This window comes from Oxobacter pfennigii (genome assembly GCF_001317355.1).
Classification (GTDB): domain Bacteria; phylum Bacillota; class Clostridia; order Clostridiales; family Oxobacteraceae; genus Oxobacter; species Oxobacter pfennigii.
This window is the reverse complement of record NZ_LKET01000032.1, coordinates 288,357-403,699: the sequence shown is the minus strand read 5'-3', so window position 1 is coordinate 403,699 and position 115,343 is coordinate 288,357. Positions and strand designations below refer to the sequence as shown.

Sequence of the window (115,343 nt, the reverse complement as noted above, 5' to 3'; positions counted from 1 at the left end):
TCGGTGTTGACGGCGCAGCAGCAATTGAGTATGCAGGGCTGAACCTGATTTTAGATCAGTACAGCGCCGAAAAAATGATTGAAGCCATAGACTTCACTAACGGACTTTTTGATACAGATACATTGGTTGGCTTTTCAAACAGGCTGCCTTCATTTTATAAAATGCTGGGTGCTAAAAACTATCAGATGGGTGCAGACGGCTACATGCAGCATCCCAATGTCTACGGCATGGAGCCGGAGGATTACGATGATTTGATTAAAGATCCGGTAAAGGTTTGCTGGGAAAAGGTGCTGCCAAGATTCTACGATGAGCTGGCAAAACCATATCCATACAATGTTATTGCCATAACCAAAATGCAGAGCTCAATGCAATCAATTATGAGCAAGGTTGGTCCTGCCATGGCGAAGCTGTCGGCTAAATACAACAAAACCACCCAGAACTTCATGGCAGGAAGGACAAGGGCTCCTTTTGATTTATTGGCAGATACCTTCAGATCATTTACGGGCGTAAGCTCTGATATAAGAAGATATCCGGAAAAGGTTTTAGCTGCCGTTGAAGCCTTGTATCCGCTATGCCTAAAGCTTGGAATGCCAAAGGCAAAACCTTCAAGGACTGTGCTTGTTGGTATAGCACTTCACATGCCTACATACATGAGGGAAAAGGACTTTCAGAAATTCTGGTGGCCTACTTACAAGAGGCAGGTAGAGGAGTATGTCAATGCCGGATATAATGTTTCCATGTTCTGCGAGGAAAACTGGATGCGATACCTTGATTATTTATACGAGCTTCCGGCAGGCTGTGAGCTTCAGTTTGAATACGGAGACCCAAAAGTTATAAAAGAAAAGCTAGGCAAGAAGCATATAATTCAAGGCTTGTTCCCAATGTCAATATTAAGGACAGGAACGGTGGAAGATACGATACGGACTGCCAAGGAGTATATTGATATACTGGCTCCCGGCGGGAACTATATTTTCGGCATGGATAAGAGCATATTAAGGGCAAAGGATGCCAAGATAGAAAACCTGCAGGCCCTAATAAGAACCGTCAAGGAATACGGCAGGTATTAAAGAGAGGAGAATGGCACTATGGAATTAAAATCAGAATATTATAAGTCCCTGGAAGAAAACCTTGAAAAATACGGTATACCAAAGGAGGCAGCCGAAACCGCAAAAGACAGCGTACAAGGCCCCGAGGAAGCGTTATTAAGCCTTTTGTCATTTTTAATAACCTGATTGAAAAGAGGATGTGTCTATAGTATAAACTGAAGACACATCCTCTTCACTGTTTGGCATATCTCTTTATTTATTAACAACTTCAATTATTCTTAAGATAAGTAATTTTGCTGCTTCATCTGGAGAAGCTAATATAATGAATAACTGTGGAGGTTTAATTATATGAAGATAATAGAACTTGAGCCGGATTTTATTTTAGATGAAGATAGTGAAACAGAAATTATTCATATATATGAGGTGCATGAAGATATAGCGTTGGGATTTTTTTATGCTAAGTATAAATATCTATCTTATGATTTTAAAGGGAATAAGATAAAAAATAAAGATGATTATATTAGAACGAAATCCATTTGGCATATTAATTTGAGAGATAAAATAAAAAATCAAGTTATACCGTTTGGCAGTTATGATATTAATATAATAGGAAATTATTTATATTTTACACAAATAATAGATAAAGATGATGATGGCCTTCTAAAAGATGACTATTATCATGGTGATATTTATAGAGTCAATATTTATAACCATCAAGTTGAATTTTGTTGTTGTATTGAGCCGTATATTTTTCATGGTTTTGAAGCAGCCAGTGAGCAATTTTTAGTATTTCGCTCTGAAGATCGCATTCCAAATATAGAAGAAATAGTGTTTGTTGATTTGGTTCATAAGCAGAAAGCTGTACTCCTCAATGATTGGCATAAGGGAGAGATGGGATATAGGTTTATTTCTGATGAACATGGAATTCCCATTTATGTTTTAACAAAAAGATATGTTGATGTACGTGAAATTGGTTCTGATAAAGATAAGCTGGGATGTTTCAATTGGACTGGTTTTTTAAACAAACTTGAATGGAGTAAATATTTATAGATGAAAACATCACCGGAGTACAATTTTCTCCTGTATATCAAATAGGTAAGGAAAATCAATTGATAGAGAATAATTATCATTTAAATTTGCAGGAAGGGATTGGAGAAGTTGCAGAGCCTTCTAAAGTAGAAAAAGGAGAGAAGTGTCCTGAATGTGGTTTTTACAATAAGTTTATCTGTAAAACACTATTATATTTTAAAAGAGATACATGGGCAAAGAAGGATATATGCTTTACAAAAAATTGGTTTGGAGAGCCACCGTCTTGGCAAGGGAAATGGAGAAAAAACAGTGGATAAAGATATAAAAATTCAATCAAATCAGCCTCCTATTTGATGTACTTTGAGAAGGTAGTCTAATAGGAGGCTTAAATTTTGGAGTCCGCAGATGAAAACTGATCTGACTGTGATATTGATTACGTTCAGATCTTAGTATGTTTCGGATATAACTTCGAAATTTTGTCCTATTTTTATATTGATGCGCTGAGCCAAGAATCTTGACTGTTCAACCAAGGCTTCTATCTGATATACGGGAAGCTCCAGCATATGAAACAACATCCTGATGGCATAATCGGCGATTTCCTCGACATCGCATTTTAAGAAACCGGAAGCATAGGCCTCGCCGAGGGATCTTGTTACGCTTATGCCGCAAACCTCATAAAATCTCAAATTCAAATCAGATATATTGGGATTTATGAGGCGTTTTTGAAGAGCATAAAAATGGTCCCTTCTTGGGTTTATATCCTTATAGGTTTGAATTTCTTTTGAGCTTTCAATATCAAAATTTAAAAGCTTTGGATTTTGCAGTTTCAAAAGAAGATTGACTCGGTTTTCTACAGCAATGCCTATATCAAGGCTGTAGGATTTTTCTCTTATATACAGCTGCTTCGCAATGGAATTGCGAAGCTCCAGCATATATTCGGTCATAATCTCGGAAGCCAGGTCTGCCTTTGAACCGAAATAATAGGTAATGAGTCCGTTGTTAACCTTGGACTCATTACTTATTTGTGCCAGAGTGGTGGCCTTATACCCCTGCTCATAAAAAAGCTTCTTTGCAGCTTCAATCAATTTTCTTCTGTTTTCAGTGTTGGATTTCTTATTTAAATTATTCATTCCAGCCTACCAATAAACTAATATTTTTGCTTTTGAATGGAATTCATTCATAAATAAGGCAATTTATTACTATAAGAATACATTGTTGATTGGGTGCTGTCAATAAATAATCACGTGTTAAAGTATAATTGATTTTATTCCATGGCCGGCTGTGCGGCTTTCTTGCCCATCCCTATATTTACAAATATATATATTGCTGCCACAATAATTAACCCTGCAGCTGCAAATAAGAATTTTATTTCTTCAGCTCCATTGAATAGCTTATTGACAATTGGGTTTACTATTAAAGGTGATATAAACATTCCTATGCTGCTGGCTGCATTTGTAATTGCAATAGCAGTAGCATTTTTAGCAGGCGATGTAACTGCGGAAACAGTAAACATGGCTGTCGGCATCATGGTCGAAAGCCCGAAGCCTGACAGTATGCCTGCTATAAATATTGAGGGAAGGCTGCCGGAAGTATATATAAGGAGCATTCCCAATGCAGTTGCACCTATTGACACTGCCATTACATAGTTTTTAAGCAATTTTTTAAGTCTTCCGTAAATTACTCCTGTGAAAGCTCCTGCTCCTGTCATAACGGAGTTTACCAAACCTGTTGTTGAAGCATCGCCTAAATTGTTATCGCTTATAAACATTGCGATATTGGTCTGGAATATACCTAAAAGGGTGGAAAACAGGAACAATATAAAGCATATATAGTACACCGTTGTGCTTAATTTGTCACTGCTGTTATTTTCGGATTTATCTGCTTTAACGGGTTTATCATCCGGAAGGTTCTTAGCTACAATAAAAATTACCGGGATTAATATGATGTATACTAGATATGCATAGTTCCATTGAATTCCTGCCAGCATAGCAGATATAAAGAGTATTACCATACTTCCGCCGTTTACAAAGGCTGACTGCAGCCCCATTAATGAACTGCGCTCATCGCCTGTAAAATAATCGGCAATGAGAGACATAGTTAAAGTGCCGTTTATGCCGCTGGATATACCTACCAATACACTGGAAAAAAGCAGTATATAGATATTCACTTTACCAAAAACAAGGGCTAAAAATCCGCCTGCCAATGCCAGAACCAAGCCATAGAGCACCAGCGATTTTTTAGATACTCTTGATGATAAAGGGCCTGACATCAAGGATATCACCATTCCTACAAGGGAAGGTATAGTAAGAACCATTTGTATAACCGATTTGTCTATATTGGGAAATTGGGCTGCAATGTCTGCGAGGACTGCTGATGCAATCAGTGTAATCATAACGACTGATGAAATTGCTAATATTGCTGCTCTTATTTTTTGTTTATTCATTTTTGGTTTTTCCTCCTAAATATATTAAAAACTATTTAAATGCTCCATTTTTTTTGGAGACAAATAAATAGTTTCTTAATTTTAATTTTTCTTTTATTATATTATCATCCGCTTATAAAATTAAATATAACAAAACTGTATATAATTTTAAAAAACATGTCCGGTTAAAAGTTAAATTACTGTTAACCGGACATATTGATAAACTTACATTCAGCATGAAATTTCAGCTTGATTTGAAAGTTATGATTCTAATAGAAAATAAAGGCGCATTGTGTAGTCACATCATCTTCACCATTATAATGCATGTTGAGCTTGCGTATGGTTTTCATTGCATCTATATTAAAAGCCTCAAATTTATCTGCATCAATTGAACCTGTATCGCCACAATTATCTTTAAAGCTGGTCACAAGAAAACTTTGGTTGAATTTATCCTTAAGTTCGGTATATGAGCTTTGAATAAGGCCTTTAAAGTCTTCCATACTGTTTTGAATACCTTTTATATCTACGGGGTTATTGAGTTTATAATATTTTATCAGAATTATTGTCTTGTCATACTTCTTTTTTATATCATACTTTATATCTTTTTTTGCTGTATCTCCGCCTATAAACTCTATATCGTTTATAAAAACAGTTTTACAGTGGTCAAATACATAGAACTTTTTGCTTGCAGTCACATATTCGGATATTTTATCATTTAAAACAAGGATATTTAAGCCATCAAATGATAAAAGATTTATTATCCTGTCGGCACGTTTAATTGAATTAGAAAGCTCATCTATGGGTATGTTTAAAAAAAGATTATAGCAGGATACCAGGTGGTGGTTTATATTTTTAACGTTAAAAGGAATATCGCCGTTTGCAAAGTCGGCCATTATTTCCCTTGCAACACCCCTGTAGAAATAATATCTGAATTTTTTAAGCTCATCGTAAACATATGTTTTGTCCTTGTATTCGGCAGCATCCATATAAAAATCCAGAGAATATCTGCTGGGCATATCCACATCGGAAGAAGCAAAAATATTATCATTGAAGGCATCCACCAGCATTCTGGCAAGCCTTGGGTCGTTCAGCGCCGTATGAAGCTGGATTTTAGGATAGAGGACGATTATATCAATAGGCGATAATTCACTTTTGAATAATTCTATGGCCTGTCTTAAATCATTCACATATGCTCTCATTATATGAACAAAAATATCTCTTTTATTTATAAAATGATGAAATAATACCGAGGTTGAAATCCCTGCGGCATCTGAAATATGTCTTACAGGTGTGTTGTTGTAGCCGTTTTCATAAAATAAGGCCTTTGCTGTTTCCAGTATTTTTTGTTTTGTCTCGTGTTCCATATGTACCACCCTTCCTATGTAAAATATACCACAAGTGTTATTTTGGAACAACAAGAAGGTGTGAACATGTTCTACAATTAATTGACATAGTTCGGTACATGTGATATCTTTTGATTATAGAAGTTTTACGACACATAGTTACATTTTTATTTGTATATTCTTTTCATTATAATTTATGTAGAACCAATCACAAATATCTATATCTTAAATTCACCACCGATTTTTGCATTAATCTTTCCAACAGTTTCAGTACAAGCTTATTCTCATTTTGTGTTTAATGACATTTATAGGTGTCATTGAAAATAAAAAAGCGGGAGGTAAAAAGTTATGGTGGACTTAAAAACACTGACAGGTGCAGTGGGAGAACTTGATGAAGAAAGGGTATTAGAAATCCTCAACGGGTTTGTTTCTACAAATCCATCTGAAGAAGAAGCCCAGAAAGTTGTTGCGGCTTGCCAGAGCGGAATGGCGATTGTAGGGGATTTATACGAGAAGGGAGAATATTTCGTAGGAGACCTTATTTTTGCCGGCGAGTTACTGACCAATGCAATCAATACATTAAAGCCTGTATTGGGAAATACGGGAAGTGCAGGAGTAGGTACCATAGTTTTAGGTACAGTGGCAGGAGACTTGCATGACATAGGAAAGAACATATTTAAAAGCATGTCAGAAGCCGCCGGATTTACAGTCGCGGATTTGGGAATTGATCAGCCGGCCAGCGCCTTTGTGGAAAAGGTTAAGGAATTGAAGCCTGCAGTTGTTGGCATGAGCGGCGTTTTAACTCTTGCATTAGAAGCCATGAAAGAAACTGTTGACGCATTAAAGGAAGCCGGAATAAGAGACAGCGTTAAGGTAATAATCGGAGGAAATCCCGTTACGAAGGAAGCTTGTGTACAAATAGGAGCTGATGCCTTTACTACCAATGCAGCAGAAGGCGTTAAAATTTGTCAGGGGTGGGTGAAATAAATGAGTGATGTAAAGGAATTGCAACAGGAGAGAATAGGCATATTTAATGACGTGCATGACAATAAGGTTCCAAAGAGGGTGCCTGTAAATTTGTCATTATCCTTTGAGGCTACAGCTCAGTTTGCCGGTATCGATATAGCAGCTGCCCAGTGGAAGCCATCTTTAGCATCAGAAGCTGCAGAAAAGGTATGCCAGACACTATACTCTGACAGCTGCCCCACGGGAGGGTCATTAAGATTTCCTTCGTTTTATGAAATACTTAAATCCCAGTCCTTTATTATGGGGTCCAACGGATTTATTCAGCATCCTGAAGTTGTGGGCATGGATCCCGAGGATTATGATTATTTGATAGAAAATCCTTATGACTGCCTGTTGGAGCGGGTTATCCCAAGACAGTACAAAGCTCTCAATTTGAATGACCCTATTTCAATGGCAATAAGCCTTACAAAAAGCTATCTGGCTTATCAGGCCGATATGGGCGAAGCCATGGGTAACGTCATCCCCCTGGTACAGAAATACGGATATTACCCGGGAAACCCGGGAGGATTTGCAGAAGCGCCTTTTGATTATCTGGCAGACCAGTTAAGAAGCTTTAAAGGCATTAACATGGATATAAGAAGAATACCCGATAAGGTAGCAGCAGCCTGCGATGCATTGTATCCCATACTCTTAAAGAAGGGGATGCCTTCCGTAATAACCAAGTATTCCAGAGTTACTTATCCTTTGCATATGCCTACCTTCATGAGGGAAAAAGATTTTGAAAAATTATGGTGGCCAAGCTTTAAGCGGCTTTGTGATACTTATGCTTCCATGGGCGTTGGAAACCAGTTGTGGTGTGAGGATAACTGGACCCGCTATATAGACTATTTATATGAACTGCCAACAAATACGGTATTGATATTCGAATACGGCGATATGAAACAGATAAAGGAGAAGCTTGGCAAGAAGCATATTATAACAGGCTTATTCCCACTGGCACTTTTAAAAGCCGGTACAAAGCAGCAATGCATTGACAAGGCCAAAGAAATGCTGGATATTTTAGCCCCCGGCGGGAAATATATCTTCAGCTTAGACAAGATAGTCATTTCAATCAATGAACGTGAAATGGAAAATTTAAGTGCCGTTGCCGAATATGTGAGGGATAACGGGAAATACAGCAATGCAGGTGAAACTGCCGGCATGGAATTCAATAAGGAAGATTACAAGACAGATATGGGAAGGGCCTTTGAAAGCAAGTATTACAGCACCTGGGAACAATACAAGAATATGAACAACAGAACATCGGATATCGGAAAAGATAAGCTTCAGGGCTTGGAAGAAAGGTTGTTCCAATATTTCACATCATTATTAATTTAATATAGTTATTTATAAGTAACGGCTTTTAAATCTGCGGAGTGCTTTAGGGCACTCCTTTTTAATTGCTGTAAACTAAATTTTTTTAAGTTAAGATAAATTTGTAATATTGTATTTGATATGAAATTGACAATAGTCATACATAACAATTATACTTAAATTGTAATGTAAGGTAATTTATAGGAGGTAGATGCATGTTAAGCAAAAAAGAAAATCTGCTGGAAACATTAAGAGGCGGAAATCCCGACAGGTTTGTCAACCAGTTTGAAGCCTTCGGAATTGTCATGGGAGATCCAATATCAGCAAAAAGCCCGAGGCCCGTACCCGGTCAGGAAATCGTCAACTCCTGGGGAGTAACCATAAGATTTCAGGAAAATACTCCGGGGCCCTTTCCGGTACACGATGACACTCACAAGGTAGTGAAAGGCATAACAAAATGGAAAGAAACTGTACATGCCCCATCCCTGGAGGTTCCCGATGAAGCCTGGGATGACTGCAAGGCTCAAGCAGCTAAAATTGATAAAAGTGATAAATTTGTAACTGTGTATGGAATCCCCGGCATCTTTGAACAGCTCCATTACCTTATGGGTATGGATGACACATTGATGAACTTCTATGAAGAACCGGAAGCCATGCATGAACTCATCGATTACATAACCAACTGGAAAATAGCCAATGCAAAACTCGTCTGTAAGCATATCAAGCCTGAAGCCATAATACATCATGATGATTGGGGAAGCCAATTAAATTCCTTTATGTCACCTGAAATGTTCGCCGAATTCATCGTACCTGCTTATAAAAAGCTCTACGGATTTTACAAGAATAACGGAGTCCAACTGATAGTACACCACAGCGATTCCTATGCTGCCAATTTAGTTCCTTATATGATTGAAATGGGAATTGATATATGGCAGGGATGCATGACAGCTAACAATGTTCCTGAACTGGTCAAAAAATACGGCAAGCAGATTACCTTCATGGGTGATATAAATAACGGCGTAGTTGATAAAGCTGACTGGACACCGGAATTGATAAAAAGGGAAGTAGAGCGGGCCTGCAAAAATAACGGCAAATTGTATTTCATACCCTGCTTGGTTGCAGGAGGTCCTGGAAGCACATATCCCGGCGTTTACGATGCGGTAAGCAAAGAAATAGAAAGAATGAGCCGGGAATTGTTCTAAAGTAACATTATCATTTAGCAATAATATTTTATAAAGGAGAGGTATTAATGGCAAAGTCAAAACTGACTCCAAAGGAAAACTTTATGCGCGTAGTCAATGGTGAAATGCCCGAATATGTTCCCCACTGGACAATGGGATTTCCCGCTTACAACGACGAGCCGGTATTTAAAATGGTAGGACCCAATATCTGGGGAAGGCCTGCCATGCCGGGACCGGAAGGAAGATACGACATATGGGGAGTACATTATGTTGCAAATGAAGAAACAGGCTATGGCGGTATACCTGAGCCCAATAATTTCATTCTTGATGATATAACAAAATGGCATGAGGTTATCAAGGCTCCCAAGTCGCTGGATGCAAACGAAATTGACTGGGAGCAGCAGGCTAAAAAAGACATAGAAGAATCTAAAATTGACCTCACCCAATCAGCAGCTATGGTCACGATTCCACTGATGCCCTTTCAGCAGCTTATTGCATTCATGGGTTTTACAAACGGACTTTGTGCACTTTATGAAGACCCTGAAACCTGCAAGGAATTACTCAATTTCTTAGCTGATTATTATGTGCCTTTTATTGATAAATCAATCGAATATTATAAACCTGATATGGTATATTTGCTGGATGACACAGCGGCTAAAATGAATCCCTTTATTTCCCTTGAAATGTACAGGGATATATTCAAGCCCATATACTCAAGGCTCACAAAAACAGCCGTTGACAGAGGCATACCCGTTGAGTACCATAACTGCGGAAGATGCGAGGATTTTATGGAAGATGCCTATGAATTTGGAGTGAGAGTTTGGGATCCGGTACAGACATCCAATGATATATTAGCAACTAAAGAAAAATTCAAAGGAAGAATAGCCATTGCAGGATGCTATGACTGGAAGGTTCCGGATACCTGGCCGGAAGTAAACGAGGAAGAAGTGCGTCAGACTGTAAGGGATATGATAGATAAATATGCGCCCGGCGGCGGTTTCGCAGGCGGTGCCAACTGTTTAGGCAAGCTTGACGACCCCGTTGTTAAACAGGTTAATCAGTGGCTGAGCAGTGAGGTTTATTTATACGGAAGAGATTATTATATAAAGTAAATAATAAAGTTAAGGGGCTGTTGCGTTTTAAACAACGTAAATGTATTGTGAGAGCCTTAGAACTTGCGAACTCGACCATAGCAATGCAGTGTTTAAAATGCAACAGCCCCCTATTTATGAGCCTTTAATTTAGTTCTACCACACTTCAGCGTAGGCTGCGTTGGTGTATATATCCTCTAAACGGGTTTTATGGCCTTCCTCCATTTTGGAAAGCTCCAAGAAAATATTCTTTTGTCCGTCGTCGTCGCTTATATCGGCAAAGCTTTTATACATATTCATTGTCTCTTCTTCTTTTTTCATGGCAAGTCCTATCGCATCGGCGAATTTCATATCCGGTGAAAACTTTGGAGTTTCTACTGTTTCAGATATTTTATAGTTTGTCGGTCTATTAAACCTCAAAGGCTTATCCTCATTATTAATAAAGCCTTCCAGTATTTTTTTGTGCCTTAATTCTTCTTCTGCCAGCTTTTCAAATATGCTTTTCAAATTTGCATCCTTTACCTTTGAAACTGCATAGTCATAAAATTCATAGGCTTCCACTTCATTTTCAATAGCCAGTTTTAAAATATCCTTGTATTCTTCTGAGTTCATATTTTTCCCTCCATATCCTTTTAATTGGTTAGGTTCATAATATTATACCATTCTTCAATAGTCAATATTCAAAGTTAAGGGAAGGGGACGGTTAACAATTATTTATCGTCAGCAGACAGTGATTAAAATATGGAAAATTATAACATAACTTGTATTGACAGCCAATTGGGTTATGATAATATTTAATTGTAGTACATGCTATAAAAATATATGGGAGGTATTAATATGCTGGAACTCAATGTTTTGACACAATCAGTAGGTGAGCTGGATGAAGAGAAGGTATTGGGCATGCTTAATGAATTTATAGCTTCAAATCCTTCAGAACAGGATGCTCAAAAAGTAGTATCTGCCTGCCAGAGCGGCATGGCAATTGTCGGAGACCTCTATGAGAAAGGCGAATACTTCGTAGGCGATCTGATTTTTGCTGGTGAGTTATTGACAAATGCAATTAACACTTTAAAACCCGTTTTGGGTAATTCAAGCAGCGAGAGCGCCGGTTCCATAGTTTTAGGAACTGTGGCGGGAGATTTGCATGACATCGGGAAAAACATATTTAAAAGCATGTGTGAAGCCGCAGGCTTTGAAGTTACTGACTTAGGCATTGATCAGCCTGCAACTGCATTCGTTGAAAAAGTAAAACAATTAAAACCTGACGTTGTAGGCATGAGCGGTGTTTTGACTCTTGCATTGGAAGCCATGAAGGAAACTGTGGATGCACTTAAAGAAGCAGGACTCAGGGACAGCGTAAAGATAATTATAGGAGGAAACCCGGTTACAAAGGAAGCTTGTGTACAAATTGGGGCTGATGCCTTTACAACTAACGCAGCAGAAGGCGTTAAGATTTGTCAGGAGTGGGTGAAATAAATGAGCGATGCTATGGTTCTCATGAAAGAAAGAAATGAAATTTGTGCAGATGTTCTTGATGGAAAGATTCCAAAGCGAGTGCCTGTATATGCGCTTATAACCATGGAGTTTGCAATACAATACGCCGGCCGTGACTTAACGGAATCACAATGGGATACCTCCGTTTTGGATGATATTTTTGACAGGACCTGTGCTGACTTTTATTCAGACAGCATGCCTATTTCAGCCTTCAGATTCCCCTCATTTTATAAATTGCTGGGGGCAAAGAATTTTGTGATGGGTTCAAACGGATTTTTGCAGCATCCCGAAGTTGAGGGTATGGCAGAGGAAGATTATGATGCATTTATTGAAAATCCCTACAATTGCATAATAGAAAGGATATTGCCCAGGATATACTCTGAACTAAATACCGATTCAAGCAGCAAGGCACTTGCTCTTACAAAAGCATTCAAAGCTTATCAGGACGATATGGGAACAGCAGTAAATTTATATGGAAAGCTCATCGGAAAGTACGGCTATTGCAGTAATGTAAACCTCTTTGGAGGATTCTGCGAAGCTCCCTTTGATTTCGTTTCGGACCAGCTTAGGGGATTTAAAGGCATATCAAAAGATGTAAGAAGGATACCTCAAAAAGTAAAGGCAGCTGTGGAAGCTGTTGCTCCATTGATGCTTAAAATGGGAACACCGGTTAATCCAACACCATATAATGCTACATTTATACCCCTTCATATGGCACCATATATGCGTGATAAGGATTTTGCCAATTTATACTGGCCTACCTTTAAAGAATTGTGTGAAAACCTGGTAAAGGCAGGGGGAAGGAATTTCATATTCGTCGAGCAGGATTGGATGAGATATTTGGATTACCTGTATGAATTACCTGAAGGCACCGTCATGATGTTTGAGTACGGTGATGCTAAAACCATTAAAGACAAGCTTGGCAAAAAACATATTATTTCAGGTTTGTATCCTCTAACCTTGCTAAATACCGGAACCAGGGAAGAATGTATCGATAAGGCAAAAGAGCTTATTGATATATTGGCACCCGGCGGAAAATATGTATTCAGCTTCGATAAAGTACCTGTAACTGTAGACAGCGTAAAGGTTGAAAACTACAGGGCGGTGCTTGAATATGCAGCACAAAATGCTAAATATTAAAGGGGGATTTGTATATGGAAACCAAATACTATAAAAACTGGCAGGAGTATATGGCCCAGCATACCGAAATAGATGAAAAGCAGGCAGCAGTTATGGCTCCAAAGCTTCAGAGTTATGAAGAAATGCTCTTCTCATTTATTATGTTCCTGTGTGTCTAATGAGCAGTATTCAATAGTATTAAATTGCATACCTACTACATAAAAAATGCCTACTTGATAATTATACCATATATGATATATTAAACTCAGTAAAAGGATTGGCAATCAATCCCCAAATGAAATGGAGGTATTAAACATGCAGGAAGTTTATGATTTTCTGAAAAAAAGCGGGGTTTATTATCTTGGAACAGTAGATGGAGATAAACCAAGAATGCGCCCCTTCGGAACGGTGGATATATTTGATGGCAAGCTTTATATCCAGACAGGAAAAGTAAAGGACGTTTCAAAGCAAATGCATGCAAATCCTAAAGTTGAAATATGTGCTATGACAGGCGGCGCCTGGATTCGTTTAGAAGGCGAGGCTGTTTTGGATGACAGGCCTGAGGCTCAGGAACACATGCTTGAAGCATATCCCGGACTGAAGGGCAGATATGCTGTAGGTGACGGAAATACAGAGGTTTGGTATATTAAAAACGCAACAGCTACTATTTATGCAAACAACACCGAGCCTAAGATAATAAAATTCTAATTATATTTTCTACATAATTTATTAATTGGAACAACATAAAAAAGTAATTATGATCTTTGAACATAATTACTTTTTTTGTTTTTCTGCAACTGAATATATGCAGTGCTGTGATATTATGGAAGTAAAGCCCTGAGTAATGTATAATATTTTCAATGGATGGAGTTAAGAAGGTGACGGGACAATGGAAAAAAGACAAAAACTTTTTTTATATTTACTTAAAACCACTGTATTAACTATATTATTCTTTGCCGCTGTTTATTTTGAAAACGCACAGCAGCAAAGGCTGTTTGTGCTTGCTGCTCTCTTTATACTTTATCTCTTAACAGGATTTGCAAGATGTTTTATCAACCGTGAAAGCTCTTTTCACCATCTGTCATTTATTCTTGATATAGCATTTGTATATATACTGGAGCAAAATTCAAGACTGCTTATAAATTACACATTTCATACATTTTATATAAGTATAATACTTGAAGCTGTCCTTTTGCTGGAGTTTAAAAGAGGGATGATTATAGGAGCAGCTGCAGTACTTATATCCATGATTAAATACGGATATCTTATTTACTATAGATTCAGCCTCTCAAATATATCTCAGATGGCCTTCTTTATGATGGTCAATGTACTGGTATTATTAAGCGCGGGCTTTGCAAAGCATAACAGGGAGGAAAAGAGAAAAAAGGATATTCTTTATACGGAGCTTTTGGATGCTCATAAGAGGCTTAAGCGGTATATATATGAGGTTAACCGTCTTACCGTAGTCGAAGAGAGAAACCGTATTGCAAGAGATATACATGATACATTAGGCCACAATATGACTGCGCTTATTATGCAGCTTCAGATGGCAGAACACTTTTTAAATGAGAATGCTTCAAAAGTAGAAAAAATGATAGTTGATGCAAAAGCCACGGCAAGAGACAGCCTGTCAGGAATAAGAGAAGTGGTGGAAACATTAAGAGGGTCAGACACTGTTCTTTTTTCGCTGAAAGATATTAAAAATCTTGTCCGCGAATTTTCTCAAAAGACAGGGACTGGCATTAAACTTGATATTAATGGTGAGGACACAATAAAATGTTCTGCAGCCAATATGGTATTATACCGGATATTGCAGGAGGCTATGACCAATTCCATAAGGCACGGCAAAGCTTCCTGTATTCAGATAAAACTCGATTATGCTGTTAGTTCCGTAGAGTTTTACGTGATAGATAATGGCGTGGGTGCAGAGGATATAAAGGAAGGCTTTGGGATTAAAGGTATAAAAGAAAGGGTGGCAGCCTTTGGCGGAGAGGTGGAGTTCGGAGGCAATAATGGGTTTTATATAAAGGGTATTTTGTATTTGGAGGGAGAAAATGATAAAAGTACTGTTGGTTGATGACCAGGATATTTTGCTGGAAGGGCTTAAACTCATTTTGGGAAAAGAAGAGGGTATAAAAATATGCGGTACTGCCGGAAATGGGAAAAAAGCATATGAAGCTTGCAAATGGAACAGGCCCCACGTAATCCTTATGGATATAAAAATGCCTATGGTTAACGGAGTGGAAGCCACAAAAATGATAAAGAAGGATTTCCCTGATGTAAAGGTAATAGTGCTGACTACTTTTAACGATGATGAATATATATACGATGCTTTAAAAAACGGAGCATCGGGATACCTTTTAAAGGATGCTTCGCCTTCGGAGATAGCTGCAGCCGTACGAACGGTACATAATGGCGGAGCTCTTATCCAATCAGAAATTGCGGTAAAGGTTATAAATAAATTTTCCGAGCTTGCCCAAAGTAACCCCAAATCCCATAGAGATTCCAGGGCTGAGCTTTTAACGGAGCGGGAAATTGAAATTTGCCGTCTTTTAGCAGAAGGCAAGAATAACAAAGAAATTTCCGACATGCTGTATTTAAGCGAAGGTACGGTAAAGAACCATATTACAAAAATCCTCGTAAAGCTTGACCTGCGGGATAGAACTCAACTGGCAGTGTTTACAATAAAAAATAATCTCTAAGACGGCTATGCCGTTTTTTTTGTGCAAAAAGTCACAGGCGGACATGTAAATATATGATTTTTGATACAGGAAAACTATTTTTAGAATTGCTAAAATTATACTGTAAAAATGAACGGAGGGATTTAATGAAAAGAATGTTGATTATAATAATCGGGCTGCTGTTTATTGTAACATCATCAGGATGCAGCAGCGACAGCCTCAGGGATTACAAAAAAGCTGTACAAAAAACAGAGCAATTAAAAAGGGGAAGGACTTCCGGGGAATTTTCAGTTGCAATGGATTTTAATACAGATGGGATGACACAAGAGGATATAAGGGAGATAAATTATTATAAGGATATGAAAGGAAGCTTTGATGCCGCCTATGATGAAGACTTAAATAAAAGTATATTCAGAAATTATCTGAACTTCGGAGGATTGGGTTTCGATTACGATCTCTATGTTAGCGGAGATGAAATATTCATGAAGCTTCCTGTTGCCGGAAAATATATGAGGATAAATGATATACAGGATTCGGTAAATAAAGAACAGAATACGGTGGGAGAATTTGAATTTATTTCTAAAAGCTCGATAGATAAAATCAATGAGATATGGCTGGGGTTAATGCAAAGAGAAGACATATTTAAAGGAAAAAGCATTGCACTCACCACTCCTGACGGGGAAGTAAAAGCAACCGAATACACCATAAAATTAAATAATGATCAGATAAAAAGTCTTATGACTGGCAGTATTGATATTCTTTTAAAGGATGAAATACTTAAAGATAATTTCGAGAAATACATTAAAAATAACATAAAATGCGAGGAAGCAGAATCAGCGGAAGAATTGCTTTTAAATATAAAGGAAGGCATTGAAGAATGTACAATTGAAAGCTTCAGCTATACTGCATATGTGGATATTGACGGATATATAGTAAATGAAAGCATTGAGGTGATATTAAAGTTTGAAAATTCGGAGGAGGTCCTTATTGATAATGTACATTACAAACTGGATATAAAAAATTGGGATATAAACAAGGAACAGGAATTTAACTTCCCGGTACTTACGGAAGAAAACACATTAAACATGGATGCAGTTGGTGGAGTGCCTTTTATGATGGAAGAACTGTTTGATATAAAATATCAAGAAGGTGAATGATATGACATTTTTGAGAACTGTTAATTTGCATAAAAGTTTTGGAAATATTAAGGCAGTGGATGGTATAAATTTCGAAGTTAAAAAAGGAGAGGTATTTGGTTTGCTGGGACCTAACGGTGCAGGCAAGTCCACAGCTATTTCCATGATATCCACACTGCTGCCTCCCACAATGGGGGATATCCTCTTTGAAGGTAAAAATATTTTAAAGGAGCCAAAGACAATAAGACAGAAATTAGGGGTGGTTCCTCAGGATATAGCGCTATATCACACCCTCACAGGATATGAAAATTTGGGTTTCTGGGGAAATATGTATGGTTTAAAAGGCGCTTACCTTAAAAAGAGAATTGACGAGGTCTCGGAGATAATAGGCTTAAACGGCCGTTTAAAAGATAGGGTGGATAAATATTCGGGAGGCATGAAAAGAAGATTAAATATCGGAGCGGCATTGCTGCATATTCCTGAGCTTCTGATAATGGATGAGCCTACGGTAGGTATAGATCCCCAGTCCAGAAACCATATACTGGATACCGTGCTGGAGCTTAACAGGCAGGGTATGACTATCATATATACCAGTCACTATATGGAAGAGGCGGAGTATCTTTGCAGCCGAATCTGCATTATGGACCAGGGAAAAATAATTGCTTCCGGCACCCGGGATGAACTGGTAGAACTTATAAAAGGAGAAACAAGGCTGAGCCTTAAGCTGGATAAAAATGCCCCAAATATCATTGAGGTGCTTAAGAAAATTGATGGTGTGGCTTATGTAGAACTCATTCAGGACATGATAATCATAACCGGTGAAAACGTTGATATATTACTGGCAGATATTATTGCTAAAGTATCAGAATATGGAAAGCATGTGGTATCCATTGACGTCAAAAAGCCTGATCTTGAAACAGTTTTCCTTCGACTGACAGGGAAAGCTTTAAGGGATTGAGGTGTATGGTTATGAGTATTATAAGTATAATCATTAAAGATGTAAAAACCATATTGAGCGACAAAAAAGCTCTTGCAATAATACTTTTAATGCCTGTCTTGCTCATGGTCATATTGAGCTTTGCATTAAAGGGAGCTTTTACAGGTACAGATTACGGTAACGGCAGAAAGGCAAACATCGCTGTTGTAAAGCAATATGATGAGAATAGCGATTTAATAAGATTTGATGATGCATTATTAAATGGACTTTTCGCGAGAAACATAGGCGATGAAACTATAGAGGAATTGAAAAAGTATGGGGGAGAAACAGACATAGAAAAAATATTCTTTGAGGATTTCTTAAACAGCGAGGATGTTAAAAAAATTATAACCTACACTGTGGAAGAAGAAGCTAAGGCTTTTGATATGTTAAATAAGGGAGAAGTTTCTGCAGTGTTGGTTTTACCACAGGGTTTTTTATATGATATGAAGATAAACCTTCTCACTCCCTTCAGGAACAAGATTGATATAAAAATCATAAAAAATCCTGACAGAAATATAGACGGCCAGATAGTCCAGGCTGTTGTTGAAGCTTATTCAAATATCATGTCTTTTACCATAATTGGAAAGAATGTGCTCATAGAAAAAGCCCTGGCTTATAACTTGGGGAATGATGGATTTAAAGGCATAAAAGTTGTCACAGAAGGTATGGGTAAAGCAATGGAGGGAATAGAAATAAGTTTGGATGACGTGGCAGTGCAGGGCAGGAAACCAATTGAAAGTTACGGTTATTATGCTGCTGCCATGCTGACCATGTTTATACTCTTTGCATCCGGCCATGGAGGAAGGATGCTTCTTAAAGAAAAGGAAGATACGACTTATCAGAGGATGATAGTTGCCGGTACGTCTAAATTTGCAATTCTGGCGGGAAAATTCTTTACAATATTTTTTATTGCGCTGCTCCAGATGGTTATCATGATTGCTTTTTCAAATTTTGCATTAAAGGTTCAATGGGGAAATGCATTTGCAGTAATTATAATAAGCATATGTGCCGCTTTTGCTGTGGCAGGACTGGGAACTTTAATTGCAGCTGCCACTTACAGGGCAGGTAATTACAAAATGGCCGACATATTCGAAACAGCCATAATACAGGCAATGGCTCTATTAGGCGGCAGCTTCTTCCCCGTTGATATAATGCCCCGCGCCTTGCAAAATCTAAGCTTTCTTTCTCTTAACGGTACGGCACTGAAAGCCTATTTAAAAATTATGGCTGGATATGGCATGACGGACATAATAAGCTATATTTCAATTCTTTTAACAGCAGGGGCTGTATTCATACTGCTTGGTGTAGTGGCTCTTAAAGATAAGGGAGGGATTGCCGGTGCTTAGTGTAATAAAATTAAGACTTCTAAGGCTGAGGGATGATATAGGGGTATTCATATTGATGACCGTCATGGCTTTTGGCCTTACAGCAATATTCGGCGCCTCGCTAAGCGGCGGCAAACCTGAAGTAATTATAGTAGATGAAGATAAAAGCGGCTATTCAAAGCTCTTTATAGATGAGCTTAAAGACAGTACTGGATTTGATTTCACAGAAGCGGATATGAAAAATGCCGTGGCAAAGGTGGAAGAAGGAAAAGCTCTGGCCGCATTGCTGATAAATGAGAGCTTCGATACTGATATACAAAATGCTGAGAAAATTACCATAGGTATAATGAAAATAAAGGATGATTTATTTATATTGACACTTCAAGAGCTGGTGTCCGGTATTGCATCAAAGATGGCGGGAAGCATAAGGATAGGCGGATATTACCAATGATTTTATACACTCAAATAAGCCTGGTGAGGACACCTTAAAGGTGTGGGAAGATGCATATCAAAGTGTAATGGAGGCATGGAAATATAAAGTTCCGATATCGGTGACTGCAGTAACCCAAAATAACAGTTCAGCTGAGGGGTATGACAGTCTTAAACATTCCATGATAGGCTTTTCATTATTCTTTTCCATGTATACCATGGTTTTTGGGATAGGTACAATATTAAGCGACAGGCAGTATAAGACCTGGCAGAGGATGCTCATATCCCCGGTATCCAAGTTTTCCATATTAGGAGGGACCATGGTTGTGGCATACTTAACCGGTGCCATTCAGATGGGCGTATTGATATTGGCAGGCAAGTATCTGCTTAACATAGACTGGGGGAACAGTATGGCAGGAATACTGATGCTTGCAGGAGCTTTTGTATTCACTGTGACGTCCATGGGGCTTATGCTTTCCGGCATAGTTAAAACCCATGAGCAGCTTTCGTCCATAAGCCCAGTGGTTTTAACCAGCACTTCAATGTTAGGAGGCTGTATGTGGCCTTTGGAGATAGTCAGCAATAAAATACTTCTTTTTTTAGCAGAGCTTACACCTCAGAAATGGGCAATGCAGGGTATGGAAAGCATTGCAAGCAAAGGTATGGGCTTTGAGGCCGCAGTGCTGCCGACAATAGTGCTTATAGCAATGGGCACCCTGTTCTTTGCAGCCGGAGTTAAACTCTTAAAGTTTGAATAGGTTTATTATCGCATTTTAATTATAACGCTACTCTATCATATTTTTCAGGCCTTCCATGTCTTTTATTTTAACTGAAGATCTGTAAAAATCTATGATGCCTTCCTCCATCATTCTGGCCATCTCCCTTGAAAGAGATGGCCTTGATACATTTAGAAAGTCAGCCAGCTCATTACGGTTCATTGGCATAAGAAATGTGGTGCTCTTAACTGTTCTTTGCTGCTCCAGCAAAAATTTTGATATCTTGCCTCTAAGGCTTTTAACTGTTAAATACTCCACCTTTTTATTGAGCATCAACGCCTTGTCGGATATTATGCGAAGCATATTGTTAACAAGATTCTTATGGCATAGGCATAGGTTTTGGCATTCGCTTATTATCTTATCAGGGGGGAGGAATAAGACCTCGCAGTTATCCTGGGCAACAACCGTTGCCGGCCAGGCTCTTTCGGCGGAAAATGCAGCAATTTCACCGAACATATCCGATGGTCCCACTATGTCTATAATTACTCTGTTGCCTGCAGCATTCTCTTTAGTAACTGCGGCCTCTCCCGAGAGCATAATGCCTATTCCTTCGAATTTTTCGCCTTCAATTGCCAGATTTTCACCCTTCTTATATTTTCCCAGCCTGGGTCCCATACACTCAAACATAGCCTGTAAGCCAACAGGATTCATATCCTGAAACAAACTGCATTTATTTATAGTATCCAGCCATTTTTCATACATTTATATCACCCGTATTTTTGGTAACCATGGTTACCGATTATTTATCATTATTATATTAAAATAAATTCACAAAGACAAGAGAATTAGCCGGAGGCTTCTCCGACTGACCCAGATATATTTCTTTAAAAAAAGGGAAAATGTTTCCTAACATTAAATATGGACATTTTCCTTAAAAATAAAAGGAGGTTTTGAAATGATAAGAAAGATAATCACCATTGACGAAGATAGATGCAACGGATGCGGGATATGTATAAATGCCTGTCATGAAGGAGCATTAAAATTAATAGACGGAAAAGCAAAGCTTGTATCAGAATCCTACTGTGACGGACTTGGCGCCTGCCTTCCCGAATGCCCTACAGGAGCTATGAAAATCATTGAGCGGGAGGCAGATGACTTTGACGAAGAGGCAGTAAAAAAGAACATGGAAGCGATGAAGCATAAAGAAGAGAAGCCTTCAATACCTGCAACATTAGGCTGCGGATGCCCTGGGAGCCAGGCAAGAGCTATTGAGAAAAAGGGAGTAGCTAAAGAAGTAAAAACTCAAGTTTCAATGGAATCCCAGCTAAATCAGTGGCCGGTACAGATAAAGCTTGTTCCTCCCGGCGCACCATATTTTGAGAATGCTCACCTTCTGGTGGCAGCAGACTGTACAGCCTTTGCATATGCCAACATCCATAATGACTTTATGAGAAACAAGATAACAATAATAGGCTGTCCCAAGCTTGATGCCATAGATTATTCAGAAAAACTTACCCAGATAATTATGTCACACGAAATAAAAAGCATAACAGTTTTGAGAATGGAAGTCCCTTGCTGCGGGGGAATTGTAAATGCAGTAAAACAGGCTCTTTTAAACAGCGGAAAGCTTGTTCCATGGAGTGTGGTAACCATAGGTACAAACGGAGATATCATTGAAAATTAATATAAATTAAAAAATACTAGGGGGTACTAATAATGAGTAATATGTTTTGTTTTCAATGTGAGCAGACTGCCGGCGGTAAGGCATGTACTGTATCAGGAGTATGCGGCAAAAATCCGGAGGTTTCAAACAAACAGGATGAATTAACCTGTGCGCTGGTAGGCCTTGCGAGGTCTGCATATGGCAAAGAAACAATAAAAGAAACTGACCGGGTTATGCTGGATGGACTTTTTGCCACTATAACCAATGTTAATTTCGATGCCGCAAAACTGGAGGAATTAATAAGCCTGGCTAATAGTGAAAAAGAAAGGTATGGAAAGGCTGAAGATTTGGCCTTTGATAATTTGTGGAACGGAGATACTGATATAGTATCCTTAAGGTCCACGCTGCTTTTGGGAATACGCGGTATGGCAGCATATGCCTATCATGCCGTTAATTTAGGAAAAGAAGATAAAGAGGTTACGGCCTGGCTTTATAAAGGCATGAAGGCTATAGGAGAAGAATACTCCATAAATGAATGGCTGGATATCTTAATGGAATTTGGCCATATAAACTTAAAATGCATGGCGCTTTTAGATGAAGCAAATACATCAGCTTATGGCCATCCTGTTCCTACAAAGGTGACAACTATCATTGAAAAAGGGCCATTTATTGTGGTAAGCGGCCATGATCTGTATGATTTAAAGCAGCTTTTAGAGCAGACTGAAGGAAAAGGAATAAATGTATATACCCATGGTGAAATGCTTCCTGCCCATGCATATCCCGAGCTTAAAAAATATCCTCAGCTTAAGGGTAATTTCGGAACTGCATGGCAGAACCAGCAAAAGGAATTTGAGGAAGTTCCCGGAGCCTTCCTGTTTACAACAAACTGCCTGATGCCTCCAAAGCCATCATATATAGACAGGGTGTTTACTACAGCAGTTGTCGCTTATCCTGGATTGGTGCACATTGAAGAAAAAGGCGGTAAAAAGGACTTTACTAAGGTAATTGAAAAAGCAATAGAGCTTGGCGGCTACTCCGAAGATAAAATAATGACAGGCATTAACGGCGGCACAGAGCTTATGACAGGCTTTGCAAGAAATACTGTTCTCTCGGTGGCAGATAAGGTTATCGACGCTGTGAAAGCAGGCGCCATAAAGCATTTCTTCTTGGTTGGAGGCTGCGACGGTGCAAGGCCGGGAAGAAATTACTATACAGAGTTCGTTGAAAAATCTCCTAAGGATACTGTAATTTTAACCTTAGCCTGCGGAAAATACCGCTTCAATGACCTTAATATAGGAGAAATAGGCGGTCTTCCAAGGATAATGGATATGGGGCAATGTAATGATGCCTACTCGGCGATACAGGTTGCTGTAGCCCTTGCCAATGCCTTTGAGTGCGGAGTAAACGACCTGCCCTTGACCTTGGTGCTTTCATGGTATGAACAAAAAGCAGTGTGCATTTTATTGACACTCCTTGCCCTCGGAATAAAGAATATATATATAGGACCTACACTTCCGGCATTTATATCGAGTAATGTTCTTGGTGTTCTTGTTGAAAAATTCGGATTAAAGCCAATCTCAACACCGGAAGAAGATTTAAAAACAATCCTTTCCTAAAATACACAGCGGCTGAAGATATTTTCAGCTGCTGTTGCTTTTTATAGATAATTAACTTAGGGAACCTTGCCCATTTCGGCCTAAACGAATATAATCATACCTAAGAAAGATAAAATAAATTACTGAAGGAGTAGGATTAATGCATAAGAGAATGAAGTTAACGAACTTAAGCCTACTGGAAGTATTAAATTCACAAGAATATTCACACTGGCTGAAAATATTCAGAAGCCAGAATTTTAAAAAGAAAGACATAATATACCATCCCAATCATGAAGAAAATCTTGTCTTTGTCGTTAAGAAAGGAAGGGTAAGAGTTTATCTTGCCTACAGTGAAAAAGAGTTTACCTTATCAATCCTAGAAGCCGGAGCCGTATACAGTACTCACACCCGGGCCTATATACAAGCCCTTGAAGATTGTGAATTAATGATTGCCGACATACAAAGCTTCGGCAGAGTGATGACCGAGCATCCTACATTTATGTTGACAGTAATACAGGTACTGGGCGACCTTCTGAAAAACTCCATATCAATAATAAACGGTCTGGTTTTCAAAGAGGTTAATCAAAGACTCATAGAATTTATAATTCGTGCAGCAGAAGAAAAGGGTATGGCAAGGGAAGAGGGCATTATAGTTGAGCTTAATTTAAGCAGCGAGGAAATTGCCATGATGCTCGGGACAACACGGCAGACCATTTCACTGCTGCTCAATGATTTTTATAAATCAGGAATTTTATCTAAATTGGGACGGCGTACAATACTTATAAAAGATATAGGTGAGTTGAAAGGTATGATTCTTTCATCGTGATATGTTAAAAATTATACAATTGTCATATAGCTGACAGTTTTTAAGGATATACTATGTTAAAATATCTTCTAACAGAACAAAGTTTTTGTTGGAAGGGGAGATATTATGTCAACTCAACTTTTTAAAGCGGCTTATGATGGCGCAGCAGCTGCTATCGGCGTTGCTGAGTCGCTCTTGAGTAAAGCCATTGAAGAAAATGGCGGGAATGCAACTATAGAATATCCCGGAACTGCTTATAAGCTTCCCGTTATTACAGCACTGGGCAGCGAAAGTGTAAAAACACTGAATGACATTGTGCCTGTCATAAACAGGGTACGCTCTGAAAATCTCAAAGAGGATTTGACGCTTAAAGGCGCTCTCTCTAACGGTGAAGTAACTCTTTACGCAGCTGAAATAATAGAAGCATTAGGATACCTTAACGGAAAGTCTCCTGTTACGCCGCCTGGAGCCGGATTTATTCCCGACACAGTTTTAAGGGCTCTCGGAGTACAGCTTGTTGACAATACTATACCGGGTGTTGCTGTCGTACTGGGCAAGGCTAAGGACAGCAAGTCGGCGGCAAAACTGATTAATGAATTGAAGTCAAAAGGTATTGTAATATTGCTGGTGGATGATATTATCGATCAGCTTATAGAGGAAGGAGTCAATCTTGGGCTTGAATCCTTTACCGTACCTCTCGGAAAGTTTACTCAGGTCATACATGCTGTGAATTTTGCTCTAAGAGGAGGATTGGCTTTTGGAGGTATTGCCCCGGGAAATAAGGCGGCACATCTTGAATACCAGCAAAAAAGGGTCATGGCTTTTGTTATAGCATTGGGTCCGCTGGATGAAATCAGAATATCGGCGGCATTTGGCGCTGCTTTACTGGGGTTCCCTACCATTACAGATCTCCCTTTGGAAGAAGGAATTCCCGACTGGGTTATATCTGAAACAGACTACGAAAAAATAGTTCCCCTCGCGCTGGAGACAAGAGGAATCAAGCTAAGAATCACAAATATTGACGTACCTATTATGGTAGGGCCTGCCTTCGAAGGAGAGACCATAAGAAAAGGCGATACTTACGTAGAATTCGGAGGAGGAAGGACAACTGCTTTTGAACTTGTGAAAATGGTAGGCCCCGATGAAATTGAAGACGGCAAAATTACGGTGCATGGGCCTGAAATAGATGAAATTGAAGAAGGCAGCAAGCTTCCTTTGGGTATAAAAATAAAGATATACGGCAGGAAGATGCACCAGGATTTTGAAAGCGTACTGGAAAGAAGAGTCCACTATTTTATAAATTACGGAGAAGGATTGTGGCATGTAGCCCAGAGGGATTTATGCTGGCTCAGAATAAGTAAGGATGCAAAGGCAAAGGGTTTTAAGATTAGGCATTTTGGAGAGCTTTTGATAGCCAAGTTTAAATCCGAGTATCCGGCACTTGTGGACCGCGTTGAAGTAGAACTATATACCGATGAAAAACTGGTCAATGAACAGATAAAAGAAGCAAGGGGAATTTATGTAAAGAGGGATGAGAGGCTCAAAGGTTTAACTGATGAATCTGTAGAGGAGCTTTATTCCTGTACCTTATGCCAATCCTTTGCGCCCAACCATGTATGTGTGGTCGCTCCCGAGCGCGTAGGCTTATGCGGCGCCGTAAGCTGGCTTGATGCAAAGGCATCCTATGAAATAACTCCAACGGGGCCTAACCGTCCCATAAAAAAAGAAGGTGCAATTGATGAAGTGAAAGGCATATGGAAAAGTGTAAATGACTTTGTTTATAACAACTCAAACCATATGCTGGAAGAAGTATCGCTATACACGTTAATGGAAAACCCCATGACATCCTGCGGCTGCTTTGAAGCAATTATAGCCATGATGCCTGAGGTCAACGGGGTGATGATTACAAGCAGGGAACATGGGGGAATAACACCATGCGGAATGTCATTCTCGACTCTGGCCGGTACTGTCGGCGGCGGGACACAGTCTCCAGGATTTATGGGAATAGGCAGGAGATATATATTAAGCAGGAAGTTTTTAAAAGCCGATGGAGGAATGGCAAGAATTGTGTGGATGCCTAAGGAATTAAAGGATTATCTGAGGGAAGAATTCATTAAACGAAGTATTGAGGAAGGTCTTGGGGAAGATTTTATCAATAAGATAGCCGATGAATCCATAGGTACATCAGCGGAGGAAATTGTTCCCTTCCTTGAGGAAAAAGGCCATCCGGCGATGAAGATGACTCCTCTGTTTTAGACGTGGCTTATTTATAAATAAAGCTCAAATAGAGAGTTGTATAACAAATAATTAACGTATCCCATGTATAAAGCCGTGCATAAAGCATATTAAGAAAAGATTTTTTATGCACGGCTTTTTTTATATATTATCCCCATATGCATGAGAAATTAATGTAGCAGACTATCAAAAAAGTCATAGCTTATATTAAGAAAACTTTTAGGAGAATAACGATATGCATATTGGTTCATATTTAAAAATGGAGAAATTTGTGGCCAAATATTTATCCGATTATACCGATAAAGAAATTAAAATTATAGACATTGGCAGCCAGGATGTCAATGGCTCTTATAAACCGCTGTTTGATAATCCAAAATGGGAGTATTACGGATGTGATATGGAAGAAGGCAATAATGTAGATATAGTGCTTAAAGATGTTTATAATTGGAAGGAAGTAAAGTCTGACTCATTTGATGTGGTGGTATCGGGGCAGGCCTTTGAGCATATAGAATATTTCTGGGCTACCATGTTGGAGATAAGCAGGGTAGCAAAGTATGGAGGTTTATTATGTATCATTGCCCCTTCTGCCGGTGTTGAGCATAGATATCCGGTGGATTGCTGGAGATATTATCCGGATGGTTTCAGGGCTTTGGCCCGATACAGCGGATTGGAAGTATTGGAAGTATATACCGATTGGTATCCAATTGACTATCCCGATAGAGGGGAAATATGGAAGGATTCCGTATTAATTTGCAAAAAACCAGATATGCCGGTTGTTCAAAAGTTTAAAATGTATTTGAAAAACAGGCTTTCCAAGTTAGCTGTCAAAATGAATATATAATGATTCAAATTAATTTATAAAGAGTATTTATTACGGATAAGGGAGCTTAAAAGCTTCCTTTTTAATTTACTGGAAGATATAAATAGATTAAAAGCTATGGTAGAATATATTTTAAGAGATTCCCGGAGATTTTATAATAAGTTGGAAAAACACAATCAGGAGGCGGAGGTAATGAAAGAAAAGCTTTACTTTATTACAAGACGCTATGCTGTAATTTATTGCGTTTTTTATACCATAACTACAATTATAAGCAGCCTTATTAACTTATACCAGGGAGTCATTTATGATACTCACATGCATTTAATAAACCGGGCAATTGTTGTGCTTATCGGTATACTGGCTATAGCAATAGTTACAAATATGAATTTTAAGCTTAAAATTCTCAATCATATAATACCCTATACCATTACAATGCTTCTTGTACTGGCATATGTCTGGTTTACAGGTTTATTTGATGAACTTCATAAAAATGCATACAGAGATATTTTTTTAAACTATACAGCCATATATGCAGTTATAACTGTGATTTGGATTTTGAAAGATAAGTATGCGAATAAGAAGGTTAATAATATCAGTAGTTAATAATGGAGATAATTAAGATGCTTGATAATATAAAAAATTTGTTGCGGGAAAATAGAAAGGAAATATTAAAATTATCTTGGGTAATTTTCTTTTGCTATTCAATACTAATGTTATGGCAGGTATTTATAGGCCCCTACCGAAGTTCCAGCGGCATAAGAAGGTATAATCTTTATCCCTTTAAAACAATTTGGAATTATTTTGTTAACAGTGAACAATATAGTTTTCATATTTTATTTATTAATCTTGCTGCTAACATAGTAACCTTTATACCGCTGGGCTTTTTTATGCCGTTACTGTTTAAAGGATTTAACAGTACGATTATTATGGCAGTATTTTCTGCTATAATTACAATAGTTATTGAGTCCATGCAATTTGTTTTTAATGTGGGTGTATTTGATATTGACGACATTATATTAAATACCTTAGGCTGCATTATAGGATTTGCATTATATAAAAAGGTAAAATTGGCCATGAACAAATTGGAGGAATTTTAATTGCTTAAAAGAAGTTCCAATCAATATTTAAGGGCAGCTGAGCTGTGCAGGGAAAAGATAGAATCATTTTCCACATATCCCTATTCATTGCCTGCCATTAAGAATTTATATACATTAGAAATACACCCCAAAGTTACATTTATTGTAGGTGAGAATGGTACCGGTAAATCAACTATACTTGAAGCGATTGCCGCATCATATGGATTCAATCCCGAAGGCGGTACAAAAAACTTTAACTTTTCAACATCGGATACTCATTCAGGTTTATATAAATATATAAAGTTAGTAAAGGGAATTAAAAAACCCAGAGACGGATTTTTTCTTAGAGCAGAAAGTTTTTATAATGCTGCCACATATATTCAAGAATTGGATAAGGAAGATGGGCGGGGGCCAAGGATTATAGATTCTTATGGAGGACTTTCATTACACGAACAATCCCACGGTGAATCATTCCTGTCGTTGTTTATGAATAGATTTTCAGGAAAAGGCTTATATATTTTAGATGAACCTGAGGCTGCGCTATCGCCGTCACGGCAGCTAGCTTTGCTTTCGCGGATGCATGAGCTAATACAAAAAGATTCGCAGTTTGTAATTGCTACTCATTCCCCAATTATCATGTCTTATCCTGATTCAATAATATATGAAATCAATAATGGTTTTAATAAAGTGGAATATAAAAAAACAGAGCATTATCAGATTATGAAGGAATTTATTAATAATACGGATAAAATGCTTAATATAATTATGGAGCCATAAAAAATAATATTTTAAAATGATTAAAGGATGGCAGTTTCAGATTTTGATTATTAAGGAGGGATTCATTGTGACTATTTATGCGGCACTTCTTCGGGGCATTAATGTAGGCGGAAAAAACAGAATTTTGATGTCCGACTTGAAAAGTTTATTTGAGCATATGGGGCTTTCTGAAGTACAAACATATATACAGAGCGGAAATGTCCTTTTTAAATCGGAAGAGGAGGAAGAACCCCTTCGGGAAAAAATTGAGGGTGAAATCGAAAAAGCCTTTGGATTTTCAGTGGCAGTTGTTTTAAGGACAGCTGCTGAGCTGGAAGAGATTTGCCGAAGCTGCCCTTTTTCAAATGAGGAAATTTCAGAAGCAGAAGCATCGTCACAAGTGGAATGCCTGTATGTTTCGTTGTTAATCCATGCTCCTTCTAAAGAAAAAGTAGAGCGATTGGATGTTTATAAAAATGAAAGCGATGAATTCCGGATTATAGGCCGGGATGTTTTTCTTTTATTTCATAACAGCATCCGCAACTCGAAGCTTGCCAATAAGCTTCATATTTTGGATGCCCCGGCAACTGTACGCAATTGGAAAACAATAAATAAGCTTTCACTATTGGCAAAGGCAATGGGAGTTTAATTTGCAGTTATAAGAGGTAGGGGGTTTTTGCCATGGATGTACTGGAAAAGTTAAAGGGCGGGGATTTGCGTTCAATAGGCAGAGCCGATGAAGTGGTATCGGATATACTTGAAAATGATGGATTATTTGAAAGAGTTTTTGAAGGCATGCAAAGTGAAGATGCCATTGTAAGGATGAGGGCTTGTGATGCTATTGAAAAGGTGAGCCGGATAAAACCTTATTTGCTTGATAAGCATAAAGATAAACTTATAAATGAAGTGGCAGCAATTGAACAGCAGGAGGTCAGGTGGCACCTGGCACAGATTTTTTCAAGATTGGATTTAGAAGAAAGTGAAGTAAAAAAGATAGTTGAACTTTTGAAAGATTGGATAAATATGAGCAAAAGCAATATAGTTAAAGTCAACTCCATCCAGTGTCTCTTTGATTTAACACTGCATCATACACATTTAAAGCCTTTGCTCATTGAAATACTGAACAAGTCCATGGAAAAGGGCAGCCCGTCTGTTAAAAGCCGGGTAAAAAAGCTTTATCTATCTCTTGCGGATACAAATCCAAATATGCTTCCTGCAATTCCAAGAAATGCACCAAGTAATATAACTGTTATGGAAAGGCCCAAAACCAGTTCTTCAATGGGAGGCAGCGGGATAAAAGGAAGGGGGCCGGACAAGCCGGCATAAACGTATTTTAATGCAATAACTGCAACAATAACAGCCAGCACTGCACCTCCGGCGGTTAACAACAATCCTTCCAGTATAAAAGGGAAAGCGATAAAATATCCGGGAGCACCTAATAGTCTCAGGGTATTTATCTGATCTCTATTGTTGTATATTCCCGACCTTATTATATGGGATATGATAACCAGCGTAGAAATACCCACAGTAGCTACAACTATATATCCCAGTATGCGGAGAACTTCTGAAATATCACGGATCCGGTCTAAAATCTCCCTGTTATCCCTTATATAGCTGACATTTTCTATAAGATTAAGGTTTTTCAAAATTGAGTCTATATTCTCAAGATGGATTTTAATTTCTAAAAAAGGACTGAAGGGGTTTTGAACAAAGAATGCCAGTATTTGAGCATCTTTCCCCAGTATATCTTCCATACGGCTGTATGCTTCATTTTCATCTACCAGGCGTACATCTTTCACTCCATCTATGGCCTTTATATTTTCCATAAGCTTAGAAACCGCTTCGTTACCGATACCTTCATCAAAATATACATTTATTTCTGCCTCACCCTGTATAACCTCAACGGCACGGCTGCTTATCCACCAGCATGAAATTATCATTGTCAGAATGAAAAATATGAGGCCTGTACTGAAAAAAGAAAAAACATTGGATAAAAGGTTCGTCTTTAAAATGGTCTTTACTTCTTTTAGAAAATAACCGGTGTTATTAAAAATACTTTTCATTTTAAGCTTCCTCCAGCCTTTCACAATGAATGCTTCCTTCGCTTATGCGTATATACATGGCTCCTTTTTTGCCCTCGATCAGATGGGTGGCATGGGTTGTTATTATAACTGTCCTGCTATCATTTTTAAAAGAAGCTAAAAGATTTAATATTTTGACGGCATTGTCTGTGTCTAAATTACCTGTGGGTTCATCGGCAAGAATCAATTCAGGTCTTCTGGCTACAGCCCGGGCTATGGCTACCCTCTGGCACTCTCCATAGGACAGGTTTTCCACTAAAGACTGGGCTTTATGAAAAAGACCTACCTCTTTCAATGCAGAAATAGAGTCCTCTTTAATTTGATTATATGTAAAATTCAAAAAACGCATGCCCAGCATTACATTTTCCACAGCCGTCCGTCCCTTTATAAGCTTAAATTCCTGGAATACCGGCCCCATCCTTTGTCTCAGCTTTAATATACCCGATGTGTCTTCTTTCTTTATGGCCTGCCCCAATACATTCAAAACCCCTGACGTGGGGAATTCCATTCCCATCAAAAGCTTTAACAGGCTGGTTTTTCCGGAACCGCTTGGGCCTGTTATATACACCATGCTGCCCTTTATAATTTCAAGGTTTACGTTTTTAAGTCCGATGGTTCCGTCGGAATATATCAAAGAAACATCTTTTGCTTCAATCATTTTATTTGCCTCCAAAAGGGTTGTTATCTAAAATACCGGCTTTATTATAAATTTCAAATGGCCGTCATTGATTTTTAATGACTGAACCCGGCTTTTGCCAATCAAGGGTTCCAGATTCAGGCTTATTTGGCCTTCTTTGAATAAGTCCTCCAATGCATTTGAATCCAAGGCTACTCCATAAAAGCTGCCGCCTTGAGCTTTGAAATTTAATGTATTCCCGTTAATAACCTCAAAGGTGCCCCAAAGCATAAGGTTTAATTGCTGTACATATACTTCAACTCTGTCATTTTTAAAGGTTAATTGCATCAGGGATAAAATGTCATCTTCTTTTGCAATATCATTAAAAATTTCTTCTTCTATTATACCTTCAATGCCTGAAAGTGTAAGCTTAACTTCAATATCATCAAAAGGAATGCGGCCTTCTTCTATAATCCTTGAGAATTCATATGCAATCCCTGAAAACATGATTTTAAGCTCCTGCCAAGAATTCTCAAAGGTTTCTAATTGCTCTTCATAATGCTCCCTCTCTTCATTCAGGGACAAAAGGTAGCTTTCCAGATTACCTTTTAAAAGAAGCTTATTATCAAGGGATTCTTTAAGATTTATGTACATACCTTCGGTATTCCTCAAAGTTTCATCAAGTACTGCCTTTTTAGCACCGAGTTTTTCCCTGCTTTCTTTTAAAGTATTTAACAGGTTTCCGGTATTTCGGGATAAGTCTCTTAAAGTTCCAAGTTTCCACAGCATGGTGTCAAGGCTGTCTGAATTAAGTATGATCTCTATAAATGAGCCGGGGCCTTTACGCTGGTAAACCTTAAGCACTTCACTTAAGGAATTAAGCATAATTTCATATTCTTTTTCTTCCTTTAAGATGGCAGATTCCAACTTTTCAGCTTCTTTTTTAAATTCATTAATTTCCAAAGTCAGCTTTTTTTCTTCTTGTTCCATCATTTTAATTTCATTTGACAGAGAAAATAAGTCTTCCAATATATCCTTTTCCTCCTGGGATATTCCCTGCAATTTCTGCTGTGTACTGCCGGAAGGGAAGGCAGGAACTGCATAAATCCTTAGAGGAAAGTTTATAAATATAAACATTATCAGGAATGAAATTATATAAATTTGTATTTTTTCAATATTGTGCATGGCCAATTCTCCCATTACATCGAAAAAACTTAAGGATAATATGGAGTTTTCTCCAAAAAAGACAAATTTCCTCCCTATATTCCTTTATTTATTTTCAATTAAAGCATAAAATATATCTATATAAGTTTTTGCAATTTTTGATATTTGGAGGATAAGCATGGTTAACAGATATGGATTTGTAAGAGTAGGAGCAGCGGCACCAAAACTTAAGGTTGCAGACCCTGTTTATAACATAAAAGAGATAGAAAATCTTATTTTGAAAGCGGAAGATGAAAATGCTGCAGTTATAACATTTCCCGAACTTTCAATATCTGCCTACACCTGCGGTGATTTATTCGGACAGGAAAGCCTTTTAAAGGCCTGTGACGAGGCAGTAAAGGAGTTATGTACATTTTCAGCCGGAAGGGATATCGTAATTGTAGTCGGGGCACCTGTCAGTTTTATGCAGTTTACCTTCAATTGTGCCGTTGTAATACAAAGAGGGAAAATACTCGGTGTGGTGCCTAAAATGTACATACCTAATTACAGTGAATTTTATGAACGGAGATGGTTTTCTCCGGCAAATACATATAAAGCCGATGAAATAATTTATTGCAATGAAAAAGTCCCCTTTGGAAGGGATATATTATTTCAGAGTGAAAGTTTTGAGGAGCTCACTATAGGCATAGAGGTATGCGAGGATTTATGGTCAGCAATTCCTCCAAGTTCTTATCAGGCCTTATCCGGCGCTACTCTTCTATTAAATGTATCTGCCAGCAATGAATTGGTTAATAAAGCAGCCTACAGAGCCGACCTTGTAAAGCAGCAGAGCGCCAGACTTATAGCCGCCTATGTGTATTCGGCTTCAGGTGTTCATGAGTCCACCACCGACTTGGTATTCAGCGGACATTCCATAATTGCAGAAAATGGCGTGATTTTAGAGCAGGCTGAGAGATTTGAGAGGGAATCCTCATTAATAGTTACAGAAATAGATTTATTAAGACTTAATTCCGAGAGAAGAAAAAACCTTACCTTCAGGGATTCAGAGGAGATAAGCAGTAAAAATTTCAGGAGAATTACATTCAAACAGAAAAAGGCAGAATTGAAAGAGCTGAAAAGAATGGTAAATCCTCATCCTTTCGTACCATCGGATGTAGAATCCAGAAATGAAAGGTGCCGCGAAATATTTAATATACAGGTGGCAGGCCTGGCAAAAAGGATAGAGCATACGGGAAGTACAAAAGCAGTTATCGGCATATCCGGAGGATTGGATTCCACTCTGGCGCTTTTAGTTACATTAAAGACTTTTAATATTTTAAATATGCCTGCAGAGAATATACATACAATAACAATGCCGGGCTTCGGAACTACGGACAGAACCTATAACAATACAATAAAATTGTGCCGGGCATTAAATACCAACTTTAAAGAAGTAAGCATAGTTGAAGCAAGCCTTTTACATTTTAAAGATATCGGACATGACCCGGAAATATTGGATGTAACCTATGAAAACGTTCAGGCAAGAGAGCGGACCCAGATACTTATGGACACCGCCAATAAAATAGGCGGCCTTGTGGTAGGGACGGGAGATTTATCCGAGCTGGCACTGGGCTGGGCTACATATAACGGAGATCACATGTCCATGTACGGAGTCAATGCAAGCGTTCCTAAAACCCTGGTAAGGTACCTGGTAAGATGGGTTGCAGAAAAAGAAATGGATAAGGACACTGCAGCTATTTTGTTTGATATACTGGATACCCCTGTAAGCCCGGAGCTTCTTCCGGCTGACAAATCAGGGCAGATATCCCAGAAAACCGAGGATATTGTCGGGCCTTATGAGCTTCACGATTTCTTTTTATATCACATGATGAAATATGGTGCGACGCCAAAAAAGATAGCTTATTTAGCCAATAACGCTTTTAAGCAAAGCTATAGTACCGATGAAATTAAAAAGTGGATTAAGGTGTTTTACAGGAGGTTCTTTTCCCAGCAGTTTAAGCGCTCCTGCCTGCCTGACGGTCCGAAGGTCGGTACCATAAGCCTTTCTCCGAGGGGAGATTGGAGGATGCCAAGCGACGCTTCAGCCAATATATGGCTTGAGGAAATTGATAATATAAAATAGGTGATAAGTTGAGTAAAATTATAATTACCGCCAATGAGTCAGACCAAAGGCTTGACAGGTTTTTAAGGAAATACCTGAAAACAACTTCCTTGACTGAAATATATAAAATGATAAGAAAAAAAGACATATTGGTTAACGGGAAAAAAGCTGCGGAAAGTTACAGGCTGAAGACGGACGACGAGGTGGAAATAAAAATTTTAAAGCAGCAGGAAAGCTTTAGCTCAATTGTTCCTGCAGGCAGGGATTTTAAAATCACTTTTGAGGATAAAAACCTGTTGGTTGCCGATAAGCCTCCTGAGCTCATACTCCACCCGGATAAAACTCACAAGGAAGATACACTGATTGACCAGGTGCTTTATTACCTGTATGAAGAGGGAAGCTTCGACCCTGAAATCGAGACCACATTTAAACCTGCGGCAGTAAACAGGCTGGATTTAAATACCGGAGGCCTGGTTATCTTTGCTAAAAACTACCCTGCTCTTCAGGAATTAAGCAAGATGATGAGAAACAGAGATATAAAAAAATATTATCAATGCCTGGTTAAAGGTTTTTTTGCCGGGGAGAAGACATATAAAGCATATCTTGATAAGGATACCGAAAAGAATATTGTAAATGTGTCAGAAGATAAAAAAGAAGATTCAAAGGAGATACATACAAAGGCTAAAGCTTTAAAAACAAATGGAGAATACACGCTTTTGGAAATTGAACTCATAACGGGCCGGAGCCATCAGATAAGGGCCCATCTTTCCAGCATGAATTATCCCATAATAGGCGATAAAAAGTACGGCCAAAAGGAAGCTAACGATTATTTTAGGAAAAAATACGGATTGATGCATCAGTTTTTATATGCCTATAGAATTTATTTTGAGGATGCTCCGGAAAATTTAGTTTATCTGAAAGGAAAAAGTATTGAAACAAAGCTCCCCTCTATTTATTCACCCATAATAAAGGAGCTATTCAATGGATAAACAATGGTTTTGAAATTATTGCTAAAGATAAGGCTGAAGCTTTTGAAATGTTAATAATTTGGAAACTTGATGCAAGGGATGAAGGTTCATCCCTTGTTTTGTCTTTTATTATGATATAAAATTATTAGAAGTCGCTTAAATTTATATGCAAGGGGGGTGGGGAGAGTGATTCCTGATTTGAATTTATTAACCCTGTTAGTCATAGTCCTTTTTATGATTTTTCTTTTGAAGGGCTTGAAAAGAAATTTTACTGTAAGTGATATACTCTATTCAATAACCGGCAAAATAGATACTGCATTGTTTATAGGGTCTTTACTATTATCGGTATACCTTACAAAAAAAGTATTGTTTGACGAGGTCAAGGAAGGGATATTTGAAAAAGTATATAGACTTATTCCTTCAAATATAATGAATTATATTATTGATGCCGGAATATTGGTATTTTTAGTTATTACTCCCCTCATACTGCTACTGATATTTTCAGTTCTGGTTTATACAAGGTCATATTTTGATAAGCTGCTTTTTACGCTCTCGGAATTTATGGCAAAAAGAATTGAAGCCATAGGTAAAACTTCAGTGAAGGTGCTGGGAGTAACCCTTGAACTTATAAAAGGTACCGCAGCTGTAATTTGTGCGGTATTTATAATAGGACAGGTATTTATCTTCTTCCCCGGGACAGGCCTTGAGAGTTACGCAAAATCAAGCCGGGCTTATAATTTTATAGATGGATATATAGTATCACCTGTATTAAGAAGCAGTTTAGGCTCTAAGGTGCCTGTTTATCTTAAAGCCTCCATTTCAGCAATTTCTACGGACATAATTGAAAATAAGGTTTTAGGCAATTCAGCAAGTCTTGAGACCTTAAGCTATATAAGATTTCAGTACGAAACCAGGTCAAATGATGAAATAAATGAAAAGGCCAAAGAACTTGTAGGAGATGAAACGGACCAAAGGAAAAAAGCACGTATCCTTTATGAGTGGATTGGAAGCAATATAAATTATGACTGGGATAAATATAAAAATATAATTAATGGCGACAGTGATAAGGACAAATTTGGAGCCATTGAGACTTTTAACACCAGAAAAGGAGTATGTGAGGATTATTCGGACCTTTATGTAGCCATGGCAAGAGCGGTGGATTTAAAGGTGCGAATAGTTGTTGGACAAGGTTATAGCATGGACAGCTGGGCAGGCCATGCCTGGAACGAAGTATATATCGGAGAGGAAGAGAAATGGATACCAATAGATGCTACATGGGCTAACAGCGGAGATTATTTTGACAGCAGCAATTTCTATGATGACCATATCATAGAGGCAGTGGCGGGAGAATGGCAGTAAAATTTGGCTTGAAATTAGTCAATGAGCCTGGTTTTACTGCCATATTTTTTTAAAAGTATTAAACTATTGCTTGTATTCTGATAAAATGTTTGTAGAACATATGTTTTGCACCGGAGGGTAATTATGATAGATTTTAAATTTGATACATACGGAAAAAGAATAACAGGAAGCAAGAGGATACCGCCAAGGCAGCCCATATATGAGAATTTCCCCGAGAGCCTTGATAAAGACATAGTAGATTTTTTCATGAGCCAGGGAATAGATAAGCTTTATTGCCATCAAAAAGAAATGTTTGATAATGCCATGATGGGCAAAAATGCAATCATCACTACATCTACAGCCAGCGGAAAGACCATGAGCTTTCTCCTTCCCGTAATCAATAAAATATTAAAAGACCCGGGAGCCAGGGCCATATTTGTTTATCCGACAAAGGCTTTAGCCCATGACCAGTATAGGAACATGGTCCCTGTACTTGAGCACTTCGGGTTAAAAAAGCTGCAGGCGGGGATATATGATGGCGATACGCCGCCCAATGAAAGGTCCAGAATAAGAAAAAATGCCAATATAATACTGACAAATCCGGAGATGCTGAGTTCATCTTTTTTGCCCAACCATTCCTTGTTTGGCTTTAATCACATTTTTTCAAGGCTTAAATTCCTTGTAATTGATGAGCTTCACGCATACAGGGGGGCCTTCGGCTCTCATATGGCAAACATAATGAGAAGGCTATTAAGAATATGCCGCTATTATAAAAGCAGTCCCCAGTTTCTTTTAAGCTCGGCTACAATTGCAAACCCGGTGGAATTGGCTGAAGGTATTTGCGGAGATAAATTTGTACATATTGAAAAGGACGGTTCTCCTTCGGGAGAAAAGGTAGTTTATTTCTGGCAGCCTCCCTTTATCCGGGATACCCAGTACCGCAAGGGTCCCGAGGAGGAAGCCTCGGAATTAATCCCTGACTTGGTGGATAAGGGCATAAGGTTTATTACCTTTTGCAAAAGCCGCCGGGATGTGGAAGTAGTTTTAAAGGAAACCAGGGACAGGCTTACCAACATGGAAGGAAAGCCGGCCTTGGGAAAAGACTTATCTCACTTAATATCGGGATACAGGGGAGGCTATACTCCCGAGGAAAGAAAGGAAATAGAAGATAAGCTGTCAGCAGGAAAGCTTATGGGGGTAATATCTACCAATGCGTTGGAATTGGGAATTGATATAGGAAAGCTTGATTTATCCATAGTATGCGGATTCCCGGGAACAAAAGCGTCCTTCTGGCAGCAGCTGGGAAGGGCAGGCCGGAGGGGAGAGACAAGCTACGGACTTTTGATATTTGACGTATCCCCCGTTGACCAGTATATTGCCGTCAATAACGACTGGCTGCTTAACAGCGGCGTAGAAAATGCCGTAATTGATAAGAACAATCTTTTCATACAGCTTGCCCATGTAAGGGCTGCCGCTGCGGAACTGCCCCTATCCTTAGACGATGCCGCAATTTTCCCTGATTTAGGAGAAATCGTCCCTGTACTTATAGATGCAAAAGAATTAAAAGGAGAGGACGGAAATTTTCTTTGGTCGGGCAATGAATTCCCGGCAGGAGATTTTAACTTAAGAAATATTAATAACAACACTTACAAGGTTTTAAATAAGGCAAACGGTACTATTATAACGGAAATGGACGAGACGCTGGCCTTCCACGAAGTCCATCCAAAGGCCATATATATTCATGACAGCATGCAATATATCGTGGAGGATTTGGATTTGAAAAACAGGATAGCCACCGTTGTGCCAGTTGATATGAATTATTTTACCATACCCTTTGTTGAGACCGATGTAAATGTATTGAGGGAATTCAAGCACAAGGAAGTTTTTAGAACGACAGAGTACTTTGGCGACGTAAAGGTAAAGGAAGCGGTGCCGGCATATAAGATGGTGCAGTTTCACAACCATCAGAATTTAGGCTTTGAGAGGATTACCATTCCCCTTTATCAGGAGATTGAAACCGAAGGCTTGTGGTTTACGGTGCCTGATGAAGTAGATTTTACATATAACAGCTACACCATGTTCAACTATTATAACGGATTAAAGCACAGCCTCTTAAACGCAGCCATGATGAGGACCATGGCCACCCGTGAGGATATGTCAAGTACTGTGTTTAACACCAAGGATGAAAATGAGGAGGTAAAGAAATCCCACGTACTTTTATATGACCTTTATCCGGGAGGCCTAGGCTTTTCGGAAAAAGCCTATGACTTTGGCTACGATATAATAGAGGATGCAATCATTCTTGTCAATAAATGCAGCTGCGAGGACGGCTGCCCTGCCTGTGTGGGGGATTATCATCTTGATAAAGAGCTCATACTCTGGGGCTTAAAATCCATGTTAAAGGAAACTGAGGAGGTTGTAAGCACCAAAAGGGCTGCAGCACCGCCAAGGGTTATTGAAGAATATGCTTTTGAAATGGAAGAGCTGCCCCAAAGATGGGGTGATTTTATAACACATTTAAGGGAAAAAAGCGAATACCTCCACAGTTTTTTGAGCACTATTGATAAAGCAGAGATTGCAGGAAACAAGCTTTTCCTGGTAACGGATTTTAAATTTTATGAAGAATGGGTTATGGAAGGCAGCAATAAAAAGAAAATTTTAAATACTATAAAAAGATATGTAAAAACTCCATCATCCTTTGAAATAGGAGTTAAATTAATAGACAAGGAGCCGGCAGACATTAAGGATAAAATAATGAGAAGGTATGATGATCTTATAAAGTAGGTGAATTTATTGTACAAGGCAGTGGAATTCTTAAACAGCTATCAAAGAGAGGCTGTTATAAATAATGAAAAGGTTCTTCTTTTGAATTCATGTGTAGGCAGCGGTAAAACCACAGTGCTTGTACATAAGGTTTTATATCTTTATCATGAAAAAAAGATACCCTTAAAGGACATGGTAGTACTGACCTTTACCAACAAAGCTGCACAGGAGATTAAAGCAAGGATTTTGGAATCCGATGCAGTAGGAGAAATCAAAGAAGAGGATTTATTGTTTTTCGGTACCTTTCACAGCGTTGCCAGGCAGCTTTTAAGTACATGCCTTCCCGTTGAAGATTTAGGATACACAAAGGAATTTACCATACTTGATCAAAATGATGCGGAAAGCCTCTTTGACAGGATTATAAATAAATACAGGCTTAATATAAAATACAGAAAAAAGCTTGAAAAAAGGATGGAGGAATATAAAAACGGGGTATCCTTATACGGTGTCATGAAGTATGAGGATGAGATTGAGAAATTCATAGAATGCTTCAGTGAAGAAAAAAAGCTGTTGAACGTTATGGACTTTGGTGATTTGATAAAAAATGCCTCAATATTATTAAAAAATGCTGATTTTAAACCTTCCTGGATAATAATTGATGAATTTCAGGATACGGATATGGACCAGCTTGAAATGATAGACGGTCTTATGGATAAGAACACCCATGTTTTTGCAGTGGGAGACCCAAATCAGGTCATTTACACCTGGAGAGGCAGCAGCCAAAGCTTATTCAATACCTTTAAAGAAAGATACAATGCAAAAGAAATGACGCTACCCATTAATTACCGCTCCACTGCTACAATTTTAGAGGCTGCCAGGGCCTTTATAAATATGCCCCATTCATTGGAGGGTGTCAGGGGAAAAGGAGCTTCTATAATTGTAAAGAGGCATTATAATTCCTTCAATGAGGCCATGTATCTTGTGGATACAATAAAAAAGCTTATTGCTGATGGGATAAAGTATAAGGATATAGCTGTGTTTTACAGAATGCAAAAACAGTCCCAGGTTTTTGAAGATGTTTTTAAAAATCACGGTATACCCTATGAAGTATCCTTAAGAAAAAACATTAAGGATATCCCCGTACTTAACTGGTTTATAAAGCTTTTGAAGGCATCGGTAAACAGCAGGGATGTTGACAGCTTATACTATGTACTGAAGGATGAAAAATATGGATTGGGGCTGACTGCAAAAAAAGCTTCCGCCCTTTATGAAAGCATTAAAAAAGAGGAGTTTAATGATATTCCAGAAATAGTTTTAAAAATCATGGAGTTTAAAACTTGGTGTGAGAACAACAAACCAGAAACAACTGATCTTGAATGTCATCTATATGAATATTTCGATATAGATAATTATATTTCCCCCACCTCCATTTATTATGATGAAGATAAAATATTAATACTTAACTTTTTGAAGGAGCTTATAGATGTATCATTTCATGAAAATACAACCATATTCGAAAGAATAAGAAAGGCAGTGGATTATTCATCGCTATACGGTAAAAGCATAATAAAGGAAAGTATAGATAAAGATAATGACAGCATAAAGCTAATGACTTTGCATGCATCAAAAGGTTTAGAGTTTAAATATGTATTCATAACAGGTGCAAACTACGGCATAATGCCTCTGGGCACAAGGCTTATGGATGAAGAAGAAAAGAGGCTGTTTTTTGTGGGAATCACAAGGGCCATGGATTACCTTGAGATATCCTATCATGCCAATCCCGAGGATTACAGGGCATTGCCCATCGTAAGCCCATATCTTAAGATGATTCCGGAACAACTGATTGAAAGCCAGGAATTAAAAGGCAGGGCTCATGCATTATCCGGCCTAAGAAAAGAAATTAAGAGCAATATGGATAAAAATTCAGCAGAATATATAAAAATGCAAAAAAAAGCCTTGCATCCTAAATACGGTACAGGTTATATTATATCGGAGGAGGGTGAAAATTTTGTTGTGGAATTTGATGGCTACGGCAAAAAAACCTTCTCTAAAAGCTTTTGTCCCTTAAAATTTCTGGATTAAAATGGGACATTCCTTCAGGAGTGTCCTTATAAGCTGGTGACACTTCTCAGAAGAAAGTGGTACCTTACATTAAACTAAGGAGAGAATTACATGGAACTGTCAAGAAAAGGAATGGCAATTGAAGAATCCTTAACGCTGGCGATTACAGCAAAAGCAGCAAAAATGAAAAGTGAAGGCATGGATGTTGTCAGTTTTGGAGCAGGAGAACCGGATTTCAATACCCCGGATGATATACAGGAAAGCGCCATATCTGCTATAAAAGAAGGACTCACAAAATACACCGCTGCATCAGGTATCACAGAGCTTAAAAAAAGCATATGCCAAAAGCTTGAAAAAGAAAATGGTGTTACATATGAAGCCTCACAGATTATAATTTCAAACGGAGCAAAGCATTCTCTTAATAATGCCCTTTTGGCAATATGCAATCCCGGTGATGAAGTCATTGTACCCGTACCTTACTGGGTAAGCTATCCCGAGCTTGTAAAGCTGGCGGATGCAGCGCCCATATATGTTGAAACAAAAGAAGAAGAAGGGTTTAAGTACACTGAAAAATCCCTCCTTGCCGCTATTACGGATAAGACAAAAGCCATTATATTAAACAGTCCCAACAACCCTACCGGAACAATTTATGCCAAGGAAGAATTAGAGATTATTGCAAGGATAGCAGTTGAAAAGGATATAATTATTATATCCGATGAAATATATGAAAAGCTTATATATGACGATTTAAAGCATATAAGCATAGCCTCATTGGGGCAGGAAATCAAGGAGAGGACCATCCTTGTCAACGGAATGTCCAAAGCCTATTCAATGACAGGCTGGAGGATCGGATATGCGGCAGCGGATAAAAGGATTATAAAGATAATGTCGGATATCCAGAGCCATGCCACTTCAAATCCCAGTTCCATTGCTCAATATGCCAGCGTGGCTGCCTTAAGCGGCAATCAGGACACCATCGAAAATATGAGGCAGGAATTTGAAAAAAGAAGAAACTACATGGTTGATAAAATAAATTCCATGCCTCATTTATCCTGCAGAAAGCCGGAGGGAGCCTTTTACGTTATGGTCAATATAAGCAAGGTAAAGGGAAAAACCATAAAGGGCAAATTGATAAAGGATTCCTTAAGCTTTTGCGACGGATTGCTGGAGGAAGTAAGGGTGGCCGCTATCCCCGGCTCCGGCTTCGGAGCCGATGATTATATAAGGCTTTCATATGCCACATCAATGGAAAACATACAAGAAGGATTAAACAGAATAGAAAAATATGTTTCACTGTAAATGTAAGTGGCTCTTTATACTAAACCTCACGGTTGGTGTAAAGAGCTTTTTATATTTTCATTCTTTTGTAAGAGGAAAGACAAATTAAAAAAACAGCTGTAAGGCGGTGATTGTTCACCGCTTACGGATGATCTATTTTATTTAATCATCCATCCCACTTTATTTTTTATCAATATTTATATAATAGTTTAGTTGTATTATTGTTATTTACATGGTAATATTATCCATAAAATATTACAAAGTCTGTAAATGAAATTATACGAATTGGAAATAGATATAAAATCAGAAACAAATATAATCAATTATTATTAAAAAAGGAGATGACAATCAATGTCTAAAGAAAACTTAAGAGTAAATGAGGATGCCAAGTATTATCGCCAAAAGAATCGGACACGTATTACGGAATTAAATGAAAAAAGAAACCAGCATGCAAAGTACTATCTTAATAATGACGGAACTATAACGGCAGAAATATCTGCAAATTCCAGGCACTATAAAGATAAAAACGGTAAATGGCAGGATATTTCAAATGAAATTGCTTCATCTTCTGACGAAAAAGGCTTCAATTTCAGCAACAAAGCAAACTCTTTCAAAACCGACTTTGCTAAAAACTCCGCTTCCGGGCAATTGGCTGCATTGAGGCTTGATAAAAATCAAAAAATTTCATGGAATATGGCTGATGTAAATTCAGTAGATGCAGTTAATGACACATTTTCAGTGACTTATCCGGAAATACTTTCAGATGTTGATTTGAAGTATGTCACTTTTTCCGATGGGCTTAAAGAAAATATTATACTGAAAAGTCCAGACGCCGCTAATTCTTATACATTCAATTTTATGTCAAATGGCCTGCTGCCTGAAAAACAGAATGACGGAAGCATTGCGCTGAAGGATGAAAATACAGGCGAGGCTGTGTTGGTAATACCTAAGCCATATATGTTTGACGGTAAAAATGAATCCAGCCAGGATATAAGCATGGAGATTGAAACGGGTAAAAACCCTGATGAATTCACTGTAACTGTGACGGCTGACCCCAATTGGTTAAAAGACCCTTCCCGCGCTTATCCTGTAACAGTTGATCCAACCATTACAACATATAATTGGTATACTCAGGTGGGAAGCAATGGAGTGGATACTTTTATTGCGGAGGGTACAAATTACAGTTATTATGTCAATGAATTATTGCGACAGGATATGAGACTGGCACATATAATTTAATGAGAACAAGGTCTCTGATAAGATTTGCGGATATCCCACAAGGAAATATAGTAACTGATGCGGTTTTATCAATATATAAGTATACTACTTCCAATGTAGCCACAGAAACATTGATTGCAAGGAGAATAACTTCTGCTTGGTCGGGAAATGTAACATGGGCAACACAGCCGACAGTAGATGAAACCTATGATGAAACACAGGCCGGCTTTGCCAATGTGGCAGGAAATCACACAGGCTGGGTTAATTTTAATGTGTGGTCGATAGTCAAAGGCTGGGTAAATGGGGACTTGCCTAATTATGGATTTATGATTCAACATAATAATGAATACAATCCGTTATTTTTCTATTACAGCAGCGAGAGTCCTACCGGATTCGGACCATTGCTGTCATTAACTTATATAACTGACGAGATTGGCCTGAACCCTTATTGGAGTTATGCAAATATTGAGGCCGGTGCAGTCAATACATTTAACGGCAACCTTGTATCCTCAGTTGCAGATTTTTCTTTGCCGGGCAGGGGTATGCCCATAAGTATAACCAGGACGTATAACAGCCGGGGCAATCTCAATGGAATTTTCGGTAACAAGTGGTTTTCAAACCTTGATATGCAGCTCGTAATGGAATCCTGGGGTGTTGTCCTTATAGATTCAGCAGGAACTGAACGTCCTTTCATGTTAAAGAGTGACGGATTAACTTATGCGGCGCCTAGCAGCTATCCCGTTCAGCTGTATAAAGAAACCAGCGGCGGAACCACAGTTTACAGGGTACAGGAAGCTTATTCGGAAAACAGCACATACCAAACAAAGCTGCCGTCATTAACATTTAACAGTAATGGGAAGCTTACGCAGTTAAATGACGGAAAAGGGAATACGACAACTATAACAAGAGTTTTACAAATCATTTTCATAACTGACCCTTCAGGGCGTTCGGCGACTCTTACATTGAACAGCAGCGGTTATGTGAATCAGATTATAACCTCGGCAGAACCCGGAAAAATAAAGGCTTCTTATGTTTACAATAATGGTTATCTTACAAGTGTCACTTACGATAACAGCCCATATACGGCAGCAACTGTTAATTATGAATGGAAAGACGGACGTTTAAGCTCATTGTCTGATAAAAACGGTAATAAGAAATATATAAACTATGACGGAAGCAATCAGGTAATAAGTATCGGGACTAAAAATATGCTTTCAAATCCCAGCCTCGAGGCCAGTGCTGACAATATAGCTCCGGACAACTGGATGACAGTGGTTAACAATGATAACGGAAGTGTAAAGATAGGCAGCATTGCCAAATACGGCAAGAACGGCCTTAATATAACAAGCGTTAATAAACCGGGAGCCGGAATGAGTTATCTTTATGCATATCAGGACGTATCTGTAAAACCCGGAACTGCATATAGTTTCTCAGCATATATAAAAACAAGCAATCTCGCCGGTAAAGCCTTCATCCAGGTTGAGCAGCTGGATGCAAGTGGAAACCATATCAGCTGGCTGGACACCAGAGGCACCAGCATTACCGGCACAAATTCAAACTGGGAGAATAGGGCAATTAATTTTACTGCAGCGTCTAATGCAGCAACTGCAAGGCTTTATCTTGAAACAGAACACGATGCTTCTCATTTTGGCGGAAGTGCATATTTTGACGGGGCTCAATTTGAACTTGGTTTAACTGCAGGTGACTTTGAAGGGCATACCGATTTCCGTTATGGGATGGATAACGGGGTTAAGTCATCCTGGGTAACAACTCCTGTGGGAGAACTGGTGCAATATAAGAGCTATAATTACGGTACACCTGCAGCAGTTATTGTTGACCCAAAAGAGCCGGGTAAAGATAAGTCAGAAATGACTTTGGACTGGGATGCATCTGACCGCTTAAGGAGCATTACAACCCCTGAGCAGGTAAAGGCTGTGTCCGGTAAAAAATATTCTTACCAATATGATGCAGTTGGAAATATGATTAAATCAACAGACCCCCTTGACAGGGAAACAAGCATGGACTATTATTTCAATCATCTTAAGGAATTGACTCAGGCCGATGGGAATAAGGTTCAGCATGTATGGGATCCTGTGAATCTTAACAGAGAAACCAGTACAAACCAGACACTTAACTCAAATGCCTACAGCTATGATTCGGAGAATTTAACATTGCAATCCAATCTGTTGGGCATTGCAGATAACCGGGTCTTAAACAGCAATTTTGAAAACTTAAGCGGTGACCAGCCTGTTGACTGGTCAGCCAATACACCTGCAGGTACTATAGCTAATAAGATAGAATATGACAACACAAAGGAAAGCAATGTCCTTCATATTAATCCCGGTTCAAACTATACCGCTTATCAAACTACCACAGAATATATTAATTTAACAACAAACGGGATTCCTGACTATTTTACAATAAGCGGAGATGTAAAAGCAGGACAATTAGGAAGTGCGGAAGGTCCTGCATTAAGAATAATATGGTATAGGGAAACTGTTGATGCAAACGGTGTGAGAACCTATACAGCACTGGGTGATTATAAAATTCCAAATATCAGAAGCACAGAATGGCAAAGATATACCGGCACGGTTGAATCTCCTCAACAGGCAACTCATGCCAGAGTACAGGCAGTTGTATATGGGGCAAACAATAACGGCTACTTTGACAATATCCAATTAGAGAAAAGCCAATTATCAAGAGGATATAATTTTATAGAAAACTCTTCCTTCGAAAGGGGAAATCTTAAGTGGGCATTAACGGGCAATGCCAGTATTGTAAATGCCCCCGGCGGTTATTCCGGTGATTATTACGCAAAGATAAGTCATTCAACAACAGGAAATTCCTACTTTGAGTCGCAGACTGTGATTCCTGTTAAGCATGGGGAAGTGTACACGCTGCTTGGATATATAGAGACCAGCGGAATTGTTGTGGATTCGGGAAATGGAGGAGCTTTTCTGTATGCAGATTACTATGACTCTTCCAATAATTATCTGGGTAATGACTCTACTGAATATATAAAGGAAACCTCGGGATGGACAAAGTATGCTCTTATACTGGAGCCTCCGGTAAACAGTGCCAGGGTAAAAATACTCCTAAGAATGTATAATGCCAAAGGAGATGCCTATTTTGATAATATACGATTAAGCCCGGGAAGGCTGGCAATAACAAATTCTTACGATGCAAACAAGAATTATATAACCAGCACTGTAGACCAGCTCAACAATGAGATAACTATACAGTCAAATCCCTATGGCCTGCCTGCAGAAATAACAGCCCCGGGCGGCGAAAGTATAAGTTATACTTATGACGGCCAGGGCCGCATGAGAACCGCAACTGACAATGCTAATAATACGGCAACCTATTCCCGGGATGCCAATGGTAATGTTACTAATGTTAAGCTTGAAGCAGGGGTTGAAACCTATAATAATACGACATTTACCTATGACGTCCATAATAATGTGAAAACCGAGGAGGATGCACTCAATAATACCACTTCTTTCTATTACGACGAAACCGGAAGATTGATTAAAACAGTTAATCCTAATAATTCAACAGCAGAAAGAAGCTACAACAGTTACGGAGATTTAGAAGAAGTTGATTTATCGACCGGACAGACTTATAATTATGAATATGATCTGGAAGGACGGCTGACAACTTCTGTAACTCCCGGCAGCTCAAATACAAATTACCAGTTTGATGAGGTCGGAAATTTAACAGGTCAGGTTCAAAAGGATGGGAACAATAATATATTGACGACCATCAGCGCTCCGGATACTGATATGTATTCCGAGCAAGACCAGCTCCTTGGCTTTAAAATGACGCATAAAAGCTACACATCTTATCCCATAGAATACAATTTCAGTTATACCAGGTCAGGATTGGTAAATTCAGTAACAGGGGATGGAAAAAATTTTGGATTTAACTTTGATGAAGGCAACAACCTGGTTGCAAGGCAAAATTCAAACAACACAAAAGATAAATTCACTTACAACGAATCAAATAAGGTTTCCGGAATTCAAACAGTTGACAACAACAATAATGTGAAATGGTCGAGTAGGTTTGAATACAACTCAGATGGAAGAATTACCGGAATAACAGGAAATGGTCCCGGAAATCCAAGCTCAAGCTATACGTACAATAACGGCACTGAGAAGCTTAACCGTTTGACAAATGCAGTAATTAACGATGGCTCAGCCCATACATTTAATTATTATTATGATGCGGCAGGAAATATTACTTCAATGAGCGTCGCAAACGGAAACGGAACAATAAGCACTGTGACTTTTAATTATGATGGCGATAACCGGATTACGGGGAATTCAGACTTTGCTTACGATAATAACGGGAACCTCATTAAGGCAAAATTAAAAGGAACGGTATACCAATATAGCTATGACGCTCTCAACCGTTTAACCCAAGTCAAAAACAGCAGCGGAACAGTTATAGCCTCTTACACCTATGACGGTGAAGGCAGGAGGCTGACAAAGACAGCCAATGGTGAGACAATAACCTACCATTATTTTGGAGGACAGCTTTTATATGAGACGTCAAGCAATTATGTTTCCGGAAACATACGTGCGCTGTATATAAGGACACCCCAGGGAAAACTCCTTGCAGTAAGTACTAATTATTCTATTGGGTCTACCATTAATAATTTTTACTATTATCACTACAACGGTCATGGAGATGTGACTGTTGTAACCGACAGTAGCGGTAATGTTTACAGGCAGTATGTTTATGACCCTTATGGGAATATTATAAGCGTTAAAGATGGCAGCGGCAATACAGTAGATATCAACAATGATACCGGATTTGAACATGCTTATACCTATGCAGGTTATAGGTATGATAAGGAAAGCGGATTATATTTCTTAAATTCCAGATATTATGCAGCAGGAATCGGAAGATTTTTAACGAAAGATATAATAGCAGGTGATTTAAGTAATCCAAAGAGCTTAAATAGATATGCATATGCTTATGGAGAACCGGCAAACTTAAAAGATACAAGCGGCTATGACCCTATTGCAGCCTATGTAAGTCATGAGCAGTGGATTGAATATAGTGGCTATAGCAAAAAAAGTGATAAGGGGCATGCATTTACTACCGGTAATGGAAAAGGTTATAGTGTTGCACCTGAAAAGTTAACTCCACAAATTGAGTATATAATAAAACATTATAATCTAGGAAATGCAGAAGAAATTGCGGAGAATAATCGGAATATGACTAAAATATTTATAACAGACTATATAAGTGAACTAGCTTCCGGTCTTATAAAATACTCAGTACTTGGAGGGGTTGTGTACAAAAACATATATATGAAAACAAAAAAACATTCAGTAGCTGGACAGAGTGCAATCAATACGATTTTAATAGAGCACAATATTAACTATTTTACAGATATACCTGATAGATTGTTGGGGCTTATCGATATGATACGTGAACGATTAGATAGATTATTTAATCAGGTAATGTAAATAATTTTGTGGGCAAATGAAAAAGTAAGCTCCTTTCTGGAAAAGCAGATATAAGCAGAAAGGAGCTTTTACATATACACCTATTTAAATATTCACCAGAATCTCTGATTCACACATAAAATTGAGCAGTCCTGGCAAATAATAGATTCAATTAAATACATATGAACCTTGCCTGGAAGGGGCAATGTCCTTTTCTACACATAAATTAACCTCTTTTAATTAATCTTATATATTAGCCTATATATAGGTAATTGCGAAACTAATTGATTTTATTGAACAGAGAATACCTGATAAAGAAAAAGAAGAGTTTTAAAAATCTAACAAGGTGCATTTTCTCAAATACACAGACCAATATAGAAAAAGGGTGCAAAAATAAAGAAGTTTAAAGAAGGAAGTATGAATATAGACAATATCTATGCAATAAGCGGTTTTAAACTTCTAATGTATTGGTGCTTATTTATCTTATCAGCTACAACAACAGTGATAAGCTGTGAAATGCCTGCAAGAAACAAATCGGCATGAAGGGTTTTTTCGTTTTGAGTCCTACGACCTGCAATATAGTAACTATCTTTGAAATAGCTGATATCCTTTTCAACAGAGGCCCGTATTTTATATGTATCGTTCCATTCCTTTGTACACCGGGCAGTCCCTGGGTAAGCCCGGAGATTCTTTTCAGGATAGATATAAAACATGCGTCCGCAGGAGGAAGTGGTGCAGGGATTTTCACAGAAACAAACCCGTTTACTGGAGTGATTTTCTTTATTCCAAACCCATTTCATCTTGGGACAGACAAATTTCATTGTTGGGAGACCACAACGCAGATGAGTTTTGCTCCCTTCACGATTCATGGGAAGAGAGTGGTCATGAGGGCAGCAGGGAATACCGTCTTCATTTAAAGGGCAGTCAGCATCTTGCAAAGAGAGTTTGTTCTTTAAAGGAATATAAGCAGTTTGAAACTTTAAATCATGAAATAAGTCATGATAAATCTGAATGATATCGAAAGCGGCATCACCTATGAATACCCTAGAGTTAATCAGAGGATGTTTGGCGAAGAAATCCTTAAGAACGGGTATGAGAACCTTTGAATCTGCAAGTGATTTATCTTCATTAGGAGAATCGGATTTTTTCTCGGCTATGATATCGACATGAGATTCAAGAAACTTCTTAATTGTAGAAGGAAATATTCTTTACAATGCCAAGACCGTTGGTTATAATACCAAATTTAAAGGAATAGCAGAAATGCCCATTGATATACATTTGCTGAATGGCTGGATTAGAAGCAGCATGGGAGGGCATAGAGGCGTAGGCGCCTTATAAGGGTCATAGGAATCGTCAATCTCCTTAGCCTTTTTAAAGGATTTCAGTTGTTTGATAATACGGTTTATGTATTTAGGGTTATTCTCGGTAACAAAACCTTCATACCAGAGGTATCAAATATGGTCATTTCAGCAAGTTTGGGATCGATCTGTTGGCATATCGGTTCGGTAATATCTACTAAGGATTCGAACATGGATTGTAAGTCCAAAAGGAAATCCTACTTAAAGCGGGTGAACTTAGAAGCATCAGGAACTTTAGTAAACCCGCAGAAATCCCTTAATTCTTTAGAGTATTGAAGAAAAATGATTAACAGGGAATCTGTAGGTATGGAAAAAATACGTTGCAAAATCAGTGCCCAAAGCATAGCGTAAAGCTGAAATTTCCGTGGCCTACCAGTAGAAGCGTAAAAGTGGTTTTTGAAAGAAGCGGGAACCAACTCGTCAAGATTGATGTTATCCTCAAGCAGGGAAAGGAACTGATATTTATCATTTTCAAATTTTTCTTTGCAATCAGAAAAAATATCTGCCAAAGAAAGCTGTTTATATGGTAACATATGTATATAACTCCTTTCTGAGGTAGTGGTGAATTTGTTTTTCTACAATTCAATTTTACCATAAATCAGTGAGGAGTTGTTTTATTTTGTAACGAAAAAGTCATGTAATTATGCGGGTTCCAGCGTTTCGCAAACGCCTAATTAGCCTATATATAGTGAAAGGAGTACACGTGTGGAATTTTTATTATATTTCTTCACTTGGTTTATTATTCAATCAAGCATTGTGATTATGATGTTTTATTATAGTTATATAAAATATCCTGATGAAAATGAGTCTTTCACAGGCAGTATTATATTAGCTCTTTGTGCAGCTTTTATCTCAACTTTATTGTATGTATTTATCAAGTGATAAAAATTTGATCCAACATGGAAACCCGAAGATTAAAATATCCCAGCAGCCGGAGCTACTTTAAGAAGTTGAAAAATAATTTTAATTAGATCTGTTGTAAAATCAAACTCATATTGTTGGTTTTACAACTTCTTTTTTATATTCAGCAGAAACTCGAGCTTCTTTATGCAGAGTACTATGACTCTTCCAAAAGTAATGAAAATCAGGATTTTGCAATTGTTGAAACAATAAGTTCGAATATATATTTATCAAGCAAGTAAAAATTGTATGAACAATTGCAAAATCCAATACTTAATATAGAGGGGTTGGGAATGAAAAAATTCATTAAAGTTAAATATCAATACATTTATTATTACCTTTAACTTTTGGTGGCATATGCGTTTTTGCTTTAATAAATTATACCATATGGAAAGAACATAAAAAGGCAATGATGATTGTGTTAAAAGGTTCTTTGAGTGGATTAGTTTATTTATTATTTACTACTTATGTCTCTGAAATCTTTAGACTATCTTATGTTGTTAAGACAACATTTGAGTTTATTTGTTTTCACATAGTAAGTATAATATCCGAGATATACTTTATCAAAGAACAGGAAAAATATTTGTCTAGTATGGAAAATAACGAAAAAAGAATATGATACCTTTTAAAAGGATTATAATTGCTTAAATTTATGCAACTTATTTGCAATAAAGAGGAAGTGATGAAATGGAATTATTAATTAAGCAAAAAAAAAATAAAATTTAATTATGAATATAATATTTATCAAGATTATAGGCTCTCCTATATAGCTAAAGCAAACAGAACCATACTGCCTCAATTGAGGGTTATTAAATTATTTGATAATGACAACAATGAAGTTGCATCTTTGAGGGAGGATGATTGGGTTAAATTTTTTTTAGGGTATATACCTATAGCCTTAATAGATATGCATATGCTCACGGGGAACCGGCAAACTTAAAAGATACAAGCGGCTATGACCCTATTGCAGCTTATGTTAGTCATGAACAGTGGATAGAATTTTCAGGTTATGGGGTAAGCGCATTAACTAAAGATGATATTTTAATTACATTATATTCATCTTTGGGTGCTCTCGTTGATGGAGAAATTATAGGTGAATTAGCCAGTAAAGTAACTGAACACAGATTTGTTATACCTGATAGTGCAGGGGGGGGTGCTTCCTCAACTTCTTGGTGATATCCACAAATATCCTGGACTGAATGCAGTATATAAATATGGAGGAGGTTTGGTAGGTTTGGCTTTTTGGGGATATGGGGTATATGATAATTATAAAAACTATCAAGATCCTTTTGAAAGGACATTGATTGATGTAGGTGTATTATTCATAGGGGCGTTTCTAGGAGTTTCCGTTGGTACAGCAACAGCAACAGCAACAGCATTAGCTACTACAGTAGGTCTCGGTATAGTTATATCGTTGGGTGGCTCAGTCATTAAAAATGTATATTATGGTAAAAAAATATAACTAAAAAGTGAGTTGAAAAAAATAAGAAGAGATCCTAATAAAACAACAAAAAAAACAATTTTATGGCTTATTGCATATATCTTTGCCTTTCAATATTTGCCATCAAAAGTTCAGATAATTTCTGTACTCTGTATTTTCATATACTATATATGGCATTTTATTAAAGACATAAAAGGGGGGGGGACTCAAACTCCTTTATACATTTCGATTATTGGATTTCCAATTATAACTTCTATTTTAATATATCTTATCGGGAGAGATTACTTTAAATGGAATAACAATATTCAATTAAAATTCACATTACTTTGGTGTATTCTAGTGCTGTACGCCTTGGTAGCAGGGATCGTTCGCACATATAAAAATGGTGAAAAAAGTAAAGCCATAATGGGAATTGCTGTTCTTTGCTTTATTATATTTTTGATTCTTATAATTTATATATCGGGATTGCAAAAGGGCATATTTTAATCTTAAATTTTATGCAAATAGTATCTTTTGTTTGTGTTCACTTTATATGGTTCAGAAGCTTATTCGGAAAACAGAACTTATGAAACAAAACTGTTGTCATTAACCTTTGACAGTAATGGCAAGCTTAACTTTTATTTGTTTTCTTTGAAAAATGAAGAATATTCATTGTAAAATGCGGGCATAGCCAAGAAAAAATAATTTTAATTAGGTCGTTGCAAAACCAAACTTATATTGTTGGTTTTGCAACTGCTTTTTTTGTACTGCGGTGAAAAACCGTCACTAAAAAATATGTTACCATATGCATGGGAAGAAGGGAGAAATCTATGCCTAGTAACAATTCAAAATATACAGAAGAAATGAGAGAACAGACAGCGAAATTTATACTTGAAACAGGGAAATCAGCAACCAGCTTCGCAGAAGAAATGGGAATTGACATAAATACAGTATGCCGATGGGTAAGAGATTATCGCCGCATAAAATGCCTTCTTATGCTGAATCAAAAGGGATGAAAGCTAAAAGTCCAATCTCTGAGCATGAATTGATACAGCGGGACAGAGAACTAGGAAAGGAACCCAGAAAGAAAGACAAGCTATTATCTGAAGAAAAAGAAAAGGTTGAAATCCTAAAAAAATCCCTGCACATCAAAGGATGGAAGTAATAATATTATTGCTTCCTACACCTATGACGGTGCGACACGTTCCTAACTGAAAAGGTTAGGCATATGTTTACGACCCTTATGGGAATATTATTAATGTCAAGGATGGCAGCGGCAATACAGTAGATATCAACAATGATACCGGATTTGAGCATGCACATACCTATGCAGGTTATAGGTATGATAAGGAAACCGAGTTATATTTCTTAAATTCCAGATATTATGCAGCAGGAATCGGAAGGTTTTTAACGAAAGATATAATAGCAGGTGATTTAAGTAATCCAAAGAGCTTAAATAGATATGCATATGCTTATGGAGAACCGGCAAACTTAAAAGATACAAGCGGCTATGACCCTATTGCAGCCTATGTAAGTCATGAACAGTGGATAGAGTTTTCGGGTTATGAGGTTAGTAAAGCGAATACACATGAAGTGGTACCAGATAGCAAAAGTTTGACTCAAGAAATTGGTGAAAACCTTCTGGCCACAGTTGCTGATTCTGTAATTTCTTCTGTTGTTAAGGATATAGTGCCAGCTACAATAACTATTGGTGTAAATAGGGCTTCAAGACGTCATGGTGGATTTTTTAATATACCTGCGCCATTAGAGTATAGATTAGTCAGAGGTATTGCGGAAGCCGGAATAATTGGCATAAGCATGTCAACTATAGGAGTAGTAGGTAATTTTAATAAAGGAAATCCTACTTAAAGCGGGTGAACTTAGAAGCATCAGGAACTTTAGTAAACCCGCAGAAATCCCTTAATTCTTTAGAGTATTGAAAAAAAATGATTAACAGGGAATCTGTAGGTATGGAAAAAATACGTTGCAAAATCAAACGCCTATTAACCTATATGCAGTGAAAGGAGTACACATGTGGAATTTTTATTATATTTTTTCATTTGGTTTATTATTCAATCAAGTATTTTGATTTTAGGTTTTTATTATAATTATATAACATCACCACAAGAAGAAGGGTCTTTTACACGTAAGGTTATATTGGCTCTTTGTGCAGGTTTTATCTCAACTTTATTGTATGTATTTATCAAGTGATAAAAATTTGAACCAACATGGAAAACCGAAGATTAAAATATCCCAGCAGCCGGAGCTGATGTGAGAAGTTGAAAAATAATTTTAATTAGATCTGTTGTATATAAAACGCCAGACCTCTCTGCTGTCAGTGAACCGAAGTAGTGTATATCGTCGTAAAGCTCCCAAAAATATGACAGTATCTAATGAGGTTTTATTCATCATGCGTAGAATAGATGAAATTCATACTGCGCACCCAACCTGGGGATATCGAACAATTACTGATATTATCCGCAGAGATGATAAAATTCAGAATACTGGGCATACCCACATTAGAAGACAGGCTTCTTCAGCAATGCACAAAGCAAGTCTTAGAACCTATCTGTGAAGCCAGGTTCTATAAACACAGCTATGGATTCAGGCCCAATAGAAGCATGGAACACGCTCTTGCCAGGGCAATCTCACTTATCAACTCCAACAAACTCCATTATGCGATTGATATTGATGTAAAAGGTTTCTTTGATAACGTAGACCATGGAAAACTACTAAAACAGATGTGGTCTATGGGAATAAGAGATAAGAAGCTGCTATCTGTAATATCCAAAATTCTAAAAGCCAGAATTGAAGGTATAGGTGTGCCGGAAAAAGGTACTCCCCAGGGAGGCATCATTTCGCCAATACTATCAAACATAGTGCTGAATGAATTAGACTGGTGGATATACAGCCAATGGGAAGGAATGAAAACAAGACCCCGCCGGGGGTAGTCATTTGCGTATACCCCTTTTCATCTTCATCGAGATACTGCATGGCACGATTTCTATTGGCTTCTCCAAATACATCGCACACATATTTTGCCACCCACCAAGTTTCTCCGTTTCTTTGAATGGTACGTACTTTCTTGCCTTCGTAGTTGAAAGTAGTTAATTCATTCATATAAACCTCCCTAATACAGTTATAGGGCAATAAGAAATCACCCTTGGATATAAGCCAAAAAAGGGGGGGACTCGAACCCTTATCATGCTCAAGGATAATTACCCAAGGCAGTTGGCTTGGCGAAATATGTTATTTTATATAATACCTTATATTTATAATAATTAATAACCCATTTTTTTTTGCAAATATATACAATATGCTCATGGTTTTTCATAGCATCTCATTTGATTCTGCATATTTCACTCCTTTAACTTCTAAAGGATGTTCTGCTAAAAGCAATCCTATTGCAATAAAAGAACGTCCTGAACAGGCAAAGAGGCAGCCCGCACAGGACGAGATAAAGGGCGTATTAATTCACATCTATATTTATGGGCTCTGCAAGCTGGTTCATATCATTGAATGTATCCCATACGGAAAGTTTATTTACAGCTAATTAAGGATAAATGAAATATTTCAGCACAATCAATAATATAAATTTACTGTACACATGTGTTAAACGAAGGGGGATATATCTTTGTGGTATAGAAGATTTAAATATGGTACATTGATGCTGTCATTTTTATTGATTGTTATGCTATCCAAGGGAATAAAACAGGAATTTGAGCCTCAGGCAGTCATGAGCTCCTATGGTAATGACAGCATTGTTGATGTACTGTCCCATTCAATAAAACAAGTTTATTCCATTGAATATAAACAAACTGTAAAAACCATGGCGCTGGGAAATAAGACATCTTCCATGGAAATGCATTATTATTACATAAGGCCTTACTACCTAAGGTGTGAAACATCATATTCCGGAAGCACTAATATTGATATATACACACCTGAAGGAGTATATGAGTATCTGCCCCAATCAAAGTCTGCATATTACAGGGAGAAGTGGAAGGATGATGCGCCCATTTACTTTCAACTGGAGGAAAAGCTTCAGGATATGGAAGTCAGCGGAAAATATCAGACTTTTAAAAAAGATGAGTTTAGAGGTCAGCCTGTCGAAATAATTAGATGCATTGACGACGATAACGGGGAGATATATGAGCATCGTATGTGGCTTGCAGAGATAAACGGATTGAGGCTCCCCCTGAAGGAAGAATTTTTGGCTGACGGGGAAATGAATTCTATCTGTGAATATGAATATATTACCGTAAACAAGAATATAGATATGTCTCTTTTTGCATTAAAGGATAATGAGAATATAAAAATATATAACATGGAGGGAATCCCCAAGCTTGTTAGTGACGAAAAGGAAGCAGAGAAATATGTAAAGTTTAACGTTCTTATTCCCAAGACTATCCCAAAGGATTTTTCATTAAGCGATATATATATTATTCCCCCGGCTAAAGCGCCTTCCGTCTTGATATCCTATATCAAAGATGATGATACAATAAATTTCATACAGAAAAAGACACAGGACAAGGAATTAGCTATACAGGAAGGGGAAAATGTCCAGATGGCGGAAGGGCAAAAGTTTGCAGTAAAAAAATATACCGAAGCTTATGCCGAAATCAGATGGATAAAGAACGGAATTGAGTATGAAGTAAGCGGGAGCTTTGAGGTAGAGGCAGAGATTATAAAGCTGATACAGAGCATTTCGGGAATATGGATATCAATAAAATAATAGAGCTTTCCGTTTATGTAACGCGATATAAAATTACTGGTTTTGATCCCGGTGAAGTTTTATGAAGTATTGACTGTTTTATTTTATATGAGAAAAAAAGTATGAAGAAATGTATTCTTCATACTTTTTTCATATTTTTTGTATATTATATATTTATCCATGAGGAGTAAATATATAGTTGCCAAGTTCTGCTATTTTACTATCAGAAAGAGGATTGACAATGAAAAGATGGCCAGGCATGAGAAGTGGAGATAAGATATTAATTGCATTTTTAGTTATATGTATTATCGGAGGATACATAGTCAATAGGTTTATTAATGTTGAATCGAATAAAAAGAATGTAGTCATTAAAGTTGATGATAATGTGATAAAGACATTAACTGTTAATGAAAAAACGGATAATAAAATTTATGACTTCCAGTTTAAAAATAATACCGGGTATATCGAATTAAAGGATGGAAAAGTCAGAATGCTGGAGATGATTAAAGACATATGCCCTGAGGGCGTATGTTCAGATACAGGATGGATTAGTAAGAAATATGAGACTATTGTCTGTCTGCCTAACAAAATAATCATATTTATTGAACAAAATAAGGAAGGAGATGTTGATGCAGTAGCATATTAGGGAAGGAAAATAATAAGGAACGATAAGGATGCTCCGAAAAGATGCAAAAATTCTGGAATTAAATTTAAGTTATAATATTGCAAAAGAAAAAATAAAGTGGTAATATTAAATCACACCCCCTATGGGGGAGGGGTAAAGAGTATTTTTTAATGCATATTACAGATAATAATGTCGAGAGGAGGGGTATTATTGACAAGCCATAAAGAAGATTCCGAAATAATGAATGCCCTTAAAACAGCCAGGGGACAGCTGGATGGTATATTGAAAATGATTGATGAAGAAAGATACTGTATCGATATATCAAAGCAGATATTGGCGGTTCAATCCCTTTTAAAAAAGGCAAATATAAAAATACTTAAGAATCATATAAACTCCTGTGTGGTTCATGCAGTTATGGTAGGAGAAGGACAAGAAAAAATAGATGAGATAATGTATATACTGGAAAAATATATAGATAAAGCTTGAAAGGGGGATATTAGTAATGAAGATTCAGTATTTAGATATAACGGGGATGACCTGTGCGGCTTGTGCCAAAGCCGTGGAACGTGCCAGCAAAAAGCTTGAGGGAGTAAATGATGCTTCTGTCAATATTGCCACTGAAAAATTAGCTGTTGAATATGACGAAAATAAAGTAGATTTGACAGATATAATAAAAGCTATAGAAAAAGCAGGATATGGCGCATTAGAAAAGAAGGATACAAAATCCGTTACAATACCTATAGGAGGAATGACCTGTGCAGCTTGTGCCAAGGCTGTTGAGAGGGCAGCCGGAAAGGTTGAAGGAGTAATATCTGCATCAGTTAATTTTGCGACGGAAAGGCTAACTGTTGAATATGACCCTGGCAAAACCAGGATTTCCGAGATTAAAGCCGCCGTTAAAAAGGCAGGTTATGAACCTCTTGAAATAGAAACGGGACAGGCAGTTGATCAGGATAGGGAACGCAAGGAAAAGGAAATAAAAACACTGCTTATAAAATTTATTATATCGGCTGTATTTACAGTTCCCCTTTTGGTTATTGCCATGGGCCATATGCTGGGACTGCATCTGCCGGGAATACTTGACCCAATGGAAAGTCCCAGAAGCTTTGCAGTGATTCAGCTAGTTCTTACAGTTCCTATATTGGCTGCAGGCAACCGGTTTTACAGGGTGGGCTTTAAGTCTCTTATAAAAAGAAGCCCTAATATGGACTCGTTAATAGCATTAGGTACATCAGCTGCAGTTATTTATGGTATATATTCCATAGTTCAGATATTTAACGGAAATATAGATTATGCTTATGAGCTTTATTTTGAGTCTGCCGGTGTAATTGTAACATTGATACTTTTGGGAAAATACTTGGAATCTGTCACGAAAGGAAAGACATCGGAAGCCATAAAGAAGCTTATGGGCCTGGCGCCAAAGACAGCTACGGTTATACAGGATGATAAAGAAATCGAAATTCCCATAGATGAAGTGGAAGCTGGAGATATTATAGTAGTTAAGCCGGGAGAGAAGATACCTGTTGACGGTGAGGTTATAGAAGGGCTTACATCCGTTGATGAATCCATGTTGACAGGAGAGAGCATACCAATAGAGAAAAAGCAGGGAGATAAGGTAATAGGAGCAAGTATAAATAAAAACGGCTCCATAAGATTTAAGGCGACAAAGGTAGGAAAGGATACGGCTTTATCCCAGATAATAAAGCTGGTTGAGGATGCCCAGGGTTCCAAAGCCCCCATAGCTAAGATGGCAGATATCATTTCGGGTTATTTTGTTCCCATTGTTATGAGCATAGCCATAATTGCAGGCCTGGCATGGTATATATCCGGAGAATCAGAAGTATTCGCACTTACAATATTTATTTCCATACTGGTTATAGCTTGCCCCTGTGCCCTTGGCCTTGCTACACCGACGGCGATAATGGTAGGCACAGGAAAAGGAGCAGAATACGGTGTTTTGATAAAGGGCGGAGAAGCCTTGGAAACCGCTCATAAAATAAAGACCATAGTCTTTGACAAGACAGGTACAATAACTGAAGGAAAACCAAAGGTAACGGATATAATAACAGCAGGAGGCATAAATGAAGAAAGGCTTTTAGCCCTTGCTGCTTCAGCTGAGAGAGGTTCTGAGCATCCTTTAGGCGAAGCCATTGTAAAAGGGGCAGAAGAAAAAGGCCTTGAATTTTTAAAGGTTGAGAGCTTTAAAGCCATCCCGGGACATGGAATAGAGGTTGTAATCGAAGGAAGCACAGTACTTTTGGGAAACAAGAAATTGATGATTGAAAGAAATATAGATATAACGGAAATGGAAGGGACTTCAGACAAGCTTGCAGAAGAAGGGAAAACCCCCATGTATGTATCAAGGCATGAAAAATTGGCAGGTATTGTGGCTGTAGCCGATGTTATGAAGGAGAGCAGTAAAAAAGCCATTGAAAAGCTGCATTCAATGGGCATTGAGGTTGCTATGATAACAGGAGACAACAGAAGAACTGCAGAAGCTATTGCAAAGCAGGTAGGAATAGACAGAGTTCTTGCAGAAGTTCTTCCTCAGGATAAGGCAAATGAAGTTAAAAAGCTTCAGTCAGAAGGTAAAAAAGTTGCCATGGTTGGTGACGGTATCAACGATGCCCCTGCTCTGGCACAGGCAGATATAGGCATAGCCATAGGCTCTGGCACCGATGTAGCCATGGAATCTGCCGATATAGTCCTGATGAGAAGCGATCTTATGGATGTGCCCACCGCCATACAGTTAAGCAAGAACACCATACGCAATATAAAGCAAAACCTGTTCTGGGCCTTTGCATATAATTCTGCCGGCATACCCGTGGCAGCAGGAGTGCTCCACTTATTTGGAGGCCCTTTGATGAATCCCATGATTGCTGCGGCAGCCATGAGCTTCAGCTCAGTTTCAGTATTGTTAAATGCTTTAAGGTTGAAGGGGTTCAAACCCTTAAAATAAAATATTTTCAGGAGGTATAATAATATGAAAAAGAAATTATTAGTAGAAGGAATGTCCTGCATGCACTGCGTTAATCATGTAAAAAATGCTTTGAGTGAAATTAGCGGCGTAACGGATGTAAAAGTGGACTTAGAAGGCAAAAACGCCGTAGTTGAGTTTGATAATGTAGATGATGAAAAATTTAAAGCCGCAGTGGCTGACGCAGGATATGAAGTTGTAGGTATTGAAAGTCTCTAAAAAATACATTTTGGCCTAATAAAAAGTTGTTCTATGGAACAACTTTTTATTTTCATCAATATAATAGATATATGATTAAAGTTAAGGATGGAATTATGGAAGTATTATCATTAGGGTCTAGAGGTTGGGCTGTTAAGCTCGTACAGAGTTTGCTTAACAGAATGGGGTACAATGCCGGTTCAGTTGACGGCATATACGGATTGCAGACACAACGTGCGGTCATGGAATTTCAAAGAGGATTTAATATTACTGCCGATGGAGTTGTAGGGCCAACGACCTGGAACCTGTTTGAAAATTTTTTAAGAGGTTATGGTACTTATACAATTAAACAGGGAGATACTATTTATAATATTGCACAGCGATATTATTCCACCATACATGGGATTATGACTGCCAATCCTGGAGCAGATCCCTTAAATTTAAGAATAGGGCAGACCATTACGGTACCCTATGGCATAGATGTGGTTTTCACAGATATTGATTATACTTATGATATTATGGAAAGAGATATTTTAGGCTTAAAGGCAAGGTATCCATTTTTAGAGGTTGGCTCCATAGGCAAAAGCGTTCTTGGTAAAAATTTGTATTATGTAAAACTTGGAGCAGGCCCCAATGAAGTGTCCTATAACGGCTCCCATCATGGCACCGAGTGGATTACCACTCCTCTTCTTATGAAGTTTATAGAGAACTTTTCACTTGCTTATTCAACGGGAAGTACATTGAGAGGCTATAATGTACGGGATATCTGGAGCAGAAGCAGCATATATATAGTTCCTATGGTAAATCCTGATGGTGTGGATATTGCAATTAAGGGTCCCGAACCACAAAATCCATATTATAATGATCTTTTAGAATGGAATAATACAGGTATGCCCTTTAACAGAGTTTGGAAATCCAATACAAGAGGTGTGGATTTAAACCGTAATTATCCTGCAAGCTGGGAAGAAGCAAAAGCCCAGGAGGCTCAATTGGGAATATACGGCCCGGGGCCCACAAGGTACGGAGGGCCATATCCATTATCAGAACCGGAAACCCAGGCAATGGTCAATTTTACTAATCAGCATAATTTCAGGCTGGTACTGGCGTACCACACTCAGGGAAGGGTGATTTATTGGCTGTATAAGAATATAATACCGCCTTATTCACGGGAAATAGCACAAATCTTTTCAAACGTAAGCGGATATATGGTAGCTTATACTCCTTATGAAGCTGCCTATGCAGGCTATAAAGACTGGTTCATAGAAAAATTTCACAGGCCCGGCTATACCATAGAAGCAGGTTTGGGCACAAGCCCTCTTCCCCTATCGCAGTTTGGCAGCATTTATAGGGAAAATGAGGAAATAATGATATTGGCACCGCTTTTATAATTATGGTAATTAAAAGTCGTAAGCTATATAATATTGTTTGTATACATTTGAATGAAAATTAAAAAATACTAATTACGGAGATAAAAATGACAAAGGATTTGCTTAAATATATTGCAGTGCAGGAAGATGATGGGGTAAGACTTGACAGCATATTAAAAAACAAGCTTAACCTGTCAAGAAGAATCATAACAGGCATGAAGAAAAACAATTCAATATATGTAAACGGGGAAGCAGCATTTACAAACTTAAAGGTAAAAAAAGGCGATGAGATATCCGTCAATTTATTAAAGGATGAAAGCCAGAATATTGAGGCTCAAAATATCCCCATTGAAATTGTTTTTGAAGATGCCGACCTTCTGATTGTAAACAAACAGCCGGGAATGGTAGTACATCCGACAAAAGGCCATCCTATAGGCACTCTTTCAAACGGTGTGATTTATCACTGGAGACAAAGAAATGAAAATACAATAGTAAGGCTTGTAAACAGGCTGGACAGGGATACCTCCGGCCTTGTCATGATTGCAAAAAACCAGTTTTGCCATCAGGCCATGGCAAAACAGATGGATAATAATACTGTTGAAAAAATATACTGCACTGTGGTTCACGGCATATTGGATAAAAATGACGGAACCATAGACCAGCCTATTGACAGGCCCTTCTATGATTCCATCAAAAGAGAAGTTATGGAAAAGGGACAGCGTGCAGTCACCCATTATAAAACCATAGAGATTTTAAACGATGCCTCCCTTTTAGAAGTCAGGCTGGAAACAGGCAAAACTCACCAGATAAGGGTGCACCTTTCATTTTTAGGCCATCCCCTATACGGAGACACCTTGTACGGTGAAGAAAATGACGATGCCCAATATATAAAAAGGCAGGCATTGCATGCTTATAAATTATCCTTCAATCATCCAAGAACAGGAGAAAAAATGACTGTCACGGCAGATATACCTGAGGATATCAATGTATTGATACAAAAATTAAGAGAAAAACATATTTAATTTCCCAACCTGTTTGTAAAATAAACTCCTACTATTATAAGAAGTGAGCTTAAGAGCTTAAAGGGAGATAAGGTTTCTTTGAGTATCAGCAGTGAAAGTATAATTGAAAATACCGGCACCAGGTTAACAAATATCATGGTTCTTCTGGCTCCGATTATTTTAATTGAATGCTGCTGCACCAGATATCCTATAACAGAAGGGAATATAGCCATGTAAAAAACGGCCGTCCATCCTGATATGGTTGAGGAAGGTATGAAGGATGCGGGATTTTCCCAGATAACAAAAGGTATCAGAATGATGGAGCAGCTTATAAAACTGTAAGCTGTCAGCACAATAGGAGAGTATTTGCCTCCTATTTTTTTGCTCAATACAGAATATGCCGCCCACAAAAATACTGCTGCCAGCATAAAAAGGTCACCTATATTTAAACCGGCTTGTACCACTTCCTTGAAGTTTCCTCCCGTTATGGTAAGAGCAACCCCTGACAGTGACAATAAAACAGGGCCAATCTTTTTATAGCTCATTTTATCACCCAGAAAAAATGAGGCAAGTATGGCAGTCATGAGAGGATTGGTGGCGGCAATGAGGGAGGAATTAATGGCGCTTGTATATTTTAACGCCATAAAAAACATTACATGATATCCGAACATTCCTACGATACCCAATGTTAAAAATACAGGCACATCCTTAAGAGTGATTTTCCATTCTTTTTCAACTTTAATCATAATGATAAATATTATTGCAGAAGCGATAAAAAATCTTAAAAAGGTCAATGTAAAGGGAGGAAATTCCTTAACGCTGAATTTACCGGCAATAAAAGCTCCGGACCAGAATAATGTTGACAGAGTCATAAGTAAATAAATTGTTTTTTCCTTTTGTCGCGCTATTTGCTGTTCCATTTATATTGTCTCCTTTGTAAATCTTGTATTCTGTATATCCATATATACTATCACAAATAGCAGCCTTCATAAAGATGAACAAATATTAAAAGGGCTAAAGTCTACTTAGCCCTTTTTTTTGAAGCCAAGCTTATTAAAAAATAAATGAATATATAAGACCCTATTCCCGATGCCAGAAGTATCAAGGAGGAAATGTTTGTATTGCCCCATATGACGTATATGAGCGGCTTTATAATATTGAGTATGAGTATTTCACCTACGGCGATAAATACAGGCAAGACAAAAGTATCATAAACATCGATTTGTACATCTGTTATCCTTTTCATTTCCATTGAATTTAAAATACAGCCTGCAAGAGGACTTATGACAAAATTGATTGCATATCCGTATATGTTGATATTTGGTACTCCTACCAGGAAATAAAGTGACGTAACATCAATCAAGGACATTATTATGGTATTTTGTAAAAGCACGCTTTGCCTGCCCAATCCGTTTAAAATACCAAACAAAGTTGATTCTATGTACATAAAAATTACTCCGAAGGATAGGGAAAATATTATATTTCCCAAATCAGTTCTGGCATAAAAAAGCTTGCCTAATTCATTTGGTATGGAGAAGAACAGACCGGCTGAAAGGGAGGCAATCAAAGCCGTAATGCGAAGAATAGGTTTTATCCTCCTGTTTACCGCCGTCATGCTTTTTCCTGAGGAGGCTTCAGAGATCACCGGCACAAGTATTATGGATATTGCAGAGACGATAATTGATGGAAACATTACTATGTTCATTCCCATCCCTGTAAGCTTACCGTACAGGGCTAAAGATGATTCCACGGAAAAGCCGGCAACCTGCAGCCGCCGAGGAATCATAATGGCTATAAGTGTGCCTAAAGCCGTTGATAAAAATCCGTTCAAGGATAAGGGCAGGGAAATTTTTAATACATTTACTATAATCTGAAATACATTGTCCGGCCGTCCGGTAAAATCAGAAACACTGAAATAGGATTTTTTATAAAATATGTACAATAGCACAAAGCTTATAAATTCCCCGGCAGTCATGGCTGCCACCGCTGCTGCCACCTTGTATTTAAGATCCCAGTTTTTAAAATATGTTATCAATGTAACCAGTATTATAATGCGCACAGACTTTTCAACAATATCAATAACTGCCGGGAAGGTTGAATTCTGCAGGCCGTAAAAATATCCTTTCAATATTGAGCCCATAGCTACAAAGAGCAAGGCCGGTATGAATATGAGGACCGGGAGATATGTACGGGAATCCTTTAATATATTATCTGATATAAAAGGTGCAAAAAGTACAATGAATATGGACACTAAAACAGTCCAGAATGCAAAGAAGGTTATGGAAGCCGTAATACCCTTGTAAAGCTCACTTATATTCTTCCTGGAGTTCTGCTCTGCGGTAATCTTAGACAATGCAACAGTTGTGCCGCCGCAGGTAAAACATATAAAAAGCATGTATATGGGCATTATCATATGGTACAACCCTACACCCTGGGCTCCTATTTCCTTGGATAAGATTATTGAAAATAAAAAGGCCAGAGAACCGGTGATAAGGTTGGACAGTACAAGAACGATTGTATTTTGAAGAAAGCTTAATTTTTTCATGTAAACCACCAATTAATATCAATATAAAACGCATGAAAAACCCTTTTATAATTAATGCGTTCTATATATATAAATATTAGTGTTCATCCATAATAATTACATGAAAATTTAAAGGTATATCAAAATAAGAAGCCTTATTCAAATTATAGAAAAGTACTTTTCAATGTAGTATTATGTTTATAATAACTTATGGACAACTCGGTATTAATAAAAACGGAGGTATTAGTATGGATAATAAAGTGTTAAAAACAATTGAATCCCTTGAAAAAAATAAATTTTCTGCTAAATATTTTGAAACTTCTAATGAAGCAGTTGACTATCTTTTATCTAAAATACCATCAGATGCATCGGTGGGAATCGGGGGCTCCATGACGGTTAAAAGCCTTTTAATTCCGGAAAAACTAAAGGACAGAGGCAATAAGGTTTTGTTTCATTGGCTGGCATCAGGCACGGGCGAAATGAACAGCATAAGAAAAGAGGCCCTGAATGCCGACTTTTATTTATCCAGCACAAATGCACTTACCATGGAGGGCAAGCTTGTTAATATAGACGGAGCGGGAAACAGGGTAGCAGGTATGTTTTCCGGTCCTAAAAATGTATTTATAGTATGCGGCGTCAATAAAATAACTGAAAATACAGATGATGCACTAAAAAGAGTAAAAAGCATTGTTCACTTAAATACCAAGAGGCTTAATCTTAACACTCCTTGTGCCAGAACAGAAGAATGTCACGACTGCAAAGTATCCCAGAGGATTTGCAACATAACTGCCATCATTGACTATAAACCCTCTTTGACGGATATTGAAGTTATTATTATAAATGAAGACTTAGGATTTTAAAGGCGGAGGAGAAGTATGGGTCAAACTATCATAAATACATCATGTCCAAGGGACTGCTTCAGTGCCTGTGATATTAAGGCTTATGTTGAGGACGGGAAAATTGTAAAAATTGAAGGCGGAAGTAAAAACAGGGCAACTAACAGCAAGCTTTGTATCAAGGGTTTATCCTATACAGATTATGTTTATTCCCCCCAGAGAATAGGATATCCCATGATAAGAGAAGGAAAAAGGGGCGAAGGCATATTCAAAAGGATATCCTGGGAAACTGCAATAGATGAAATATCAAAAAGGCTGAAACTTGTTAAAGACACTGTTGGACCGCTGGGTTTATTGCATTTTACGTCAGCCGGATGTATGGGACTAATGTCTGAGTATTATAAAGGCTTTTTCAATCAGTTCGGAAGCTATTCGGCAACTAAGGGAAGCCTTTGCTACTCGGCAGGTATAGAAGCCGTAAAGCTCACCTACGGTTCCAATATTCAAAACGCTCCCTGGGATTTAGAGCATGCAGGACTTATTATAATATGGGGCAAAAATCCATCTTCCACCAATGTTCAGGAGTTGAAATTTATAAATGAGGCAGTAAATAAGGGGGCAAAAATAATAACCATAGACCCAATAAATACTCTGCCCTCACTTAATTCCAACCTCCACATACCCATAAAACCGGGAACAGACGGAGTTTTAGCCTTATGCATAGCCAATCTTTTGATACAAAAAGGAAGCATAGACATTGATTTCATAAAAGAATACACCTTTGGATTTGATGAATTCAAAGAGCATGTATCTCACTATACAATTGAGTATGCATCAAAGATTTGCGGATTGAATGAGGATCTGATAAATGAGGCAGTAAATCTGATTGCAAATAAAAAGCCCATGACTTTAATTTGCGGATACGGCATGCAAAGATATAAAAATGGCGGGCAGAATGTCCGAGCCATTTCCATGATACCTGCGTTGACAGGTGATATAGGAATTAGAGGCGGAGGCTTTAAATTTGCCAATAAGAGATGGAGAAACCTTGAGTGGCCATATATACCTCAGAATGATATAAAGACGAGAAGGGATTTTGCAGAAGCCCAGCTGGGCAGGGCTATTGAAGAATACCAAAATCCAAACATAAAACTGCTCTGGATTGAACGTGCCAATCCCCTTACTATGAATCCTGATACAAACGGCCTTAAAAGGGCATTAAAAAAGGTTGAATATATTGTAGCCATTGATTTATTTATGACGGATACGGCAAAATATGCCGATATAATTCTTCCTGCCCAGAGTTTTTTTGAATACGAAGATGTTTTTTCAAGCTATTGGACCCCTTACTTAAATTGTTTTCAAAAGGTAATAGAACCTGTTAATGAATCAAAAAATGAATCGGAAATTTACAGGCTTTTAGGTAAAAAAATGGGCTACAATATGAACTACCTTCCTTTGTATAATGAAGAGACAATAGATGTTTGCCTTAAAAAATGCAATATAAATGTAAGTGTAAAAGATCTTAAAAAAGGTCCATATCTTAAAGAAAACAGTGACATAGCTTATAAAGAAAGAATTTTTGATACTCCTTCAAAAAAGATAGAATTCTATTGCGAAAGAATGGAATCAATCTGGGGGAAAAGCCCGCTGCCGGATTTTAAAGATTGTTTTAAAGGTACAGAAGAGAATGGTAAGTATCCTTTACGGTTATTATCCACCCATGCAAGAGAGAGGATACATTCTCAGTTCGGTGAAATAAGAGCTTCAAAATTATCATCAGATAAACCCCTTCTATACATTAATAAGGAAGATGCACGAATGAGGAACATAAAGGATGGCGACAAAATTGAGATTTACAATGAAAAGGGGAAAATATTTGCCTTTGCAAAAATTGATCCTTATATCATTGAAGGTGTGGTAAATATCCACGGAGGCTTGAAGGAAGATACGGCTGCCAATGTAAATATCTTAACTGACCAGGATATATCGGACATAGCTTTTGGTGCAGTTTTTTACGACTGCTTTGTGGAAGCAAGCTGGTATCAAAATAAATAAATTTTATTTCAATACAATGGTAAATAATATATTTAGCTATCTTTAGCTATCACAAGGAGAAGACATTATGCAGGGTATTGTAGAGAGGACATACGGAAGGGTATTTAAATCCACTCTTGCGGCGGTTAATCCCGTAAAGAAGGTTGTCATTAAATCCGAATGCAAGGTTCACAAATTCATTAATATACAGTCTTTGATTATATTAAAAAATGATGGATACAAGGATGCATGGCTTTTATTTGCAAAACATATAGAGGAATTAAATTCAGGGGTGGCATGGGCGGATCAGGATTTAAAAAGCAGCAATCACTTTTTCAACCCCTTAAGTCAGAAGGGATTATACGGGTCCAGCAACGCATTGAAAGAATGTATTGCTTATTATGAAGCTGCCGTTGTAAATTGGAAGAAAAATGATGTAAGGAAATCCATGTTTTATTTAGGGGCAGCAGCTCATCTTATTCAGGACCTTACAGTACCCCAGCATGTTAATATCCATCTTTTAAAGCATCACAGAAAATTCGAAAACTGGATTAAAAGGGTATACGAACAATACGATAGTTTTAAATGCTATGATAAGGGAATTTATCTGGATTCACTTAGAGATTTTGTGAATGAAAACACATTAGTAGCCATAGATGCCCACAACAGGAATAAGGATATTAAAAATTTAGAGCAGAGGTTCTTTAATATAACAGATATAATTTTATGCCAGGCCCAAAGATCTACGGCAGGATTTCTATTCATGTTTTATCATCATGTATGTCATAAGGAAAAGATATCAGATATTAACTGCTGAAATTATACGACAACATTTTTTTCATGAAGGAATTGACCTTTTATAAGTAGAATACTATTGAAAAAGGTTACAGCGGAGGTAATTTTATGGGTAAAACATCTGAAATTACAATCGATTTAAGCTATCTTTCACTTGAAGGGAATGTTCTGGATATAGGCTATCAAGGCAAAGGTGCCATATATAGGGCCTTAACGGAAAGGTCAGTTCCAGATTTTCTTTTAGAGACAGCCGCGGCTTTGGATACCAAGCTTGAAGCTGATGATTTCAACTGGGTTTACGGACATCCTAACAGCCTTCCATTTGAGGATAAAAGCTTTGATGTCATGACTTCTTTTTTTGCTTTTGCATACATTGACAGAAATCGTTCAAGGATGAAGCTCATAAGGGAAATAGCAAGGACACTGAAAAATGAAGGCAAAATACTCATATGGGATTTAAATATTAAAGACTTAACCATAAGCATAAAGAAAAATATAAATGTGAAATTATCAGAAGATAGATATGTGGATATAAACATGGATTTCTTGCGGTGGCCGGGGAACTTCGGCGCCGACACAATGCTGCCTGTTGTGGAAAGATATTTTGTAATAAAGGATAAATATGAATTTGATGACTATTTTTATATAGAAGCTTACAAAAAGGATGATTTTAATTGAAAATAATATTGACTGAAATAAATTCTAAATTTGTTCATACTAATTTAGCCTTAAGATATATAAAAGCCTGTTTAAAAGGTTTGGATGTAACTCTTGCGGAATACTCGGTAAATGACGCCCTTGATAATATCATAGGTGAGCTGAATAAAATGAAGCCTGATATTTTAGGCTTCTCCTGCTACATATGGAACATAGAATATGTATTAAAAATCATTGGAAGCATGAAAAAAATCAATCCAAAGCTCCTGGTAGTATTAGGAGGCCCGGAGGTTTCATATGATTGTACAAAATTAATGGAGGAAAACACCTCCATTGATTTTATTGTAAAAGGTGAGGGAGAAAGAACGGCTCAGGAGCTTTTTTTATGTCTTGAAGGAAGGGGCAAAGGCCTTAAGGATATTTATGGCATTGTTTTCAGAAAGGATAACGGTATTATAGAAAATATTAATGCTCCTTTGATTGAAAATCTTGACAGTATACCCTTTCCCTATGATGATAGTTATGACTTTAAAAATAAAATACTTTATTATGAGGCATCAAGAGGATGCCCATATAATTGTTCCTACTGCCTGTCTTCTACAATACCGGGGGTCAGATTTTTCTCAGTTGAAAGAATAAAAAGAGATCTTTTATGGTTTATAGACAAACAAGTCAAACTTGTAAAATTCGTTGACCGAACCTTTAATTGCGCGAAACACACTCTTGAAGTATTCAAATTCCTTGCAGAACATAGCATGAATACGAAATTTCACTTTGAAATTTCAGCAGATATACTGGACGATGAAACCATAGAATTTTTACAAGGTGTACGCTCCGGTTTATTTCAGTTTGAAATAGGAGTTCAATCTGTAAATAATACAACTTTAAGCCTTATAGACAGAAAGACTAAAATTGATATATTGTTTAAAAATATTGCCCGATTGAGGGAAAAGGGCAATATTAATATACATTTAGACCTTATTGCAGGATTGCCCGGGGAGGATTTCAATTCCTTCAGGGATTCCTTCGACAGTGTATTTAGTTTAAAACCTCATATGCTTCAATTGGGTTTTCTTAAATTATTGAAAGGAAGCAAAATAACAAGGGAATCAGAGATTTATGGTATCCAGTTCAATGATTATCCGCCCTATGAAGTGTTAAAGACTGACCTCCTTTCCTTTGATGAGTTAATTAAGCTTAAAGAAACAGAGAAAACCCTTGATAGATACTACAACAGCGGCAGATTTCAATGCAGTATGAATTTATTATTAATGCAAACCCAATCGCCCTTTGTACTCTTTGAAGAAATAAGCGCTTTTCAATACGAGACTTTTAAAAAAACAATAAAATTGAGCAATGAAGGCCAGTATAAGCTTATTTATGATTATGGAGAACATTTAAATACCATAGATATCAATATATTAAAAGAGAGTCTTGCATTTGATTATTTGAGGCAGGGGAGAAATCCATCTGTTCCTGATTTTCTTATGCAGGAAATAAAAATAGATAAGAAGTTTATTTGGAATCTCGCTTCAAACAGAGAATTCATTAAGAAGAAAATGCCTCATTATGAAGATAAAAGCACAAAGGAAATATTAAAAAACATATATATAAGAAAATTTTCATTTGATGCATATTGTTTATTAAGTAAAGGGGAACTTTGCATAAAAGATACATATATAGTATTTGATTATAGAATTCCAAATACCACAGAGAGGGCAAATTTTTTTTATATTGAATAAAATTGTACATATTTAATACAGAATTTTATATAAATATAATTTGATAGTGTGGTATATTAATACAAACTTATATTTAAATGGCTGTATTAATACAACAATTTTTTTTATAAAATATTTTGTTAATAGTTTATCAATAAAATATGAAATATAGCATTATATTTATGAATAAATATGTATGGTTATAGCCATACATAATATACAAGCTATACTAGATAACAAAAATAAATGTTAAAAATATAACATCGACTGCAATTGACAAATTTTATACAATAATTTAATCCCTTTCACAACATACTAAATATGTTATAATATTTTATGTTTGGATTTATATTCATTCTTTTTCGATATGAGATTATAAACTCTGCATAAAAATATTTGCTTTGTGAAATCTAATTTTAATTACGAATATTGAATTTTATTTTTCTAATAAATCAGGATTTGACAATATATCTTTAAATATCATTAGTATAAATAATTAACTATAAATAAAAAGGTGGTGATATTATTGGCAGTTGGAGTGCTTAAAGAAATTAAAGAAATTGAGGCTGCAGCAGAAAATATCAAAAAAGAAGCCTTGGCAAAATCCAGAGAGATAATAAAAACTGCTACAGAACTGGCACAAAAAGAAATTGATGCAGCCAACGAAAGTGCCCAAAATCAAGCTTCAGGAATAATAAAAGAAAAAGAAGAAGAAGCAAGGAAAAAGGCAAATGAAATTTTAGAATCTTCAAAGGAGGAATGTGCAAAAATAAGAAATATACCACAGCAAAAGATCGATAGGGCTGTTAATCTGATAATCGAGAGGATAGTGAGATCACATGGCCATAGTTAAAATGAAAAAAATGGTCCTTGCCGCACCTCAGAATGAAAGGGAAAGTATTCTAAACGTCCTCCAGTCTGAAGGTTATGTACATCTTATTGATGTAAAAGAAGAAATATCAGATTCAGAATACCTGGATTGTTTTAAAGAACCAAAATCTGTGATAGACACAGAATTGGACTATAATTATATTAAATTTACTTATGAGTTTTTAAAACAGTATTCTGTAAAAAAGAAAGGCCTTCTAGAAAAAAGACCTGTTGTTGATAAGCAGGAGTTTGACAGGCTGGAAGATGATATGAACTGGAAGGATATTTATAATCAATGCAAGGAAATAGACGAGACTACAAATACTATTAAGAGTAAAAAAGTAAAATTAACTACCCTTATAGAACAATATTCACAATGGAAAAATCTTGATGTCTGTGATAATGACCTTGAAATGCTTAAGAATGTTACATGTTTTATAGGCGGAGTTTCAAAAAAGCAAGAGATGCTACTTTATGAAGAGATAAATAATTCTTTTGGTGATGTTTACATAGAAAAGGTATCAGACGAGAAACAGGACTTAAATTTATTTATTCTTTGTCATAAAGATATTAAAGACCAACTTGAAGATGTATTAAAAAATTATGGTTATACAAAAGCCAATCTTGATTTAAGGCTACCACCTGCAGAGTATATAAAAGAATTGTCTGAAGAATTGGAATCTCTGGATAATGACCTTAAAGAACTCTCACAAAAAGCTTCCGGCATTGCACAAAATATTGAATATGTTCAAAAGGTATATGATTATATTTCAAACAAGCTGGAAAAAGAAAACGCTGTATTTAAGCTGGGAAAGACCAGGAAGACTTTTATTTTAAAGGGCTGGATTGCGGCAGAAAATGCCGATGGTATTGAATCCATGTTGACAAAGGATTTTGATGGTATATACATAAAATTTGAAGAACCGTCAGAAGAGGATATGCCACCAATTATACTAAAAAATAATGCTCTTGTGGAGCCCTTTGAAGTCATAACTTCTATGTACGCGCTTCCTCTGCCGACGGAAGTAGATCCTACCCCGGTCCTTACTCCATTCTATATGATCTTCTTCGGTATGATGGCTGCTGATATTGGGTATGGAATTGTACTTCTTTTGGCGACAGCTTTTGCCCTGAAATTTATGGAACTTGAAGGCGACGCAAGAAAGATTATTAAGTTACTATTATATGTAAGTTTCCCCACAATTTTCTTTGGCTGGGTATTCGGAGGATTTTTCGGCAATGCGCTGCCTGTTAAACCATTATGGGTTAATCCTCTTGATGAACCGATGACAGTATTGTATTCTTCTATTGCTTTAGGATTGGTACATTTGTTTACTGGACTTGGCGTAAAAGCCTACTGGTTCATTAAAAACGGTAAGGCCATGGACGCCGTATATGATGTGCTGACATGGTATCTTCTGCTTACAGGAGCTATATGGATGCTGCTTGGGGGCGGAAATGCGGCAAAGATAATGGCAGTTGCAGGTGCAGCAGGTCTTTTGCTTACGCAGGGCAGGGCGAATGCAAGCCTGTCGGGTAAAATATTCGGAGGAATATATGGATTATATGGTGTAACAGGGTATATAGGCGATTTACTTTCATATTCAAGGCTTTTAGCTTTAGGTCTAGCAACAGGCCTTATAGGTTCGTCTTTCAATATGCTCATACAGCTTCTAGGAGGAGGAATTTTTGTAATAGTACTGGGGCCCATAATATTTATTGCTGGTCATACATTCAACCTGCTAATAGGTTTATTGGGAACATATGTACACGCATGCAGGCTGCAGTATCTTGAGTTTTTCGGAAAGTTTTATGAAGGTGGAGGCAAAGCTTTCAATCCTTTAAAAATAACTACAAAATTTATCAAAGTAAATACAGAGAAATAAGGGAGGAATTTTCATGGAATCAACAAACTTTTTAGCATTTTTAAGTGAATTCGGAGGACCTATATTAACATTACTAGGCGCCGCACTGGCAGCATTGATGGCAGGTATGGGATCGGCAAGAGGCGTTGCCATAGTTGGAGAAGCGGCTGCGGGATTAGTTTCAGAAGACCCTGAGAAATTTTCTAAGTCGTTGATACTTCAAGTTGTTCCAGGTACACAGGGATTCTACGGTTTTATAACAGCACTTATTGTTCTTTCAAGAATTGGGTTGCTGACAGGAAACTTGGTACCATTGTCACTTTATCAAGGATTTATGTTTCTTATGGCATGTTTACCCGTTGCTTTTGTTCAATATTTTTCTGCCATACAGCAAGGTAAAACGGCAGCAGCAGGTATCCAGATACTTGCCAAAAAGCCTGAAAAGTTCTTTAATGGTGTTATCTATGCCGTAGTTGTTGAAACTTATGCGGTTATAGCTCTTATAACTTCAATATTGATGATAGTAAATATAACGCTATAAGGGAGTGGCGGAAATGGCCGGTATAGATAATTTAAAGAAAAGAATACTTAGGGATGATGAAATTGAGGCTGAAAAAATACTAAAAGAAGCAGAAGATAAAGCTAAGCAAATATTAGAAGAATCCAAGATAAAAGCCGAATCGGCTATCAATGAAGCAAAAGCTAAGGCACAAAAAAATGGGGAAGACAGTAAAGACAGGATAATTGCAAGAGCACGGCTGGATGGTAGAAATAATGTTCTTTCTGCAAAGCAGGAACTGATAGATAAAATATTTACACTGGCTGAAGAAAAAATAAACAGTATGGATAAGAAAGATTATTCGGTTTTTATTGAAGAGCTACTTATAAATAGTGTTGAAACAGGCGATGAAGAGGTTATTTTATCTGATAATGATAAAGACAGGCTTGACCCGGGATTGGTTGCAATGGTTAATCAAAAGCTGACTTCACAGAATAAAAATTGGATGTTGAAAATAAGCGATGAAAAAAGAAATATAAAGTCGGGCTTTTTATTAAAAAACAAAGGCATAGAAGTTAATTGTTCAGTGGAATCATTGATAAGATCACTCAGGGAAAGTCTTGAAGGAGAGATAGCAGGTTTACTTTTCGAGGACAGGTAACCTCATAAGGAGGGATTTGAATGGATAATACAATTTTTGCCCAGAGCGTTGCCCGGTTAAGGTTCCTGGAAACTAAGATGCTGGACAAATCAAAACTTGAAGCCCTTGTAGATGCAAAAAGTTTTGAAGACTGTATCAGGATGCTTCAGGACTCTGTTTATAGTGAATATATAACATTGTCTTCTTATGAGGAAGGACTCAAAAGGTCTATTGAAGATTTGTACAAAGAAATGTATAAGACTTCTCCTGTTAAAGAAGTGATAGATATCTTAGCTATACGGTATGACGGACATAACATAAAATGCCTGACAAAAAGTAAAATAAGCGGTACTGATACTTCTTCAATCGTAATTGATGCCGGAACAATACCTGTAGATGCCTTAAAGTATATGATAAAAGAAGAAAACTACAAAGATATGCCGGACACATTAAGGCAAAGTATACAAAAAGCTTTGGAAGATTATGCAGCCAATCAAGATCCTCAGGAAATTGATATTACGATTGACAAAGGAATGTATCAATATATGCTGCAAGTGGCAAAGGATAAAAGACAGGATTATCTCTTAGATTTAGTAAAGCTCTTTATTGATTTGATAAATATAAAGGCATTTATCAGAGTTAAAGTGCAGGATAAAGAACGAGAGCTTTTCCAAAAAATATTCATTCCTGGAGGCCAAGTTGACAAAGATGTGTTTGTGAATAATCTCAATGCTTCGCTGGATAATTTTGCAAACAAAATTGCCCATACAAAGCATTTTACGTGGGTAAAGGCAGGAATAGAAGACTATTTTAAGGATGGGAATCTTGGGAGTATTGAAAAATATGGTGACAATTATTTGATTGATTATTTGTGGAAAGCTAAATTAATTATGTTTGGTCCGGAGCCTCTGGCAGCATTTATAATTGCAAGAGAAAATGAAATAAGGGCGCTTAGGATTATATTGACAGGAAAAAAGAATGAAGTCCGCCCGGATGTTATCAGGGAAAGGCTGCGTGATATTTATGTATAAAATAGGTGTTGTCGGAGAGAGGGATTCTATAATAGCTTTTCTTGCCCTAGGGTTAGATGTAAAGGCTGTGGAAAATAAAGATGATGCTGAAAAAACAGTAGATACTATGGCCCGGAAAGGATATGGACTGATATTTATCACAGAAACTGTTGCAAAAGATATATCAGAAACTATAGAGCGTTATAAAAAACAGATGCTTCCTGCTATTATTCTTATACCGGGGACTCAGGGAAGTCTTGGTATTGGCCTTGCCAGTGTAAAGGATAATGTGGAGAAAGCTGTCGGAGTTGATATTCTATCAAAGAAAGAAGGTTGATAGCTTGGGTAGTGGTAAGATTTTAAAAATATCCGGACCTCTTGTCATAGCTGAGGGTATGAGCGATGCTAAGATGTTTGACGTTGTCAGGGTTGGCGAGAAAAAGCTCATCGGCGAAATAATAGAAATGAGAGGCGACAAGGCTTCCATTCAGGTATATGAAGAAACTTCAGGATTAAAGCCTGAACAGCCTGTTGAAACAACGGGAGAGCCACTAAGCGTTGAATTGGGTCCCGGACTTATAGAAACAATGTTTGACGGTATACAAAGGCCTTTGGAGGCCGTTGCTAAAGAAGCAGGGGACTTTATAACAAGAGGTATAAACGTACCTTCACTGGACAGAACTAAAAAGTGGAATTTCAAGCCTGTTGTAAAATTGGGAGATAAAGTTGTCGGCGGAGATGTAATCGGTGTAGTGCAGGAAACCACTATAGTTGAACACAGAATTTTAATTCCGCCTTATGTTGAAGGAGAAATTACCGATATTAAAGCAGGGGAATTTACTGTAGATTATCCTGTTTGCAGCGTAAAGACAAAGGGAGGCTCCATACAGGAAGTCATGATGATGCAGAAATGGCCGGTAAGAAAGGGAAGACCTTATAAGAATAAGATAACACCTGAGGAACCCATGATCACAGGCCAGAGGATAATCGATACATTCTTTCCCGTTGCCAAAGGCGGAACAGCTTGCGTTCCCGGACCTTTCGGAAGCGGAAAGACGGTAGTCCAGCATCAGTTTGCAAAATGGGCAGATGCGGAGATAGTTGTATATGTTGGCTGCGGAGAGCGCGGAAACGAAATGACAGACGTTTTGATGGAGTTCCCGGAGCTTAAGGACCCAAAATCCGGAGAGCCATTGATGAAAAGAACGGTGCTCATTGCCAATACTTCCAATATGCCTGTTGCAGCCCGTGAGGCATCAATATACACAGGTATAACAATTGCGGAATACTATAGGGATATGGGATACTCCGTAGCCATGATGGCAGACTCTACATCAAGATGGGCGGAAGCCTTGCGTGAAATGTCTGGACGTCTTGAAGAAATGCCGGGCGAAGAAGGATATCCTGCATATCTTACATCAAGATTGGCAGAATTCTATGAACGTGCCGGCAAGGTTGTTTGCTTAGGCGGACAGGAAAGGATAGGAGCACTTAGTGCAATAGGTGCCGTATCACCCCCCGGAGGAGATATTTCCGAGCCTGTTACCCAGGCTACCTTAAAAATAGTTAAGGTTTTCTGGGGACTGGATGCGGACCTTGCATACAGAAGGCACTTCCCGGCAATAAACTGGCTGCAGAGCTACTCGCTATATATGGATACGATAAGACCTTACATTGAAAAGAACATGAAAGTACCCGGATGGCCTAATCTTGTAAGCGATGCAATGAGAATACTGCAGGAAGAAGATGAACTTCAGGAAATCGTCAGGCTGGTAGGTTTGGATGCATTGTCCGAAGGTGACAGATGGACCTTGGATATAGCCCGTACAGTAAGAGAAGACTACCTGCACCAGAATGCATTCCATGAAGTAGATACATATACCTCAATGCAGAAGCAGTATAAAATGCTGAAGCTTATTATGGATTATTATACCCTGGGAAAAGAAGCCCTTGATAAGGGAGCTTATCTTAGTAAATTAGAATCTCTTCCTGTAAAAGACAGGATATCCAGGGTAAAATATATTTCAGAAGATAAGATCAATGAAATAGACGACGTATATGAAGAGCTTAGGGTACAGATGGATTCTCTAATGGGGGAAGGTGCTTAGGATGCTTAAGGAATACAGAACGGTAAGAGAAGTTGCAGGTCCTTTGATGCTTGTCGATCAGGTTGAAGGCGCTGCATATGACGAGCTTGTTGAAATAGAAACTCAAACAGGTGAAATTAGAAGAGGAAGAGTCCTTGAAATAAATGGTGATAAAGCCTTGATACAGCTCTTCGAGAGCTCATCCGGCATAAATTTAAGGGACAGTAAGGTAAGATTTTTAGGAAGGTCATTGGAGCTTGGCGTATCAATAGATATGCTGGGGAGAGTATTTGACGGACTTGGAAGGCCAAAGGATGACGGCCCTAAGATATTGCCCGAGAAAAGGGTTGATATATCCGGTGAACCTATAAATCCTGTCGCCAGAGACTATCCTTCAGAGTTTATACAAACAGGTATATCGGCAATTGACGGATTGAATACACTTGTTAGAGGACAAAAGCTTCCTATATTTTCAGGTTCAGGTTTGCCCCATTCAAGGCTGGCAGCACAGATTGCACGTCAGGCAAAAGTTTTGGCTGCCGACAGCAAATTCGCCGTTGTATTTGCCGCCATGGGTATAACCTTTGAAGAAGCAGACTTCTTCATAAGCGATTTCAAAAAGACTGGAGCTATTGACAGGGCCGTTCTATTTATGAATCTTGCAAACGACCCGGCAATTGAAAGAATTGCAACTCCAAGAATGGCACTGACATGCGCCGAATACCTAGCCTATGAAAAGGATATGCATGTACTTGTTATATTAACGGATATGACAAACTACGCAGAAGCCTTGAGGGAAGTATCAGCAGCACGTAAGGAGGTTCCTGGAAGAAGAGGATATCCCGGATACCTCTATACTGACCTTTCAACTTTATATGAAAGGGCAGGAAGGATTAAGGGAAGAGAAGGTTCAATAACTCAGATTCCAATACTTACAATGCCGGAAGATGACAAGACTCATCCCATTCCTGACCTTACAGGGTATATTACCGAGGGTCAGATAATATTAAGCAGGGAACTATACAGAAAAGGTCTGATGCCTCCTATAGACGTTCTTCCTTCGCTTTCAAGGCTTAAAGATAAAGGTATAGGAAAGAATAAAACAAGGGAAGACCATGCTGACACCATGAACCAGCTTTTTGCAGCTTATGCACAGGGAAAACAGGCTAAAGAGCTGGCGGTAATATTAGGTGAAGGTGCATTATCGGATATTGATAAGCTGTATGCTAAATTTGCCGATGAGTTTGAGAGGAAGTATGTCTCCCAGGGAGAATATACTGACAGGACCATCGAAGAGACCTTGACCCTTGGCTGGCAGCTTTTGTCAATAATTCCAAGAGGAGAATTGAAGAGGATCAGAGACGAATACATTGATAAATACCTTCCCAAAAAAGGGGATGAATAGGCATGCGTTTGAATGTAAACCCTACCAGGATGGAGAATACCCGCCTAAAGAAAAGGCTTAAGGTTGCAGCAAGAGGGCATAAGCTTTTAAAGGATAAACAGGATGAGCTGATGAAAAAATTCATAGAGCTTATTAAGAGAAATAATGAGCTTAGATTAAGCGTTGAAAAAGAACTGTCCGAATCTTTGAAAGAATTTATGATGGCAAAAGCCGTCATGTCTACAGAAATGCTGGAAGCTGCCATACTTATACCTACTGAGAGGGTAAGCCTTGATGTATCTCAAAGAAACATAATGAGCGTAAACGTTCCCGTTATGAAATTTGTAAGAGATGCAAAACAAGGTGCCAGTATTTATCCCTACGGTTTTGCTCAGAGCAGCGGCGAGCTGGACAGAGCGATAAAAAAGCTATATGATATTTTACCTCATCTCCTTGAACTTGCAGAGGTGGAAAAGACCTGCCAGCTTATGGCAGACGAAATCGAAAAGACCAGGAGAAGGGTTAACGCATTGGAATATGTAATGATTCCTCAATTGGAGGAAACTATAAAATATATCACCATGAAGCTTGAAGAGAATGAAAGAGGAAATCTCACAAGGCTCATGAAGATAAAGAGCATGATGGAAAAAGCGGAATAAAATACGCCGGCATACAGCCGGCGTATTTTATTCCAGGGGACGATTCTGGGGCTGTGTCATTAGTCTCTTCAGTGGGTTAAAGTGAGAACAAAAGGACCTCGTTTCCTAATCTATGTAGAGCGAGGTGCTTAATTTTATATTTATTTTTATATGTTTTGTGGAGAACGTTTTTATAAATTTGATTTATGAAACAGCCTCACAACCCCAAAAATTACTATGTACATATTATATATATTGGTATATAATAAACATTAAGCATTTTTTATGAATTTATATGACAAGACAACTGCATTTACACATTGATGGGAGGAAATAATATGAAACTTAAAGAACTAGTGACAGGCGCATTACTTACGGCATTAGCAATCATCATTCCAATTCAGTTCGGATTCTTAAAAATAGTCATACCACCTTTTTCAGCTACTTTAGCATCACACGTACCAATGTTCATAGCCATGACAATAAGTCCTGCCGTTGCCGTACTTGTTGGTATCGGTTCCACCTTGGGATTTTTAATGACAGCACCTCCATATATAGCTGCAAGAGCGGCATCACATATAGTAGTTGGATTTATCGGTGCAGTGCTCATAAGAAGAAGAATGCCCTATGTAAAAGCATTTGCTCTCACACTTCCCATACATGCAATATTGGAAGCACTGGTTGTAATTCCATTTGGATGGACAGCTTATCAAGTTTTAGTGGTAACGGGTGTGGGAACAGCACTTCACCATATTGCCGATGCGGCTATTTCAATGTCACTTGTTTATGTATTAGCCCCATACTTGAAATTAAATACAGCTAAAAGGTAACAGTAGAATTTCTACTGTTCTTTTTTTATACACAATTTACTTTCCATATGTTGTGAGAAGCGGCTTTTAAGAAGGTTAACGCGTAAAATTTATTGACGTAAAAAATCAATAAATGTATAATTGTATACAATGATACATAGACCATTGTTTTTTATACGCAAGTATTTCATATGATATAAAGGAGTGGCTTAAATGATTATGAACTTAACTCAAAAAATATTGAAGGAACATCTGCTCTCCGGTAATATGACTGCCGGTGAGGAAATTGAGATATCTATAGATTCCACCCTTACTCAGGATTCTACAGGTACCATGGTATATCTGCAATTGGAAGCTATGAACATAGACCGGATTAAAACCAAATTATCTGTGGCTTACGTGGATCATAATATGCTCCAAACGGGATTTGAAAATGCAGATGATCATTTATATATAAAAACAGTCGCTAACAAATACGGTATCGTTTATTCAAAGCCGGGCAACGGCATATGCCATCAGGTTCAGCTTGAAAGATTTTCAAAGCCGGGCTGGACTTTGGTAGGCTCAGACAGCCATACTCCAACTTCCGGAGGCATAGGATGTCTTGCAATAGGTGCCGGCGGATTGGATGTGGCTGTGGCAATAGGCAGCGGAAGATATTTCGTTAAGATGCCTAAAATATTCAACATCGTGCTTAAAGGCAAATTAAAACCTCCTGCTGCTGCTAAAGATATTATACTATATATTCTAGGCAAATTGACGGTAAAAGGCGGCGTGGGCAGAATTTTTGAATATTCCGGTGAAGGTGTCAAATACTTATCAGTACCTGAAAGAGCCACAATTGCAAACATGGGAGCCGAGCTTGGAGCAACAACTTCCATATTTCCTTCAGATGAGAGAACGCTGGAATTCTTGAAAAACCAGGGAAGGGAAAATGATTACAGAGGGCTGTCAGCGGATGAAGGTGCAGTATATGATGAAGAGCTTGTAATAGATTTATCTGAAATTGAACCATTATCTGCAGCGCCTCACAGCCCAGATAATATAAAAACCATCAGGGAGCTTGCGGGCCAAAAGATAACCCAGGTTGCCATAGGCAGCTGCACAAATTCCTCCTACAGGGATCTTGTAATAGTATCCAGGATACTCAAGGGAAAAACAGTACATCCCGATGTCAGCCTTGTCATTTCTCCGGGTTCGAAGCAGGTATTGACAAGACTTTCAAAGAGCGGTGCCTTAAATGATATAATAGCAAGCGGCGCAAGAATATTGGAATGTGGCTGCGGTCCCTGCATAGGTATGGGGCAGGCCCCTGAAACAAATGGGATATCCTTAAGAACATTCAACAGGAATTTTGAAGGAAGAAGCGGTACAAAATCGGCACAAGTATATCTTGTAAGTCCTGAAACGGCTGCCGTATCTGCCATATACGGTGTGATAAAAGAACCTTCAATTCTTCATAAGGATATCTTTGATGAAGTTCATGAAGATGATTACTATGATGATAATATGGTTATAAAATCCCAGGGAGATATGGATGCAAAAGTCATAAAGGGTCCAAATATAAAGGAGTTTCCCGTGAACAAGCCCTTAGAAGACAGTATTTTTAAGAAGACTGTTTTAAAAGTGGGAGACAATATAACAACGGATCATATAATGCCTTCAAACGCAAAGCTTTTGCCTTACAGGTCCAACATACCTTATTTGTCGGAGTTTTGCTTCTCGTCGGTAGACAGTGATTTCCACAGGAACTGCAAAAACAACGAGGGCGGATTCATTGTGGGAGGAGATAATTACGGACAGGGTTCCAGTCGTGAGCATGCAGCTCTGGTGCCTTTATATTTAGGGATACGCGCTGTAATTGCCAAGTCCTTTGCAAGAATTCACAAGTCTAACCTTATAAACAGCGGCATACTTCCTTTGGTATTTGCTGATGCTAAAGACTATGATGATATAGAGATGTTTGATGAAATAGGACTTAATAACTTACAGTCCAGATTCAAATCCGGTGAGCCAATTAAAGCATTAAATAAGAGGACAGGACAGGAGATGGAGCTTCTTTTGCAGGTTACCGACAGGGAAAGGGATATATTATTAGCCGGAGGATATATAAACTATATCATGAATTTTACTATGTAAAATTCATGTCGCAATAAATCCTGCAAGGATTTATTATATAATGAAATTTCAATAGTAAATTTCATGTCAAATGATTTCAAATGGCTATACTATTTGAAATCATTACATCATGAGCACATAAGAATTCTAATTTATGAAAGACAGGTTTTTACGCACTTCAGATAAGTTAAGATTTGACAGTAAATGAATTTATAATATAAAATATTAACATACAGGGAAAAACATGGGGGTATATCCGCATGGGTGATAGTTTATTTAAGAATGATGGAACTGAAAAATATTCCCTTAGGGGGAAAATATTCAGTATACTCAGACAACAGATTCTTGACGGAAAGTACCAGTCCGGTGACAGTCTTGTAGAGACAAAACTAGCTGAGGAGTTGGGCGTGAGCAGGACTCCTATAAGGGAAGCCATCAGGCAGCTGGAGCTGGAAGGCCTTGTGGATAGCGTACCTAATAAAGGTGTTATAGTTAAGGGAATCACTGAGAAAGATATTGAAGATATATATACCATAAGAAAAGTTTTAGAAGGCCTGGCAGCAAAATGGGCCGTGGAAAAATTTACTGAAGAAGAATTAACAGAGCTTAAAGATATATTTGATTTAATGGAGTTTTATACTAGGAAAAACGACATTGAACAGGTAGCAAAACTTAATACCAGATTTCATGAAGTTATCTTTAAAGCCACAAAGAGCAGTGTTTTGCAAAATATCTTGACGGATTTTCAATATTATGTGCAATGGGTGAGGTATGAATCCTTAAGGACTCCGGGAAGGCCCCAGGAAGCCTTAGAAGAACATAAACAAATTATTGATGCCTTTATAAACAGGGATGCAGAAAATGCCGAAAGGCTTGTAACCCAGCACATAATAAATTCCAGCAGAAATTTGATGAACATAATGAAATTAAAAAAAATAAACCCCTAGGGTTTATTTTTTTCTGGTATTGAAAAGTAAAATGTGCTTCCGTTTAAGCCGTCGGATTCTACCCATATTTTGCCTGCGTGTTCTTCGATTATTTTTTTGGCTATGGCAAGGCCAAGGCCGGTTCCCCCCATCTTTGAGGTTCGGGATTTTTCGCTCCTGTAAAACCTTTCAAATATATGCTCTTTTTCATTTTCGCTTATGCCGCAGCCGTCGTCTTTAATGGACACTATAAGGCTGTTGTCCTTTCTGAAAGCATTAAATACAATGGAGGTTTTAGTATATCTCAGTGCATTTTGTATTATGTTGTTTATTACTTCATCAATTCTTAATTTATCCACATAAACATAAAGGCATTGAAATTCAATGGAAGTGTTGAATATTATACCTTCTTTTTCAATATCATACCTTAGATTTTCTATTATTTCCTTCAGCATACCACGGCTTTCTGTAACCTTCATATTCATTCTTATATTATTTAAATCCAGACGGGAATATTCAAAGAGGTCATCTAACAGCTTGTTCATGCTCTCCGTTTTGCTGTAAATAACCTCGAGATATTTGCTGACTTTATCGGGATCTGTTATTATGCCGTCCTTCAGAGCTTCCACATAACCTTTTATGGAAGTTAAAGGGGTCCTTAAGTCGTGAGATATACTTGCTACCAGTTCCTTTCTGGAATATTCGTATTCTGTCTGTTTTATCAGAGATTCTTTTAACTTATTTCTCATGGTTTCAAAGGCCTGGCACAATATGCCTATTTCATCGCTTTTCTTATATTTTATTTTAAAATCAAGATTTCCGTTTGCTATCTGCTCGGTGGCATATGAAAGCTCATTTAAAGGTGATATTATACCTCTTGATATGAGTCCTGAAAAGAATACTATAAAAAGAATGATACTTCCTATGCCAAACCATAAGACCGGGTAAGTGATTTCCTTCGCATATTCTATCATCCAGACGGTATTTTGTTCAAATAATACAAAACCTTTGACCGAATCTTCATATACCATGGGTTTAATTATCCTAAGATAAAAGTCACTGTCCCATTCCATTGTTGAAAATATGTCATTTGTATGATATGTAAGCTGATTTAAATCCAAGGATTTTCCTATCCGGTCCGAAGCCTTTGAATTATAAAGTATCTTACCTTTTAAATCAATAATTTCAATACTCTCTATTATGGAGCTTAAAGATGAGAGCTCTTGTCTTATTTGGCGGTCAAACAAATCATAATTATTTATGCTCTCATAATGGGCTGATATTTTATCTGTTAGCTCTGTAGTGTATTCATTTATATCGGTACTGTCAAATTTTGCATCTTTTGTTTTATATGAAAGATACATTGAAAAAAGGGAAAAGGTCAATATAAAGGGCAGAATTATGGTAGATAAAAAAGTTACCAAAAGCTTAGTCCTTATCTTCATTTTCTGTCTCCTTCAAATTTATATCCAACACCCCATACCGTGACAATTAATTTCGGATTGGAGGGGTTTTCTTCAATCTTCTCCCTTAACCGCCTTATATGGACGGTAACTGTATTGATGTCTCCGAAGTCATCAAAACCCCATATGTTGTTGAATAACTGCTCTTTTGTAAATACCTGCCCTGCATTTGTGGCTAAAAAGCTCAAAAGCTCGAATTCCTTGGCAGGAAGAAGCAGCTGTTCTCCGTTCAAAAGAACATTATAGCCTTTTAAATCTATTTTAAGCCTTCCAAAATCCATAATATGATCCTGCCTGGAATCGGTATTCATCATGGACCGCCTTAACTGGGCTTTTATCCTTGCGATGAGCTCACTGGGGCTGAAGGGTTTGGTTACATAATCATCTGCTCCTAATCCCAATCCTAAAACCTTATCCACATCTTCACGACGGGCGCTTAATATTATAATGGGTATGGAGGACTGTTTCCTTATTTTTTTACATAATTCAAAACCATCTATACCGGGAAGCATTAAATCCAGTATGATAAGGTCAGGGTTTGAACTGTTGAAAATTTCCAATCCTTCATTTCCGTTATATGCTCTGTAAACTTTATAATTGTTGATTTCCAGATAATCTGATATTAAATCGGAGATTTCCTGCTCATCTTCTATTACGAGAATTTTTTCATTGGCCAAATGTCCCACCTCCATGTATTAATTCAATTTTAACATAATTATGGTACAATATTAAGTATATCAGACATGGCTAATGTGTATACTTATGAGATGAATAAGATATGAGGTGGTATTAAAATGGATAAAAATAAAATTTTGGAAACATTGAGACAATCCCAGGTGGTAGAGGACATTGAAGAGATTAAATATAAACCGGACTTTCTGGTAGCAAGATTCTTTTATGTATTCGACAGTGATGAAACGGAGGCAGCCCAGGATTACGCTAATTCAATGAGCGATCAGGACGAAAATGAGGATGCATGGTATGAAGAGCATTACATACCCTATCTTATCGATATTGCGGTAGATGAGGTGAGGGATGTAATAGAGGATATGGTGGATGACACAGGATTAAATGCTGAATATGTAAGCTATGAACCCGACAGGGAAGACGACCGGTGCGAATTTTTAGCGGTATTTGCCGACGGAGATAAAGAATTCGATATAGATGAGGTATTGGATAACTTAGAAATATAAAAAAAGGCGTAAATTGGTAAAATATATTTTTAAAAACTATTTATTTTTTATCAAAAAGCGTATAAAATATAATTACTGGCAGAGTAGGTATTGTGCGTCAAGTGTTAGAGGATGGGAAGTCGTCTCTAAACGAAAGGTTGACCTGCGATACAATACCGCGTCCGCTGTTACATTAAATGGAATCCTCGTTTCTTTTTAGTGTGGCTTCTGGTGCCAGACTAAGAAGAAAGGAGGTGTTTTTATGAAATTGGATGCTAGAAAGATAGTATACATTGGTTTATTTGTAGCCATCAGCATTGTTCTTAAAAATGTGCTCTCTTTTTATCCCGTTCCTACTATAAGAATAAGCTTTGGTGATATACCAATCATGCTGTCCGGTATGATGTTCGGACCGGTTTTGGGGGCAATTGCAGGTGCTTTGTCGGATGTCCTGGGAATAGTCATGTTCCCGGCGCCTACAGGAGCAACATTCTTCCCCGGCTTTACATTGAGCAAAATACTTGTAGGAGCAATTCCAGCGCTTATATACAGGTATTCAAAGGGTAATTCCATAGTCAGGATAGCTGTTGCAGTTGTAGTAACTGAAATAGTATGTTCCTTATTACTGGACACTCTCTGGCTGTCAATGATGTATAGCACAGGAATGCTTGCATTGCTGCCGGGAAGGGTTTTAACCAGGGTGATAATGATGATAATAGAAGTTCCTATATTATATGTGCTTCTTGAACGTGTTGTAAGAACAAGTTCCGTTAGGGGGGCTTAATAAATGAAAAATGTAATTGTTATCTACGGAGGCCCCAGGCGCAGTTTTAACACAGAACTGCTTTTAGACAAATTCCTGGAGGGTTTTGTAAAAGACGAGGTAGCTGTTGAGAAAGTCATACTCAAGGAATTGAATATAATTCCCTGCACATCCTGTTATGGCTGCAGCAAAGACGGCAGGTGCATTATCAGAGACGATATGACTGAAATTTATTCCAAATTAAAAGCTGCTGATATAATCGTTCTGGCTTCACCAATTTATTTTGGGAACGTTACGGCAATAACCAAATCTTTGATAGACAGATGCCAGGCTTTTTGGTCTTGTAAATATATTGCCAAAAAGCACGAGCAGGTTGTTAAAAAGACAGGTGTGTTCGTAGCTACGGCTGGCTCTAAGGATAAGGATGCATTTACATGTTCAGAGTACACGGTAAAACTGTTTTTCGATGCATGCGATGCCAATTTTTCACACACATTGTACGCAGGGGAGACTGACAGTTTACCCGTTCATAAAAACAGTGAAGTTTTAGAAAAAGCATTTAAATTAGGCAGGAGTATTGCTTAAACTTAAGCAGTATTCCTGCTTTTTTATAAAACATACTGCATTTAAAAATATATTGACATGTCTTGCGGTTGTGTTATAATTTATATGTTTCATGATAAATGGCCCTATGGTCTAGCGGTCTAGGACGTCGCCCTCTCACGGCGGAAACTGGGGTTCGAGTCCCCATAGGGTCACCATTGAAAACGCAGTCATTGTTTCGATGACTGCGTTTTTTCAATTCTATTTGCAGTGCAATGCAGAGCTTTTTACCGGCAATCAAAGGGTGATGTGCGATAATATTGAGGTTGACCTAATAAGAAGCTGTGACTGATGACTGAACAGACAGAACGGTAAATTTTAACTTACCAACTTTATTTTTACAATATCTGCTCACCTTGGAATAATTTAATTTCCATCGGGAATGATAATGATGGAGGTGAAAATATGGCAGATAATAATACAGCAAACAGCCAAAGGAAAACCGGATGGGGAGGCCTTATAATAAGGTTTGTCATAGCCGCGGTAGTATTGATGATAACTGCATTCTTTACTCCCGGATATACCATCACAAATTTCTGGACTGCATTGTTGCAGGCGCTGGCTATTGTAGGTCTGGACTATATTATACAGATGATGACAGGTATGAATGCATCACCCTGGGGAAGAGGTTTATCCGGATTTTTGATTACTGCAGCCATAATATATTTGACTCAGTATATAATACCGGGTGTTACTGTTTCCATGATAGGTGCAGTCATTGCGGCTCTTATTATAGGAATAATAGAAGCTATATTACCTATCAACGTAATTTGAAAAACGGGGCGAAGAAATTTCCCCCGTTTTTTGTTACCTATATTTCAAAATCCACAATGTATAGCACTTTGTTATTTGCCCCATATATGCTATACTATACAATGTAAAAAGCATAATATAAAAGCAATTATGACTTTTATTTATTATATGTAATTAAAAAAGGTTTAAATAAAATTGATTATTGTATATTGGTGGGGGTATAAAGATGTTATACACGGATTTATCTATGGGTATAGTAAGGGTTACCGAACTGGCAGCTCTATCCTGTGCAAAATACATGGGAAGAGGGGATAAAGACTTAGCTTTCAGGGCGGCTGTTGAAGGATTGCGCTCTGCAATGATAAAGCTTCCCATAAAAGGAACTGTCGTTGTAACAGAAAGCAGTGCAGATGGGGATTATATACTTAATAAAGGGGATAAGCTGGGTGTATGGAAGGACGATATGCCTGAATACGATATAGCCGTGGACCCATTGGATGGTGCTGTTCTTATAGCAAAAGGGCTTCCCAATGCCATGTCTGTAATTGCCGTAGGTCCTAAAGGGTCTTTGTTTAAGGCTCCCGATGTTTATATGCAAAAAATAGTGGCGGGACCTGAGGCTCGGGGCGTAATAGATATAAACAAAAGCATTGATGAAAATATAAAAAATGTCGCTAAAGCTCTGGATAAGGACATAAGCGAACTTACTGTAATTATTCAGGATAGGCCAAGGCATGAAAAATTGATAAGGGATGCCCGGGCAGCCGGAGCAAGAGTCAAGCTCTTTGGTGAAGGTGATGTTGCAGCAGCACTTGCAGCCTTGTTTGATGATACCGGAGTTGACTTGTTTGTAGGCACCGGAGGAGCATCAGAAGGAGTTATAGCAGCCGCGGCAGTCAAATGTCTCGGAGGCCATATGCAGGCAAAGTTTTTGCCCAAGGATGATAAAGAAAAGGATGAATTATCAAAGCTTGGCATAGATAACGTTGATTCTGTCCTCACTGTGGATGACCTCGTAAAGACCCAAGATGTATTTTTTGCAGCTACTGGAATTACCGACTGTGATTTGTTAAAGGGTGTAGTTTATCATGAAAATGAGATGGCAACCACAAATTCAGTTGTGCTAAGGTCAAAGACAGGAAGTATAAGGTTTGTTGAAGCCCGCCATGCCATTAAAAAAAGTACGGTAAATGTTTTTGTGAAAAGATAGAAAATACCTCAAAGGCTTAAAACCTTTGAGGCATTTTTTACTGCAAACTTCCCTGTTCTTTTGCTGCAAAACGGCAGGTGCATTCACTTTCCTCCGGCAATGATTCTAGCAGTGAGGCCATCAGCTTTTTTAGATTTCCGGACATCAGATTCATATTATCAATGACTTCCTTGTGAGTTAATGGAGTTTTGGATACTCCCGCGGCATAATTGGTTATGAGGGCAATGGCTGCATAGCACAATCCTTTTTCCCTTGCCAATATTACCTCAGGAACATTTGTCATGCCAACCATATCAGCACCCATTTTTGCATAGGCTCGTATCTCTGCTTTTGTCTCAAACCTGGGTCCTTCGGTACAAATATAAATGCCACCGTTTCTTATTTTTATATTTTCATTGGATGCAGCTTTGATTATGTATTTTCTTGTATCGGGACAATAGGGGGCGGACATATCTATATGGACGATGCCTTCATTGGTTTCCTCAAAATAAGTTGACTTTCTTCCTTTGGTAAAATCTATAAAGTCATCTACAAGTGCAAAGCTGCCTACCTGGAATTCAGTATTTATTGCACCTACGGCAGCCGTTGCAATAACCCTTTTTGCACCAAGACTATGAAGAGCCCATATGTTTGCCCGATAATTTACTTCGTGGGGAGCTAACGCATGACCTTTGCCGTGCCTTTCTAAAAATAATATATCTTTGGTTTTATATCGAGCGCTTTTAAGGTATACTATACCATATGGGGTATCGGCTTTAATATCTTCCATATCAGAAAAAATATCACCATGGTAAATCCCGGTGCCGCCTATTATTGCAATTTTTGAATTCATATGAACAACTCCTATCTAATGTTAGGTGACACTCTTTTCTTCTAAGATTATTTCCGGGGCTGAAGAGTGTCCCCAATTTAAAGTGTGAATCTTAATAAATTATAAAATTTATTTTATATTATATCAAATTTTTGTATACAACTTAAGGAGAAATGATATGAGAGTATTTATCGGTATTGATTTTCCTGAAGATATCAAGAAGGAAATAATTGAAATTCAAAAGTTTATAAAGGATAGCAGCATAAGCGGAAGGTGGAAGTACATAGATAATTTTCACCTTACATTAAAATTCGTAGGAGAGACAACACAGGATAAAATAGCTATAATCCATAAAAAAGTAGAGGAAGAATTAAAAGAATATAAAAGCTTCAATATAAAAACAGGTGCTTTAAGCTGTTTTAAAGGAAAGGACAGCTTAAGGGTAGTTTACTTGTCCCTTGAAGACAATGATGATGAGCTTAAAGGGCTGGCAGAAATAATAGATGGCTGCTGCTCATCAGCAGGTATCGAAAAAGAAAAAAGAATTTTTACTCCCCACATAACCATAGCCCAGGATGTAGTTTTAAAAGCCGGTTTCCCGTCATTGAAAGCTCAGCTTGAAAACAGAGGCAGCTTATCAATCGACGTAGACGGCGTTTACACATTCAAAAGCGAGCAAATAGGAAACAAACGGGTGTATACCAAAATTAACTGCATTAAACTGAAGTAAGGGTTAAAATTCCAGCATTATATCCGTATAAATATGTAAATTGAGGAAAAAATGTAATATAAGCGGCTAAGGTTATGCCCCCAACGAAGGAAAGGAGTATTTAGCGATGTTGAAAAAACTCTTGAGATTATCATTCATGTTAGTTATATGTTGTGTAGGGTTATTTGGGATTTTGAATTATTTGTCCCCGAATTTTAATAAAGCTGCCATGGCTATGTCCGTGTCGGTCCAGTCACCGGGAGATTGGAAGCAAAAAATATCAGAATCCATTAATTTAAGAAACGGATTATTAAACCGCGCCAAGGAAGGAAGCCTAAAGGATATAAGCGAGGCCATAAATGAGCTTAGACAAGTTGAATGTGCACCTTTGCTTAATGGAGATATATCCTTGACGGATTATATCATTAAAAATCCCGGGAGAGTTTCCGGTAGGGTAGATAATATATTAGTGGAGAATTGTAACGTCTTGAAAATAACACCTGGAGAGGCTTTTCTCGCAGCAGAAATAAGCTATGTTGAAAACAATGAGCAAAAAAAATATGACTATGAAATAGTATATAAGAATATAGACGGAAAATGGTATCTTTCTAAATTTGCATATGCCGAGTAAATCACTGCCTTAAAAATAATCCATGGATAAGCTCCTTGGATTATTCTTTTTTTTGACATATAATTATTAATATACGCAATTAAGGAGGATAGATAGTATGAAAAAGGAATTGAGAAGCCGTATTATAAAGGAAAGGCAGAAAATAAGCCGGGAAGATGTATTGAAAAAGAGTTTGGAAATAAAGAATAAGTTATTTAATATACCTGAGTTCATTAATGCAAAGAGGGTTATGTTTTTTGTCAGCTATAAGAACGAAGTAGATACCATCGATATGATAGATGAAGCAATGAAGCTTGGTAAAGAGATAATTGTGCCTATTGTGGTGCCTGGAGAAAAAGACCTGCTTCTGTCTAAACTTAACTCAATGAATGAATTGGAAGAAAGCTCTTATGGAATACTGGAACCCCCAAAAAAATATATCCGTCCCGTTAGTGCAGAAGAAATTGACTTTGTGGTTGCACCCGGTGTTGCCTTTGATGAAAATGGGTTTAGAATGGGGTATGGCGGGGGATACTATGATAGATTATTAAGCAAAATAAGCAAAAGCTGCAAAGTTGCAGCCATTGCTTTTGAAATGCAGATAGTGCCTGAAGTACCAACAGAGCCCCATGATATGAGAATTGGAATGATTATTACGGAGGATAGAATTATCAGTCCCAACATTTGAGGGAGGATAAATGAAGGTCATTGAAATCAACAATGAGATAAATCACATAAAGGCTGAAGAAATAAACCTTTCCGGGGAATGCATGTACTGGGTTATCGCAAACCCGGAGGAATTAAAAGACTGCAATGATATTTTCAAATTTCATTCCCTGACCATCTATGAGTGCTTTGATTCCAAGCAAAATGCCCGCCTGGAGTTCTTCGACAGCTATGATTTTCTGGTCATGAACATAGTGCAGTATACGGGAAAAACGGTGATTTCCAAAGAATTGGACATATTCATAGGCAAAAACTATATCGTTACCGTTACAAAAGAGGAATTGGAGATATTGGAGAAGCTGGAGGATGAATTAATTAATTTCAGGCAAAATGTTATTTTCAACAGCGACAGGTCTATAGTGAAAATATTGTATTACATACTCGATAAGATTATTTTTAATGACTATGAAATTATTTCCGCTATTGAAAACGAAGCGGATAATATTGAAATCAAAATACTTAAGAATCCAGATAAAAGATATTTAAATGACTTGATCCATTTAAGGAAACAGGTTCACAGGCTTAGAGGATATATATCTCCCCTAAGATACGTAGGCGATAACCTTGTATGCAATGATAATGAAATAATAGGAGGGGAATATCAAAATTATTTCCTTCAGATAAATAACAGAATTGAAAAGCTGGTTTCTTCACTGGATAGCCTGGTTCAATATCTTGTCCTTGTAAGAGAGGCCTTTGAAGCCGAGATATCCAATAAAACCAATGAGCTGATGAAGGTATTTACCATTATAACTGCTATTTTCCTTCCTCTATCCTTAATTACTGGAATATTCGGCATGGATTTTAACAACATCAAGATGTTAAAGCACGATGTTGCATCCCAGGGCACTGTAGTTTCTATGATAGTAATTTCCATTATGCTCTTTGTTATATTCAAAAAGAAAAAGTGGCTGTGATTTTTATAGCCATAAAATTCTGGAACAAATTGTACAGGCATTCGTCTTAAATTTAGATAGAATATAAGTTGGGGGCATATCTTAAGCATCTCCAAGACTTAATACTGATAGAAGGAGATGCGTCCCTTAACATTATTGAGGAGGATTTATGAAAAGGATAGCTCATATTTTTTTAGTTTTATTGCTGGCCTTTAATCTTGCAGCCTGCGGCAGTGGTAAGTCGTCAAATACTGCCAACCAATCTTTTGCTCCTTCTGCCGGTGGAGCAGATTATGGATATAGCAGGGATGAGGAGGCAAAAGGGAAAGAAGATTTAGAAACGAATGACGATTATGCAGGGGAAAATCAAAGTGATATTGCAGATAATCCCCAGGATGGCGGTAAGAAAATAATTTATACCGCATCTACGTCAATAGATGTCAAAGACCTAAAAGTCTCATATGATTCAGCTATTAACAAAGCAAGAGAAATGGGAGGATATATAGCTAACTCCAGTATAAGAGATAATTATGCAGAAATAACCGTAAGGGTTCCGGCTGGCAGCTTAGAAACTTATCTTGAATATCTGGATACTCTCGGTGGAGAAAACAAATCCACCACAATTTCCACAGATGATATTACCGATCAATATACAGATATACAGTCCCGCCTAAAGAATTTAAAAGCCCAGGAAGAACAGCTCCTTTCAATCTTAAAAGAGGCTAAAACCGTAGAGGATACTTTAAAGGTAACAAATGAACTCTACAGGGTAAGAGGAGATATAGAGTCTTATGAAGGCAGGATAAGGATGTGGGATAAGCTCGTTGATCTAAGCACCATTACCGTCAGGTTCAGCAAAATCCAGGAAATAGGGGGGGAAGAAGTAAAGATTAGCTTTATAAGCCTTGATGAAATCATGAGAGGGATGCAAAACGGCTTTAAAAGCACGCTGAATTTCGTCATGAGGTTTATAAGCAGCATAATCATACTGTTAATAAGCATTATACCTTTGCTTCCGTTCATAGCAATAATAGCATGGCTTGTAATAAAGTATATGAGAAAGTTTAGAATTGAAAAAAATAATATCGATGATATAAAGAAATAAGCTTTTAAAAGCTTATTTCTTTATATATTCCCATCCTCTTTTTATGGCTTCCTTTACCATGACGCTGGAGGGTCCCCCGTAGGTTTTGCGGCTCTCAACACAGGTTTTGATATCGATAAATTCATATATATCTTCTGCGAAAGTCTTTGATATGTCTTGGTATTCATCAAGAGAAAGCTCTTCTAAGGTTTTATTCTTTTCTATGCTGTATAATACCAGGCGGCCTATTATTTCATGGGCTTCCCTGAAGGGAATACCTTTTTTTACAAGATAATCGGCAGCATCGGTGGCATTTAAAAAGCCATGACTGCAGGATTTTTGCATATTTAAAGCTTTAACTTTCATGGTCTCAAGCATGGGTGTAAATGAAATAAGGCAGGCTTTTACCGTATCCACGCCTTCAAACAACGCCTCTTTATCCTCCTGCATATCCTTATTGTAGGATAAGGGAAGGCCTTTCATCACAGTCAAAAGGCCGACTAAATTGCCGTAAACCCGTCCTGTTTTGCCCCTTATAAGCTCTGCGATATCGGGATTTTTTTTCTGAGGCATAATACTGCTTCCCGTACTGAAGCTGTCATCCAGTTCTATAAAGCTGAAGGCATTGGAGCACCACAGAATTATTTCCTCGCAGAATCTGCTAAGATGCATCATTATAATTGAGAGGCTGCTTAGGAACTCTATGGCATAATCCCTGTCAGAAACGCTGTCCATGGAGTTTTCGGTAATGCTTTCAAAGCCTAAAATACTTGCCACCAGCCTACGGTCGGTATCATAGGTGGTTCCTGCCAATGCACAGGCACCAAGAGGCATAACGTCCGTTCTTTTATAGCAGTCGGATAATCTGTCCATGTCCCTCTTAAACATTTCAAAATAAGCCATGAGGTGATGAGCAAAGGTTACCGGCTGTGCAGGCTGAAGATGGGTGAAGCCAGGCATGACGGTTTCAATGTTTTTTTCGGCCTGCTTTAATATGCAATCTTCAAGCTTGAATAAAAGTTCCTTAATATTTAAAAGCTCGTCTTTTATATACATTTTAAAATCCAAGGCTACCTGGTCATTTCTGCTCCTGGCGGTGTGAAGCTTTTTACCTACAGTACCGATTTTATCTGTAAGTATTTTTTCAATATTCATGTGGATATCTTCACACTGTACATCAAACTCTATCTTTCCATCTTCAATATCAGCAAGTATTTCCTTTAAGGCGGTAATTATTTTATCTGCATCGCTTTTAGGTATAATGCCGCATTGCCCAAGCATTTCTGCATGGGCAATACTTCCTGTTATATCGTATTTATATAGCCTTGAATCAAAGGATATGGATGAATTGAAATCATCCGTCAGTTTATCTGTTTCTTTTGTGAAACGTCCTCCCCAAAGCTTCATATCGCTTCTTTTGTCTCCTCTTCTTCATTTTTCTTCATCATTAAAGCCCTGATTTTAAGCGGAAGTCCGAAAAGGTTTATAAAGCCTTCCGAATCCTTGTGGCTGTATACTTCATCTTTTCCGAAGGTTGCAAATTCTTCGCTGTATAATGAGTAAGGCGATTGTGAGCCTGCAACCTTTGCAGAGCCTTTATATAATTTAAGCCTTACTGTTCCTGTTACAAAGGTCTGGGTGGAATCCACGAAGGCATCCAGCGCTTCGCGAAGGGGTGTAAACCACATTCCGTCGTAAACAAGCTCCGAATATTTTTGTGCAATCAATTCTTTGTAATGCATGGTCTGTCTGTCCAAAGTCAAATATTCAAGTTCTTTATGTGCGGTGTAAAGCAATGTACCTCCGGGAGTCTCATAAACACCTCTGGATTTCATACCCACCAGCCTGTTTTCAACCATGTCTATGATGCCGACGCCGTTTTTGCCGCCTATATCATTCAATTTTTCCAGCAATTCAACGGGTTCATATTTTGTGCCGTCTATGGCAACAGGGTTTCCTTTTTCAAAATATATATCAACATAAGTAGCAGCATCAGGGCACTCTTCAGGAGGAGTTGTCATCTGATACATATCGGTTTTGTGTTCATTCCATGGGTTTTCCAAATCTCCGCCTTCATGGCTCAAATGCCATATATTTTTATCCATACTATAGGGTTTTTCCTTGGTTACGGGAATGGGTATATTCCTTTCCTTTGCATAATCAATGGCATCTTCACGGGAACGGATATCCCATATTCTCCAGGGAGCTATGACTTTAAGAGAAGGATTTAATGCTTTAATTGTAAGTTCAAACCTTACCTGATCGTTACCCTTGCCTGTGCAGCCGTGAGCTATGGTAGTTGCACCTTCTTTTTCTGCGATTTCCACCAGTCTTTTGGCAATTACCGGCCTTGCAAAGGAGGTACCTAAAAGATATTTTCCTTCATATACGGCCCCGGCTTTTAAAGTGGGGAATATATAGTTTTTAACGAAATCTTCCTTCACATCTTCTATATATACTTTGCTTGCACCGGTATTGAAGGCTTTTTGTGTAACGGCATCGTAATCATCGCCTTGTCCTACATCTATGCAAACTGCTATAACTTCACAATTGTAATTCTCTTTGAGCCATGCAAGAATAACTGATGTATCAAGGCCTCCGGAATAAGCAAGTATAAATTTCTCTTTCTTCATATATATCATCCTTTCAAGTATTCATCATCATACAAATTATTATAATAAAAAATGAATAAATATGCAACATATTATTTTGAATATGTATATGTATACATGTTCATATGCTTAATATTTTATTAATAACCTCCCCTGACTATTACTGTATAAAAATGTGCACGTACCATGGAGTTGTATGAATAATATTAAGATAGAAAAATTTATGAACATAATTGCAATGTATCCCCATAGACTATATTAAAAGATGCCGTTAATGAAGGAGAGATGGACTTATGTCCAGTAATTATTCGCTGTATTTAAGTATATGGTGCCCCATTGATGAAATAAGAGGAAGTATAATAAAAAGTCGATCTATCCTTAATGAAATAATAAAATGCATGAAAAAATACAGCCAAAGCACTGAATTCACTTTTATAGAGCTGACAGATGAAGCTTTAAGAAATCTGCCGGGAGGAATGGCAGATAAAATGACCTGCTTTAACAGTGAAAACATAGATACCTCGGTTTTTTGCTTTAATGAGATAAAAACCGATGAAAAAAATGTAAGTGCCATACTGACAAAGCTTAAAAAGCAGGTGTCAAAGCTTGTATACCATGGATTCAAAAGCGAGATGGTGGTAATTGAGGAAATTAAAATTCAGGAAGAAAATATTGGGAAGATGATATGCAAAAAGAATTACAAGGTGTTTTTTAGTAAAATATTTCAATGAATTTAAAGGGGCTGTTGCATTTGAAACAGTGAATGAAGTGTTTCAAATGCAGCAGCCCCCATTTGTGCGCCCGGCATGGGCGCAATTTACAGTCCAAATTCCCTGGCAACAATCTGAACTGCTTTCAACTTGTCTTTGTGTTCTATGGCACAGGTAATCCTTATTTCAGAGGTAGTAACCATTTTTATCTGAATATTATTTATAGATAACAGCTTGAATAATCTGGATGCAACGCCTGAGGCCGATTTCATTCCCATACCCACAACGGAGAACTTGGTTATTTCTTCATCTATATTTATTTTTATCCCCGGAAGGATATTATTTAAAATTGTTTTACAGGCATCGATATCCTTTTTAGGTATCGTAAATGATATATATACCTTGCCTTCAATTGGGGTGGTCTGGCTTATCATATCCACGCTGATTTTTTGTTCTGCTATGCTTTCGAAGGTATCGGCCAAAGTATTGGATACAAAGGGTACACCCTCAAGGGTGATTATTGCATCGCTGTCGCTTATTGCAATACCGGTGATAGGTTTGTTATCCACAAATTCAACCTCCTTTATGTAGGTTCCTTTTTCATCTTTTCCGCTATGGGCAACGTAAACGGGAACATTATATTTTTCAGCAAGCTCAATTGCCCGGGAATTTATTATATCAGCACCAAGACTTATCAATTCCAGTATTTCTTCATAGCTTATTACATCCAATTTTTTAGGACGCTTATATAATTTGGGGTCAATTGTATAAATCCCCTCGGCATCCGTATATATTTCACATATACCGTTAAGCCTTGCCGAAATAACAATTGCCGTTATGTCTGCAGCATCTTTGCCTATGGAAGCGGTATCACTTAATTTATCTATGCCCTGAAAACCGGAAAGGATTACAACTTTATTTTGATTCAATGCCCTGTTGATGATTTTCTCATCAAGACCGGGAAAGGAGGCCATACCTCTGCTGACCGACGAATTGGAATTTAGCTGCATTGCCGTATAGGAGACACAATCATGTCCTAATGATTTTAAAACTATGGCAAGTAGCGAAGAGGAAACCATTTCTCCGGCAGCCTTTATTATTTCAAGCTCATGGTTGTCGGGGGTAGCGGTTATACTATGCGCATCATCTACGAGGCTTTGGGTATTGTCACCTAAAGCAGAAACTACTATAACCATTTTATGGCCTTTGTTTTTTCTGGCAATAATCTTCTCAGCAATTTGTTTAATTCCGTCCATGGATTGCACTGAAGATCCTCCGTATTTCTGAACGATAATTGCCATAGAATCACCTCTTAACATAAAATATATAAAAATTAATTGAATTTCATTATATAACTAAAATGTAAATTGTTAAAGGTCTGATTAATTCTTATCAGTATAGCATAATTATCCTAAAATATCAACGGAAGCAACACCTATACAAGGGGAAGCATCATCGTTATAATTTACCGTATGTGTTTAAATTAAACTGATATAATTGTGATATTGGCTTATTCCAGCAATCCGTTTTGAGAGATTATTTTTGCGTACAGCCTGCCGCTTGCCTTGATTGTTCTTGTTTTACTTGGTGAATCATGGTCTATATGAATAATCCCAAAGCGGATTTTTATGCCTTCCGTTAATTCGAAATTATCTAGGCTTGACCAGTGATAATAACCTCTTACATCCGCACCTTCCTCTATGGCCTTATGCATAGCTTTAATATGCTCTCTTATAAAATCCTCTCTTAGTTCATCACAGAAATCACAAACTCCGTTTTCGGTGATATAAATGGGCAATTTATATTTATTCCATGTTATTTTGATTACATTATAAAAGCCTTGGGGATAAATGTCCCATCCCAGACTGTTTTTTTTAAGATCTTTCCTGCTCAGTGTTTCAAAGGGAAATTTTATAAGGCTTCCCGTATAATAATTTATGCCGATGAAATCAAGGGAATTATGTTCCATGGCCTTGTTCAAAAAGCTGTGATTAAAAAACACGTCTATATATTTTTGAGATAATTTATCCATTAAAGATTTTTCCCTATAGGGAGTAAACTCTCTCATATGCTTTGCAATGCTGACCTTTGCTTTATGCCATCCCTTGCTCTCGTGTATGCGGTGGATGCAGTTATATGAAAGTATATGAATATTTATAAGAGCGTTGTGAACCTTTTGCATCAGCAAATAATCCTTTTTACCCGGTGGAAATTCTCCCGTAAAATAGCCGTTGTATGCAAGTACCGTAGGTTCATTTATGGTAATATAAAAATCAATAAGGTCGCCTAAGAATTCCACGGTTTTTTTAACATATCGAAGGAAGTATTGAGAACAGTCTTTATATTCAAAGCCCCCTTTTTCAAATAGCCACAGTGGGATTGAAAAATGATGAAGTGTGACCATGGGGGACATTTTTAAATCCTTTATGGTTTTTAACACATTTCTGTAATGCATAAGGGCCAGTATATCAAAGGAGCCTTCTATGGGTTCAATTCGGGCCCATTCCAAACCTATTCTCACCGTATTATGAGAAAGCTCCTTTAAGAGATGAAAATCCTCTTTGTATTTAATATAATGAAGTACTGCAAAATCGGGATTGGAATTGTCCTTTATCCTGCCTTCCTTGTACCATAAATAAAAATCGTGATTTGTACACATACCCTCGACCTGAAAGGCTGAAGAAGCACTGCCCCATAAAAATCCCGGCGGGAAAATGTATCGAGACATATAAAACTCTCCTGTAAAGCTTAAAATTTCATACATATTTTTTAAAAAATATTTGTATATACTATGTGTATTAAATTTGTTATAGTACAAATGTCGGACTAACTTGGGGCTGTTGCGTTTAAACAACGTAAATGAATCGTGAGAGTTCTTTAAAAGTTCTTGGCGACGCTGCTGCAGAAAATACTTAGAATTTCAGATTGTTTGAGCGGAGTGAAGCTTAAAAATTCTTGTATTTTCAAGGCAGGGAGCCTTAGAACCTGCAGAACTCGACATAGCAATGCAGTGTTTAAAACGCAACAGCCCCGAGCCCCTAACTTAATGAGGTGGAAAGTATGAGCTTGAAAAGAAAATCAGAGCATATGGTTTATGCAATTTCGAGTCAGAATAAAAACATAAAAGTTTTTGATGATATACATATACTTTATAACAGCATTCCGGAAGTTGATTTTGACGATATAGACATGTCTCTTAGAATTTTTAACAGGAAATTTTCCTTTCCGTTGATAATAAATGCCATTACCGGAGGAACCGAGGAGGGGAAAAGCATAAATGAAGCTTTAGCTAATACAGCAAAAGAATTCAATATACCTATTGCCGTAGGTTCTCAATCAGTGGCAGTTAAAGATAGGAATTTGAGAGAGAGCTTCTCCATTGTGAGAAAAGTAAATAAAAATGGCTTTATTTTAGCCAATGTGGGTGCCAATGTATCTAAAGATATGGCAAAAGAAGCAGTGGACATGATAGAAGCTGATGCATTGCAGCTGCATCTTAATGTACTGCAGGAGCTTATAATGCCTGAAGGTGACAGGAAATTCAAAGGCATACTTAATAATATTGCTGAAATAAAAAGTAAAATCCATGTACCCGTAATTGTAAAAGAGGTGGGTTTCGGTATGTCCGGTTCTGCTGCTCTAAAGCTTATTGATGCAGGTATACAAACTGTTGATATAGGAGGATATGGCGGAACAAATTTTGCCCGTATTGAGTCTTTAAGAAGAAATGATAATGTGGGGGAGAGCCTTTTAAACATAGGTATACCTACTGCTGTAAGCCTGATTGCTGTATGCAAATATAGACCTGAATTGTCGGTTATTTGCGGAGGGGGCATAAGAAACGGACTTGATGTAATAAAAGCATTGATGATGGGGGCAGATGCCGCATCCATTGCCTATCCCTTTCTTAAAGCCTATAAATCAAAAGGAGAAAAAGGAGTTTTTGATGAGCTCGAAAAATTTATTTATGAAATGAAAGTATCTATGATTTCTGCAGGGGTAAAGGAAATTTCTAAGCTCAATAGTGAAAGTATAATAATAACCGGCAAAACCTTGGAATGGATAAAGCAGCTTGAGTTAAAATAAAAAATATTTTTTCTGTAAGTAGTACAAGCTTTTTTATTTTCATACAGGAATTTAAGCGACGATATCGAATAAATACATTATTATCCAATTGGGGTGAACTCTATGAAAAAAAATATCTGTATAAGTTGCCAGAATAAGCGCGGCCGCAGGCAGTGCGTAAAATATAGAAATAATTTTATTTGCGGTGATTGCTGCAGCAGTATGCAGCTTAACTCATCCTGTCCTGAGAGCTGTATTCATTACGGTAAGCTTAATTCCAGAGATGTAAAAAATAAGATTACTGATTTGTTAAGCATAGCTGAGGATATCAAAAATAAAAATGCCAATGAAGCCTTAAAGATTATGGATAAAGCTCTTAAATTTGATGAAAACAATGTTGACTGCTATCTTGAAAAGGGCATCTTATTGGAGAGTCAAGGCAAATATGAAGAAGCTATAAAGTGTTTAAAAAGAGCAGGTGAGATAACTCAAAGCAGAGACGATATAATTTATGAAATAGTCAGGATTTATAAAAAGGCCAATAAGTTCTATGATGCCATTGAAGTTTTGTCAGGGATAAAAGATACATTGAAGGGTTCAGAAAAGGATTATCTTTTAGGAGAATGCTATTTTAATGAAGGTGATTTTGAAAAGGCTTCTTTGCATTTGCAAAGAGTCAAATCCAATCCTGATGTGCCGAAGGATAAGATAAACAACGCCAGAATAATGCTGAGCAAGATTTATATATCCCAAAAGATGAGCGAAAAAGCCATGGAAAATGCATTATCCATTGATGATGAATATAAAGAAGAAAAGGTGAAGCTCGTTGGTAAAATATATCTATCCAGCAATAGGTTTTATGAATTATTGGAATCCATCAACTCCACCAAAGAATTAAGCATGTGGGAGAAATACATGCTGCTTCAATGCCATCTTGCCATTAACAAAAACCATGAGGCTTATGGATTAAAAATAGTTGATGATTTGTTAAACAGCAATTTTTGCATTGAAAACGGTGATGAAGAGATAGCGCTTCTTGCTTTGAAAGTCAAATTAAGTTTTATTAATTTGAAGATGAATGCAGCATATGAAACATTTGAAAAACATGAAAGCTCCATATTAAAACAGTCAGAGGAAAACAGTGACTGCTTCGATGCTTCAATATTGATGGCTTATTTTTTATACACAATCGACAAGAGAAAAGCAATGGACATATATGAAAAGGTAATGGACATGGAACTGGGAAGCTTTATCATAGATGAACTATATAATGCTTTTGAGACCCTTGTCATAACACCTTATGTCAAAGCAAAAGCCCTAGTGAAATCTCTGGAGATTGTGAAATCCGGAAAAAATCTAAGCTTTAACCGTACAGCAATTGTTGCTGATGTTTTATATGAAATGGGAGAGTACTCCCAGGCCTATGATTTTTACAAAATATGTAATGATGCTGAAAAGCCGGACAGTAAAATTTTATATAAAATGTCTTGCTGCCTTTTAAAGCAAAATAAATACCATGAAGCCTTGAAAACTTTTACCGATATCTTAAGTCTTACAAAATTCATACCCGGCGTTTATGCCGGAATTATAAAATGTTGCCTGGAAAATGATATGGAATGGGATGAGTATTTCAACTGCCTCGAATTGGAAAAGTTAAGTTTTAGCGAGGTATATGACCTGGCGCAGACATATATGGAAAAAGAATATTATGACAAGTCAGGTTATTTATACAATCATATTCTGGATAAGTATAAAAATATGGATGTATACAGCAGAAAAATGGTATATCATAATTTGGTATGTGTTTATCGGCATCTTAAGAACATTGATAAAGCCATGGAAATTATAAATGAAATACCCGAAAAATATAAAGGGGAGCTTATAAAAATAGATGAGGCTTGCCTGTATTATGATGGTGAAGGACATGAAACTGCTGAAGTGATTCTCAGTGACTTTGAAGAGCACTCGGACAATCCTGAAGTTTATTTTAATTTAGCCTTAATAAAGATAAGGCTTGGCAAATTTAATGAGGCAAACTCATATTTTTGTAAAGCCATAGAAAAGCTGACAGAGGATAAAAATGGCAAGAGGATTAATGATTATAGTGAATATTGTGATATGCTCATTAAGTTTTATGCTAATTTAAGTCTTTGCTATCTTATGCAAGACCAGGGTGAGGACGCTCTTATCACAATAGAAAAAGCCATGGAAATTGAAAAAAATCAAAGAGTCATGGATATAACATTTATAGCTCAGCAAAAACTTTTAGGAAAAGAAATAAAGCCTGTGGATGAATTAATTCATCTTTTTGACGGCTGTCTGGCTATAAAAGATGGATTTACTAAGGATATAAAAAAATTGCTCAAGGGCATTTTATATAAAGCTTATCCAAAGGAAAATACCACATGGTCAAAGAATGAAACGACCTCCAATGTGGAAGCCTTTATAAGGAATGAAAGAAGGATATACAATAAAAACAAAGCTTCCATTGAACGCTCTGAGGGCACTGTACAAAGATATATAGACAATTTAATGCTGTCCTTTGAAAAAAGGATAGTTAATAAGACCTGGGAAGAAACCGCTGCTGCAGCCCTAGGCATAAAAAAATCAGCGGCGGCCATAGAATACGCTGATACATTAATGGAGCTGGGGGATAAATTGTTGGGGGATTTTGAATATATAAATCCCCGGGAGTATTTATATACCGCCCTCATACCTTATTTCAAAGCCCTGAAAATATTGGCTGTGGGTTTGATAAATCCTTATTATATTAAGAATTTAAATAATATGCCTGTGCCTAACGATATCCAAAGTTATAAAAACCTGGGCATATATTGCTATAAGACATCGGGGGAGACATATTACAGAATAGATTTTTCCTTTAATATCATGAGCAGCGAATATCTCTTTGAATTAAACTGCCACCCAGGACTTCGAAATAAATTTTTAAACTTTAAAAAGCACTATATGCCATGGGATAAGCTTATGTGGGTAATATCCGGTATAAAGAAGAAGTGGAATGTGGTAGACGACATTAAAAGCGCAGGGCTTTTGCTTTTGTTTTACTCCGGATTTGAAAATTATCTGGGTATAGAAGGCAGCTTTAAGAACGGTGATGAAATAATTGCCCTTGCGGGAAATCTCATACACTTAGGCAATGAAAGGGATTATTGTATAAAAAATATGATAAAGGGAGCATATGAGTTTGATTATTCTTTATATGCACGAAATGTCCGCCATCTGGCGCAAAAGTGCAGGGAAGGCTTATTAAAACTAAACAGAATAGAGTAGAATAAAAAGGGGTGTCGCATTTGAAACACTGTATTTACTGTGCTCGAGTTCTGCAAGTTCTAAGGTTCCCCGCCTTGAAAATACAAGAATTATTAAACTTCCTTCCTTCAAACAATCTAAAATTCTAAGTATTTTCTGCGGAAGAGTCACCAAGAGCTTTAGAGAGAACTCTCACAAATGCTCATTTACGTTGTTTCAAATGCGCCTCTCTTTTATTGTGCAGCAACAAGGTTCTAAGGACCCGCTAGAAATCTTCGATTGCTATAGCGGGTGGGGTTCTTATTTTTCCGAAGAATTATTAAATCCTGCCATGCTGGCAGATATATAACCACCAAGGAGACCGCCGATGTGTGCATAATTATCTATGCCCGGGGTGATAAATCCATAAAAAAGGTTAAAGCCTAAAACCGCCAGGATATTAAGGCCGGATGAAGTGGAAAAGAGTCCGGGAATTTTTCTTCCTAGAAAGAGGAGGGCGCCAAACATGCCAAAGATGGCCCCTGATGCACCGGCTGAAGGTACGGGTGAAAATACAAGGCTGCTTAAAGAACCTAAAATTGCCGATACAAAGTATATAAATAAGAATTTTTTATTTCCGTATATCCGCTCTACTATGCTGCCTAAATTATACAGGCCGTACATGTTGAAAGCTATATGGGCAAAGCCTATGTGTATAAAGGCTGAGGTTATAAGACGCCAGTATTGTCCGGCCAATATAAGTGAATTAATTTTTATTCCGAAGGACTTAAGCACATCAGGGTTTCTGGTTCCTCCCGCATATTCCATCATAACAAAAATCCCAATATTAATAAGGATAAGTATATATGTAAATACAGGCTTTTTGGATTTAATTATTATCCTGCTGCTTCCTTGTTTGTTTTTTAAAGCAGCATTGTTCATATAAACCTCAAAACTCTCAAAACCATCATAAGAAGGTATGTTAAGCATACATTCATTCAAAATATTATACACCCCTATTTTCATTAGGTCTGATTTATTGGGTGCAGCTATGCTTTTATTCTTAAGGTCAATAACTACAGGAATAAAAGTAGCCTGTAAAACAATGGAATGCTTGAAAAGGCTTAAAAGGATTTTAATTTCATCCTCACTTAAGCCATCCTGACTTACAAAAATATTATAGTAAATAACTGCTTTTCCGCCGGCGGCCTTATATGCGGATAACTGTTTATCCATTATTGTTTTCATATCAAGTGCCTCATTTTTTAATATGTTTTCCGCATCAGTAAAATTGATTATATTCAAGGCTCCCCATTTTTCTTTTATGAAGGAGTATTTTAATATATATTCTGTAAGCCATGGAGTTTCATAGACTGAAAAATTTAAATCTCCGGCTATTTTTTTGGCCGCACAATTTGCAAATATATCCTTCATATAAAAACCTCCAGGGTATCATAAAGATTATGCAGTAAGCATGCTTTTCATTTATTCTATCATTTATGGTATATAGTGGCTATAATATTTATTTTCGATACCACTAAAATTTACCATGATTACATAATAAAAAACTGCAGACTATAACAAATAAGGATAAGTATATATGCTGCTAAAGAGGTGATATTTTGAAAAAGAGGTTTTTAAGAGGTATGGCAACAGGGGCGATATTAGGAGCAACGGCTGGGCTGGCTTTCCTGCCGGGAATAGATAAGAAAGCCAAAGGTATAATTTCAAAGGCCGGAAAAGGCATTTCAGGCTTTGCAGGAGATTTTATTGATGGGGTTAAAAAAATTAACAGGTAAAGTATTTGCAATTTCAGGTCCGGTGCTGCCGGACCTGTTTTTGTGTCATTTTTTTATAAACAGCATATATAATAATGCGAGGATATTATGCTTTGTGACAGGAGGTGAGTTTATGAATTGTACCTTAATGCTTTATTTGGGCATTGATAGCATGAAAGGTATATTTTACGATGATAAAGGAAACGAGATAGAAGCATTTAAGATGCCTTTGAGCTTAAAAGCAGAAGGAGATTATATGGAACAGAATCCCGAAGAGTGGATAGATGGCGTATCAGAAATAATAAGGGAAATGAAATATAAAAACCGGGATTTAAGTATTCAATATATGTCTGTCATTTATCAGCCCGGGACATTTGTATTTGTTGACAGAGCGGGAAAGAACATAATGGGCGCTATAATGCCGGGAGACAAGAGAGCAAAATACCAGTCTGAAATATGCGAAAAAATGTTTAAAAAGCAAGGCAGCAGTCTTTATGCTCCCTGGAACAGTCTGGTATATCCCATAATATTATGGATTAAATACAATAAACCCGATGCATATAAAAGAATTTATAAAATACTCACTCCTGACGGCTATATATCCTACAGGCTGTGCGGAGAGACAGCCATCGATGTTTATTCTGCAGCTTTCTTAGGATACAGCATTAAAAATAACGATTATAATAATAAAATAATTAATTCGCTGGAAATCGAAAAGGGTATATTCCCCAGAGTGTGTAAAATAGGGGAATGCGTAGGGGTAATTGACGGTGAAGCTAAAGAGGAATTAGGGCTGAACACAGATTTGAAACTCTTAATGGGTTCGGGTATAATGCTTCCCATGGCCATGCTATTAAGCCGAAAAGGGATAAAAGGGATGGTATTTGACAGCGATACCTTCAACATATGCTTTGTTTCAGATAATTCAAAAATAAGAAAGCACAGTTTTATTACAAAAATACCTTTTAAGGATAATTCATATATCAATTTTATAAAGGGCAATTACCAGATCCAGTTTTTAAAATGGATAAAAGAAATTACTAAAGAAGAAAATACGGAAGATATAAACTATGCTTTAGGCAGCAGCGGAGTAATCATACTTCCCGAGATTTTTGGAGAATGGGAACATGATTACTGTGATTTAAGAGGAGGTGTCCTTGGTATTCAAAGGAATACATGTATAGATGATATAATCACTTCCTTTTATGAGGCGGCAGGCTTTACACTAAAAAGCAGCATAGAACATAATTTCAGCGATGAAATGCAGGTTGATTATATAGAAGTTATAGGAACTGAAAGAGATAAGCTTCTGTGCAGGGTACTGTCAAACGTAAATTCTGTAAAGGTTTTTATGGGTAATTCCCATAATGACATTATAAAAGAAGCCTTTTATATGGTAAAGGATATGCCGCGGCAGGATTATGACGATAGATTTGAAATGGTTCCTGAGGAAGAGATGAGCAGTAATTATAAAAGGCTTTATTCTCTTCACCATGGTGTCCGTAATTCACTTAAGGATATTTATAAATTAAGGCGGAAATTGCTCAGGCGAACAGATATAAAGCAATAATTTAAAGCATTGCAGCCAAAGGACTGTAGTTTGCAAATGCAGTCCTTTGGCTGTTATATAATTTTTCTTGTATAAATTTTAAGTATATTTTATAATACTATTAAATGAAAAATTAAAGAAAAGGAAATGTTTATGGAAATACTATCTTTAGGAGAAAAAATAAAACAGAGAAGAAAAGAACTTAATATGACACTTAAAGATCTGGCTGGAGAGAAGGTAACACCGGGACAAATAAGCCTTGTGGAATCCGGGAAATCAAAGCCCAGTATAGATCTTTTGGAATATATGGCACAAAAGCTTAAAGTAAGCATTGACAGCCTCTTAGAGACAGAGGAACATCAGGCTGAAAAACTCTGCGAATACTATGCAAAGATCACAGATGCTTCACTTTTAGCTGAAAACTATGAGCAGGCAAGGGAATCCATTAATAAGGGTATGGCATATGCCTTGCAATATGATCTGGAATACTATAAAGGATTAAATGAATTATACACCGGTAAAATTGAATTTGGATACGGAAACCTTGAAACTGCTCAGAGTATGTTTATAACAGCAAATGAGACATTTTTCAGAACAGGCAAAATGAGAAATGTTGTGGAGACTTATATCTATCTGGGGATGACAACCTATGAACTCTCATACTATAATTCCGCACTTAATTTTTATAAGCAGGCTGAGAGAATACTAGAGGAAAATAAAATTATAGACGATGACATATTAATGAACATTTATTTCAATATATCATTGTGCCATTCCAAACTTGGCAATCATAGCGCTACCATAGATTATCTTCTTTTAACCATGGAAAAACTAAAGCAGAAGAATGATAAATATCAATATGGGCAGTCTCTTTTAATGTTAAGCATATCATATAAAAGCCTCAACAGATTTGAGGAAGCTTTTTTATATGCAAATTCTGCAATAAGCGTTTTTAAGGAGTTGAACAATCAGGCATTTTTAGCCCGAGTGGAAACAAATATGGGAGGCATATTGTCTGAAATAGGAAATATAGAAGATTCTTTCAGGCATCTTGAAAATGCATATAAAATCAAGCTGGATACAAATGATAATTCGATAATAAGGACAATATTGCTGATGGTGGACAATCACATAAAGGAAAAGGATTACGATAAAGCATTGAATATACTTCTTGATCTTTATGAAAAATATAATGATGAGTGCTACAAGGAATACCGTCCTTCAATATATCATTACCTCTATAATTTATATTCCATGATAGGGGACATAAAGAGCGCCGAATTTTATCTTTTGGATGCCGTCAAATACCTTCAGAATATGGATATGCCTCTTCAGTTAGCCGACACCTATATAATGCTTGGAGAGTTCTATGGGAAGACAGGCAACAGCGGGGAAGCGATAAATCAAATAAGCAGGGGCATAAACATCTATAAAGAAAATGGCATTATTTTAAACAAAAAAATATAACATATTATGAATCCAGGACGATGTCCTGGATTTATATTTTATATGAAAATTATCCTTGAATTCGATTATTAGAAAACTAAATAGAATATTGTTAAATATTATTTAAAAAATTTCATATTTAGGGAGGAAAAATCAAAGATTTACAGAATATATATGTTAAATTCTGTTAGAGTCATTTTTCAAAATAATATGCAGGAGGTTAAACATGGAAATACTGACACTGGGAAATAAAATTAAAAACCGCAGAAAGGAATTGGAACTAACCTTGAAAGATCTGGCGGGAGACAGGGTAACACCAGCTCAGTTAAGCTATGTTGAAACTGACAAATGCAAACCAAGTCTGGATTTACTCGAATATATTGCCGAAAAACTCGGCCTGGAAATGGATTATCTTTTAGAAAGTGAAAAAAAACAAGTATCCAGATTTTGTGAATATAATATCAAATTATCCAATATAGATATCCTGCAAGGCAATTTTAAAGAAGCAAAAAACAGGATATTATTGGTATTAGAAACTGCAAAACCATATAATCTCAATGAGTATATTGGCGAGGCGGAAAAATGTCTTGGACTTGTATATAAAAATCTTTCTGATTACGATAATGCAAATCGTTATTTCCTGTCTGCCCTGCATAAGTTCTCTCAAATAAACAGCACCACTAAGATAATAGAAACCTATATAGAATTGGGTCTTGTGGCATATCAAAAGAATTACTACAGCTCGGCCTTAGGTTATATGAGGCAGGCTGAAAGAGTGGCGGAAAATTTAGAAGAGATACAGGCAATGCTGGAATTAAAACTTTTATATTATCTCATGATATTGTATGCCCAGGAAAATGATGTTGAAAAGTCTGTTCTTTATGCTGAGAAGGTTACAGAAGCACTGGAATTATACAGAGATAAGAAAAGGTTTGGAAACAAGCTTTTAGAGATGGGAAGAGCTTTTGAGAAACAGAACAAATATGAAAAAGCCATGGAATATGTTCAAGCATCCTCCTGTGTTTATGATGGCATGGACAATATGGACTTCATAGCCAAGATACAAACGGATATAGGCAAGGTTTATACCATGAACAGCGTATTGGAGAAATCCTACAATTATCTTTGCAAGAGTCTGGAAATAAAAAAAGCTATGGAGGATACCTCAATCCCTTTGACTCTTATCGAAATATCAAACAATCATATACTTAAAAAGGATTTTGATAAAGCACTTGAAATAATAAATGAAGCATTAAACATGTCCATAATAGCCGGAAACAGGGAGTATGAAGCTCTCGCCTACAGGCATCTTTTTAAAGCCTATATAGCTAAAGGGGATTATATAAAAGCCGAGGAAAGCATAAGGAGGAGCGCCGATATATTGGAGAGCATTGAATACAACAAAGAGCTTGCCGGGTGCTATATAGATATGAGTGAATTTTACAAGAGAATAAACAGAGAAAAAGATGCGGTAGAATATATAGCCAAGGCAATTGAATTATACCGAGTTCATTAAAGAACTATAAGGCACATCATAAATCCTATTCAACAGATTTTACATCACCATACTGTATGTATAACACTGTAAAATCTTTATTGTGCAATATCTGCATAAAATATTATAGTTTAAGGGGGAAGGGTATATGGAGATTCTTACGCTTGGTGAGAAAATCAGAAGAAAAAGAAAATCGCTTCGGCTCACCTTGAAAGATGTTGCGGGCGATAATGTCACGCCTGCGCAATTAAGTTATGTGGAATCAGATAAATGTAAACCAAGTAAAAGTTTGCTTAGATATATTTGTGAGAAAATCGAGCTTGATATTGAATATGCTCTGGAAAGTGAAAGCGATCAGGCCAGAAAATACTGCGATTATTTCATGCGAGAATATGAATTTTATATAAGACGGGGTGAAACAGAGGAAGCCCGGGCAAAGTTGGAAGAGGTAGAGAAGCTCTCGAAAGAATACGGGCTGGACCGGCACATGGGTATTGTCTGTTACAAAAAGGGAAAAGATTCACTGGATTTAAATGAATTATCAACGGCTGAATATTATACCTATACAGCAATGCAGCTTTTCATGAAACTAAATGAAACCAATTATATTGCAAAATGCTATCATAATTTAGGAATTATAGCGTCGAACCGAAGTTACTACGATGATGCCATTATACTTTTCAATAACGCACTGGATATTACCCAGTCAGCTCATGATAAGGATACTCTTTTCGTATGTGATATATTGTTTAATAAAGCCAGGGTTTATTATTATCAGAAAAACAGCAGCGCCTGCAATAAAACAATAGGGTATATAATAGATGAAATGATGTCCTTGGAACAAAACAAAAGAAATGCCCATATGATTTGTGAAGCAGCATTGATGGTCAGCAATATGGAACAAGCAGAAAAATATATTGAAGAGGCCGAAAATATTTACCAAATATCGGGACAAAAAGAGAAGATAGAATATTTAAATTCTGTAAGATTATTGCTATATGCTAAGTCAAAAAGATTCAATGACTTAAACCAATGCATTTCTAAAATTCATATTGAATTCATAAATGAGAATAACATAAAGATGGCAATTAATATACTGGAGGCAGCAAAAGAGCTGATAGAATCCGGCGATTACCATTATGCCAATACAATTCTTAATTTAATGGAAAAGGTTGAAGTAAAGCAACTGCAGGGATTATACAAGTACTTAAAATCAAAATTGCTTTGTACAAACGACAAGGAATCATCAATCAATTATTTTATAAGCAGCTTAGAGCAATTAGACAACAGGGATAACAGGAATATATGCATTGAAATTGCCGATTATTTAGGCAGTATTTATAAAGAAAAGAAGAGCTA

At 37.4% G+C, this 115,343-nt stretch carries 100 protein-coding genes, 1 tRNA gene, 5 pseudogenes and 1 riboswitch (2 of these 107 cut by a window edge); of the genes and pseudogenes, 85 read left to right on the top strand and 21 right to left on the bottom strand.

All coding sequences use genetic code 11. The features are described from left to right. The 4 genes from OXPF_RS12075 to OXPF_RS12065 all read left to right on the top strand — a co-directional run. On the top strand, positions 1-1,067 hold the 3' portion of the coding sequence (locus OXPF_RS12075; RefSeq protein ID WP_054875460.1) for a uroporphyrinogen decarboxylase family protein. The gene continues 106 nt to the left of window position 1, outside the view; the window shows 1,067 of its 1,173 coding nt (coding positions 107-1,173); the start codon falls outside the window, past its left edge; the stop codon is at positions 1,065-1,067. A gap of 18 nt (positions 1,068-1,085) precedes the next feature. Next, positions 1,086-1,232, top strand: coding sequence for a hypothetical protein (locus OXPF_RS22790; RefSeq protein WP_162838565.1), 147 nt, complete (start codon positions 1,086-1,088; stop codon positions 1,230-1,232). 162 nt (positions 1,233-1,394) lie between these two features. Continuing rightward, positions 1,395-2,096 carry a hypothetical protein gene (locus tag OXPF_RS12070; RefSeq protein WP_054875459.1) on the top strand — a complete coding sequence of 234 codons (702 nt, stop codon included), beginning with the start codon at positions 1,395-1,397 and terminating at the stop codon, positions 2,094-2,096. Between the two features lie 59 nt (positions 2,097-2,155). Continuing rightward, positions 2,156-2,392 (top strand): hypothetical protein, encoded by a 237-nt coding sequence (locus tag OXPF_RS12065; protein WP_054875458.1) that lies wholly within the window; start codon positions 2,156-2,158, stop codon positions 2,390-2,392. Positions 2,393-2,521: 129 nt separating this feature from the next. Here the strand turns inward: OXPF_RS12065 and OXPF_RS12060 are convergent, their stop codons facing one another. The 3 genes from OXPF_RS12060 to OXPF_RS12050 all read right to left on the bottom strand — a co-directional run bounded on the left by OXPF_RS12060 (position 2,522) and on the right by OXPF_RS12050 (position 5,861). Next, positions 2,522-3,205: a TetR/AcrR family transcriptional regulator gene (locus OXPF_RS12060; RefSeq protein WP_054875457.1), complete on the bottom strand. Its 684-nt coding sequence runs from the start codon at positions 3,203-3,205 to the stop codon at positions 2,522-2,524. Positions 3,206-3,339: 134 nt separating this feature from the next. Beyond that, the gene (locus tag OXPF_RS12055; RefSeq protein WP_054875456.1) at positions 3,340-4,518 is read right to left on the bottom strand and encodes an MFS transporter; all 1,179 of its coding nucleotides are present in this window, start codon (positions 4,516-4,518) and stop codon (positions 3,340-3,342) included. A gap of 248 nt (positions 4,519-4,766) precedes the next feature. Next, complete coding sequence (locus OXPF_RS12050; protein ID WP_054875455.1) at positions 4,767-5,861, bottom strand: TetR/AcrR family transcriptional regulator; 1,095 nt, start codon at positions 5,859-5,861, stop codon at positions 4,767-4,769. A 327-nt stretch (positions 5,862-6,188) separates the two neighbouring features. On the opposite strand from OXPF_RS12050, the gene OXPF_RS12045 reads away from it, so the two are divergent. The 4 genes from OXPF_RS12045 to OXPF_RS12030 all read left to right on the top strand — a co-directional run bounded on the left by OXPF_RS12045 (position 6,189) and on the right by OXPF_RS12030 (position 10,452). Further along, positions 6,189-6,827, top strand: a complete 639-nt coding sequence (locus OXPF_RS12045; protein WP_054875454.1) for a cobalamin B12-binding domain-containing protein — start codon at positions 6,189-6,191, stop codon at positions 6,825-6,827. Further along, the gene (locus tag OXPF_RS12040) at positions 6,828-8,183 is read left to right on the top strand and encodes a uroporphyrinogen decarboxylase family protein (RefSeq protein WP_054875453.1); all 1,356 of its coding nucleotides are present in this window, start codon (positions 6,828-6,830) and stop codon (positions 8,181-8,183) included. It abuts the gene before it with no gap. Between the two features lie 191 nt (positions 8,184-8,374). After that, on the top strand, positions 8,375-9,361 hold the full coding sequence (locus OXPF_RS12035) for a uroporphyrinogen decarboxylase family protein (RefSeq protein ID WP_054875452.1): 987 nt from the start codon (positions 8,375-8,377) through the stop codon (positions 9,359-9,361). 47 nt (positions 9,362-9,408) lie between these two features. Then, complete coding sequence (locus OXPF_RS12030) at positions 9,409-10,452, top strand: uroporphyrinogen decarboxylase family protein (protein WP_054875451.1); 1,044 nt, start codon at positions 9,409-9,411, stop codon at positions 10,450-10,452. Between the two features lie 135 nt (positions 10,453-10,587). Here OXPF_RS12030 and OXPF_RS12025 read toward each other — a convergent pair whose 3' ends face one another. Next, on the bottom strand, positions 10,588-11,043 hold the full coding sequence (locus tag OXPF_RS12025; RefSeq protein ID WP_054875450.1) for a ferritin family protein: 456 nt from the start codon (positions 11,041-11,043) through the stop codon (positions 10,588-10,590). Between the two features lie 225 nt (positions 11,044-11,268). Between OXPF_RS12025 and OXPF_RS12020 the strand changes: the two genes are divergently transcribed. The 11 genes from OXPF_RS12020 (at position 11,269) to OXPF_RS11975 (ending at position 20,352) form a co-directional block, all read left to right on the top strand. Further along, positions 11,269-11,907, top strand: coding sequence for a cobalamin B12-binding domain-containing protein (locus OXPF_RS12020; RefSeq protein ID WP_054875449.1), 639 nt, complete (start codon positions 11,269-11,271; stop codon positions 11,905-11,907). After that, a complete protein-coding gene (locus tag OXPF_RS12015) occupies positions 11,908-13,065 on the top strand; it encodes a uroporphyrinogen decarboxylase family protein (RefSeq protein ID WP_054875448.1) in 1,158 nt (385 codons plus the stop codon). A gap of 14 nt (positions 13,066-13,079) precedes the next feature. Further along, positions 13,080-13,223 carry a hypothetical protein gene (locus OXPF_RS22785; protein WP_162838564.1) on the top strand — a complete coding sequence of 48 codons (144 nt, stop codon included), beginning with the start codon at positions 13,080-13,082 and terminating at the stop codon, positions 13,221-13,223. Positions 13,224-13,359: 136 nt separating this feature from the next. Beyond that, positions 13,360-13,752, top strand: a complete 393-nt coding sequence (locus OXPF_RS12010) for a pyridoxamine 5'-phosphate oxidase family protein (RefSeq protein WP_054875447.1) — start codon at positions 13,360-13,362, stop codon at positions 13,750-13,752. A gap of 181 nt (positions 13,753-13,933) precedes the next feature. Beyond that, positions 13,934-15,121: a sensor histidine kinase gene (locus OXPF_RS12005; protein ID WP_054875446.1), complete on the top strand. Its 1,188-nt coding sequence runs from the start codon at positions 13,934-13,936 to the stop codon at positions 15,119-15,121. Then, a complete protein-coding gene (locus OXPF_RS12000; RefSeq protein WP_054875445.1) occupies positions 15,099-15,746 on the top strand; it encodes a response regulator transcription factor in 648 nt (215 codons plus the stop codon). Before OXPF_RS12005 ends, OXPF_RS12000 begins: the two co-directional genes overlap by 23 nt. A 125-nt stretch (positions 15,747-15,871) precedes the next feature. Then, the gene (locus OXPF_RS11995) at positions 15,872-16,882 is read left to right on the top strand and encodes a hypothetical protein (protein ID WP_054875444.1); all 1,011 of its coding nucleotides are present in this window, start codon (positions 15,872-15,874) and stop codon (positions 16,880-16,882) included. Position 16,883: 1 nt separating this feature from the next. Beyond that, on the top strand, positions 16,884-17,819 hold the full coding sequence (locus OXPF_RS11990; RefSeq protein ID WP_054875443.1) for an ABC transporter ATP-binding protein: 936 nt from the start codon (positions 16,884-16,886) through the stop codon (positions 17,817-17,819). Between the two features lie 11 nt (positions 17,820-17,830). Next, the gene (locus tag OXPF_RS11985) at positions 17,831-19,186 is read left to right on the top strand and encodes an ABC transporter permease (RefSeq protein ID WP_054875442.1); all 1,356 of its coding nucleotides are present in this window, start codon (positions 17,831-17,833) and stop codon (positions 19,184-19,186) included. Next, entirely contained in the window at positions 19,179-19,616 is a 438-nt protein-coding gene (locus OXPF_RS11980; RefSeq protein ID WP_054875441.1) for an ABC transporter permease, read from the top strand. The genes OXPF_RS11985 and OXPF_RS11980 overlap by 8 nt, the downstream gene beginning before the upstream one ends. Positions 19,617-19,656: 40 nt before the next feature. Beyond that, a complete protein-coding gene (locus tag OXPF_RS11975) occupies positions 19,657-20,352 on the top strand; it encodes an ABC transporter permease (RefSeq protein WP_054875440.1) in 696 nt (231 codons plus the stop codon). A gap of 27 nt (positions 20,353-20,379) precedes the next feature. Here OXPF_RS11975 and OXPF_RS11970 read toward each other — a convergent pair whose 3' ends face one another. Continuing rightward, the gene (locus OXPF_RS11970; protein WP_054875439.1) at positions 20,380-21,072 is read right to left on the bottom strand and encodes a Crp/Fnr family transcriptional regulator; all 693 of its coding nucleotides are present in this window, start codon (positions 21,070-21,072) and stop codon (positions 20,380-20,382) included. Between the two features lie 193 nt (positions 21,073-21,265). Between OXPF_RS11970 and OXPF_RS11965 the strand changes: the two genes are divergently transcribed. The 9 genes from OXPF_RS11965 (at position 21,266) to OXPF_RS11925 (ending at position 29,909) form a co-directional block, all read left to right on the top strand. Next, on the top strand, positions 21,266-21,994 hold the full coding sequence (locus OXPF_RS11965; RefSeq protein ID WP_054875438.1) for a 4Fe-4S binding protein: 729 nt from the start codon (positions 21,266-21,268) through the stop codon (positions 21,992-21,994). Positions 21,995-22,026: 32 nt separating this feature from the next. Continuing rightward, positions 22,027-23,589, top strand: coding sequence for a hydroxylamine reductase (gene hcp, locus OXPF_RS11960; RefSeq protein WP_054875437.1), 1,563 nt, complete (start codon positions 22,027-22,029; stop codon positions 23,587-23,589). A gap of 139 nt (positions 23,590-23,728) precedes the next feature. Continuing rightward, on the top strand, positions 23,729-24,394 hold the full coding sequence (locus tag OXPF_RS11955; RefSeq protein ID WP_054875436.1) for a Crp/Fnr family transcriptional regulator: 666 nt from the start codon (positions 23,729-23,731) through the stop codon (positions 24,392-24,394). A 105-nt stretch (positions 24,395-24,499) separates the two neighbouring features. Continuing rightward, the gene (gene acsB / locus OXPF_RS11950; protein ID WP_054875435.1) at positions 24,500-26,629 is read left to right on the top strand and encodes an acetyl-CoA decarbonylase/synthase complex subunit alpha/beta; all 2,130 of its coding nucleotides are present in this window, start codon (positions 24,500-24,502) and stop codon (positions 26,627-26,629) included. A gap of 214 nt (positions 26,630-26,843) precedes the next feature. After that, a complete protein-coding gene (locus OXPF_RS11945) occupies positions 26,844-27,449 on the top strand; it encodes a methyltransferase domain-containing protein (RefSeq protein WP_054875434.1) in 606 nt (201 codons plus the stop codon). A 171-nt stretch (positions 27,450-27,620) separates the two neighbouring features. After that, positions 27,621-28,031 carry a DUF6608 family protein gene (locus OXPF_RS11940; protein ID WP_054875433.1) on the top strand — a complete coding sequence of 137 codons (411 nt, stop codon included), beginning with the start codon at positions 27,621-27,623 and terminating at the stop codon, positions 28,029-28,031. 17 nt (positions 28,032-28,048) lie between these two features. Further along, entirely contained in the window at positions 28,049-28,525 is a 477-nt protein-coding gene (locus OXPF_RS11935; protein ID WP_054875432.1) for a VanZ family protein, read from the top strand. After that, a complete protein-coding gene (locus OXPF_RS11930; protein WP_054875431.1) occupies positions 28,526-29,281 on the top strand; it encodes an AAA family ATPase in 756 nt (251 codons plus the stop codon). It begins immediately after the preceding gene. A gap of 67 nt (positions 29,282-29,348) precedes the next feature. Continuing rightward, positions 29,349-29,909, top strand: a complete 561-nt coding sequence (locus OXPF_RS11925) for a DUF1697 domain-containing protein (RefSeq protein WP_054875430.1) — start codon at positions 29,349-29,351, stop codon at positions 29,907-29,909. A gap of 526 nt (positions 29,910-30,435) precedes the next feature. Here the strand turns inward: OXPF_RS11925 and OXPF_RS11920 are convergent. Genes OXPF_RS11920 through OXPF_RS11910 form a run of 3 tightly spaced genes read right to left on the bottom strand, consistent with a single transcriptional unit; the run spans position 30,436 to position 33,142 of the window. Further along, entirely contained in the window at positions 30,436-31,323 is an 888-nt protein-coding gene (locus tag OXPF_RS11920; protein WP_054875429.1) for a cell division protein FtsX, read from the bottom strand. 1 nt (position 31,324) lies between these two features. Then, on the bottom strand, positions 31,325-31,999 hold the full coding sequence (locus tag OXPF_RS11915; RefSeq protein ID WP_054875428.1) for a cell division ATP-binding protein FtsE: 675 nt from the start codon (positions 31,997-31,999) through the stop codon (positions 31,325-31,327). 27 nt (positions 32,000-32,026) lie between these two features. After that, positions 32,027-33,142, bottom strand: a complete 1,116-nt coding sequence (locus tag OXPF_RS11910) for a coiled-coil domain-containing protein (RefSeq protein WP_054875427.1) — start codon at positions 33,140-33,142, stop codon at positions 32,027-32,029. Between the two features lie 157 nt (positions 33,143-33,299). On the opposite strand from OXPF_RS11910, the gene OXPF_RS11905 reads away from it, so the two are divergent. The 8 genes from OXPF_RS11905 to OXPF_RS11870 all read left to right on the top strand — a co-directional run bounded on the left by OXPF_RS11905 (position 33,300) and on the right by OXPF_RS11870 (position 50,325). Further along, complete coding sequence (locus OXPF_RS11905) at positions 33,300-35,243, top strand: NAD(+) synthase (protein ID WP_054875426.1); 1,944 nt, start codon at positions 33,300-33,302, stop codon at positions 35,241-35,243. Between the two features lie 8 nt (positions 35,244-35,251). Next, positions 35,252-36,211, top strand: coding sequence for an RluA family pseudouridine synthase (locus OXPF_RS11900; RefSeq protein ID WP_054875425.1), 960 nt, complete (start codon positions 35,252-35,254; stop codon positions 36,209-36,211). Between the two features lie 165 nt (positions 36,212-36,376). After that, positions 36,377-37,549 carry a transglutaminase-like domain-containing protein gene (locus OXPF_RS11895; protein ID WP_054875424.1) on the top strand — a complete coding sequence of 391 codons (1,173 nt, stop codon included), beginning with the start codon at positions 36,377-36,379 and terminating at the stop codon, positions 37,547-37,549. Positions 37,550-37,672: 123 nt separating this feature from the next. Next, complete coding sequence (locus OXPF_RS11890) at positions 37,673-40,312, top strand: DEAD/DEAH box helicase (RefSeq protein WP_054875423.1); 2,640 nt, start codon at positions 37,673-37,675, stop codon at positions 40,310-40,312. 9 nt (positions 40,313-40,321) lie between these two features. Then, entirely contained in the window at positions 40,322-42,373 is a 2,052-nt protein-coding gene (locus OXPF_RS11885) for an ATP-dependent helicase (protein WP_054875422.1), read from the top strand. A 90-nt stretch (positions 42,374-42,463) separates the two neighbouring features. Beyond that, the gene (locus OXPF_RS11880) at positions 42,464-43,651 is read left to right on the top strand and encodes a pyridoxal phosphate-dependent aminotransferase (protein WP_054875421.1); all 1,188 of its coding nucleotides are present in this window, start codon (positions 42,464-42,466) and stop codon (positions 43,649-43,651) included. A gap of 330 nt (positions 43,652-43,981) precedes the next feature. After that, positions 43,982-44,869 (top strand): hypothetical protein, encoded by an 888-nt coding sequence (locus OXPF_RS11875; protein WP_054875420.1) that lies wholly within the window; start codon positions 43,982-43,984, stop codon positions 44,867-44,869. Then, complete coding sequence (locus OXPF_RS11870; RefSeq protein WP_054875419.1) at positions 44,869-50,325, top strand: DNRLRE domain-containing protein; 5,457 nt, start codon at positions 44,869-44,871, stop codon at positions 50,323-50,325. The genes OXPF_RS11875 and OXPF_RS11870 overlap by 1 nt, the downstream gene beginning before the upstream one ends. A gap of 469 nt (positions 50,326-50,794) precedes the next feature. On the opposite strand, the pseudogene OXPF_RS21840 reads toward OXPF_RS11870, so the two are convergent. Continuing rightward, positions 50,795-52,195, bottom strand: a pseudogene (locus OXPF_RS21840) (transposase). A gap of 1,520 nt (positions 52,196-53,715) precedes the next feature. Between OXPF_RS21840 and OXPF_RS11855 the strand changes: the two are divergent. The 4 genes and pseudogenes from OXPF_RS11855 to OXPF_RS23650 form a co-directional block, all read left to right on the top strand. Beyond that, positions 53,716-54,024 carry a hypothetical protein gene (locus OXPF_RS11855; RefSeq protein WP_054875417.1) on the top strand — a complete coding sequence of 103 codons (309 nt, stop codon included), beginning with the start codon at positions 53,716-53,718 and terminating at the stop codon, positions 54,022-54,024. A 788-nt stretch (positions 54,025-54,812) separates the two neighbouring features. After that, on the top strand, positions 54,813-54,998 hold the full coding sequence (locus tag OXPF_RS11845) for a transposase (protein WP_054875415.1): 186 nt from the start codon (positions 54,813-54,815) through the stop codon (positions 54,996-54,998). Then, a complete protein-coding gene (locus OXPF_RS22500) occupies positions 54,995-55,147 on the top strand; it encodes a hypothetical protein (RefSeq protein WP_160317211.1) in 153 nt (50 codons plus the stop codon). Before OXPF_RS11845 ends, OXPF_RS22500 begins: the two co-directional genes overlap by 4 nt. Before the next feature lie 80 nt (positions 55,148-55,227). Beyond that, positions 55,228-55,851 (top strand): annotated as a pseudogene (locus tag OXPF_RS23650) (RHS repeat-associated core domain-containing protein); the annotation flags it as partial. Here the strand turns inward: OXPF_RS23650 and OXPF_RS21830 are convergent. Beyond that, positions 55,847-55,978 (bottom strand): annotated as a pseudogene (locus OXPF_RS21830) (transposase); the annotation flags it as partial. The pseudogenes OXPF_RS23650 and OXPF_RS21830 sit on opposite strands and share 5 nt — an antisense overlap. A 315-nt stretch (positions 55,979-56,293) precedes the next feature. Between OXPF_RS21830 and OXPF_RS23115 the strand changes: the two are divergent. Together OXPF_RS23115 and OXPF_RS11835 are read left to right on the top strand one after the other, a co-directional pair. Next, positions 56,294-56,470 (top strand): annotated as a pseudogene (locus tag OXPF_RS23115) (IS3 family transposase); the annotation flags it as partial. 4 nt (positions 56,471-56,474) lie between these two features. Next, positions 56,475-56,918: pseudogene (locus OXPF_RS11835) on the top strand (reverse transcriptase domain-containing protein); the annotation flags it as partial. On the opposite strand, the gene OXPF_RS21825 reads toward OXPF_RS11835, so the two are convergent. Continuing rightward, the gene (locus OXPF_RS21825; protein WP_152967747.1) at positions 56,836-57,102 is read right to left on the bottom strand and encodes a BRO-N domain-containing protein; all 267 of its coding nucleotides are present in this window, start codon (positions 57,100-57,102) and stop codon (positions 56,836-56,838) included. The pseudogene OXPF_RS11835 and the gene OXPF_RS21825 overlap by 83 nt on opposite strands. Before the next feature lie 514 nt (positions 57,103-57,616). On the opposite strand from OXPF_RS21825, the gene OXPF_RS11830 reads away from it, so the two are divergent. The 7 genes from OXPF_RS11830 to OXPF_RS11800 all read left to right on the top strand — a co-directional run bounded on the left by OXPF_RS11830 (position 57,617) and on the right by OXPF_RS11800 (position 64,885). Beyond that, the gene (locus OXPF_RS11830) at positions 57,617-58,717 is read left to right on the top strand and encodes a hypothetical protein (protein ID WP_054875412.1); all 1,101 of its coding nucleotides are present in this window, start codon (positions 57,617-57,619) and stop codon (positions 58,715-58,717) included. A gap of 220 nt (positions 58,718-58,937) precedes the next feature. Next, positions 58,938-59,342 carry a NusG domain II-containing protein gene (locus OXPF_RS11825; RefSeq protein ID WP_054875411.1) on the top strand — a complete coding sequence of 135 codons (405 nt, stop codon included), beginning with the start codon at positions 58,938-58,940 and terminating at the stop codon, positions 59,340-59,342. A 189-nt stretch (positions 59,343-59,531) separates the two neighbouring features. After that, positions 59,532-59,807 (top strand): metal-sensing transcriptional repressor, encoded by a 276-nt coding sequence (locus tag OXPF_RS11820; protein ID WP_423230582.1) that lies wholly within the window; start codon positions 59,532-59,534, stop codon positions 59,805-59,807. 16 nt (positions 59,808-59,823) lie between these two features. Beyond that, positions 59,824-62,280, top strand: a complete 2,457-nt coding sequence (locus tag OXPF_RS11815) for a heavy metal translocating P-type ATPase (protein ID WP_054875409.1) — start codon at positions 59,824-59,826, stop codon at positions 62,278-62,280. Between the two features lie 24 nt (positions 62,281-62,304). Further along, a complete protein-coding gene (locus OXPF_RS11810) occupies positions 62,305-62,517 on the top strand; it encodes a heavy-metal-associated domain-containing protein (protein ID WP_054875408.1) in 213 nt (70 codons plus the stop codon). A gap of 95 nt (positions 62,518-62,612) precedes the next feature. Next, positions 62,613-63,884 (top strand): M14 family metallopeptidase, encoded by a 1,272-nt coding sequence (locus OXPF_RS11805; RefSeq protein WP_054875407.1) that lies wholly within the window; start codon positions 62,613-62,615, stop codon positions 63,882-63,884. An 86-nt stretch (positions 63,885-63,970) separates the two neighbouring features. Next, positions 63,971-64,885, top strand: a complete 915-nt coding sequence (locus OXPF_RS11800) for an RluA family pseudouridine synthase (RefSeq protein WP_054875406.1) — start codon at positions 63,971-63,973, stop codon at positions 64,883-64,885. On the opposite strand, the gene OXPF_RS11795 is transcribed toward OXPF_RS11800, so the two are convergent. Beyond that, the gene (locus OXPF_RS11795) at positions 64,882-65,784 is read right to left on the bottom strand and encodes a DMT family transporter (protein WP_054875405.1); all 903 of its coding nucleotides are present in this window, start codon (positions 65,782-65,784) and stop codon (positions 64,882-64,884) included. The two genes, OXPF_RS11800 and OXPF_RS11795, sit on opposite strands and share 4 nt — an antisense overlap. 101 nt (positions 65,785-65,885) lie before the next feature. After that, complete coding sequence (gene spoVB, locus OXPF_RS11790; RefSeq protein ID WP_054875404.1) at positions 65,886-67,409, bottom strand: stage V sporulation protein B; 1,524 nt, start codon at positions 67,407-67,409, stop codon at positions 65,886-65,888. Positions 67,410-67,636: 227 nt separating this feature from the next. Between spoVB and OXPF_RS11785 the strand changes: the two genes are divergently transcribed. The 17 genes from OXPF_RS11785 to OXPF_RS11705 all read left to right on the top strand — a co-directional run bounded on the left by OXPF_RS11785 (position 67,637) and on the right by OXPF_RS11705 (position 86,301). Next, on the top strand, positions 67,637-68,248 hold the full coding sequence (locus OXPF_RS11785) for a lactate utilization protein (RefSeq protein WP_054875403.1): 612 nt from the start codon (positions 67,637-67,639) through the stop codon (positions 68,246-68,248). A 15-nt stretch (positions 68,249-68,263) separates the two neighbouring features. After that, positions 68,264-70,282 carry a molybdopterin-containing oxidoreductase family protein gene (locus OXPF_RS11780; RefSeq protein WP_054875402.1) on the top strand — a complete coding sequence of 673 codons (2,019 nt, stop codon included), beginning with the start codon at positions 68,264-68,266 and terminating at the stop codon, positions 70,280-70,282. Between the two features lie 67 nt (positions 70,283-70,349). Continuing rightward, positions 70,350-71,078 (top strand): zinc dependent phospholipase C family protein, encoded by a 729-nt coding sequence (locus OXPF_RS11775; RefSeq protein ID WP_054875401.1) that lies wholly within the window; start codon positions 70,350-70,352, stop codon positions 71,076-71,078. 86 nt (positions 71,079-71,164) lie between these two features. Next, complete coding sequence (locus OXPF_RS11770) at positions 71,165-71,734, top strand: methyltransferase domain-containing protein (RefSeq protein ID WP_054875400.1); 570 nt, start codon at positions 71,165-71,167, stop codon at positions 71,732-71,734. Then, the gene (locus OXPF_RS11765; protein ID WP_054875399.1) at positions 71,731-73,455 is read left to right on the top strand and encodes a B12-binding domain-containing radical SAM protein; all 1,725 of its coding nucleotides are present in this window, start codon (positions 71,731-71,733) and stop codon (positions 73,453-73,455) included. The genes OXPF_RS11770 and OXPF_RS11765 overlap by 4 nt, the downstream gene beginning before the upstream one ends. A 505-nt stretch (positions 73,456-73,960) precedes the next feature. Next, positions 73,961-74,287: a hypothetical protein gene (locus OXPF_RS11760; protein ID WP_054875398.1), complete on the top strand. Its 327-nt coding sequence runs from the start codon at positions 73,961-73,963 to the stop codon at positions 74,285-74,287. Position 74,288: 1 nt separating this feature from the next. After that, positions 74,289-76,190, top strand: a complete 1,902-nt coding sequence (locus tag OXPF_RS11755) for a V-type ATP synthase subunit I (RefSeq protein ID WP_160317210.1) — start codon at positions 74,289-74,291, stop codon at positions 76,188-76,190. 13 nt (positions 76,191-76,203) lie between these two features. Next, positions 76,204-76,710, top strand: a complete 507-nt coding sequence (locus tag OXPF_RS11750; RefSeq protein ID WP_054875396.1) for a V-type ATP synthase subunit K — start codon at positions 76,204-76,206, stop codon at positions 76,708-76,710. A gap of 13 nt (positions 76,711-76,723) precedes the next feature. Further along, entirely contained in the window at positions 76,724-77,329 is a 606-nt protein-coding gene (locus OXPF_RS11745; protein WP_054875395.1) for a V-type ATP synthase subunit E, read from the top strand. 20 nt (positions 77,330-77,349) lie between these two features. Continuing rightward, a complete protein-coding gene (locus OXPF_RS11740) occupies positions 77,350-78,339 on the top strand; it encodes a V-type ATP synthase subunit C (RefSeq protein ID WP_054875394.1) in 990 nt (329 codons plus the stop codon). Next, on the top strand, positions 78,332-78,655 hold the full coding sequence (locus OXPF_RS11735) for a V-type ATP synthase subunit F (protein ID WP_054875393.1): 324 nt from the start codon (positions 78,332-78,334) through the stop codon (positions 78,653-78,655). Before OXPF_RS11740 ends, OXPF_RS11735 begins: the two co-directional genes overlap by 8 nt. After that, on the top strand, positions 78,606-80,426 hold the full coding sequence (locus tag OXPF_RS11730; RefSeq protein WP_083479881.1) for a V-type ATP synthase subunit A: 1,821 nt from the start codon (positions 78,606-78,608) through the stop codon (positions 80,424-80,426). The genes OXPF_RS11735 and OXPF_RS11730 overlap by 50 nt, the downstream gene beginning before the upstream one ends. Before the next feature lies 1 nt (position 80,427). Beyond that, positions 80,428-81,810: a V-type ATP synthase subunit B gene (locus tag OXPF_RS11725; protein WP_054875392.1), complete on the top strand. Its 1,383-nt coding sequence runs from the start codon at positions 80,428-80,430 to the stop codon at positions 81,808-81,810. Positions 81,811-81,812: 2 nt separating this feature from the next. Then, complete coding sequence (locus tag OXPF_RS11720; protein ID WP_054875391.1) at positions 81,813-82,448, top strand: V-type ATP synthase subunit D; 636 nt, start codon at positions 81,813-81,815, stop codon at positions 82,446-82,448. A gap of 317 nt (positions 82,449-82,765) precedes the next feature. Further along, entirely contained in the window at positions 82,766-83,257 is a 492-nt protein-coding gene (locus OXPF_RS11715; protein WP_054875390.1) for a hypothetical protein, read from the top strand. 192 nt (positions 83,258-83,449) lie between these two features. Then, positions 83,450-85,375 (top strand): aconitate hydratase, encoded by a 1,926-nt coding sequence (locus tag OXPF_RS11710; RefSeq protein WP_054875389.1) that lies wholly within the window; start codon positions 83,450-83,452, stop codon positions 85,373-85,375. Between the two features lie 239 nt (positions 85,376-85,614). After that, a complete protein-coding gene (locus OXPF_RS11705) occupies positions 85,615-86,301 on the top strand; it encodes a GntR family transcriptional regulator (RefSeq protein ID WP_054875388.1) in 687 nt (228 codons plus the stop codon). Here OXPF_RS11705 and OXPF_RS11700 read toward each other — a convergent pair. Next, positions 86,298-87,725 (bottom strand): sensor histidine kinase, encoded by a 1,428-nt coding sequence (locus tag OXPF_RS11700; protein WP_054875387.1) that lies wholly within the window; start codon positions 87,723-87,725, stop codon positions 86,298-86,300. The two genes, OXPF_RS11705 and OXPF_RS11700, sit on opposite strands and share 4 nt — an antisense overlap. After that, complete coding sequence (locus OXPF_RS11695; protein ID WP_054875386.1) at positions 87,722-88,435, bottom strand: response regulator transcription factor; 714 nt, start codon at positions 88,433-88,435, stop codon at positions 87,722-87,724. Before OXPF_RS11695 ends, OXPF_RS11700 begins: the two co-directional genes overlap by 4 nt. Before the next feature lie 102 nt (positions 88,436-88,537). Here OXPF_RS11695 and OXPF_RS11690 point away from each other — a divergent pair, with 102 nt between their 5' ends. The 6 genes from OXPF_RS11690 (at position 88,538) to glpX (ending at position 92,244) form a co-directional block, all read left to right on the top strand. Beyond that, positions 88,538-88,936, top strand: a complete 399-nt coding sequence (locus tag OXPF_RS11690; RefSeq protein ID WP_054875385.1) for a hypothetical protein — start codon at positions 88,538-88,540, stop codon at positions 88,934-88,936. 77 nt (positions 88,937-89,013) lie between these two features. Continuing rightward, a riboswitch (THF riboswitch) is annotated at positions 89,014-89,105 on the top strand. A 72-nt stretch (positions 89,106-89,177) separates the two neighbouring features. Beyond that, complete coding sequence (locus OXPF_RS11685) at positions 89,178-89,699, top strand: folate family ECF transporter S component (RefSeq protein WP_054875384.1); 522 nt, start codon at positions 89,178-89,180, stop codon at positions 89,697-89,699. 3 nt (positions 89,700-89,702) lie between these two features. Further along, positions 89,703-90,263 carry a flavodoxin family protein gene (locus OXPF_RS11680; protein ID WP_054875383.1) on the top strand — a complete coding sequence of 187 codons (561 nt, stop codon included), beginning with the start codon at positions 89,703-89,705 and terminating at the stop codon, positions 90,261-90,263. A gap of 100 nt (positions 90,264-90,363) precedes the next feature. Then, positions 90,364-90,439, top strand: a tRNA-Glu gene (locus tag OXPF_RS11675). A 247-nt stretch (positions 90,440-90,686) separates the two neighbouring features. Next, complete coding sequence (locus OXPF_RS11670; RefSeq protein ID WP_054875382.1) at positions 90,687-91,055, top strand: phage holin family protein; 369 nt, start codon at positions 90,687-90,689, stop codon at positions 91,053-91,055. Positions 91,056-91,260: 205 nt separating this feature from the next. After that, the gene (gene glpX / locus OXPF_RS11665; RefSeq protein ID WP_054875381.1) at positions 91,261-92,244 is read left to right on the top strand and encodes a class II fructose-bisphosphatase; all 984 of its coding nucleotides are present in this window, start codon (positions 91,261-91,263) and stop codon (positions 92,242-92,244) included. 37 nt (positions 92,245-92,281) lie between these two features. Here the strand turns inward: glpX and mtnP are convergent, their stop codons facing one another. Next, on the bottom strand, positions 92,282-93,076 hold the full coding sequence (gene mtnP / locus OXPF_RS11660) for an S-methyl-5'-thioadenosine phosphorylase (RefSeq protein WP_054875380.1): 795 nt from the start codon (positions 93,074-93,076) through the stop codon (positions 92,282-92,284). Positions 93,077-93,233: 157 nt separating this feature from the next. Between mtnP and thpR the strand changes: the two genes are divergently transcribed. From thpR to OXPF_RS11635, 5 genes are all read left to right on the top strand, one after another. Continuing rightward, positions 93,234-93,785, top strand: a complete 552-nt coding sequence (gene thpR, locus OXPF_RS11655; protein ID WP_054875379.1) for an RNA 2',3'-cyclic phosphodiesterase — start codon at positions 93,234-93,236, stop codon at positions 93,783-93,785. Positions 93,786-93,957: 172 nt separating this feature from the next. Then, the gene (locus OXPF_RS11650) at positions 93,958-94,395 is read left to right on the top strand and encodes a hypothetical protein (RefSeq protein WP_152967746.1); all 438 of its coding nucleotides are present in this window, start codon (positions 93,958-93,960) and stop codon (positions 94,393-94,395) included. A 97-nt stretch (positions 94,396-94,492) separates the two neighbouring features. Beyond that, the gene (locus tag OXPF_RS11645) at positions 94,493-95,062 is read left to right on the top strand and encodes a 5-formyltetrahydrofolate cyclo-ligase (protein WP_054875377.1); all 570 of its coding nucleotides are present in this window, start codon (positions 94,493-94,495) and stop codon (positions 95,060-95,062) included. 10 nt (positions 95,063-95,072) lie between these two features. Beyond that, positions 95,073-96,017 (top strand): magnesium transporter CorA family protein, encoded by a 945-nt coding sequence (locus tag OXPF_RS11640; protein WP_054875376.1) that lies wholly within the window; start codon positions 95,073-95,075, stop codon positions 96,015-96,017. A gap of 148 nt (positions 96,018-96,165) precedes the next feature. Beyond that, positions 96,166-97,101, top strand: a complete 936-nt coding sequence (locus tag OXPF_RS11635; protein WP_054875375.1) for a DUF4349 domain-containing protein — start codon at positions 96,166-96,168, stop codon at positions 97,099-97,101. A 12-nt stretch (positions 97,102-97,113) separates the two neighbouring features. Here OXPF_RS11635 and argH read toward each other — a convergent pair whose 3' ends face one another. Next, positions 97,114-98,487, bottom strand: a complete 1,374-nt coding sequence (gene argH / locus OXPF_RS11630; protein WP_054875374.1) for an argininosuccinate lyase — start codon at positions 98,485-98,487, stop codon at positions 97,114-97,116. Further along, a complete protein-coding gene (locus OXPF_RS11625) occupies positions 98,484-99,713 on the bottom strand; it encodes an argininosuccinate synthase (protein WP_054875373.1) in 1,230 nt (409 codons plus the stop codon). Before OXPF_RS11625 ends, argH begins: the two co-directional genes overlap by 4 nt. Before the next feature lie 272 nt (positions 99,714-99,985). Between OXPF_RS11625 and OXPF_RS11620 the strand changes: the two genes are divergently transcribed. Continuing rightward, on the top strand, positions 99,986-100,423 hold the full coding sequence (locus OXPF_RS11620) for a hypothetical protein (RefSeq protein WP_054875372.1): 438 nt from the start codon (positions 99,986-99,988) through the stop codon (positions 100,421-100,423). An 86-nt stretch (positions 100,424-100,509) separates the two neighbouring features. On the opposite strand, the gene OXPF_RS11615 is transcribed toward OXPF_RS11620, so the two are convergent. Both OXPF_RS11615 and OXPF_RS11610 read right to left on the bottom strand, forming a co-directional pair. Then, a complete protein-coding gene (locus OXPF_RS11615) occupies positions 100,510-101,703 on the bottom strand; it encodes an aspartate kinase (RefSeq protein ID WP_054875371.1) in 1,194 nt (397 codons plus the stop codon). A 209-nt stretch (positions 101,704-101,912) separates the two neighbouring features. Continuing rightward, on the bottom strand, positions 101,913-103,130 hold the full coding sequence (locus OXPF_RS11610) for a glycoside hydrolase family 1 protein (RefSeq protein WP_054875370.1): 1,218 nt from the start codon (positions 103,128-103,130) through the stop codon (positions 101,913-101,915). 332 nt (positions 103,131-103,462) lie between these two features. Here OXPF_RS11610 and fni point away from each other — a divergent pair, with 332 nt between their 5' ends. Together fni and OXPF_RS11600 are read left to right on the top strand one after the other, a co-directional pair. After that, positions 103,463-104,488, top strand: coding sequence for a type 2 isopentenyl-diphosphate Delta-isomerase (fni, locus tag OXPF_RS11605; protein ID WP_054875369.1), 1,026 nt, complete (start codon positions 103,463-103,465; stop codon positions 104,486-104,488). Between the two features lie 102 nt (positions 104,489-104,590). Further along, positions 104,591-107,758, top strand: a complete 3,168-nt coding sequence (locus OXPF_RS11600; protein ID WP_054875368.1) for a tetratricopeptide repeat protein — start codon at positions 104,591-104,593, stop codon at positions 107,756-107,758. Between the two features lie 279 nt (positions 107,759-108,037). Here OXPF_RS11600 and OXPF_RS23110 read toward each other — a convergent pair whose 3' ends face one another. Continuing rightward, positions 108,038-109,150: a rhomboid family intramembrane serine protease gene (locus OXPF_RS23110; protein WP_242854392.1), complete on the bottom strand. Its 1,113-nt coding sequence runs from the start codon at positions 109,148-109,150 to the stop codon at positions 108,038-108,040. A 188-nt stretch (positions 109,151-109,338) separates the two neighbouring features. Here OXPF_RS23110 and OXPF_RS22495 point away from each other — a divergent pair, with 188 nt between their 5' ends. The 5 genes from OXPF_RS22495 to OXPF_RS11575 all read left to right on the top strand — a co-directional run. Next, positions 109,339-109,515, top strand: coding sequence for a hypothetical protein (locus OXPF_RS22495; RefSeq protein ID WP_160317208.1), 177 nt, complete (start codon positions 109,339-109,341; stop codon positions 109,513-109,515). Between the two features lie 112 nt (positions 109,516-109,627). Next, a complete protein-coding gene (locus OXPF_RS11590) occupies positions 109,628-111,064 on the top strand; it encodes an FGGY family carbohydrate kinase (protein ID WP_160317207.1) in 1,437 nt (478 codons plus the stop codon). A 132-nt stretch (positions 111,065-111,196) separates the two neighbouring features. Further along, a complete protein-coding gene (locus OXPF_RS11585) occupies positions 111,197-112,510 on the top strand; it encodes a helix-turn-helix domain-containing protein (protein ID WP_054875366.1) in 1,314 nt (437 codons plus the stop codon). 205 nt (positions 112,511-112,715) lie between these two features. Further along, positions 112,716-114,005 (top strand): helix-turn-helix domain-containing protein, encoded by a 1,290-nt coding sequence (locus OXPF_RS11580; protein ID WP_054875365.1) that lies wholly within the window; start codon positions 112,716-112,718, stop codon positions 114,003-114,005. A gap of 127 nt (positions 114,006-114,132) precedes the next feature. Beyond that, positions 114,133-115,343: the 5' portion of a helix-turn-helix transcriptional regulator gene (locus OXPF_RS11575; RefSeq protein WP_054875364.1), read on the top strand. The gene runs 79 nt beyond the window's last position; only the first 1,211 of its 1,290 coding nucleotides appear in the window; its start codon is at positions 114,133-114,135; its stop codon lies beyond the right edge, outside the window.

Bases quoted from the DNA above. Each gene is read 5' to 3' on its own strand.
- OXPF_RS22790 (WP_162838565.1), top strand. From the start codon at position 1,086: ATGGAATTAAAATCAGAATATTATAAGTCCCTGGAAGAAAACCTTGAA.
- OXPF_RS12070 (WP_054875459.1), top strand. From the start codon at position 1,395: ATGAAGATAATAGAACTTGAGCCGGATTTTATTTTAGATGAAGATAGT.
- OXPF_RS12060 (WP_054875457.1), bottom strand. From the start codon at position 3,205: ATGAATAATTTAAATAAGAAATCCAACACTGAAAACAGAAGAAAATTG.
- OXPF_RS12055 (WP_054875456.1), bottom strand. From the start codon at position 4,518: ATGAATAAACAAAAAATAAGAGCAGCAATATTAGCAATTTCATCAGTC.
- OXPF_RS12050 (WP_054875455.1), bottom strand. From the start codon at position 5,861: ATGGAACACGAGACAAAACAAAAAATACTGGAAACAGCAAAGGCCTTA.
- OXPF_RS12045 (WP_054875454.1), top strand. From the start codon at position 6,189: ATGGTGGACTTAAAAACACTGACAGGTGCAGTGGGAGAACTTGATGAA.
- OXPF_RS12040 (WP_054875453.1), top strand. From the start codon at position 6,828: ATGAGTGATGTAAAGGAATTGCAACAGGAGAGAATAGGCATATTTAAT.
- OXPF_RS12035 (WP_054875452.1), top strand. From the start codon at position 8,375: ATGTTAAGCAAAAAAGAAAATCTGCTGGAAACATTAAGAGGCGGAAAT.
- OXPF_RS12030 (WP_054875451.1), top strand. From the start codon at position 9,409: ATGGCAAAGTCAAAACTGACTCCAAAGGAAAACTTTATGCGCGTAGTC.
- OXPF_RS12025 (WP_054875450.1), bottom strand. From the start codon at position 11,043: ATGAACTCAGAAGAATACAAGGATATTTTAAAACTGGCTATTGAAAAT.
- OXPF_RS12020 (WP_054875449.1), top strand. From the start codon at position 11,269: ATGCTGGAACTCAATGTTTTGACACAATCAGTAGGTGAGCTGGATGAA.
- OXPF_RS12015 (WP_054875448.1), top strand. From the start codon at position 11,908: ATGAGCGATGCTATGGTTCTCATGAAAGAAAGAAATGAAATTTGTGCA.
- OXPF_RS22785 (WP_162838564.1), top strand. From the start codon at position 13,080: ATGGAAACCAAATACTATAAAAACTGGCAGGAGTATATGGCCCAGCAT.
- OXPF_RS12010 (WP_054875447.1), top strand. From the start codon at position 13,360: ATGCAGGAAGTTTATGATTTTCTGAAAAAAAGCGGGGTTTATTATCTT.
- OXPF_RS12005 (WP_054875446.1), top strand. From the start codon at position 13,934: ATGGAAAAAAGACAAAAACTTTTTTTATATTTACTTAAAACCACTGTA.
- OXPF_RS12000 (WP_054875445.1), top strand. From the start codon at position 15,099: ATGATAAAAGTACTGTTGGTTGATGACCAGGATATTTTGCTGGAAGGG.
- OXPF_RS11995 (WP_054875444.1), top strand. From the start codon at position 15,872: ATGAAAAGAATGTTGATTATAATAATCGGGCTGCTGTTTATTGTAACA.
- OXPF_RS11990 (WP_054875443.1), top strand. From the start codon at position 16,884: ATGACATTTTTGAGAACTGTTAATTTGCATAAAAGTTTTGGAAATATT.
- OXPF_RS11985 (WP_054875442.1), top strand. From the start codon at position 17,831: ATGAGTATTATAAGTATAATCATTAAAGATGTAAAAACCATATTGAGC.
- OXPF_RS11970 (WP_054875439.1), bottom strand. From the start codon at position 21,072: ATGTATGAAAAATGGCTGGATACTATAAATAAATGCAGTTTGTTTCAG.
- OXPF_RS11965 (WP_054875438.1), top strand. From the start codon at position 21,266: ATGATAAGAAAGATAATCACCATTGACGAAGATAGATGCAACGGATGC.
- hcp (WP_054875437.1), top strand. From the start codon at position 22,027: ATGAGTAATATGTTTTGTTTTCAATGTGAGCAGACTGCCGGCGGTAAG.
- OXPF_RS11955 (WP_054875436.1), top strand. From the start codon at position 23,729: ATGCATAAGAGAATGAAGTTAACGAACTTAAGCCTACTGGAAGTATTA.
- acsB (WP_054875435.1), top strand. From the start codon at position 24,500: ATGTCAACTCAACTTTTTAAAGCGGCTTATGATGGCGCAGCAGCTGCT.
- OXPF_RS11945 (WP_054875434.1), top strand. From the start codon at position 26,844: ATGCATATTGGTTCATATTTAAAAATGGAGAAATTTGTGGCCAAATAT.
- OXPF_RS11940 (WP_054875433.1), top strand. From the start codon at position 27,621: ATGAAAGAAAAGCTTTACTTTATTACAAGACGCTATGCTGTAATTTAT.
- OXPF_RS11935 (WP_054875432.1), top strand. From the start codon at position 28,049: ATGCTTGATAATATAAAAAATTTGTTGCGGGAAAATAGAAAGGAAATA.
- OXPF_RS11920 (WP_054875429.1), bottom strand. From the start codon at position 31,323: ATGAAAAGTATTTTTAATAACACCGGTTATTTTCTAAAAGAAGTAAAG.
- OXPF_RS11915 (WP_054875428.1), bottom strand. From the start codon at position 31,999: ATGATTGAAGCAAAAGATGTTTCTTTGATATATTCCGACGGAACCATC.
- OXPF_RS11910 (WP_054875427.1), bottom strand. From the start codon at position 33,142: ATGCACAATATTGAAAAAATACAAATTTATATAATTTCATTCCTGATA.
- OXPF_RS11905 (WP_054875426.1), top strand. From the start codon at position 33,300: ATGGTTAACAGATATGGATTTGTAAGAGTAGGAGCAGCGGCACCAAAA.
- OXPF_RS11890 (WP_054875423.1), top strand. From the start codon at position 37,673: ATGATAGATTTTAAATTTGATACATACGGAAAAAGAATAACAGGAAGC.
- OXPF_RS11880 (WP_054875421.1), top strand. From the start codon at position 42,464: ATGGAACTGTCAAGAAAAGGAATGGCAATTGAAGAATCCTTAACGCTG.
- OXPF_RS11875 (WP_054875420.1), top strand. From the start codon at position 43,982: ATGTCTAAAGAAAACTTAAGAGTAAATGAGGATGCCAAGTATTATCGC.
- OXPF_RS11870 (WP_054875419.1), top strand. From the start codon at position 44,869: ATGAGAACAAGGTCTCTGATAAGATTTGCGGATATCCCACAAGGAAAT.
- OXPF_RS11845 (WP_054875415.1), top strand. From the start codon at position 54,813: ATGCCTAGTAACAATTCAAAATATACAGAAGAAATGAGAGAACAGACA.
- OXPF_RS22500 (WP_160317211.1), top strand. From the start codon at position 54,995: ATGAAAGCTAAAAGTCCAATCTCTGAGCATGAATTGATACAGCGGGAC.
- OXPF_RS21825 (WP_152967747.1), bottom strand. From the start codon at position 57,102: ATGAATGAATTAACTACTTTCAACTACGAAGGCAAGAAAGTACGTACC.
- OXPF_RS11825 (WP_054875411.1), top strand. From the start codon at position 58,938: ATGAAAAGATGGCCAGGCATGAGAAGTGGAGATAAGATATTAATTGCA.
- OXPF_RS11815 (WP_054875409.1), top strand. From the start codon at position 59,824: ATGAAGATTCAGTATTTAGATATAACGGGGATGACCTGTGCGGCTTGT.
- OXPF_RS11810 (WP_054875408.1), top strand. From the start codon at position 62,305: ATGAAAAAGAAATTATTAGTAGAAGGAATGTCCTGCATGCACTGCGTT.
- OXPF_RS11805 (WP_054875407.1), top strand. From the start codon at position 62,613: ATGGAAGTATTATCATTAGGGTCTAGAGGTTGGGCTGTTAAGCTCGTA.
- OXPF_RS11800 (WP_054875406.1), top strand. From the start codon at position 63,971: ATGACAAAGGATTTGCTTAAATATATTGCAGTGCAGGAAGATGATGGG.
- OXPF_RS11795 (WP_054875405.1), bottom strand. From the start codon at position 65,784: ATGGAACAGCAAATAGCGCGACAAAAGGAAAAAACAATTTATTTACTT.
- spoVB (WP_054875404.1), bottom strand. From the start codon at position 67,409: ATGAAAAAATTAAGCTTTCTTCAAAATACAATCGTTCTTGTACTGTCC.
- OXPF_RS11785 (WP_054875403.1), top strand. From the start codon at position 67,637: ATGGATAATAAAGTGTTAAAAACAATTGAATCCCTTGAAAAAAATAAA.
- OXPF_RS11780 (WP_054875402.1), top strand. From the start codon at position 68,264: ATGGGTCAAACTATCATAAATACATCATGTCCAAGGGACTGCTTCAGT.
- OXPF_RS11775 (WP_054875401.1), top strand. From the start codon at position 70,350: ATGCAGGGTATTGTAGAGAGGACATACGGAAGGGTATTTAAATCCACT.
- OXPF_RS11770 (WP_054875400.1), top strand. From the start codon at position 71,165: ATGGGTAAAACATCTGAAATTACAATCGATTTAAGCTATCTTTCACTT.
- OXPF_RS11755 (WP_160317210.1), top strand. From the start codon at position 74,289: ATGAAAAAAATGGTCCTTGCCGCACCTCAGAATGAAAGGGAAAGTATT.
- OXPF_RS11750 (WP_054875396.1), top strand. From the start codon at position 76,204: ATGGAATCAACAAACTTTTTAGCATTTTTAAGTGAATTCGGAGGACCT.
- OXPF_RS11745 (WP_054875395.1), top strand. From the start codon at position 76,724: ATGGCCGGTATAGATAATTTAAAGAAAAGAATACTTAGGGATGATGAA.
- OXPF_RS11740 (WP_054875394.1), top strand. From the start codon at position 77,350: ATGGATAATACAATTTTTGCCCAGAGCGTTGCCCGGTTAAGGTTCCTG.
- OXPF_RS11735 (WP_054875393.1), top strand. From the start codon at position 78,332: ATGTATAAAATAGGTGTTGTCGGAGAGAGGGATTCTATAATAGCTTTT.
- OXPF_RS11730 (WP_083479881.1), top strand. From the start codon at position 78,606: ATGTGGAGAAAGCTGTCGGAGTTGATATTCTATCAAAGAAAGAAGGTT.
- OXPF_RS11725 (WP_054875392.1), top strand. From the start codon at position 80,428: ATGCTTAAGGAATACAGAACGGTAAGAGAAGTTGCAGGTCCTTTGATG.
- OXPF_RS11720 (WP_054875391.1), top strand. From the start codon at position 81,813: ATGCGTTTGAATGTAAACCCTACCAGGATGGAGAATACCCGCCTAAAG.
- OXPF_RS11715 (WP_054875390.1), top strand. From the start codon at position 82,766: ATGAAACTTAAAGAACTAGTGACAGGCGCATTACTTACGGCATTAGCA.
- OXPF_RS11710 (WP_054875389.1), top strand. From the start codon at position 83,450: ATGATTATGAACTTAACTCAAAAAATATTGAAGGAACATCTGCTCTCC.
- OXPF_RS11705 (WP_054875388.1), top strand. From the start codon at position 85,615: ATGGGTGATAGTTTATTTAAGAATGATGGAACTGAAAAATATTCCCTT.
- OXPF_RS11700 (WP_054875387.1), bottom strand. From the start codon at position 87,725: ATGAAGATAAGGACTAAGCTTTTGGTAACTTTTTTATCTACCATAATT.
- OXPF_RS11695 (WP_054875386.1), bottom strand. From the start codon at position 88,435: ATGGAGGTGGGACATTTGGCCAATGAAAAAATTCTCGTAATAGAAGAT.
- OXPF_RS11690 (WP_054875385.1), top strand. From the start codon at position 88,538: ATGGATAAAAATAAAATTTTGGAAACATTGAGACAATCCCAGGTGGTA.
- OXPF_RS11685 (WP_054875384.1), top strand. From the start codon at position 89,178: ATGAAATTGGATGCTAGAAAGATAGTATACATTGGTTTATTTGTAGCC.
- OXPF_RS11680 (WP_054875383.1), top strand. From the start codon at position 89,703: ATGAAAAATGTAATTGTTATCTACGGAGGCCCCAGGCGCAGTTTTAAC.
- OXPF_RS11670 (WP_054875382.1), top strand. From the start codon at position 90,687: ATGGCAGATAATAATACAGCAAACAGCCAAAGGAAAACCGGATGGGGA.
- glpX (WP_054875381.1), top strand. From the start codon at position 91,261: ATGTTATACACGGATTTATCTATGGGTATAGTAAGGGTTACCGAACTG.
- mtnP (WP_054875380.1), bottom strand. From the start codon at position 93,076: ATGAATTCAAAAATTGCAATAATAGGCGGCACCGGGATTTACCATGGT.
- thpR (WP_054875379.1), top strand. From the start codon at position 93,234: ATGAGAGTATTTATCGGTATTGATTTTCCTGAAGATATCAAGAAGGAA.
- OXPF_RS11645 (WP_054875377.1), top strand. From the start codon at position 94,493: ATGAAAAAGGAATTGAGAAGCCGTATTATAAAGGAAAGGCAGAAAATA.
- OXPF_RS11640 (WP_054875376.1), top strand. From the start codon at position 95,073: ATGAAGGTCATTGAAATCAACAATGAGATAAATCACATAAAGGCTGAA.
- OXPF_RS11635 (WP_054875375.1), top strand. From the start codon at position 96,166: ATGAAAAGGATAGCTCATATTTTTTTAGTTTTATTGCTGGCCTTTAAT.
- argH (WP_054875374.1), bottom strand. From the start codon at position 98,487: ATGAAGCTTTGGGGAGGACGTTTCACAAAAGAAACAGATAAACTGACG.
- OXPF_RS11625 (WP_054875373.1), bottom strand. From the start codon at position 99,713: ATGAAGAAAGAGAAATTTATACTTGCTTATTCCGGAGGCCTTGATACA.
- OXPF_RS11620 (WP_054875372.1), top strand. From the start codon at position 99,986: ATGTCCAGTAATTATTCGCTGTATTTAAGTATATGGTGCCCCATTGAT.
- OXPF_RS11615 (WP_054875371.1), bottom strand. From the start codon at position 101,703: ATGGCAATTATCGTTCAGAAATACGGAGGATCTTCAGTGCAATCCATG.
- OXPF_RS11610 (WP_054875370.1), bottom strand. From the start codon at position 103,130: ATGTCTCGATACATTTTCCCGCCGGGATTTTTATGGGGCAGTGCTTCT.
- fni (WP_054875369.1), top strand. From the start codon at position 103,463: ATGAGCTTGAAAAGAAAATCAGAGCATATGGTTTATGCAATTTCGAGT.
- OXPF_RS11600 (WP_054875368.1), top strand. From the start codon at position 104,591: ATGAAAAAAAATATCTGTATAAGTTGCCAGAATAAGCGCGGCCGCAGG.
- OXPF_RS23110 (WP_242854392.1), bottom strand. From the start codon at position 109,150: ATGAAGGATATATTTGCAAATTGTGCGGCCAAAAAAATAGCCGGAGAT.
- OXPF_RS11590 (WP_160317207.1), top strand. From the start codon at position 109,628: ATGAATTGTACCTTAATGCTTTATTTGGGCATTGATAGCATGAAAGGT.
- OXPF_RS11585 (WP_054875366.1), top strand. From the start codon at position 111,197: ATGGAAATACTATCTTTAGGAGAAAAAATAAAACAGAGAAGAAAAGAA.
- OXPF_RS11580 (WP_054875365.1), top strand. From the start codon at position 112,716: ATGGAAATACTGACACTGGGAAATAAAATTAAAAACCGCAGAAAGGAA.